Origin of the sequence: Sedimentitalea nanhaiensis DSM 24252 (genome assembly GCF_000473225.1) — a bacterium.
Classification (GTDB): domain Bacteria; phylum Pseudomonadota; class Alphaproteobacteria; order Rhodobacterales; family Rhodobacteraceae; genus Sedimentitalea; species Sedimentitalea nanhaiensis.
Map to the genome: position 1 here is coordinate 121820 of NZ_KI421510.1, position 111814 is coordinate 233633.

Annotated in this window: 109 protein-coding genes and 3 pseudogenes (2 of these 112 cut by a window edge); 56 read left to right on the forward strand and 56 right to left on the reverse strand. The window is 61.9% G+C overall.

Annotated features, from left to right (window positions below; genetic code table 11):
* The 3 genes in view from tnpC to tnpA are tightly spaced (at most 54 nt apart) and all read right to left on the reverse strand, a layout consistent with a single transcriptional unit that may run on beyond the window.
* Positions 1–560, reverse strand: partial view of an IS66 family transposase gene (tnpC, locus tag NANH_RS0124300; RefSeq protein WP_027264362.1) — the 5' end (the start) only. It extends 997 nt beyond the left edge of the window; only the first 560 of its 1557 coding nucleotides appear in the window; its start codon is at positions 558–560; the stop codon falls past the left edge of the window.
* A 54-nt stretch (positions 561–614) separates the two neighbouring features.
* Positions 615–968 (reverse strand): IS66 family insertion sequence element accessory protein TnpB, encoded by a 354-nt coding sequence (gene tnpB / locus NANH_RS0124305; protein ID WP_027264363.1) that lies wholly within the window; start codon positions 966–968, stop codon positions 615–617.
* On the reverse strand, positions 962–1369 hold the full coding sequence (gene tnpA, locus NANH_RS0124310; protein WP_027264364.1) for an IS66-like element accessory protein TnpA: 408 nt from the start codon (positions 1367–1369) through the stop codon (positions 962–964). The genes tnpB and tnpA overlap by 7 nt, the downstream gene beginning before the upstream one ends.
* Positions 1370–1681: 312 nt before the next feature.
* Here tnpA and NANH_RS0124315 point away from each other — a divergent pair, with 312 nt between their 5' ends.
* From NANH_RS0124315 to NANH_RS0124365, 11 genes are read left to right on the forward strand one after another with little or no spacing between them, the layout of a single operon-like run.
* Positions 1682–2725 (forward strand): TRAP transporter substrate-binding protein, encoded by a 1044-nt coding sequence (locus NANH_RS0124315; RefSeq protein ID WP_027264365.1) that lies wholly within the window; start codon positions 1682–1684, stop codon positions 2723–2725.
* 11 nt (positions 2726–2736) lie between these two features.
* Entirely contained in the window at positions 2737–3306 is a 570-nt protein-coding gene (locus tag NANH_RS0124320; protein WP_139236335.1) for a TRAP transporter small permease, read from the forward strand.
* A gap of 2 nt (positions 3307–3308) precedes the next feature.
* Complete coding sequence (locus NANH_RS0124325) at positions 3309–4598, forward strand: TRAP transporter large permease (RefSeq protein ID WP_027264367.1); 1290 nt, start codon at positions 3309–3311, stop codon at positions 4596–4598.
* A gap of 19 nt (positions 4599–4617) precedes the next feature.
* Entirely contained in the window at positions 4618–5367 is a 750-nt protein-coding gene (locus NANH_RS0124330; RefSeq protein WP_027264368.1) for an SDR family NAD(P)-dependent oxidoreductase, read from the forward strand.
* On the forward strand, positions 5360–6532 hold the full coding sequence (locus NANH_RS0124335; RefSeq protein ID WP_048534161.1) for an acyl-CoA dehydrogenase family protein: 1173 nt from the start codon (positions 5360–5362) through the stop codon (positions 6530–6532). Before NANH_RS0124330 ends, NANH_RS0124335 begins: the two co-directional genes overlap by 8 nt.
* A gap of 10 nt (positions 6533–6542) precedes the next feature.
* Positions 6543–8057, forward strand: coding sequence for a class I adenylate-forming enzyme family protein (locus NANH_RS0124340; RefSeq protein WP_027264370.1), 1515 nt, complete (start codon positions 6543–6545; stop codon positions 8055–8057).
* Positions 8054–8545 carry a MaoC family dehydratase gene (locus NANH_RS0124345; protein WP_027264371.1) on the forward strand — a complete coding sequence of 164 codons (492 nt, stop codon included), beginning with the start codon at positions 8054–8056 and terminating at the stop codon, positions 8543–8545. The genes NANH_RS0124340 and NANH_RS0124345 overlap by 4 nt, the downstream gene beginning before the upstream one ends.
* Positions 8538–10649, forward strand: a complete 2112-nt coding sequence (locus tag NANH_RS0124350) for an acetate--CoA ligase family protein (RefSeq protein ID WP_198952314.1) — start codon at positions 8538–8540, stop codon at positions 10647–10649. The genes NANH_RS0124345 and NANH_RS0124350 overlap by 8 nt, the downstream gene beginning before the upstream one ends.
* Positions 10646–11464, forward strand: a complete 819-nt coding sequence (locus NANH_RS27215; RefSeq protein WP_036051583.1) for a citryl-CoA lyase — start codon at positions 10646–10648, stop codon at positions 11462–11464. The genes NANH_RS0124350 and NANH_RS27215 overlap by 4 nt, the downstream gene beginning before the upstream one ends.
* Complete coding sequence (locus tag NANH_RS0124360) at positions 11461–12582, forward strand: CaiB/BaiF CoA transferase family protein (protein ID WP_027264373.1); 1122 nt, start codon at positions 11461–11463, stop codon at positions 12580–12582. Before NANH_RS27215 ends, NANH_RS0124360 begins: the two co-directional genes overlap by 4 nt.
* A gap of 6 nt (positions 12583–12588) precedes the next feature.
* Entirely contained in the window at positions 12589–13743 is a 1155-nt protein-coding gene (locus NANH_RS0124365; RefSeq protein ID WP_027264374.1) for an acyl-CoA dehydrogenase family protein, read from the forward strand.
* A 74-nt stretch (positions 13744–13817) separates the two neighbouring features.
* Here NANH_RS0124365 and NANH_RS29135 read toward each other — a convergent pair whose 3' ends face one another.
* The 4 genes from NANH_RS29135 to NANH_RS0124380 all read right to left on the reverse strand — a co-directional run bounded on the left by NANH_RS29135 (position 13818) and on the right by NANH_RS0124380 (position 15646).
* Positions 13818–14075, reverse strand: a complete 258-nt coding sequence (locus NANH_RS29135) for an ATP-binding cassette domain-containing protein (protein ID WP_051372688.1) — start codon at positions 14073–14075, stop codon at positions 13818–13820.
* The gene (locus NANH_RS29140; protein WP_198952313.1) at positions 14057–14413 is read right to left on the reverse strand and encodes an ATP-binding cassette domain-containing protein; all 357 of its coding nucleotides are present in this window, start codon (positions 14411–14413) and stop codon (positions 14057–14059) included. Before NANH_RS29140 ends, NANH_RS29135 begins: the two co-directional genes overlap by 19 nt.
* A 117-nt stretch (positions 14414–14530) precedes the next feature.
* Positions 14531–14827, reverse strand: a complete 297-nt coding sequence (locus tag NANH_RS0124375) for a hypothetical protein (protein WP_133119767.1) — start codon at positions 14825–14827, stop codon at positions 14531–14533.
* Positions 14828–14839: 12 nt separating this feature from the next.
* Entirely contained in the window at positions 14840–15646 is an 807-nt protein-coding gene (locus NANH_RS0124380) for an ABC transporter substrate-binding protein (protein ID WP_071974356.1), read from the reverse strand.
* Between the two features lie 249 nt (positions 15647–15895).
* Here NANH_RS0124380 and NANH_RS29630 point away from each other — a divergent pair, with 249 nt between their 5' ends.
* Complete coding sequence (locus NANH_RS29630) at positions 15896–16420, forward strand: CoA transferase (protein WP_250637868.1); 525 nt, start codon at positions 15896–15898, stop codon at positions 16418–16420.
* A gap of 43 nt (positions 16421–16463) precedes the next feature.
* Positions 16464–17081 (forward strand): annotated as a pseudogene (locus NANH_RS29635) (CoA transferase).
* 96 nt (positions 17082–17177) lie between these two features.
* Here NANH_RS29635 and NANH_RS0124390 read toward each other — a convergent pair.
* From NANH_RS0124390 to NANH_RS27230, 4 genes are all read right to left on the reverse strand, one after another.
* Positions 17178–17357: an SDR family oxidoreductase gene (locus NANH_RS0124390; RefSeq protein WP_027264377.1), complete on the reverse strand. Its 180-nt coding sequence runs from the start codon at positions 17355–17357 to the stop codon at positions 17178–17180.
* Positions 17358–17752: 395 nt separating this feature from the next.
* Positions 17753–18799, reverse strand: coding sequence for a TRAP transporter substrate-binding protein (locus NANH_RS0124400; RefSeq protein ID WP_036051585.1), 1047 nt, complete (start codon positions 18797–18799; stop codon positions 17753–17755).
* A gap of 62 nt (positions 18800–18861) precedes the next feature.
* Positions 18862–20148 carry a TRAP transporter large permease gene (locus NANH_RS0124405; protein WP_027264380.1) on the reverse strand — a complete coding sequence of 429 codons (1287 nt, stop codon included), beginning with the start codon at positions 20146–20148 and terminating at the stop codon, positions 18862–18864.
* Positions 20145–20738, reverse strand: a complete 594-nt coding sequence (locus NANH_RS27230; protein WP_083545805.1) for a TRAP transporter small permease — start codon at positions 20736–20738, stop codon at positions 20145–20147. Before NANH_RS27230 ends, NANH_RS0124405 begins: the two co-directional genes overlap by 4 nt.
* 218 nt (positions 20739–20956) lie before the next feature.
* Between NANH_RS27230 and NANH_RS27235 the strand changes: the two genes are divergently transcribed.
* The 3 genes from NANH_RS27235 to NANH_RS0124425 are packed head-to-tail and all read left to right on the forward strand — an operon-like array spanning position 20957 to position 24256.
* A complete protein-coding gene (locus NANH_RS27235) occupies positions 20957–22216 on the forward strand; it encodes a CaiB/BaiF CoA transferase family protein (protein WP_071974357.1) in 1260 nt (419 codons plus the stop codon).
* Positions 22213–23088: a GntR family transcriptional regulator gene (locus NANH_RS0124420; protein ID WP_027264381.1), complete on the forward strand. Its 876-nt coding sequence runs from the start codon at positions 22213–22215 to the stop codon at positions 23086–23088. Before NANH_RS27235 ends, NANH_RS0124420 begins: the two co-directional genes overlap by 4 nt.
* Positions 23089–23092: 4 nt before the next feature.
* Positions 23093–24256: an acyl-CoA dehydrogenase family protein gene (locus tag NANH_RS0124425; RefSeq protein WP_027264382.1), complete on the forward strand. Its 1164-nt coding sequence runs from the start codon at positions 23093–23095 to the stop codon at positions 24254–24256.
* An 84-nt stretch (positions 24257–24340) separates the two neighbouring features.
* On the opposite strand, the gene NANH_RS0124430 is transcribed toward NANH_RS0124425, so the two are convergent.
* The 3 genes from NANH_RS0124430 to NANH_RS0124440 are packed head-to-tail and all read right to left on the reverse strand — an operon-like array spanning position 24341 to position 27567.
* On the reverse strand, positions 24341–25507 hold the full coding sequence (locus tag NANH_RS0124430) for an acyl-CoA dehydrogenase family protein (protein WP_036051588.1): 1167 nt from the start codon (positions 25505–25507) through the stop codon (positions 24341–24343).
* 16 nt (positions 25508–25523) lie between these two features.
* Positions 25524–26762, reverse strand: a complete 1239-nt coding sequence (locus NANH_RS0124435) for a thiolase family protein (protein WP_027264384.1) — start codon at positions 26760–26762, stop codon at positions 25524–25526.
* Positions 26763–26778: 16 nt separating this feature from the next.
* Positions 26779–27567 (reverse strand): enoyl-CoA hydratase/isomerase family protein, encoded by a 789-nt coding sequence (locus NANH_RS0124440; protein ID WP_027264385.1) that lies wholly within the window; start codon positions 27565–27567, stop codon positions 26779–26781.
* 113 nt (positions 27568–27680) lie between these two features.
* On the opposite strand from NANH_RS0124440, the gene NANH_RS0124445 reads away from it, so the two are divergent.
* A complete protein-coding gene (locus NANH_RS0124445; protein WP_036051655.1) occupies positions 27681–28784 on the forward strand; it encodes a CaiB/BaiF CoA transferase family protein in 1104 nt (367 codons plus the stop codon).
* A 25-nt stretch (positions 28785–28809) separates the two neighbouring features.
* Here NANH_RS0124445 and NANH_RS0124450 read toward each other — a convergent pair whose 3' ends face one another.
* From NANH_RS0124450 to NANH_RS0124535, 18 genes are all read right to left on the reverse strand, one after another.
* The gene (locus NANH_RS0124450) at positions 28810–29598 is read right to left on the reverse strand and encodes an SDR family NAD(P)-dependent oxidoreductase (protein ID WP_027264387.1); all 789 of its coding nucleotides are present in this window, start codon (positions 29596–29598) and stop codon (positions 28810–28812) included.
* A gap of 12 nt (positions 29599–29610) precedes the next feature.
* Complete coding sequence (locus tag NANH_RS0124455; protein ID WP_027264388.1) at positions 29611–30402, reverse strand: ABC transporter ATP-binding protein; 792 nt, start codon at positions 30400–30402, stop codon at positions 29611–29613.
* Positions 30403–30463: 61 nt separating this feature from the next.
* On the reverse strand, positions 30464–31702 hold the full coding sequence (locus NANH_RS0124460) for an ABC transporter substrate-binding protein (protein ID WP_027264389.1): 1239 nt from the start codon (positions 31700–31702) through the stop codon (positions 30464–30466).
* A 34-nt stretch (positions 31703–31736) separates the two neighbouring features.
* Entirely contained in the window at positions 31737–32741 is a 1005-nt protein-coding gene (locus NANH_RS0124465; protein ID WP_245601549.1) for a branched-chain amino acid ABC transporter permease, read from the reverse strand.
* Between the two features lie 51 nt (positions 32742–32792).
* Positions 32793–33677 carry a branched-chain amino acid ABC transporter permease gene (locus tag NANH_RS0124470; RefSeq protein WP_027264391.1) on the reverse strand — a complete coding sequence of 295 codons (885 nt, stop codon included), beginning with the start codon at positions 33675–33677 and terminating at the stop codon, positions 32793–32795.
* 15 nt (positions 33678–33692) lie between these two features.
* Positions 33693–35648 (reverse strand): AMP-binding protein, encoded by a 1956-nt coding sequence (locus NANH_RS0124475; protein WP_245601550.1) that lies wholly within the window; start codon positions 35646–35648, stop codon positions 33693–33695.
* Between the two features lie 46 nt (positions 35649–35694).
* Positions 35695–36474 carry an ABC transporter ATP-binding protein gene (locus NANH_RS0124480; RefSeq protein ID WP_028288584.1) on the reverse strand — a complete coding sequence of 260 codons (780 nt, stop codon included), beginning with the start codon at positions 36472–36474 and terminating at the stop codon, positions 35695–35697.
* A gap of 212 nt (positions 36475–36686) precedes the next feature.
* Positions 36687–37526, reverse strand: a complete 840-nt coding sequence (locus tag NANH_RS0124485; RefSeq protein ID WP_027264394.1) for an FAS1-like dehydratase domain-containing protein — start codon at positions 37524–37526, stop codon at positions 36687–36689.
* 11 nt (positions 37527–37537) lie between these two features.
* Positions 37538–38701 (reverse strand): acyl-CoA dehydrogenase family protein, encoded by a 1164-nt coding sequence (locus NANH_RS0124490; protein ID WP_027264395.1) that lies wholly within the window; start codon positions 38699–38701, stop codon positions 37538–37540.
* Positions 38702–38704: 3 nt separating this feature from the next.
* Positions 38705–39499: a citryl-CoA lyase gene (locus NANH_RS0124495; RefSeq protein WP_027264396.1), complete on the reverse strand. Its 795-nt coding sequence runs from the start codon at positions 39497–39499 to the stop codon at positions 38705–38707.
* Positions 39499–40413 (reverse strand): SDR family NAD(P)-dependent oxidoreductase, encoded by a 915-nt coding sequence (locus NANH_RS0124500; protein WP_027264397.1) that lies wholly within the window; start codon positions 40411–40413, stop codon positions 39499–39501. The genes NANH_RS0124495 and NANH_RS0124500 overlap by 1 nt, the downstream gene beginning before the upstream one ends.
* Positions 40414–40425: 12 nt before the next feature.
* On the reverse strand, positions 40426–41385 hold the full coding sequence (locus tag NANH_RS0124505) for a hydroxymethylglutaryl-CoA lyase (protein ID WP_027264398.1): 960 nt from the start codon (positions 41383–41385) through the stop codon (positions 40426–40428).
* Between the two features lie 4 nt (positions 41386–41389).
* Positions 41390–43396 (reverse strand): acetyl/propionyl/methylcrotonyl-CoA carboxylase subunit alpha, encoded by a 2007-nt coding sequence (locus NANH_RS0124510; RefSeq protein WP_027264399.1) that lies wholly within the window; start codon positions 43394–43396, stop codon positions 41390–41392.
* Positions 43397–43406: 10 nt separating this feature from the next.
* Positions 43407–45014: an acyl-CoA carboxylase subunit beta gene (locus NANH_RS0124515; protein WP_027264400.1), complete on the reverse strand. Its 1608-nt coding sequence runs from the start codon at positions 45012–45014 to the stop codon at positions 43407–43409.
* Positions 45011–46402, reverse strand: a complete 1392-nt coding sequence (locus NANH_RS0124520; protein WP_027264401.1) for a phenylacetate--CoA ligase family protein — start codon at positions 46400–46402, stop codon at positions 45011–45013. The genes NANH_RS0124515 and NANH_RS0124520 overlap by 4 nt, the downstream gene beginning before the upstream one ends.
* 27 nt (positions 46403–46429) lie before the next feature.
* Positions 46430–47590: an acyl-CoA dehydrogenase family protein gene (locus NANH_RS0124525; RefSeq protein WP_027264402.1), complete on the reverse strand. Its 1161-nt coding sequence runs from the start codon at positions 47588–47590 to the stop codon at positions 46430–46432.
* 9 nt (positions 47591–47599) lie between these two features.
* Entirely contained in the window at positions 47600–48379 is a 780-nt protein-coding gene (locus NANH_RS0124530) for an enoyl-CoA hydratase/isomerase family protein (RefSeq protein ID WP_027264403.1), read from the reverse strand.
* A complete protein-coding gene (locus tag NANH_RS0124535) occupies positions 48376–49557 on the reverse strand; it encodes an acyl-CoA dehydrogenase family protein (protein WP_027264404.1) in 1182 nt (393 codons plus the stop codon). The genes NANH_RS0124530 and NANH_RS0124535 overlap by 4 nt, the downstream gene beginning before the upstream one ends.
* Positions 49558–49685: 128 nt before the next feature.
* Between NANH_RS0124535 and NANH_RS0124540 the strand changes: the two genes are divergently transcribed.
* Both NANH_RS0124540 and NANH_RS0124545 read left to right on the forward strand, forming a co-directional pair.
* Positions 49686–51686 (forward strand): NADPH-dependent 2,4-dienoyl-CoA reductase, encoded by a 2001-nt coding sequence (locus tag NANH_RS0124540; RefSeq protein ID WP_036051597.1) that lies wholly within the window; start codon positions 49686–49688, stop codon positions 51684–51686.
* 26 nt (positions 51687–51712) lie between these two features.
* Positions 51713–53233, forward strand: coding sequence for a class I adenylate-forming enzyme family protein (locus NANH_RS0124545; protein ID WP_027264406.1), 1521 nt, complete (start codon positions 51713–51715; stop codon positions 53231–53233).
* Between the two features lie 463 nt (positions 53234–53696).
* Here NANH_RS0124545 and NANH_RS0124555 read toward each other — a convergent pair whose 3' ends face one another.
* Entirely contained in the window at positions 53697–54401 is a 705-nt protein-coding gene (locus NANH_RS0124555; protein ID WP_027264407.1) for a glutathione S-transferase family protein, read from the reverse strand.
* Positions 54398–54832: a DoxX family protein gene (locus tag NANH_RS0124560; protein ID WP_036051600.1), complete on the reverse strand. Its 435-nt coding sequence runs from the start codon at positions 54830–54832 to the stop codon at positions 54398–54400. Before NANH_RS0124560 ends, NANH_RS0124555 begins: the two co-directional genes overlap by 4 nt.
* Before the next feature lie 98 nt (positions 54833–54930).
* On the opposite strand from NANH_RS0124560, the gene NANH_RS0124565 reads away from it, so the two are divergent.
* Complete coding sequence (locus tag NANH_RS0124565; RefSeq protein ID WP_036051603.1) at positions 54931–55359, forward strand: MarR family winged helix-turn-helix transcriptional regulator; 429 nt, start codon at positions 54931–54933, stop codon at positions 55357–55359.
* 89 nt (positions 55360–55448) lie between these two features.
* On the opposite strand, the gene NANH_RS28230 is transcribed toward NANH_RS0124565, so the two are convergent.
* Positions 55449–55679, reverse strand: a complete 231-nt coding sequence (locus tag NANH_RS28230) for a DNA-3-methyladenine glycosylase I (protein WP_317512639.1) — start codon at positions 55677–55679, stop codon at positions 55449–55451.
* Positions 55680–55843: 164 nt separating this feature from the next.
* On the opposite strand from NANH_RS28230, the pseudogene NANH_RS27240 reads away from it, so the two are divergent.
* Positions 55844–57045: pseudogene (locus NANH_RS27240) on the forward strand (IS256 family transposase).
* A gap of 67 nt (positions 57046–57112) precedes the next feature.
* On the opposite strand, the pseudogene NANH_RS0124575 reads toward NANH_RS27240, so the two are convergent.
* The 6 genes and pseudogenes from NANH_RS0124575 to NANH_RS0124600 all read right to left on the reverse strand — a co-directional run.
* Positions 57113–57382 (reverse strand): annotated as a pseudogene (locus tag NANH_RS0124575) (DNA-3-methyladenine glycosylase I); the annotation flags it as partial.
* A gap of 305 nt (positions 57383–57687) precedes the next feature.
* The gene (locus tag NANH_RS0124580; protein ID WP_027264411.1) at positions 57688–58143 is read right to left on the reverse strand and encodes a PaaI family thioesterase; all 456 of its coding nucleotides are present in this window, start codon (positions 58141–58143) and stop codon (positions 57688–57690) included.
* 21 nt (positions 58144–58164) lie between these two features.
* Positions 58165–58869: a helix-turn-helix domain-containing protein gene (locus NANH_RS0124585; RefSeq protein WP_223228098.1), complete on the reverse strand. Its 705-nt coding sequence runs from the start codon at positions 58867–58869 to the stop codon at positions 58165–58167.
* Positions 58870–58873: 4 nt separating this feature from the next.
* On the reverse strand, positions 58874–59728 hold the full coding sequence (locus tag NANH_RS0124590) for an SDR family oxidoreductase (protein ID WP_027264413.1): 855 nt from the start codon (positions 59726–59728) through the stop codon (positions 58874–58876).
* Positions 59725–61662: an AMP-binding protein gene (locus NANH_RS0124595; protein ID WP_027264414.1), complete on the reverse strand. Its 1938-nt coding sequence runs from the start codon at positions 61660–61662 to the stop codon at positions 59725–59727. The genes NANH_RS0124590 and NANH_RS0124595 overlap by 4 nt, the downstream gene beginning before the upstream one ends.
* Before the next feature lie 113 nt (positions 61663–61775).
* Positions 61776–62537, reverse strand: coding sequence for a glucose 1-dehydrogenase (locus NANH_RS0124600; RefSeq protein ID WP_027264415.1), 762 nt, complete (start codon positions 62535–62537; stop codon positions 61776–61778).
* Between the two features lie 127 nt (positions 62538–62664).
* On the opposite strand from NANH_RS0124600, the gene NANH_RS27245 reads away from it, so the two are divergent.
* A complete protein-coding gene (locus NANH_RS27245) occupies positions 62665–64029 on the forward strand; it encodes a TetR/AcrR family transcriptional regulator (protein ID WP_051372709.1) in 1365 nt (454 codons plus the stop codon).
* Here the strand turns inward: NANH_RS27245 and NANH_RS0124610 are convergent.
* Genes NANH_RS0124610 through NANH_RS0124635 form a run of 6 tightly spaced genes read right to left on the reverse strand, consistent with a single transcriptional unit; the run spans position 64011 to position 68996 of the window.
* Positions 64011–64412: a PaaI family thioesterase gene (locus NANH_RS0124610; RefSeq protein ID WP_027264416.1), complete on the reverse strand. Its 402-nt coding sequence runs from the start codon at positions 64410–64412 to the stop codon at positions 64011–64013. The genes NANH_RS27245 and NANH_RS0124610 overlap by 19 nt on opposite strands.
* Positions 64412–64894 (reverse strand): PaaI family thioesterase, encoded by a 483-nt coding sequence (locus NANH_RS0124615; protein WP_027264417.1) that lies wholly within the window; start codon positions 64892–64894, stop codon positions 64412–64414. Before NANH_RS0124615 ends, NANH_RS0124610 begins: the two co-directional genes overlap by 1 nt.
* 12 nt (positions 64895–64906) lie before the next feature.
* On the reverse strand, positions 64907–65710 hold the full coding sequence (locus tag NANH_RS0124620; protein WP_027264418.1) for an enoyl-CoA hydratase-related protein: 804 nt from the start codon (positions 65708–65710) through the stop codon (positions 64907–64909).
* A complete protein-coding gene (locus tag NANH_RS0124625; RefSeq protein WP_027264419.1) occupies positions 65703–66557 on the reverse strand; it encodes an SDR family NAD(P)-dependent oxidoreductase in 855 nt (284 codons plus the stop codon). Before NANH_RS0124625 ends, NANH_RS0124620 begins: the two co-directional genes overlap by 8 nt.
* Before the next feature lie 11 nt (positions 66558–66568).
* The gene (locus tag NANH_RS0124630) at positions 66569–67768 is read right to left on the reverse strand and encodes an acyl-CoA dehydrogenase family protein (RefSeq protein WP_027264420.1); all 1200 of its coding nucleotides are present in this window, start codon (positions 67766–67768) and stop codon (positions 66569–66571) included.
* 13 nt (positions 67769–67781) lie between these two features.
* The gene (locus tag NANH_RS0124635; RefSeq protein WP_051372710.1) at positions 67782–68996 is read right to left on the reverse strand and encodes an acyl-CoA dehydrogenase family protein; all 1215 of its coding nucleotides are present in this window, start codon (positions 68994–68996) and stop codon (positions 67782–67784) included.
* A gap of 133 nt (positions 68997–69129) precedes the next feature.
* Here NANH_RS0124635 and NANH_RS0124640 point away from each other — a divergent pair, with 133 nt between their 5' ends.
* The 5 genes from NANH_RS0124640 to NANH_RS0124660 are packed head-to-tail and all read left to right on the forward strand — an operon-like array spanning position 69130 to position 75331.
* A complete protein-coding gene (locus NANH_RS0124640) occupies positions 69130–69915 on the forward strand; it encodes an enoyl-CoA hydratase-related protein (RefSeq protein WP_027264422.1) in 786 nt (261 codons plus the stop codon).
* A gap of 21 nt (positions 69916–69936) precedes the next feature.
* Positions 69937–71736 (forward strand): acyclic terpene utilization AtuA family protein, encoded by a 1800-nt coding sequence (locus tag NANH_RS0124645; RefSeq protein WP_027264423.1) that lies wholly within the window; start codon positions 69937–69939, stop codon positions 71734–71736.
* A gap of 12 nt (positions 71737–71748) precedes the next feature.
* Positions 71749–73218 carry an acetyl-CoA carboxylase biotin carboxylase subunit gene (locus tag NANH_RS0124650; protein ID WP_027264424.1) on the forward strand — a complete coding sequence of 490 codons (1470 nt, stop codon included), beginning with the start codon at positions 71749–71751 and terminating at the stop codon, positions 73216–73218.
* Complete coding sequence (locus tag NANH_RS0124655; RefSeq protein WP_245601551.1) at positions 73218–73721, forward strand: acetyl-CoA carboxylase biotin carboxyl carrier protein subunit; 504 nt, start codon at positions 73218–73220, stop codon at positions 73719–73721. The genes NANH_RS0124650 and NANH_RS0124655 overlap by 1 nt, the downstream gene beginning before the upstream one ends.
* Positions 73722–73723: 2 nt before the next feature.
* Positions 73724–75331, forward strand: coding sequence for an acyl-CoA carboxylase subunit beta (locus NANH_RS0124660; protein ID WP_027264426.1), 1608 nt, complete (start codon positions 73724–73726; stop codon positions 75329–75331).
* Between the two features lie 111 nt (positions 75332–75442).
* Here the strand turns inward: NANH_RS0124660 and NANH_RS0124665 are convergent, their stop codons facing one another.
* Positions 75443–76054, reverse strand: a complete 612-nt coding sequence (locus NANH_RS0124665) for an acyltransferase (RefSeq protein WP_027264427.1) — start codon at positions 76052–76054, stop codon at positions 75443–75445.
* A 253-nt stretch (positions 76055–76307) separates the two neighbouring features.
* On the opposite strand from NANH_RS0124665, the gene NANH_RS0124670 reads away from it, so the two are divergent.
* From NANH_RS0124670 to NANH_RS27255, 11 genes are all read left to right on the forward strand, one after another.
* The gene (locus NANH_RS0124670; RefSeq protein WP_027264428.1) at positions 76308–77492 is read left to right on the forward strand and encodes a lipid-transfer protein; all 1185 of its coding nucleotides are present in this window, start codon (positions 76308–76310) and stop codon (positions 77490–77492) included.
* Positions 77493–77516: 24 nt separating this feature from the next.
* Positions 77517–78347, forward strand: a complete 831-nt coding sequence (locus NANH_RS0124675; protein ID WP_027264429.1) for an SDR family NAD(P)-dependent oxidoreductase — start codon at positions 77517–77519, stop codon at positions 78345–78347.
* A 243-nt stretch (positions 78348–78590) separates the two neighbouring features.
* A complete protein-coding gene (locus tag NANH_RS0124680) occupies positions 78591–79157 on the forward strand; it encodes a TetR/AcrR family transcriptional regulator (protein WP_245601552.1) in 567 nt (188 codons plus the stop codon).
* A 4-nt stretch (positions 79158–79161) separates the two neighbouring features.
* Entirely contained in the window at positions 79162–80760 is a 1599-nt protein-coding gene (locus tag NANH_RS0124685; RefSeq protein WP_027264431.1) for an acyl-CoA carboxylase subunit beta, read from the forward strand.
* 9 nt (positions 80761–80769) lie between these two features.
* Positions 80770–81564: a crotonase/enoyl-CoA hydratase family protein gene (locus tag NANH_RS0124690; RefSeq protein WP_009803479.1), complete on the forward strand. Its 795-nt coding sequence runs from the start codon at positions 80770–80772 to the stop codon at positions 81562–81564.
* A complete protein-coding gene (locus NANH_RS0124695) occupies positions 81561–83564 on the forward strand; it encodes an acetyl/propionyl/methylcrotonyl-CoA carboxylase subunit alpha (protein WP_223228096.1) in 2004 nt (667 codons plus the stop codon). The genes NANH_RS0124690 and NANH_RS0124695 overlap by 4 nt, the downstream gene beginning before the upstream one ends.
* Positions 83561–84727: an acyl-CoA dehydrogenase family protein gene (locus tag NANH_RS0124700; protein WP_027264433.1), complete on the forward strand. Its 1167-nt coding sequence runs from the start codon at positions 83561–83563 to the stop codon at positions 84725–84727. The genes NANH_RS0124695 and NANH_RS0124700 overlap by 4 nt, the downstream gene beginning before the upstream one ends.
* A 49-nt stretch (positions 84728–84776) precedes the next feature.
* Positions 84777–85343 carry a biotin transporter BioY gene (locus NANH_RS0124705; protein ID WP_027264434.1) on the forward strand — a complete coding sequence of 189 codons (567 nt, stop codon included), beginning with the start codon at positions 84777–84779 and terminating at the stop codon, positions 85341–85343.
* Between the two features lie 132 nt (positions 85344–85475).
* Complete coding sequence (locus NANH_RS27250) at positions 85476–86285, forward strand: MBL fold metallo-hydrolase (protein WP_245601553.1); 810 nt, start codon at positions 85476–85478, stop codon at positions 86283–86285.
* A 176-nt stretch (positions 86286–86461) separates the two neighbouring features.
* Positions 86462–87490 (forward strand): IS30 family transposase, encoded by a 1029-nt coding sequence (locus NANH_RS0124715; protein ID WP_027264435.1) that lies wholly within the window; start codon positions 86462–86464, stop codon positions 87488–87490.
* Positions 87491–88057: 567 nt separating this feature from the next.
* On the forward strand, positions 88058–88804 hold the full coding sequence (locus NANH_RS27255; RefSeq protein ID WP_027264436.1) for a hypothetical protein: 747 nt from the start codon (positions 88058–88060) through the stop codon (positions 88802–88804).
* A 140-nt stretch (positions 88805–88944) separates the two neighbouring features.
* Here the strand turns inward: NANH_RS27255 and NANH_RS0124725 are convergent, their stop codons facing one another.
* Both NANH_RS0124725 and NANH_RS0124730 read right to left on the reverse strand, forming a co-directional pair.
* Positions 88945–89202, reverse strand: coding sequence for a helix-turn-helix domain-containing protein (locus NANH_RS0124725; RefSeq protein ID WP_027264437.1), 258 nt, complete (start codon positions 89200–89202; stop codon positions 88945–88947).
* A 156-nt stretch (positions 89203–89358) separates the two neighbouring features.
* Positions 89359–89679, reverse strand: coding sequence for a hypothetical protein (locus NANH_RS0124730; RefSeq protein WP_223228095.1), 321 nt, complete (start codon positions 89677–89679; stop codon positions 89359–89361).
* A 144-nt stretch (positions 89680–89823) separates the two neighbouring features.
* On the opposite strand from NANH_RS0124730, the gene NANH_RS0124735 reads away from it, so the two are divergent.
* The 17 genes from NANH_RS0124735 to NANH_RS27665 all read left to right on the forward strand — a co-directional run bounded on the left by NANH_RS0124735 (position 89824) and on the right by NANH_RS27665 (position 102592).
* On the forward strand, positions 89824–90180 hold the full coding sequence (locus NANH_RS0124735) for a hypothetical protein (protein WP_027264439.1): 357 nt from the start codon (positions 89824–89826) through the stop codon (positions 90178–90180).
* 43 nt (positions 90181–90223) lie between these two features.
* Positions 90224–90844 carry a lytic transglycosylase domain-containing protein gene (locus tag NANH_RS0124740; RefSeq protein ID WP_027264440.1) on the forward strand — a complete coding sequence of 207 codons (621 nt, stop codon included), beginning with the start codon at positions 90224–90226 and terminating at the stop codon, positions 90842–90844.
* The gene (locus NANH_RS0124745; RefSeq protein WP_027264441.1) at positions 90841–91140 is read left to right on the forward strand and encodes a TrbC/VirB2 family protein; all 300 of its coding nucleotides are present in this window, start codon (positions 90841–90843) and stop codon (positions 91138–91140) included. The genes NANH_RS0124740 and NANH_RS0124745 overlap by 4 nt, the downstream gene beginning before the upstream one ends.
* Positions 91141–91152: 12 nt before the next feature.
* Positions 91153–91431: a type IV secretion system protein VirB3 gene (locus NANH_RS0124750; RefSeq protein WP_027264442.1), complete on the forward strand. Its 279-nt coding sequence runs from the start codon at positions 91153–91155 to the stop codon at positions 91429–91431.
* Entirely contained in the window at positions 91421–93796 is a 2376-nt protein-coding gene (locus NANH_RS0124755) for a VirB4 family type IV secretion/conjugal transfer ATPase (RefSeq protein ID WP_027264443.1), read from the forward strand. Before NANH_RS0124750 ends, NANH_RS0124755 begins: the two co-directional genes overlap by 11 nt.
* The gene (locus tag NANH_RS29010; protein ID WP_169730257.1) at positions 93793–93960 is read left to right on the forward strand and encodes a hypothetical protein; all 168 of its coding nucleotides are present in this window, start codon (positions 93793–93795) and stop codon (positions 93958–93960) included. Before NANH_RS0124755 ends, NANH_RS29010 begins: the two co-directional genes overlap by 4 nt.
* A gap of 10 nt (positions 93961–93970) precedes the next feature.
* Positions 93971–95104, forward strand: a complete 1134-nt coding sequence (locus NANH_RS0124765; RefSeq protein ID WP_394444260.1) for a lytic transglycosylase domain-containing protein — start codon at positions 93971–93973, stop codon at positions 95102–95104.
* Positions 95104–95931, forward strand: coding sequence for a type IV secretion system protein (locus NANH_RS0124770; protein ID WP_223228094.1), 828 nt, complete (start codon positions 95104–95106; stop codon positions 95929–95931). Before NANH_RS0124765 ends, NANH_RS0124770 begins: the two co-directional genes overlap by 1 nt.
* A gap of 10 nt (positions 95932–95941) precedes the next feature.
* Positions 95942–96598 (forward strand): virB8 family protein, encoded by a 657-nt coding sequence (locus NANH_RS0124775; RefSeq protein WP_088626511.1) that lies wholly within the window; start codon positions 95942–95944, stop codon positions 96596–96598.
* A gap of 123 nt (positions 96599–96721) precedes the next feature.
* The gene (locus tag NANH_RS0124780; RefSeq protein WP_036051669.1) at positions 96722–97390 is read left to right on the forward strand and encodes a TrbG/VirB9 family P-type conjugative transfer protein; all 669 of its coding nucleotides are present in this window, start codon (positions 96722–96724) and stop codon (positions 97388–97390) included.
* Positions 97387–98769, forward strand: a complete 1383-nt coding sequence (locus NANH_RS0124785; RefSeq protein WP_027264448.1) for a TrbI/VirB10 family protein — start codon at positions 97387–97389, stop codon at positions 98767–98769. Before NANH_RS0124780 ends, NANH_RS0124785 begins: the two co-directional genes overlap by 4 nt.
* Before the next feature lies 1 nt (position 98770).
* Positions 98771–99760: an ATPase, T2SS/T4P/T4SS family gene (locus tag NANH_RS0124790; RefSeq protein ID WP_027264449.1), complete on the forward strand. Its 990-nt coding sequence runs from the start codon at positions 98771–98773 to the stop codon at positions 99758–99760.
* On the forward strand, positions 99757–99948 hold the full coding sequence (locus tag NANH_RS0124795; protein ID WP_027264450.1) for a hypothetical protein: 192 nt from the start codon (positions 99757–99759) through the stop codon (positions 99946–99948). The genes NANH_RS0124790 and NANH_RS0124795 overlap by 4 nt, the downstream gene beginning before the upstream one ends.
* Entirely contained in the window at positions 99945–100349 is a 405-nt protein-coding gene (locus NANH_RS0124800) for a hypothetical protein (RefSeq protein ID WP_027264451.1), read from the forward strand. The genes NANH_RS0124795 and NANH_RS0124800 overlap by 4 nt, the downstream gene beginning before the upstream one ends.
* A 6-nt stretch (positions 100350–100355) precedes the next feature.
* Positions 100356–101435: a type IV secretion system protein gene (locus tag NANH_RS0124805; RefSeq protein ID WP_027264452.1), complete on the forward strand. Its 1080-nt coding sequence runs from the start codon at positions 100356–100358 to the stop codon at positions 101433–101435.
* A 331-nt stretch (positions 101436–101766) separates the two neighbouring features.
* Positions 101767–102036, forward strand: coding sequence for a hypothetical protein (locus NANH_RS27260; protein ID WP_036051617.1), 270 nt, complete (start codon positions 101767–101769; stop codon positions 102034–102036).
* On the forward strand, positions 102029–102592 hold the full coding sequence (locus tag NANH_RS27665) for a hypothetical protein (RefSeq protein ID WP_017467933.1): 564 nt from the start codon (positions 102029–102031) through the stop codon (positions 102590–102592). Before NANH_RS27260 ends, NANH_RS27665 begins: the two co-directional genes overlap by 8 nt.
* A gap of 70 nt (positions 102593–102662) precedes the next feature.
* Here the strand turns inward: NANH_RS27665 and NANH_RS0124820 are convergent, their stop codons facing one another.
* The 6 genes from NANH_RS0124820 to NANH_RS0124845 form a co-directional block, all read right to left on the reverse strand.
* Complete coding sequence (locus NANH_RS0124820) at positions 102663–104687, reverse strand: type IV secretory system conjugative DNA transfer family protein (protein ID WP_027264453.1); 2025 nt, start codon at positions 104685–104687, stop codon at positions 102663–102665.
* Entirely contained in the window at positions 104687–107014 is a 2328-nt protein-coding gene (locus NANH_RS0124825; RefSeq protein ID WP_027264454.1) for a relaxase/mobilization nuclease domain-containing protein, read from the reverse strand. The genes NANH_RS0124820 and NANH_RS0124825 overlap by 1 nt, the downstream gene beginning before the upstream one ends.
* The gene (locus NANH_RS0124830; RefSeq protein ID WP_027264455.1) at positions 107001–107594 is read right to left on the reverse strand and encodes a helix-turn-helix domain-containing protein; all 594 of its coding nucleotides are present in this window, start codon (positions 107592–107594) and stop codon (positions 107001–107003) included. Before NANH_RS0124830 ends, NANH_RS0124825 begins: the two co-directional genes overlap by 14 nt.
* A 565-nt stretch (positions 107595–108159) precedes the next feature.
* Positions 108160–108366, reverse strand: coding sequence for a hypothetical protein (locus tag NANH_RS0124835; RefSeq protein WP_027264456.1), 207 nt, complete (start codon positions 108364–108366; stop codon positions 108160–108162).
* Positions 108367–109217: 851 nt separating this feature from the next.
* Positions 109218–109463 (reverse strand): hypothetical protein, encoded by a 246-nt coding sequence (locus tag NANH_RS0124840; protein WP_027264457.1) that lies wholly within the window; start codon positions 109461–109463, stop codon positions 109218–109220.
* Positions 109464–110055: 592 nt separating this feature from the next.
* Positions 110056–110985 (reverse strand): DUF2493 domain-containing protein, encoded by a 930-nt coding sequence (locus NANH_RS0124845; RefSeq protein WP_027264458.1) that lies wholly within the window; start codon positions 110983–110985, stop codon positions 110056–110058.
* Positions 110986–111612: 627 nt separating this feature from the next.
* Between NANH_RS0124845 and NANH_RS0124850 the strand changes: the two genes are divergently transcribed.
* Positions 111613–111814, forward strand: partial view of a hypothetical protein gene (locus NANH_RS0124850; RefSeq protein ID WP_027264459.1) — the 5' portion only. Its footprint extends 74 nt past the window's final position; the window shows 202 of its 276 coding nt (coding positions 1–202); its start codon is at positions 111613–111615; its stop codon lies off the right edge, out of view.

Below are 111814 nucleotides of genomic sequence, written 5' to 3' on the forward strand. Positions count from 1 at the left end.
ACATACGCAATGGCGCCCTCGGTCGGCAGCCCGCCCTCGATCAGGAAGGCAGGGGCTGGCGCCTGGGTGACCCCTTCGGCGTAGGCACGGCAGGCATACTTGGGTCGAACCGTCACGATGACGCGGAGCTGGGCCGGCACGATGTCCAGCCGCTCGCTGCGGTCCTCGCCGATCCGGTGCATCGTGCCGCAGCCGCAGGGACACTCCAGGCTGGCCGGCTCGATCATCTGCTCGATCCGGGGGAGGCTCTCAGGCAGATTGCCCCGATTGCGGCGGGCGACCTTGGATCGCCGCGGACCGGACGAGGCCGTGGCGTCTTCATCCTGCTGGGCCTCTGCCTCGACGACGGCAGTTTCCAGATCTTCGAAGGCCAGCTGCCGCTCGTCCTCACTCAGTTTCTCGGACCTTTTGCCATGCACGACCTGGTTCAGTTCGGCGACGAGGTGCTCGAGGCGCTTGTTGGCTTCCCTGAGTGCATCACGCTCGCGCAGGACGGCCAGAACAGCGTCACGCTGGTCTTCCGGAATGGCCGACAGGTCGAGGGATAGGGCGCTGGACATGGCGGCATCATATCCCGCTCCTGCGTTTGTCAGGCCGGCTTTCCCCGCCCTGAGTCACTCTGCCACAGCGGGGGCGCGCGTCTCCAGAGACCGCACCCGCCGCCAGTCCAGCCCGGCGAACAGCGCCTCGAACTGGGCGCGATTCAGGGTCATCGCACCATCCCGGATCGCGGGCCAGGTGAAGGTGCTCTCCTCCAGCCGTTTGTAGGCCATGACGAGACCGCTGCCGTCCCAGAACAGGATCTTCATCCGGTCTGCGCGCTTCGCCCGAAAGATAAAGACCGTCCCGGTGAACGGATCTTCGGTCAAGGTCGACTGCACCAAGGCTGCCAGTCCATCATGCCCCTTGCGGAAGTCTACCGGCTTCGTCGCCACCAGGATGCGGACCCCTTGAGACGGCATCAGCATGCAGGCGCTTCCAGAGTGCGCACGATCGCGGCGATCTGACCTGCCGACGTGTCAGAAGACAGCTCGATCCGGGTTGTTCCCTTGACGATCCGGATCACCTGCTGGGGCTTCGCGTCGGAAAGCTCGGGCGTCTCAGTCGGATCGCAAATGACCAGAGGCGCGAAGACCGGCTCTCCGAGTTCCGCCGGAGGAAGAACCAGCTGGCCCTGCTTTGCCAGACGCCGCCAAGCCGAGAGCTGGTTTGGGCGGATGTCATATCGCTCGGCAATCGCATTCACGGTCGCTCCCGGCTCCAAAGTCTCTGCCACAGCGCGAGCCTTCACGTCGTCCGGCCAGCGCCGATGACCTGACCCGTAGATCTCGACGCCCAGAGATCTGAGAAACGAATTTGTCGCGCACATTGCGAAACACACTCCCCATCATGAGATGGATATCACCTCGCAGTGCCGGAGCTCATCTACAACGTGGGGCGCAGCCGCCGCTTACTGTTGATCGGCAGGCCACGGAATCCTTTCTTTCGGCCGTGAAAGCGCTGGAGATTCCCACCCACGATTGGCGTTCGATCTTCTCTGTTGCGTCGCCGCGGATTCAGTTCGCGTATTCGCATATATGTGTGATCTCGCGACAGTTGCGCTCCCGGCCACCCATAAACATTGACCGGTTCACCGCACCATGGTGCGCTGATCGACAACGCCACAGGGAGGAAGACTGCCATGACAAGAAACACAAAACTCGATCGGTTTGCCGCAGGGGCGGCGCTGGTGATCGCGGTCGGAACGATGCCGCAAATTGCGGCGGCCGAAGTGACACTCAAGGTTGCAGATACCTTTCCGCCCGGCCACTACATCGTCGAGACCGGCACCACCTACTGGATGGACCGCGTAACCGAGCTGACCGATGGCGAGGTCAAGTTTCAGTATTTCGGTGCCGGTCAGTTGGGTTCGCTGCGCGATATGTTCTCGATGGTGCAGACAGGCGTGGTGGACATCGGCTATGTTCCGCCGGCCTATAACGGGGGCACGATGCCGCTGGCGGGCGTGCACACGCTTCCTGGCCTTTTCTCGCAGAGCGTTGTCGGGACGCCCGCTTTTTTTGAAACGGTGACGTCGGATCCGATCCTGCAAAACGACTTCCTGGCCAACGGGATGCGCCCAGTCTGGGGTGTAATGACCTCGACCTACAACCTGTTCACCCGCGACCAGGATGTTAGCGGCATTGATGACATCAAAGGGCTGAAACTGAAAACCATTGCCGGGAACATGGCGGAGTCGGTCAAGGCCCTAGGGGGCGCGCCGGTTGATATTCCCAGCCCGGAAACCTATCAGGCCATCCGCACCGGCACCGTCGACGGCACGATCTTTCCCACCACCAGCATCTATTCCTACAAGCTGGACGAGGTAATCGATACCGCCGTTCTGGGTCTGGATGTTTTTGTGTATTGGGCGCCCTACGCGATCCGCGAGGAGGTCTGGCAGGATCTGTCGCCAGAGCATCAACAGGCCATTCAACAGGCGTCGCAGGAGGCGATGCAGCGAGTTGCCGAAGAAACCGACCGATCGGCCGCCGAGCTTGAGGACAAGATGCGGGACAGCGGTATCGAGGTCATCGTTCTGGATGAAGCGCAGCGCGAAAAGGTCAAATCGGCCACAGCGCCGGTGTTCGATGCCTGGGTCTCTGGTCTGCAAGAGCGCGGACTGCCTGCGGGCGAAGTGCTGGAGATGTTTCGTGCGAACATCGAAAAGCACCAGACGCAGTAAGGCGCGCAACCGTGTCCCGTCACGATCTTGATCCCCGAGAGGACGCCGTGCCGTCGCCGAGAGTTGGATTGCACGGTCCTCTGGGCCGAGCGATGGACCGGGTGGATACCGGGATGAACTGGCTGTCGCGCGCTGCGATGATGGTCATGCTGGTGCTGATCCTCATACAGGTCTTTACGCGCTATATCCTGAATGACCCGATCGAAGGGGTCATTGGCGCTACAGAGCTATATCTGATGCCCATCATCGTGTTCGGAAGCCTGAGCTATCTGGAAATGTATGATGGCCACGTGCGAGTGGGGATAGTGTTTGATGCTCTGCCCGAAGGGCTGCGGGCCGGTTTCAATGTCGTCTTGCGATTGGCAGCGGCCGCGTTTTTTGCGCTGATCTGTTACGGTGCCTCGCGCGAGGCGCTTAAGGCGTGGGACTTCGGATATCGCACATCCGGCGACATCGACGCGCCTCTCGTCACCACGCTTGTGATTGCGCCGATTGGCTGCGTGCTGATCGTTCTGCGCCTTCTCGTAAATGCGGCGGGTGACGTTCAGCACCTTCGCGGCGCTTCGGATCGGATTGGCTGAGTATGGAATTTCTTGCACCTGTGTCGCTATTGCTGGCGGGGCTTCTCGTCGTCGGGATGCCGATAGGCTTCGCGATGGGCATCGCCGGCACCGTCGGCCTGTATCTGATCGGCGGGCTCAATCTGGCGCTCGGCATCCTGTCGGTGGCCCCGTATCGCAACACCGCCTCTTGGCTGTTGACCGCCATTCCCTTGTTCATCTTGATGGCCGAGATCCTGTCGGCCAGTCGGATTTCGTCGGACATGTTCCGCGCCGCCAACAGGTGGGTGGGCCATTTGCCCGGCGGACTGGCCGTGGCCACGGTCTTTACCAGCGCAGGCTTCGGGGCGGTTTCGGGCTCGTCCACCGCGGCGACGGCCACGATGGCGCGCACCGTCGCGCCCGAGGCTGAGAAATATGGCTATGACCGCGGCATGATCGTAGGCACGGTTGCGGCCGCCGGGACGTTGTCGATCATGATCCCGCCTTCGGTTGTGCTGATGGTTTACGGTATCATCACCGAAACCTCGATCGGCGGGCTGTTCATTGCCGGCATTCTGCCGGGTCTCATTACCGCGCTCAGCTTTGCCGGGATCACGATGGTCTGGGCGACGCTGAACCGCGATCTGGCGCCACCAGTGCAAAGCCATGGGTGGCGTGAGCGCTTCGCGTCACTGCGCGACATCTGGCCGGTGGTTCTGCTGTTCGTCTTTGTCGTGGCCGGGATTTATTCTGGCGCTGTCACCGTGACCGAAGCCGCCGCGGTCGGCTGCTTTGGCGCGATCATGATTGCCGCCGTGTTGCTCAGACGTATGGGCTGGCGCGAATTCATGGGGGCGCTCGAACGTACAACGCGCCCGACTGCAATGATCTTCACCATTATTATCGGGGCGCACATTTTCGGCTATTTTGTCACCCTGACCATGGCACCGCAGGCGCTGGTTTCGTACGTGCAAGGGCTTGAGATCGGGCCGGGCGTGGTGATTTTAATCCTGATCCTGATCTACATCCTGCTGGGCTGCGTGATGGATCAGCTGGCGATCCTGATCCTGACCATGCCGATCGTCTTTCCAATGGTCATGGAGCTTGGCTATTCGCCGATCTGGTTCGGCATCCTGGTGACCAAAACGGTCGAAATCGGGCTGATTACCCCCCCAATCGGAATGAACGTTTTCGTCGCCAGCTCGATCACCGGCGTACCTCTTAAACGGGTCTTTGTCGGGGTGCTGCCTTTCGTGCTGGCCGAGTTCGCGGTCTTGGCCCTGATCGCATTCTTTCCCGAGATCGTAACCGTGTTCTCGGGCGAATACTGACAACCTGAAGGAGCGTAACTTGGAACTGGGACTAAAGGACAAGGTGGCTATCGTCACCGGATCGGGTCGCGGGATCGGCGCAGTGACCGCCCGCGCGCTGGCCGAAGAGGGGGCGAAGGTGGTGATCACCGATATCGACCCCGAAACCACAGAAGCCACCCGCGCCGCTCTTGAGGCCGACGGATACGACGCGATCGGCGTGGTCTGCGATGTCACGAACGAGGCACAGGTCGAAGCCCTCGTCTCGCGCACGATCGAAGCATTTGGCGCCGTCCACATCCTGGTCAACAATGCCGGATTTCCGCGCGACAACTACATCACCAAGATGCCCGAACAGGACTGGGACGCTGTTGTGGGCGTGATCCTGAAGGGTGCCTATACCTGCTCGCGCGCCGTGGTGCCGTACTTCATGGAACAGAAGTGGGGCCGGGTGATCAACATCTCCTCTCGCGCCTATCTCGGCAATCCGGGACAGACCAACTATGCCGCCGCCAAGGCCGGCATCATCGGCTTCACCCGGGCGCTGGGGATGGAACAGGGGCGCTTCAATGTCACCGTAAATGCCATCGCGCCGGGGTTCATCGCCACCGAGATGATCGAGGCGCTTCCAAACTACGACCGGATAAAGTCGCGCGCTCTGGCAATGAATACCGTGCAGCGCCTTGGCAACGAACGCGACATCGCCAACGGCGTGGTGTTCCTCGCCTCGGATGCGGCGGAATACATCTCGGGCGAGACGCTTCACATCACCGGGGGGCGATATGGCTAAACATGTCCCGGCCTCCGCCTGTGTCGAGGATCAAGAGACGCGGATGCTGCGAGACAGCATCCGGGGCTTCATGGCGCGCGAGCTGACCGAAGAGCGCATCTCGCAATGCGAGGCGACGGGCGATCTGCCCTGGGCGATAATGGGCGAGCTACGCCAGTTCGGCTATCTTGGCGGGCTTCTCTCGGAAGAGGCCGGTGGCTACGGCCTCAGCTATCGCACCTGGGCGATGATGATGGAGGAAGCAGGATACCGCTGGCTTTCACTCCGGGTTCTGCTCAACACCGTGAACATCGTGATCGCACTGTTCCACCACCTGGGCGATGCGCGCCAGAAGGAAAAGTGGCTGAAACCCGTCATGGCTGGCCAGATGCCGGTCTGGGTGGGGATCACCGAACCCGACCACGGCTCTGATGTTGCCTCGGTGCAGACCCGCGCCGAGGACAAGGGCGACCACTGGCTGATCAATGGCGGCAAGCTGTGGACGACGAACGGCGTCAACGGCCGGGTCGGAATCCTGGTGGCACGGACATTCACGGAAGGCTGTGATGGCGATCTGAGTCTGTTCATCGTGGACCTCGAGGAGACCGATTTCGAAGCTTCGCGGGTGGGCACGATGTTCATCAAGGCCACCGCGACATCGCAGCTGGCCTTTCAAGACGCAAAGGTGCCAAAGGAAAACCTGTTGGGTCCTGCGGGAAAGGGCCTCAAGGCGATCCTTACGGGGTTGAATTATGGCCGGCTCAACGTGGCGGCGGGCGCGGTGGGCGCGGCGCAGCGGTCGTTGGACCTGTCCACCGATTACGTCAAGACGCGCAAGCAGTTCGGCAACGTGATCGGAAGCTATCAGCTGGTGCAGAAGCTGATCGTCGACATGACCATCCGCACCGAAGCGGCGCGCGCGTTGACTGACCGTGCCGCCCAAGCGCTGGACGCGGGTCTGCCTGGGCGCAAGGAATGCTCGATTGCCAAGCTCTATGCCAGCGAGGCGGCGCATGAGGTGGCCTCGATGGCGCTGCAGGCGCACGGCGGGCTGGGCTATTCGACCGACTACCCCGTCGAACGGTTGTTCCGCGACACGCGCGGCGGGCTGATCCCCGAAGGCACATCGGAAATCCAGACATTGATCATAGGGCGCGAGGTTCTCGGGATCTCGGCCTTCACCTGAGGAGGCGGCCATGCCGATGACCTTTCTCCAGGCCCTGAGGTTGAACGCGCGGCGGTTCCCCACGAAACCCTCGGTGGTGTTCGAGGGGAGGAGCCAGACCTATACGGATTTCCTTGACCGGGTGGAACGGATGATGACGGTGCTGGCGCGGCGCGGCATCGGACCGGGCGACAAGGTGGCGGTGATCTCGGAAAATCATCCCGATTTCCTTGCCGCCTATGTGGCGGTGACGGGGCTAGGCGCAATTCCCGCACCGATCAACTATCGCATCGCGCCCGAAGTCATGGCCGATGTGGTTGCCCGCTCGGACAGCAAAACCCTGCTGCTGGGCGATGCGGCGCTGGATCATGCCGATCTGTTCCGGACCGTGGTGGACGACATCGTCACCATCGGCGACGGGGCCCCGCAAGGACTGCCGCGCCTGTCGGACCTTCTGGCAGACACACCGCCCGATCCGCCGCAAGGGCAGGACGGCACCACGATCATGCTGCACACGTCGGGGACCACCGGCAAGCCCAAGGGCGCGCTGCGCAGTCTCTTCGGCATGGAGGAACGCGCCATCGAGCAGCGTTTCCGCCCCGACGACCGGGCGCTGTCGGCGCTGCCGATCTGCCTGTCGGCCGGCTGCACCTATACGCTGCTGCCGCTTTATCTGGGTGCCAGCGTCTATCTGATGCGCCGCTTCGACGGGGCCGCCGCGCTACGGCTGATCGAAGACGAGCGGCTGACCGCCACCATGCTGCTGCCCGCCATGCTCCAGCGGATGGTCGAGGCCGAGGGGTTCGCGAGCGCCGATCTGTCGTCGCTGGGGACTTTGCAATCTGGCGGCGGCGAGATGTATCTCGACCTCAAGCGTGCCGCGCTCGACAAGTTCGGCGATGCGCTGATGATCTATGCCGCCTCCAGCGAAGCAGGACCCTATGCCAACCTGACCGCTCGGGATCTGCGCCGCAACCTTGCGGGCAACTGCGTCGGCCGCCCCTTCTTCGGGGTGGAACTCAAACTGCTGGACGACGATGGAAACGAGGTGCCGCAGGGCGAGGTCGGCGAGATCTGCACCCGCAGCGAAAGCCGCTACGACGGGTATTACAAGGATGAGGCGCTGACCGCTGAAACCCGGCGCGGCGACTATCTGACCGTGGGCGATCTGGGCCGGATCGACGACGAAGGGCTGCTCTGGTTCACGGGTCGCAAGCGCGACATCATCAAGAGCGGCGGCATCAATGTCTACGCCCCCGAGATCGAGGAGGCGCTGGCCGGCCACCCGGCGATTGCCGAGGCGCATTGCATCGGCCTGCCCGATCCGCACTGGACCGAGGCGATCTGCGCAGTGATCGTGCCCGCGCCGGGCGCGCAGCTGACAGCGGCCGATGTGATCGCCCATGCCGAAACCCGGCTTGACCGATACAAGCGCCCGCGGCGCGTGGTCTTTATGACGGCGGTGCCGCGCAACCTGACCGGCCGCGTTCTCAAGGCTGAACTGAAAGAGGCAGTGCTAGCGCTGCCAGAGGAGGAAACCCAATGACACGGCCCGATCTTTCGGCCCTCAAGGGCCAGCAACTCTACTGGGAGGACCTGAACGAAGGCGACCAGTTCGATAGCCCCACCCGTACCATCACCGAGGCCGACGTGGCTAATTTCGCCTGCCTGTCAGGCGACTTCAACCGGCTGCACGTCGATGCCGAATATGCCGCCGATTCGGCCTTTGGCCAGCGTATCGCGCACGGGCTTCTGGTGGTGTCGGTGATGTCCGGGCTGACCACGCGGATGCTGATGAACACGTTCCTGGAACCCTCGCTTCTGGGGTTGCTCGACATGCAGTGCAGCTTTCCCAACCCCACCTTCATCGGCGACACGATTGGCGTGCGCGTTACCGTAGCCGAGAAGCGCGAGACTTCGAAACCCGAACGCGGCATCCTGTCGTTCCGGCGCGAGGTCATCAACCAGCGTGGCGAAACCGTGGTGGAAGGGGTCTGGAAACTGCTCGTCCGGCGGGCGCCGCAAGGTGGCTGAGCCGGTGGTCGCCCGCGACTTTCCCGATCTTTCGCGGCTCTTGTCGCCACGCAGCGTGGCGATCCTGGGCGCCAGTGAAAGGCCCCGTAGCGTGGGCAGCGACACCTTGCTGAACCTTGCCGAGCATTCCGACTTCGATGGGCAGATCTTTCCGGTCAACCCCGGGCGTGAAAGGGTGCATGGTTTGCGCGCCTATTCTGCAATGTCGGCCTTGCCTGGCCCCGTCGATGTGGCGGTGGTGTGCCTTCCAGCCGATGCGGTGGTGGGCGCCTTGCGCGATTGCGCGGCAGCAGGAACGGGGTTTGCGGTGGTCTTCACCTCTGGCTTTGGCGAAACCGGGGATGAGGGCCGTGCCGTCGAAGCCGAGATGGCTGAAATCGCCCGGCAAAGCGGGATGCGCATCTACGGGCCGAACTCGCCAGGGCTGAGCAACATCAACCGCCGCCTTGGGCTGACCTTTTCACCGGTATTCAAGAACGACACGCTGGGCGGCGGCATTGGGCTTGTCACCCAGGGCGGCGGACTTGGCCGCGCCTTCATCCAGGCAAGCGAACGGGGTATCGGCGTTGGCCTGTGGTGCTCTACCGGCAACGAAGCCGACCTGACCATGGCCGATGTCGTGTACCACATGGTGGGCGATCCCGACATAAAGGTAATCGCCCTTCTCGCCGAAGGCTTCCGCGACGGGCCGCGCTTTCTGGCAGCTGCCCGCGCCGCTGCTCGCGCCGGCAAGCCGGTGGTGGCGATGAAGGTGGGCAAGTCGGACTATGGCGTTGCTGCCACCCGTTCGCACACCGCCGCGCTTGCCGGATCGGCGGCGGTCACCTCGGCACTGTTTCGCCAGCATGGCATCGTCGAGGTGGAGGATCTGGACGAATTGATCGATACGGTGGCGCTGTTCGAGCGCGTCGGCATCGCCCCGCGGCGGGGGATCTGCGTCTATTCCTTCTCGGGTGGCACAGCGGCGCTGGCCGCCGATATGGTGGGCAGCGCCGGGCTGATCCTGTCCGAACTGGCCCCCGGCACCCGCGCGGGGTTGCGTGCGCTGGCCCCGTCTTATGCGGCGGTCGATAACCCGGTGGACCTGACCACCCAGGTCTTCACCCAAGACAAGCTCAACCGCGATTGCCTGTCGCTGGTGGCGCGGGACCCGGCCACCGATGTTGTGCTTCTGCCGATTCCCGCCGACTACGGCCCGATCACCGACCGGTCCGCCGACGACATGGTCGCGCTGGCGCCGGACAGCCCGGCTCTGCTCCTGCCGGTCTGGATGAGCGGGCATCGCGCCGCTGGCTATGCCACGCTGAACGCGGCAGGGCTGGCGCCTTTTCGCAGCCTCGGCAAGGCAGTGACGGCGTTGAAGCGGCTGATCTGGCGCGGCGACTGGAGCCCCTCGGGGACCTCCACGCTTGCTCTACCCGCATTTCCGCCCGGCGAGCTTGACGAGGCTGCCGCCAAGGCGGTGCTGGCCGACCTGGGTCTGACCGTGCCCGAAGGACGGGTCGTGACCAGTGCCAGACAGGCAGGCGAGGCGGCGCGCGGGATCGGCTTTCCGGTGGTGCTCAAGGCGCTGGTGCCCGGTCTTCTGCACAAGACCGAAGCCGGGGCCGTGGCCGTCGGGCTGATGGATGAGCAGGCGCTGGCGGCGGCCTGGGGCGCGATGATGACATCGCTTTCAGCACAGGGGCACAGGCTGGAGCGCGCTCTGGTTGAGCGCATGGAACAGGGGCCGGGCGTCGAGGTGATGGCGGGACTGCACCGCGATCCGGTGTTCGGCCCGGTGGTGAGCTTCGGCCTCGGCGGCGTGATGGTCGAGGCGCTTTCTGACGTCACGCACCGCGCCGCGCCCTTTGGGCGGGACGAGGCGCTGGCGATGATCGACGAGATCCGCGGACGCGCACTGCTGGGTCCGCTGCGCGGCCGCCCCGGCGCCGATCTGGGCGCGCTGGCCGATCTTCTCGTGATCCTGGCCGCCCTGGGTGCGCGCGGCGACATCGCGGAGATGGATCTCAATCCGGTGCGCGCCGGTCCGGCGGGTGCGACGGTGCTTGACGCGGTGATCCTGCGCGCTCCGACCGAGATAGAAGGAAAGGCAAGGCAATGACGGTAAAGACGGACATCGGTTTCACCACCCGCGACCGCATCTATGTGCGCGGGCGCGATCTGGCCGATGAGATCCTGGGCAAGATGGATTTCGTCGACATGATCTATTTCACCGCCACGGGGAAAGAGCCGGATGCCCGCACCCGCGCGATGACCAACGCGATCATCGTCACCGCCACCGATCACGGCCTTACCCCCAGCGCCATCGCCGCGCGGATGACCATTCTCGGCGCGCCGGAATCGCTTCAGGGTGCGGTGGCCGCGGGCTTGCTGGGCGCGGGGAACCATTTTCTCGGCACCATGCAGAACGCCGCGGCCTTTACCCGCGACGAGATCGGCGAGCTGTCCGACAGCGACGACGACGCAGCCTATGCCGCCCGCGCGCAAGAGGCCGTGCGCGCCTTTCGCGCGGCGCGCCGGATCGTGCCAGGCCTCGGTCATCCGATCCATGTCGACGGCGACCCCCGCACGCCGGTCCTGCGCCGGATCGCCGGCGAGAATGGGTTCGACGGGCGGCACTGGCGCTTCATGGCGGCCGTCGAGGCCGCCGCCCGCGAGGAATATGGACGTCTGCTGCCCATCAACGCCGCCGGCGCGGTCGGGGCCACCGTTTCGGACATGGGGCTTGCCCCGATCTGGGCGCGGGCCTTCGCCCTGATTGGCCGATCCGCCGGGCTTCTGGCGCATCTGATGGAAGAGCTCGAAAATCCGCAGGGTCAGAAGATCTGGGACATGATCCTGGAACAGGACGACTCGGCGGAATGCGCCGGGATTGCCGACCCGGACCGCGCAGACAGCACAGGAGAGCAAAAATGACCGGCACTGCACCGCTTTCGGGGCTTCGCGTTCTCGATCTGACCGAGCTTCTGCCTGGGCCCTATGCAACGCAGCAACTGGCCGAGATGGGGGCCGAGGTCATCAAGGTCGAACGTCCTGCGGGCGACGCCGCGCGCGCCATGTTCCCCGGCCTCTTTGCCGCCGTGAACCGCGGCAAGAAAAGCATCGCCCTGAACCTAAAGGATGACACAGACCGCGCGGCTTTCCTGCGGCTGGCCAAACGGGCGGACGTCGTGATCGAGGGTTATCGCCCGGGCGTGACCGCGCGGCTGGGCATCGACTATGAGACGCTTTCGGCGCTCAATCCCGGCCTCGTCTACTGTTCGGTCAGCGGCTATGGTCAGACCGGGCCGGCGCGCGACTGGCCGGGGCATGATCTGAACTACGCGGCGATGGCGGGCGCGGTGGCGATCTCGGGCGCGCCCGACGGACCGCCTGAATACACGACGGGCGTGCCGATCGGGGATCTCTCGGCAGCCATGTATGCCATCATCACCATTCTTGCTGCGTTGCACGGACGCGACGCCACGGGGCGGGGCCAGTATCTGGACGTGGCGATCACCGACGCGCTGGCCAGCTGGGTCGCCCCGCGCTACGGTGTGTGGGACGCCGGACGCCAGGCCGGGCGCGAGATCACAAAGGCCGATATCCTGCGCCGCGCCGCCTATGGTATCTTCGCGACCGCCGACGGTAAATACATCACCATCGGCGCGATCGAGACGCATTTCTTCCGCCGCCTGATCCGTGCCACCGGGATGACGGGCTTCGACGATCCTGCGCTTGACGACTTCGCCGCACGCACCGACCGCACGGATGATATCCGCGCCGCCCTGACCCCGCTGATCGCCGCGCGTCCCTATGCGCATTGGGCGGAGATCTTCGAGGCCGAGGATGTTCCCTTCGCCCCGGTCAACGGGCTGGAGGATCTGGCCCGGGACCCGCAGCTCAAGGCGCGCGGGATGGTGCGCTCAGCCGGCGCGGCCCAGGTGATGGCCTTCCCGGTGCCGATGGCTGGGATGAGTGATCCGGCGGGCCACGTCCCGGCAGTGGGCGAGCATCAGGCCGAAATTCTGGACCAAGCCGAAAAGCTGGAGTGAGGACCGATGCAGTTTGAGCTGGACGACTGGCAGGAAACGGCGCGGCGCAGCTTCCGCAAATACCTTGACGCCGAGGTGGCGCCCCTGGTCGAGGCGCACGAGGATGCCCACCGTCCGCCGCCGCCCGAAGTGTTGCAGAAGATGGGCGAGTTCGGCCTGCTGGGCGGTCTTTTGCCAGAGGCGCAAGGCGGTGCCGGGCTTGATTATCTGACATATTGCGCGCTGCTGTGCGAGCTGTCTCAGGTATGGCCGTCGCTGCGCAGCATCGTCAGCACGTCGAACCTTGTCCTGATGATCGTCGCGCAGCATGGAACGCCGGAGCAACAGGCAAGGTGGCTGGGCGATCTGGTTTCGGGTCGCAAGACAGCCTTTTTTGCGCTGACCGAGCCGAACGTCGGCTCGGACGCCAGCAACGTGGAAACACGGGCCCGGCGCGACGGTGATGGCTGGCGGCTGAACGGACGCAAACTGTATATCTCCAACGGGACCGGGGCCGATCTCGGGGTGGTTTTCGCGCGGTCGGGCGACGGCGAACGCGCGGAGGTATCGGCCTTCGTGGTCGAGGCGGGAACAGCAGGGTTTTCAACCCGAGAGGTCCGCAGCATGGGCATGAATTCATGCCCGCTAGGCGAGCTGCTGTTTGAGGACGTATTGCTGCCCGCAGACCACCTGATCGGCGCCGAGGGCGAGGCGTTCGCCATCGCCAAGCATTATCTGAACGTGGGGCGCTGTTTCGTTTCTTTCACCTGCCTGGGCCTGTCAATTGCCGCCTATGAGGCGGCGCTGCGATATGCGGGCGCGCGAGAACAGTTCGGACGCAAGATCGGCGGGTTTCAACTGGTCCAGCAGATGATCGCAGATATGTTGACTGGCGTGGAAACCTCGCGGTTGCTGGCGTGCCGGGCCGCTGACGCGCTGGATCGCGGGGCACCGGATCGCGGCCGGGCCTGTTCCATGGCCAAGCGTCACAACTCCGATACGGCTCTGCGGGTTTGCGAGACTGCCCTGCAAGTGCACGGCGGGGCCGGATACACCCGTGATTTCCCCGTCGAGCGCTATTATCGCGATGTGCGACATCTCACGATCGCTGAAGGCACCAACCAGCTTCAGGCGCTGCTTCTGGCACAGGGGGCCCTGGGCATCTCGGCGCTACGGGGCTGATCGGTCCGCAGTTTGCGCACGGTCTGTCGCCGCTGCCGGTCTGAATGGCAGGCGGAATGCGGGCACAGGGCGGGTCAGATTCCCAAATACGAACGGCGCACGTGATCGTCGTGGCGCAAGACGTCAGAGGCTGCGGCGAGGGCGATTGTCCCGTTTTCCAGAACATAGGCGCGGCTGGCGAAATCCAGCGCCATGTAGACATCCTGTTCCACCAGAAGAATGCTCAGGCCGGTGCGGCGCCGACCGTCGAGGGCCTCGTACATCTGCTCGACCATCAGAGGCGCGGGGCCGAGCGACGGCTCGTCGAGCATGATCATGCTGGGCCGGGCCATAAGCGCGCCCGATCGCCAGCATCTGCTGCTGACCGCCTGAGAGCCCTCCGGCAAGTTCGCGGGCCTTCTGGCTCAGCATCGGAAAGGGCGTCCTTTCGGTCTTTCGCGTCGAGTGCGGCGCTCGCACCCACGATCAGATTTTGCTCGACCGTGAGTGACCCGAAGACGTGCCGCGCCTCAGGAACATGGACGAGGCCGAGGCGCGGAATCTCGCTGGCGGCAAAACCGCCGATTTCCTTGCCATCGTGGCGGATCGCTCTGGAACGGGCGGCCACAAGGCCCGAAATCGTGCGCAGAAGGGTGGATTTGCCCGCGCCGTTCGGTCCGATCACAGCCACGACCTCGCCCTCGGCCGATCTCGATGCTGACGCCGTGGAGCGCGTCGAGCAGACCGTAACCGGAGACGAGAGACTCGATCGACAGCTTCATCTTGGGCCCCGGTTATAGTTTTCGCATCAGTTCAGAGGATTGGGCTCTTCCACAGCCACCTCTGGCGGCCAGATCGTGACCTTTTTCGTGCCGCCGTTCTTCCATTGCGCGATCAGGTTCTGCGATCCGACGTTCCTGCCGTGTTCGTCGAATTTGATCCGCGAGAACGGCGAGATCAGCTGATCGCCGGGGATGTCGATCTTAAGGATGGCGGCGCGAAGGTTCTCGGTCGTCAGTTTCTGGCCGGACTCAAGCGTCTTCTCCAGCACGGCCTTCAGCGTGTAGACACCGCGGTTGCACATCGACGCATAGCTTGACGGCACGATGCCGTGCCGTTACTCGTAAGCCTTCACAAAACGCTGGGCGCGGTCCATGTCGGGATTTAAGTAGTCCACCGTGCTGAGATTGACGTCCTCGACGAAGCCCCTGTCCACCAGTTGCGGGGTGCGCACATCAACCGGACCGCCACTGATTCCGACAATGTAGGGCTTGAAGTCATGCTGCTGCATTGCCTGGAGCTTGGTCACCACATCTTCGGTGTAGCCGGCCCAGATCACCATGTTGGCACTCGATGTCTGCACCCGCTTGACCGGCGGCAGAAGGTTGCGATCGCTGCGCGAATACGGCGCGCTGGCGGCGATCTCGATGCCCCGCTCCTCCAGCAGAACTTCGATCCGCTCGATGGTTCCGGCGCCGCGCGGGCTGTCTTCATAAAGCAACGCCGGGACGACGTCGCCTTGCGTCATCAGGTGTTCGAAGAATTCCACGACCGTGGCCGCCTCGGTATCGGCTGTGATCTGATCGGAGAAATACCATTTGTAACCGCGCTCGAGGAGCTCGGCCGACACCGCCGGCGAGTTCAGGTGAGGAACCCGCGCCTGCTCGGCGAACTGCGCCGCAGCCGATGTGCCTGCGCTGATCTCGCAGCCAAGGATGACCGGAGCCCGCTCGAGGCGGGTCAACCGCTCCATCACCTGGCGCACCACCCCGGGATTGCCCTGTGTGTCGTAAAGTTGGATCTTCAGCGGCCGACCGGCGACGCCGCCATCGGCGTTGATGTGCTCAAGGGCAACTGCGATCCCCTTTTGCGCATCCTGTCCGGTCACGGCGATCGCTCCCGACATGGCGACGATCGCCGGCATCACGATTTCTTCGGCTTAGGTGTTTGATCCCACGGTTTAATGGTGTGATCCTTTCGCAGGAATGGAAGGAGGCCCTATGGGACAAGTTCGTCACGGAAGCGCCACGACCACGCACGCCGTCAGAACAGCAATACAGCGATCGCAAGCTTCGCTCGCGGCGCTGCGCCCTTGGGTCGCGGGTCGACTGACCGCCAGACTACGGCGCGCATTGCTGACTCGAAGGGTGCGATACCGCAAAGGGAAAAGAAAATGGACAGTCAGCCGCAGCAGCCAGCCGAGGGGGACGGACCGCTTGCGGGTTACAGGGTGCTTGATCTTTCGGTCAACGTGCTTGGACCGGTGGCGATCCAGATCCTCGGCGACATGGGGGCCGACGTCATCAAGATCGAGTCACCCGACGGCAACTACACACGCCAGGTGGGACCGTCGCGCAACCCGAAGATGGGGGCACTGTTCCTCAATACAAACCGCAACAAACGCTCGGTCGTGCTCGACCTGAAGAAACCCGACGCGCGGGCCGCGCTCCTTGATCTGGTGCGTTCCGCGGACGTGCTGGTGCATTCGATACGCCCCGGCGCCGCCGAACGGCTGGGCGTCGACTACGAGGCGATCCGCGCGGTCAATTCCCGCATCATTCATGCCTCGTCTTCTGGCTTCCGGCTGGATGGTGAGCGCCGCGACTGGCTTGCTTTCGACGATGTGATCCAGGGCGCCAGCGGCGTAGCCGGGATGATGGCCCGGGCCACCGATGAGCCGCGCTATTACCCACGGTAATCGCCGACAACTATGCGGTTACATCCAGGCATCGTCCATCGCGATGGCCTTCGTCTGGCGCGAGCGCACCGGCCACGGGCAGCAGGTAAACGTGCCGATGATGGATGCGATGGTCAACTTCAATCTGATCGAGCATCTCTGGGGCGCAACGCTCGACCGGCCCGATCTGGGCATGGGTTACAGCCGGGTATTCTCGCCCCATCATCGGCCTTATCCAACGCAGGACGGGCACATCTGTGTGATGGCGGCGATGGACAACCAGTGGCTGCGTCTCTTCGACGCCATAGGCCGGCCCGAGCTGCGCGACGATCCACGATTTGCCACAGCAGAGTTGCGCACCGATCACATTGACTAGTTATATTGGTTCCTCGCCGAGGCAATCGCGGGGAATACAACCGCCGAGTGGCGCCGCCGGTTCGACGCGGCCGACGTGCCGAATGGACCGGCCAACAGCCTGGAGGATCTGCTGGTTGATCCCTATCTGGTTCAAACCGGGTATTTCGAGCGCCACGAGCACCCGACAGAGGGCGCCGTCGTGACGCTCCGGATACCGGTCCAGTTCTCGGACAGCCCCGGCCGGGTGCGCCGGCTGCCACCGCGGCTGGGCGAGCACACGGAGGAGGTTCTGTCCGAAATCCGCCTTCCGCGCGCCGACGCCTGACGGAACCAGGCCAGGCGGGCAGCCGGTGCCCGGCTGGCCAGGATCGGTTCGCGGCCAACCGGACCCGCCTGTCCCAAGCTTCCGGCTCCGCCCATTTTACTGCGCGGTATAGCCGCCATCGACCACCATTTCGGATCCGGTCATATAGGATGCCTCGTCGGACGCCAGAAACGGCACCGCCCCGGCTACTTCTTCCGGTTGGGCCGGGCGCTGCATGATCGTTGTCCCAAGTATATCCTTCTGACCGTCCGGGTCAGCCAGTCTGAAAGGAACCATCGCCGGAATCAAATGTGCGGAAGATCCTGTACGTTATCCATCCAGGATTTCTTTCGAGATGGTCATTCATGCGTCCTTTCGATGAAGCATGGACCGGATCAGTCATACACAAAAGGTCGGACACTCTCGCTGCCGCCCATCTGCGCCATATCGCCGAAACCCAATTCGCCCGCGCCGTTCGCGCATCAACTCGTCGCCGAGATCGGGACCGGCGAGGCGCATCTACGCCAGATCAATGTGGCCGAACGTATGCACGGCTCGCCCGGACTTCAGCTGCATAACGGACGACCAGGCTGAGTGTCGAAGGGCAGGATTCAGATGCACCCACCGGCTGACTTCTGCGCGTTTTTGGTGGCCTGGCCCGACACAGGAGCCGGGCCGACCACGATCTGGTATCAGTTCCTTTTCAGCGCGGACCGGAAGGCTTCCAGGATCTCGGTTCCGGGCTTGCCTTGGGCATCGAGTTGCTCGGCCCATTCGGACCCAACCGTCGACAGGATCTGGTTCAGCTTTTCGACATCTCCGGCGGGCAGGTCAACGAAGGTCACGCCCGCCTCGGCGATCTGCTGCTTGACTTCAAGGTTCTGGCGGTCGGCAGTTTCGCATCCTTCCCTAGTCAAATCTTCGCCGATCTCGGTGATCGCCTGCTGGACGTCTTCGGGCAGACTGTCCCACTTTTCCTGCCTGATCACGTAGGTCGCGACAAAGGAACCAAAGTTCATCCCCTGCGTACCCCAGTCAAGGAATGTTTCCATTCCGTAAGGGGTGACACTGGGATAGGGGAAGAGCCCGGCGTCGATCGTCCCGCGCGACAGCGCCTCGCGCACTTCGGGCGCCGGCATCTGCACCGGCACGCCGCCGATTTTCTGGACGGTCAGGTCAAGCGCGCCGCCAGTGCTGCGGATCTTCAGGCCGTCCATGCTGTCCAAACCGGTGATCTCACGGCTCGACGTCAGCAGGTTGTAGGGCGGCAGCACCATCGCCATCAGCAGGCGCACGCCGTTCGGCGCGAATTCGGCCTGGTCTAGCGCGCCGCCGGGCTTGGCGATCTCCCAATAGGCCATCGTGCCCTCACACGACGTCGAAAACGCCTCGGGCAACTGCCCGACCGCCGAAAGGGGCATCTTGTCGCTGACATAGGAGGGGCCGACATAGCCGATATCGGTCACGCCGGTCTGGGTCAGCGAGAGCAGGTCCTTGGCCTTGCCGAGTTGCTGAGCCGGGAAGTACGCGAACTCGGTTTTCCCGGTCCGCTCGCTCACCCGTTCCATGAAAGGTTCGATCAGGCTCTGGGCAATGTAATGGCCGGTGGGCAGGCTGTCGGCCGCGCGCAGTTCGATCTCCTGCGCTGCAACCGGCTGCACGGCGAGCGGTAGCAAGGCAACGCTCAGGGCCCAGCCCGCTGTCCGTAAGGGCGATGGGAATTTGGATATTCTGGTCATGATTTCATTCTCCTCCTGTCTTTTAGGGTTATGGACTGGCGCTATTGCGCAGGCCGACGTCGTCAGTTCATTGTCGAGGGCAGCCACAGCACCAGCACGGGAAATGCAGTGAGCAACGCGATCACCAGCAAATGCGCCAGAACATGCGGAAACGTCCCGCGAAAGATTTCGCCCAAGGGTCGCCGGGTATATCGGGCCACCACAAAGACATTCATGCCCAGCGGCGGAGTGACCATGCCGACCTCGGCCGTCACCACGACGATCACCCCGAACCAGATCGGGTCGAAGCCCAGCGACAGGACCAGCGGCAAAAGCACCGGCACCGTCAGGATGAGGATGGCGATCTGGTCCATGAAGGCACCCAGAAAGACGTAGATGATCAGGATCACCACCATCACCCCCATCGGCGAAATACCAAGGCCGCCGATCCATTGGGTCAAATCGTTGGTCACCCGCGTGAGGGTGAAGAAATAGCCAAAGATATGCGCGCCGAGGATCACGAAAAGGATCATGCAGGTGGTCTGCGCCGCCCGTCTCAGGCAACCCCAGGCTTGGCTGAATCCCAGTTTGCGCTCGTGCAGCGCCAGCAGCATCGCGCCGAAGGCGCCGATCCCCGATGCCTCGGTCGGCGTGGCAATGCCCGAGTAGATCGTGCCGGTGACGGCCAGGAACAGCAGCAGCATTGGCCCGACACGCGACAGCGACGCAAATTTATCGCGAAAGCTGTAAGGCTGGCCGGCAGGCGCGACCGAGGGATCAATCCGCACCAGAACCGCGACCGTGGCCATGATGGTCAGAGCGACCAGAATCCCCGGTATCACCCCCGCCACCAGCAGCTGTCCGACCGAGACATCGGCAATGATCCCATAGAGAATCAGCGCCACAGATGGCGGAATCAACATCGCCAGTGTGCCCGAAATCGCCACGACGCCGCTGGCCAGCTTGGGGTCGTAGCCTTCGTCGATCATCGCCGGGATCGAAGTGGATGCCAGCGTTGCCGCCGCTGCCGTGCTCGACCCCGAGATCGCGCCAAAGCCCGCCCCGGCTACCGCGGTAGCCATGGCCAGGCCGCCGCGGAGACGGCCGACCCAAATGGTTGCAGCGCGAAAGAGATCTTGCGCCACGCCCGAGATGATCACGAATTCGGCCATCAGGATGAACATCGGGATGGTGATGATTTCGTAGGAATTCGCGGTACTTAGGGGTGCAGTCTTCAGGATGCCGCCCAGTACCGCCATGCCGCCGAACAGATAGAGCCCTACAGACCCCGAAATCGCCATTGCCAAGGCCACCGGCAGCCCGATCACAAGCAGCCCGGCCAGAAGCGCAATTACCAGAGCCACCGTCACAGGACGTCCTCCCCTTGGAGCGCGGTGGTCTCGGGCGGGGGCGGCATTTCAACCAGATCGTGGCGCGAGAAGATGGAAAACGCGTGCCCGACCACCCGGTAGATCAGGCGCAGCGTCAGCAGCGCGGTGCCAATCAGGACGACCAGATAGGCCGGCCAGGTCAGCCATGGGACCAGCGCGGCGATCCGGTCCTGCCCGGCATAGGCGCTCTGGAAGCGGCCCCAGGCCTCGAACGCGATCAGCGCCATGACAACTGCCCCTGCAGCATAGCCCACCGCCTGCCCCAGATGGCGAACCCGTCGCGGAAGTATGTTTTGGAACAGATCGATTGCCACGTGCCCGTGATGATGGAGTGTGTCGGGCAGCATCAGGAAGAATACCGTGACCACAAGGTAGAGACCGATCAGGTCGTAGGACCAGCCCAGTGGCATCGAAAGCGCGTAGCGCATCGCAACATCCACGACCACGATCAGCATGATCACCGCCAGTGCGACACAGGCCAGCGCCGCAAACCCGGTCTCTAGCACGGCCAGCCCCCGCGAAACGGCCAACAGGCCGCGCGCGCCCCCCCTTTTCTTCGGCGGTTCCATTGCGGCCACCCCCCCCCTTTTTCTTGGCGCTATTTCGGGCCATTTCCATCGGCGATTTCCACGCCGGAAACGAGCCGCCTTAGCCTCATTGTGGCGCCAAACTTAGCAAGGCCCCCTTGCATGTCAACGCTCCCCGTGCAAAAAAACTAGCAATACAGTCTTTTAGTCTTTTGTAGCGTGCGGTCGGTGCAGCCGATCCGGTGCCGGGGGGGGGAATCATGTTTCAAATGCTCGACGGGGTGCGCGTGGTAGAGCTGGGCCATATTCTCCTGGCCCCCTACGCCACCCAGTTCCTGGGCGATTTCGGCGCTGATGTGATCAAGGTCGAAGCGCCGGAAGGCGACTATTATCGGCGCCTCGGCGCCTCGCGCGTGCCGGGTATGACCGCTCAGTGGATGGCGGTGAACCGGAACAAACGCAGCATTGCGCTTGATCTCAAATCCCCCGAAGGGCGTGCGGCGCTGCTGGAGATGCTGAGTCAGGCGGACATCGTGGTTCACAATATGCGAGTGCCTGCGATCGAGCGGCTGGGTCTTGGATATGACGCCGTGCGGGAGGTCAATCCGCGCATCGTCTACTGCGCCGCGATCGGGTTCGGGCAGGACGGGCCCTATGCCGACTTGCCCGCCTTCGATGACCTGATTCAGGCCCGGTCGGGTCTGGCCGAGGCCAACGGGCGCAACGCAGGTGCCCCCGCCTTTGTGCCGATGGTGGCCGCCGACAAGATCACCGGGCTGGCGCTGGGTCAGGCGATGCTGGCCGGCCTGTTCCGGCAGCGCACCACCGGCGAAGGGTGCTACATCGAAACGCCGATGTTCGAAACGATGATATCGGTGATGTTGAGCCAGCATTTCAACGGGGCGGCCTTCCGGCCTCCGGAAGGCGGGTTCGGCTATGCGCGGGTCATGAGTCCATTCCGCAAACCAGCGCAAACCAGCGACGGTTTCATCGCGCACGGGATCTACAAATTCGATCAATGGCAGCGGTTTCTGCGTGCTGTGGGTCGCGACGACGTGGCCGACGGCCCCATGATGACCGACGCGGCGACCGCACAGCGGCATTTTCCCGAACTCTATGAACTTGTTGTAACGCATATCCTGCCGCAGCGGACCACCGCAGAGTGGCAGGCGCTGTTCGATGCCCTCGATATTCCCAATGCCCCAGTGATGGCGATGGAGGACCTGCCCGACGATCCGCATGTCCGCGCCGTTGGCCTGATAGAAGATTATGACCATCCCCAGCAGGGGCCGATGCGCCGGGTCCGAAGCCCTTATACGATGCGCGGCGTCGAGATGGGCCCCGATCTTCCGGCACCTGCCCTTGGCGCACAGGGCACGGCGATCCTGGAAGAGTTCGGCTTCTCACCGGAAAGGGTTGCTCAACTGATAAAGGCCGGTGTCGTTGTGCAACCCGAGCAGGACTCGTCGGTAAACGACGGTCTGACAGGAGCGGTGCCTCGGTCCGGCGACCAGCCTTGAGCGGCACCCGGACCACCGGCGTCGGCCACTGTCCCCGCCCGGAGGAAGGCTCGGCCAGGGAACTGCTTCGGCAGCGTGACGGCATCCCCTTGTATCTCAAGCTCGCAAGCCTATTTCGCGAAAAGATTCGCTGCGGCGATTGGCCCATACACAGCCAGTTGCCAACCCTTCCGGCCCTGCGCGACGAATACGGCCTGGCGCGCGAAACCGTCCGCCAGGCTCTTGGGGTTCTGCGCAATGAGGGCATGATCGACAGCACGCGCGGACTGGGCACCTTCGTGACTGCGGCGGCCGAGGAGAGCGAGCCACGTGCGCCCGCCTACGATCCGCTGACGCTCGGGGCACAGGTGCGTATAGATATATTGTCGCGTGCGCCCTGTAAGGAGCTTCCCGATCTTGGCCGCGACCTGACGGGGATGGAAACGCCGCTGGTTCATGTGCGCAAGCGCCATCACGCCGGGCAGCAGCCGTATTCGCTGGTCGATCTGTGGCTGCCGCAACGCTATTTCGAGATGCTGCCCGAGGGCGCTGACGAAACGCAGCTATATTCGCAACTGCTGCGCGACCACACCGGCATGACGGATCTGTCGGGCGACCAGATCATCACCATCGTTCGGGCCGACATCGCCACCGCGCACCTGTTGGGCATCACCCTCAGCGAGCCGGTGGCCCATGTGGTCTCGCGCTTGTTCGATCCCGAAGGCCGCCCGGTCATGGCTCACCTCGTGCAGATCCGCAGCGACGTCTTTTCCGCCGAGCGCCAGTTCGGCAATCTCGCCACAGGAGATCCCGGCTCCTGGCGCCCGCATATGGCGGAACCCGCCCCGCCCGAGCATTCGGGCGAACCACACCCACGTCAGAAGAAGGAGTGATCGCATGGATTTCGATCTCACCGAAGAGCAACGGGCCATCCGCGACGCGGTGGCCAGGATCTGCTCGCGTTTCGACGATGCCTACTGGCTGGAACGCGAACGAACCGGGACCTTCCCCGAAGATTTTGCGGCCGAGATCGCAAAGGGCGGTTTCTATGGCGTCACGATGGAAGAGCAGTATGGCGGATCGGGCCTGGGTATCACAGAGGCATCGCTGGTCATGCAGGAGATCGGGCGTTACGGCGCGGCGGCCAGTTCCGCGGTGCATATCAATATCTTTGGGCTGCAACCGGTGGTCGGCTTCGGCACCGACGAACAGAAGGCTCGAATGCTGCCGCCTCTGATCCGCGGAGAGCACCGCTCCTGCTTCGGCGTAACCGAACCGGACGCCGGCCTTGATACCACGCATATCTCGACCTTTGCGCGCCGACGCGAAGACGGTGGGTATGTGGTCAACGGGCGCAAGGTCTGGACCTCGACCGCACAGCGCGCAGATCACATCCTGCTGGTGACCCGGACCACGCCCATCGAGGACTGCGAGCGACCGACCGACGGCATGTCAGTGTTCTACACCGATTTCGACCGCAGCAAGATCGACGTGCATGAAATTGCCAAGATGGGCCGCAAGGCGGTCGACTCCAACGCTATCTTCATTGATGGGCTGGAGGTGCCCGAAGAGGACCGCATCGGCGCGGAAGGTGAGGGTTTCAAGGTCCTGCTCCACGGGCTGAATGCCGAGCGGATCATTGTCGCCGCGGCTGCGGTCGGGTTTGGGATGTACGTACTGGAAAAGGCGGCCGCCTATGCGCGCGAACGCGTCGTCTTCGACCGTCCAATCGGCCAGAACCAGGCGATCCAGCATCCGCTGGCCTCGGTGTGGATGCGCCTTCAGGCGGCGGAACTGATGACCTACAAAGCCGCCACGCTTTACGATCAGGGCAAGCCCTGCGGGCTGGAGGCCAATACCGCGCGCAACCTCGCCGGCTCGGCGGCCTACGAAGCGGCATTCCGCGCGGTGCGCACCCACGGCGGCTTTGGCTTCGCGCAGGAATACCACGTCGAGCGTTACTTTCGCGAAAGCGTACTGAACTTCATCGCGCCGGTCAGCGAGGAGTTGATCCTCTCCTACGTGGCCGAGAAGGCATTGGGGATGCCCAAGTCCTACTGACTCTTCGCCCGTATCGCGATCACTCCGGGTCGTGCCCACCCTCGACGCTGACGAGCGCCGACGGTGGGGCGGCCAAGGCCCTTTTCAGAACGCGTTAAGCCCGGTCAGGTTGCGCCCGATGACCAGTTTTTGGATTTCGGTGGTGCCATCGGGAATCGGCATGACCTTTGCATTGCGGAAGTGCCGTTCAACGGGGAACTCTTTGGTGATGCCGTTGCCGCCGTGGATCTGCACCGCTTTGCCGGCGATTTCGACGGCCATTTCGGTTGCATACCATTTCGCCATCGAGGTCTGGGTGTCACAGCGCACGCCCAGGTCCAGAAGTTGCAGCCCGCGCTGGCACAACAGGCGCGCGGCATCCAGGTGCGTGGCCATGTCGGCCAGGTAGCCTTGAATCAACTGGTGCCCGCCGATCGGCTTACCATGTTGTTGGCGATCCTGCGCATATTTGACGGCACATTCCAACGCCGCCTGCGCTATGCCAATGCTCGTCAGGCCGACAAACACGCGAGCGCTCTCAAACAGTTTCAATGTCTGGAACAGGCCGCCGCCTGCATTACCCAGAACATGGTCAGCGCTGGTTTCGGCACGGTCGAAAAACAATTCGCAGGTCGATGCACCGACAAGCCCCAGCTTGCGCAATTCGCGGCTCTCGTAGTTGCCGGTATCGCGGTCGACGATGACCATGGAAATACCGTCGTCCAGATTGCAGACAACGATGGCGAAATCCGACTGGGCCCCATTGGAAATCCAGAGCTTCTGGCCAGTGACGAAAATCTTATCGCCCTCGCGGTCCGCACGTGTCTTGACCTCGCGTACGTTCGAACCGACCTCTGGTTCGGAAATACAGGTGGCACAGATCCGTTCGCTGCGCAGGAGCGGCTTCAGATAGGCCTCTTTCTGCGCCACATTTCCCAAGAGGTTGACCGCGAACACGGCATGACCCTGAATCAGCACCGCGATTGCCAGATCGGCCCATATCCGGGCCAGTTCCTCGTATAGGATGCCATAGGTCATGCGGTCGATTCCGGCACCGCCGTCCTCTTCGGGGATCAGGCCGCTGATCAGCCCGAATTCCTCGACCTTGGCGAACAGGGACTTCAGGGTTTTCGCATCGGGGGGGTGGCCGAGGTTCTCGTATTTCTCGGCCAGCGGCGCGAACTCTGCCTCGGCCATCTTGCGGAAGTTTTCCAGCAACATGCGTTGCTCATCTGTATAGATTGCCTGAGCGGCGGCGATCACGTTTTCCATGGTTCGTCTCCTTGTTTCAACGGCCCAGAATGGTGACGCAGGCGGCCGCTTCTTCTACCCCGTGCAACCCCCCGCCGTTTTCGGCGATGGCGTTCTTTGCCCCTTCGACCTGACGCGCGCCAGCTTCGCCGCGTAGTTGCGTGACCAGTTCGAAAACCTGCCCTATCCCTGTGGCACCGACCGGGTGGCCCTTGGATTCCAACCCGCCCGAGGGGTTCACCGGAATGCGTCCACCGATCTTTGTCTCGCCGCGCAGACTGGCGGGACCGCCCTCGCCGAATTCGACAAATCCGAGGTTCTCGATCTGGATCACTTCGCCCACGGCCGTGGCGTCATGCACTTCGGCCACCGATATATCCTCGGGGCCGATCCCGGCCTGTTCATAGGCCTCAAGCGCGGCAAGCCGGGTCAGGTGGTTCTTGTAATCTTCCGGCGGACGATCGGTGCCCGAGCGCAGGATCGCGGCCTTGACCTTGATCGCGCGCGCGGGATCTAGGCCCAGACGTTTTATCCCCTCGCCGGTGCATAAAACGGCCGCAGCGGCCCCGTCCGAGATCGGGGCGCACATCGGCAGGGTCAGCGGATAGGTGATCGGCGGCGCGGCCAATACCCGATCGACGCTCATGGCTTCTCGGTATTGCGCCAGTGGATTATGCACGGAATGCGCATGGTTCTTGGCGGCGACGGCGGCGAACTGTTCCTGAGTTGTGCCAAAGGTCTTCATGTGCAGCCGGGCGAAGCCTGCGTAGACATCCATGAACACGCTGTAGGGCTTGGGCGATTTCGATCCTTCGGGTTCCTCGACCCCTGCACCCAGATCGGCCAGCCGTTGCGCGACCTCTTCGCTGTTGCTGACGTCCCAGCCGCTGTCGAAGGCCGAAAACATCAACGCACGGTCGTCAGAATACATCTTTTCGGCGCCCACGGCGAGACAGCAGTCGCCATTGCCGGCCTTGAGGAAATCGACTGCCAGTTTGAACCCGGTCGAGGCGCTGGCGCAGGCGTTTTCGACATTCACCACCGGAATGCCCTGAATGCCCATTTCACGCAGCGCGATTTCGCCGCGGATCATGTGCTGGCCCTCCATGTGGCCCTGCACCGCGTTCGAGAAGAATGCGCCGTCGATACGATCTGCCGTCACTCGGGCATCGGAAAGCGCGGCGGCGACGGCCTCGCCGGTCATGTCCTTGATGGTTTTGTCCCGGAACTTTCCGAACGGCGTCATCCCGATGCCAACGATGTAAATGTCCTGCATCGTTTGTCCTCCTGACCTAGTATCCGCGAAACTGCGGTTTTCGTTTTTCATTGAACGCCGACAGACCCTCGTGCATGTCCCAGGATCGCATGTGCGCGCGCAGGTTCAGCATCTCTTCGGAAAGCGCGGCGGTTTCGTCCACGTCCAGCGACCGATTGGAAACCGTCTTCATGCGGCGTAAGACCGCCGGGCTTTTTTCTGCCAGCCTGTCGGTAAAGGCCTGCACCGCTTGTCGCAGGTCTTCGTCCGCGACGACCTTGTTCACCAGTCCCCAGTCCATCATGTCCCGTGCCGAAACGTTCTCGCCCGAGAACAGCAGGTATTTCGCGCGGTTCAGGCCAATCCTACGCGGCAGGATCGCCGCACCGCCGGCCCCGGGAAAGACGCCAAAGTTGGAATGTGCGTCGCCCAGTTGCGCGCTTTCGGCGGCAAAGACCAGATCGCAGGCCATCACCATTTCCAAACCGCCCGCCATCGCCAGCCCGTTCACTGCGGCGATCACCGGTTTCGGGCCATGTCGCATAAGCCCAAACGTGTGATCGACAAGATCCAGAAGATCCGGCTCGCCTGGTGCATGTTTGGCGCCAGCAACTTCTTTCAGATCGGCACCGGCGCAGAATGCCCGGCCAGAGCCGGTCAGGACAATTGTACGCACCCCATCGTCGGCCAGCGCCGATTCCAGTGCTGCCGCCATCTCGCGCAGCATCTGCGTTGACATTGCGTTGAGCTGTTCGGTGCGCTGGAAGGTAATCCATTCAGTTTTTGCGACCCGCTCAACGAATAGCGTCTGCTTTGCCTCACTCATGCTAAGCTCCTGATAATTATACATATTATTGGTTTTTCGCCTTGTCTTTTGCGGCGATTTACGCTGCACTCGGGCGGACCCGCACGTGGAAAACAAAAGAACTGGAGATTGATATGAGCACTGCACCCCTGGCCGGCCTGAAAATCCTCAGCCTTGCCGAACAGTTTCCCGGTCCCTATGCCACAATGCTGTTGTCCGACATGGGAGCCGAGGTGATCATGATTGAACGCCCGGGCATCGGTGATCCGGCCCGGCAATTTCCGCCCTTGTTCCGGGCACTGAACCGAGGCAAGCGCAGCGTTGCGTTGGATCTGAAATCGGCCGAGGGGCTGGCACGGTTTCGCGAACTGGCCAAGGAATCGGATGTCATCGTCGAAGGGTTCCGCCCTGGCAAGCTTGCGGCCTTGGGTGCCGGTTTCGAGGACATGCGTAGTGTCAACTCGCGGCTGGTTTATGTATCGATTTCGGGTTACGGGCAGGACGGCCCCTATCGTGACAGGGCTGGCCATGACCTGAGCTATGAAGGGGTTGGCGGTTTGCTGGCCGATCAGGCCGATGCAAAGCAGCCCGGCCCTGTGCCGCCGATCCCCCTTGCGGATGTTGGCGCGGCGTTGTTCGCGGCGATCGCAATCCTGTCGGCGGTGGTGTCGAGCCAGCGCACAGGGCAGGGGCGTTACGTGGACGTGTCCATGTCGGATGCGGTGGTTTCGATGTTGACCGCATTCCTCGTTCCCGCCGCCAATGGAACACCGCTGGGCGAATTTATCGCCGAGCCGGGCTATGGCGTGTTCACCTGCAAAGACGGCAAGCTCTTGACCTTGTCCATCGCGCATGAGGACTGGTTCTGGAAACCGTTCTGCGATGTGATCGACAGGGCGGATCTTGCGCCGTTGACAGGCCGCGACCGTGTCGCCCGCAAGGCCGCGCTGCGCGAAGAAATCGCGGCGATTCTGGTTGGCAAGACGCGCGCCGAATGGGGCGACCTTCTGGATAAGGCGGGGGTGCCATGGGGTCCGGTCAATTCCCTGGTCGAAACGTTGGACGACCCCCATGTGCGTGCGCGCCAGCTGCTGCGCAAGATTACGCATGACGGCGGCAAGGCCGAGACTTTTATTGTCCAGCCGTTGAAATTTGATGGCTTCGAAACCGCAACACCGAATCTGCCCCCTGAACTCGGGGCAGATAATGACAGCGTTTTTTCGGACGACGCCACCTAGAGGCGGCGGTTGGTCGATGTCTACTCTAGCAGGCAAACGAATACCCACCATTCACTGGATAGGTCTGTCCGGTGATCCAGCTGGCAGCATCCGAGCAGAGGAACAGGATCATTCCGGCGGGGTCTTCCGGCTCGCCCAGACGGCGGATCACGTATTGCGACAATGCCCGCTTCTCGGTCTCTGCATCCGGGATCAGGTCGGCGACAGCCGGAGTTCTTGTGCCCCCCAAGGCGACGCAATTCGCGGTGATCCCGAACCGGCCGCCGGCCTTTGCAATTGCCCGCATGAAGCCGGCCGCACCGGCCTTGGCCCCGGAATAAACCGCCAGATGCGGTTCACCGACACGGCCGGCGTCGGAAATGACGGTCACAATGCGCCCATAGCCACTGTTAACCATCAACGGCATGGCGTGACGGGTGCAGTTCAGCACCCCATCGAAATTGGTGGCCATCCAGCGGCGCCATTCATCGGGATCGGATTCCCAAAAAGGGACCAGATCGTCGAGCCGCGATGTCGGCCCGGCGTTGCCCGCATTGTTGACCAGAATATCCACGCCGCCAAATGTGGTCTGCGTTTCGGCAAACGCCGCGCCAACCGCGTCGAAATCCGAGACGTCGAAGGCGAGCGGCAGAGCCTTTGCACCCGCTGCCTCCACTTCCGCGGCAACGCTTTCGGCCCGTTCGGCGTGAAAATCGTTGACAACGATGGCACCGGCTCCGTGTTCCGCCAGATAAAGCGCGACTTGCCGACCAACGCCTTGCCCCGCTCCGGTTACAAATGCGGTACGACCTTTGATGGAAAGCAGGTTACTCATCTTCGCTCCTTTCTATCCCAGCCATCTCTTCCGGCGGCGATAGTGTTTGATATCTCGATAGCTTTTGCGCTCGCCCGATGCGGTTACGCCGAGATAGAATTCCTTGATGTCCTCGTTGTCAGCGAGCTTGTCGGCAGGGCCGTCCATCACGATCCGGCCGTTCTCCATCACATAGGCATAGTCGGCGATCGATAGCGCCGCGGCGCTGTTTTGTTCGACCAGGAAGAAGGTCGTGCCTTCTGACTTGAGCTGCTTGAGCACTTCATAAACATCCCGGACCATCATCGGGGCCAATCCCAACGACGGTTCGTCGATCGCGATGATCTTGGGGCTGGCCATCATGGCCCGGCCGATCAGCAGCAGTTGTTGTTCGCCACCAGACATGAAGCCAGAGGTGCGGTTGCGCAGGTCCGCAAGCCGGGGCATCAAGGTGTAAACATGGTCCAGGCGCTTTTTCAGCTCGGCGGAGTTGGGCACCATGTGCCCGCCGACGATCAGGTTTTGCTCTGACGTCAGATGCCGCAAAACGCGCCGCCCTTCCATCACATGGATGAGACCGTTCTTCACGACTTCCGAGGCTTCCATGTTCTGAATGGGAGTTCCGTCCAGAACGATGGACCCCGCCGAAACGGTTCCATCCTCGGATTTGAGCGTTCCCGAGATGGCTTTAAGCGTCGTGCTTTTTCCTGCGCCATTGCCACCGAGCAGAGCAACACATTGTCCCGCACGGACTGTCATGGACACGCCTTTGAGCGCCAGGATGACGTCGGAATATGTCACCTCTACGTTGTTGAGTTCCAGCATGGTCATATTGCCCGGGGCTAAGGATCAGAACGGGCGCCGCGACTGCGGCGCCCGGATTAATTCACCATTTCTCAACTTGCGGAACGTCGACACCCGTTGCCGCGATGGTGATTTTCCCATCTTTGACGGTGCCCACATTCACTTTGAGGCCTTCCAATGGGAACGGTGCTTCTGGCGTAAAGGACAAGGTCGGCAGGAACCCATGGGTTTCTTCGGTGGTGATCGGTTTGGCAAAAAGCGCCTCACGTACCATCTCTCCGGTCAGGCCCTCGGCGCCGTTCGCCTCGATCGCGTGATCGATCACGGTCACGGTATAGAGACCCTGAGATACGCCCATTGCGGTCACGACGTTCCAAGGTGCTTCGAGTCCGTAATCGGCAACCAATGTCTCGTAGAATTGTCGCGCGGGAGTGTCCTCATCGGCCGCAATCACCATGCCGTAGGCTTCAAAGTCCCCCTCCATTTGCTCAAGCCCGCCAAGCGCGCTACCCGAGGCTGGAAGCCCGTTATGCGAACTCATCATGATCGGGATGTTCGCCCCGTTGGCCTGCAGCCCACGTTTCGCGGCAACCACGATAGAGGTGTTCGTTTGGATTACCAGCACCTCGGCCCCGGCTCGTACAACGCGGCGCATTTGCCCCGTCAGATCGGTGGGTTGAACTTCGGTATAGATGACCTCGACGAGGTCGATCTCCTCGGGGTGCTCTTCGGCATAGAGTTCAATGCCCTTTGCCATGTCGACATAGGCAGGCGATGCTTCTGAGGCGAGGATCGCAACCTTGAGCGGTTCGTCTCCGCCGCGCTGTTCACGCATCCAGTTCAGAAAGCCGACACTTTCGTGCGAATAGGTCGGGCGTGGGTTGAAAATCCAGGCATCCGGTTGCCAGGCAAAACCGTAGGCCGCTGTGGCCATGAACATCGGGATTTTGTCTTCCGGCAGGCGTTCGGAAAGGGCCGCGACGTCGGGCCCGCCGAGGCCGACAACCGCAATCGGGTCCAGTTCCGATTTGATCCCGGGCCAGAGACTTGCCACCTGTGCCGCGTCATAGCGGGTTTCGTAGTTTTTGTAGTTCAGCGTGACGCCAAGTTCCTTGCCGCGGGTTTCATTCCACCAGGTGAACACAGCCTCACGTCCGCCGGCCAGAATGGGCATGATGTCAGCATAAGGGCCGGAAAAGTCCGACAGCAGGGCCAGATTATAGGTCTCTTCGGCCTGCGCCTTCAAAGGCATGGTCGCCGCGGCCGCCAAGGCAGCCGCAGCCAGAAAGCCGCGAAGACCTCGATTCGATTGGTAAGTCATATTCTTCCTCCCAGGTTTAGAGCCGCTCTATTTCTCAGTAAGGAAACGGCCAGATACGGTATGACGACTTCAGGATGTTCCAGCGGTGCATCAGCCCCTTGGGTTCGAGGATCATAAACAATGCGATCACGCCGCCAAGAACGACATTCATGCCAGCGAACACGATGTCACCGCCAAGGAATGATACCGAGTCGGCGATATTGGGGCCGACCGTCGCGATAATTTCCTGGATGATGCGGATAATGAAGACGCCGATCAGGGCCCCCACGATTGAACCCATCCCGCCGACGATGATCATCGCGACGAAGAAGATCGAGTGAAACAGGGTGAACTGGTCTACCCCCACGAAGCGGATCAGATAGGCCCAAAGCGCCCCGCCGACGCCCGCATAGAAAGCGCCGATCAGGAAGGCATTTGCCTTTGTGGCCGCGACATTGATCCCCATTATACCCGCGGCCACGTCATCATCCCTGACCGCCACGAAGGCACGGCCGAAGCGTGACCGAACGATCCCGAACGCGCCCGCCACCATGATCGCGGTGACCGCGAAATTCAGATAGAACTGCGAAGATTCGCTGACAAATCGCAGCCCGAAAAGCTCGGCCGGGGGCACGGTGATACCGTTCGATCCACCCAGCCAGGTAGACGGCAGGTTCAATACGGCAAAGTGGAACAGGAACTGAGCTGCAATCGTGGTCAGTGCCAGATAGAACCCCTTGATCCGCGCCGCGGTCAAGCCAAAGAGAAAGCCGAACAGCGCAGCCGAGAGCCCGGCCAGAGGAATGGTCAGCAGAAACGTAAGGCCGGTCTTCGAGGCCAGTATCGAGGCCGTATAGGCCCCGACCCCCATGAAAGCCGCCTGACCCAGGTTGATCTGGCCCGCATAGCCGGTGCAGATCTGAAGCCCGACGGCGATGACGGCGCTGATCATCATCATATTCAGGATAGCGATGATACGGCTGCTCACCAGGTAAGGCGCCAACAGCAGTAGAGCCATGAATACGACGAGGGCCAGAAACTGCCAGCGCGTTCGGATCAAACGTCTGTCACTGCGATAGCTTGTCGGGAATACGCCGGAAGGGTCCATGGATTACACCCGTTCAATTGTGCGCCAGCCGAACAGGCCGGTCGGTCGGATCAGCAGAATGGCAAGCATGATGATATAGGGGACAACGCTGCCCAGTGACCCTCCGATCAGCGGGTCAAGATAGTTGGTTGTCAGGCTCTGGACGATGCCGATAATCACGCCCGCAAGGATCAGCCCGCCGATGGATTCCAGCCCGGCAAACAGCGCCACCGGCAGGGCCGCGAACCCGATATCCGAGGCCAGGAAGGTCAGCGATTTGCCGCTGAGAAAGATCATCGCACCAATTGTGGACAGGATTGCCCCGAGAACCCAGGCAAAGGCAATCGAGCCTTTCACCGAAATGCCCATCGAGGAGGCCACGACGTGGTCTTCCGCCACGGCGGTCATCCGCAGGCCGGACCGGGTCCGGTTGAAGAACCACGACAGGCCGACGGCGGCGACAATGGTGATGATCCCGCCTATCAGGAGGTTCATCGGGATCAACATGTCGCCGAGGAACAAGGGTTTCAGCGGGAAAATGATCGGGAAGGGCCGCACGGCGGGACCGAACACAAGCAGCACCAGACCGCGCAGCAGGATCAGAAGACCGACGGTGACCATGACCATCGAGAAAACCGATTCACCGATCAGCTTTGTCAGGAAAATCCGTTCGATTGCGTACCCGACCAGCCCGGCCAGAACCAGCGAAAGGGGTATCGACAACCAAAGGCTAAGCCCCGCTTGCATCGTTGTGAACCAGACGATGAACCCGCCGATGATCACAAGCTCGCCCTGCGCGAAGTTGAACACCTTGCTGGCGCGATAAATCACAACAAAGCCCATGGCCACCAGCGAATACAGAAGGCCGATCAAAGCCCCGGTAATGATGTCATTGATGAAATAGACCATTGTCGCCGACCTCCTTTAAGATTTGGACTGCCGCTTGGCAGCCTTCGATGCGTTTTCAACATCCGACACGCGAACCGTGGTCTTGAGAACGCCTTGACGACCGTCCTGATAGGTCACAGCGATTTCGAGATCTGTCTCGTCATCGCCAGCATAGATCGCCTCGACGAGCTTGGCATACCGTTCCTCCAGAAAGGCCCGGCGAAGCTTTCGGCTGCGGGTCAACTCGCCTTCATCCGGGTCGAGTTCCTTGGGAAAATTCGCAAAACGTGCCACGCGCGAGCCTTCGGGCAGGAGCGCATTGATGCGCGCCACTTCGCCTTTGATAAGGTCCAGAACTTCGGGTTTCTGCGACAGATCGGTGTAGGTCGAAAAGCTGATCTTGTTCTCTTCCGCCCAACGCCCGAGAACTTCCATATCGATATTGATAAGCGCGCTGACGAAATTCCGGCGTTCGTCGCCCAATGTCATGAGGTCCTTGATGAAGGGGCTATACCGCAACCGCGTTTCGATGAACTGCGGCGGATAGCTGTGACCGTTTGCCAGGCGGCGCATGTCCTTGACACGGTCAAAGAACAATAGCTCGCCGTCGTCGGTCATCGAGACCGCATCACCGGTCTTGTACCAACCGTCTTCGGTCAGCACCTCTGCGGTCTTTTCGGGCTTGCCGTGATAGCCGCCGAAGCCCGATCCGCCACGCACCTGAAGCTCCCCTTCGTCCGAGACCCTGTATTCCAGCGGTTCGCCGTAGTTCGTGTTGCTTTGCATCCAGCTGCCGCTGGTTTCCAGCTGATAGCTTTCGCCGACATGCGCGGTCAGAAGGCCGATTTCGGTCGCGCCATACACGTTGCGCAGCTTAACCCCCATCGCGTGGAACATACGAAAGACGTCAGGTGCCATCAGGGCGCCGCCGCTCATTGCGTTTTTGGCCTTACCAAGGCCAAGATTGTCGCGCAGGTGATGCAGCACCAGAGCTTCGGCAAAGGGAAGCTGCAGGCGTGCGGCAAGGCTGGGGCTACGCCCTTCCAGCCGCTCGACGTAAACGTTGCGGCCAACCTTCATGCCCCAATTGTACATCGCATTGCGGAACTTGCCCGCGCCCAGCATCCGGGCCTGAACGATGGAGGCGAGGTTTTCCCACTGGCGCGGACTGAACACCAGTGCATCAACCGCCAGTTCGCGAATGTTGGTCAGTACGTCTTCAGGGCCTTCGGGAAAATTGACGACCATGGGCGCGATCAAACCGATCGACAGGCCGAAAATCTGTTCCGTGACCCAGGCAGGCGAAATGTAGGTCAGGTATTCGGTGCCCGGCGCGATTTCGATTGCCCCCATCACCCGCGAGCAATTGTCGAACAGGTAGCGATGGCTGATGACAACGCCCTTGGGTTTTCCCGTGGTCCCCGAAGTATAGGACAGCAAGGCGGTATCGTCCGCCCGTCCACGTTTTACGTGTTCTTCAAATCTGGCGGGTTCCTTGGCGTGGATCTGACGCCCTGCCGCGCTCACACTTTCAAACGAATGCAACAGGGGATGATCATAGCCCCACAGACCGGAATCGTCCCAGTAAACGACCGCCAGGGCGCCCGAGTACTTGCCCGCAATCTCGATGCATTTATCGACCTGCTCCTGATCCTGCGCCAGAAAAACCCGCGTTTGCGAGTCTTCGGCCAGATACAGAATCTCTTCAGCGTTTTGATCCGGATAGACAGACAGGACTTTGCCGCCTAACGACTGGACGGCGTATTCAGCCCAGAAATGTTCGGGTTCGTTTTCGCCAATCATCATGACGGATTCGCCAGCCGACAAGCCCAGGTTCTCCAACCCGAGAGCCAGGGCGCGAACCCTGTCAAGAACATCGGCCCAGGTGAATTCACGCCAGATGCCCAGGCGCTTGTGCCGTTCGGCGAGGTTGGTCGGTGTGGATGTCGCTCGCGCGAGCAAAACCTGCGGCAGGGTTTCGCTATGTGTCACTGCTGGGTCCGAAAAGACCATTGCTGTCCGTTGTTTGACCATGCCGCTACCCCAGATATGCCTTTATGACAGCCGGGTCCTTCTGGATTTCTTCCGGGGTGCCTTCGGCGATGACCCGCCCGAAATCCAGCACCACGATCCGGTCGGCAAGGTCCATCACGACGCCCATGTCGTGCTCCACCAGAACTACCGGAATCTTGCGCGCCTCGCGCACATCGAGAATGAAGCGCGCCAGGTCTTCTTTTTCCTCCGAGTTCATGCCGGCCATCGGTTCATCCATCAGCAGGATCGACGGTTCCTGCGCCAATGCACGGCCCAGATCGACACGCTTGCGCAACCCATACCCCAACGTGCCCACGGGCCGGTTGCGGATTGCCTCGATCTCGAGAAAATCGATGATCTCCTCTGCGGCTTCACGATGTTCCGATTCCTCGCGCATCACGGGACCGAACTGGAAAAAGGCCTGGACTACATTCGATTTCATCAGCATGTGGCGGCCGATCATAATGTTTTCCACCACCGTCTGCCCGGCAAAAAGATGGGTGCCCTGAAACGTCCGCGCCAGACCGCGCCGGGCGATCTGGTCAACACGCAGGCCGGTCACGTCCTGCCCGGACAATTCGACACGGCCCTTCTGCGGACGGTAGAAGCCCGCAGTCACGTTCAGAAGTGATGTTTTTCCGGCACCATTCGGACCGATAATTGCAAGCAATTCATCGTCGGCCACGGAGATGCTCACATCGTCGAGCGCGGTCACACCGCCAAATTTCAAAGTTGCGCCACGCACCGCAAGCGGTGACGATACGTGCCCGTTATTCGTGGTCATGTTACAACCCGTGCTTTTCCCCAACACCTCATGGAGGCACGCATAGCCTGACCGCACGGTTTTCCGTTGGTTACGAGTTTTCCTCGCATCGTTCCTCCTCCCACCTCTTAATTCAGAGGTTTGCCTGGTCTATTTTACCAAGTCTCTCCGCGCAGCCTAACAGATGTTAGAAAAATTGGTCAACAACTGAATCCGCTACCAAAGGAAACCGATCAGACAGCCGCGTACTCTGCGGAAAAGCTTCGAAGACCGTTTTGATCCTGACACCAGACTGTCCCGGAGGTGCCGGTCTCTTCATTGTGCAGTTGCAATTCGCAGGGCAGGGTGAGTGGCGCGAGGCCGCGGAACGAAAACCGGTGGGGCGATGTTTTCAACGCATCCGCCGCCAGATTCAGAAGCAGCGTGGCCTGCAATGGGCCATGCACAACAAGCCCGGAATAGGCTTCGGTTTCGGTGGCGTAGACGTAATCATAGTGAATGCGATGGGCATTGAACGTCAGCGCCGAATAGCGAAACAGAAGAACAGGATCCGGTGTCAGCGTCGATCTAAGCGTGGTGGGGTCACCCGCGTCAGCTGCGCTCTCGCCCGTGCGGGGGGTGGAAATCTCACGATAAACGATCGTTTGCTGCTCCCGGATACAAAGCCGGTTGCCACTCAGATACTCATGTTCGACGGTCACAAACACCAATGGTCCACTACGGCCCTGCTTGGCCACAATATCCCTGATCGAAGAGCGCCGGGTGATGGTTTCGCCGATTTTCAGCGGCGCGATATGTTTAACATCGCCGCCGGCCCACATCCGGGCGGGCAGCGGGACAGGGGGTAGGAATCCACCCCTTGCGGCATGGCCGTCTTCTGACAGGGCGGTCGCTGGCACGGTATCAAGGGAAATGCACCAATGAATTCCCAGCGGGACATCGCCTGATCCGTCCCAAAGATGCGGACCGAGCGTGGCGCGGAATTTGTCGATCAGCCCCTCCGTCAGAACGTCTTCTTTAGTCTCGGTGCGTCCCAGCCAGGGCGCCAGCGCGTCAAGGTCGATCTCACCCATAATCCTGGCCTTCAGAACGATCTTGGCATGCCGAGGATATGTTCTCCGACATATGACAGGATCAGGTTGGTCGAGATCGGGGCGACCTGATAGAGGCGCGCCTCGCGGAACTTGCGCTCGACATCGTATTCCCGTGCGAAACCGAAGCCGCCATGGGTCTGGATGCAGGCATTGGCCGCTTCCCAGCTGGCCTCCGAAGCCAGCAGCTTGGCCATATTCGCCTGTGCTCCGCAATCCAGCCCAGCATCGAACCGCCTGCAGGCTTCAAAGCGCATCAGATTGGCGGCCTCGATGTTCACATAGGACCTGGCGATAGGGAATTGCACGCCCTGGTTCTGGCCGATGGGGCGGTCAAAGACCATGCGGTCGCCGGCATAGGTGCGGGCCTTGTCGACGAACCAGTATCCATCACCGATACATTCCGCCGCAATCAGGGTACGTTCGGCGTTCAGCCCGTCAAGAATATGGTAAAATCCGCGCCCCTCGGTCCCGATCAGGTTCTCGGCGGGGATTTCCAGGTTGTCGAAAAACACTTCATTGGTTTCGTGGCCGGGCATATTGGCGATGGGGCGGACCTCCATGCCGTTGCCGATCGCCTCTTTCAGATCGACCATGAAGATCGACAGGCCCTGCGATTTCTTCTTGACCTCGGCCAGCGGCGTGGTGCGTGCCAGCAGGATCATCAGGTCGGAATGCTGGATACGGCTGATCCAGACCTTCTGGCCATTGATCTCATACCGGTCGCCCTTTTTCACCGCCGTGGTCTTCAGTTTGGTGGTGTCGGTGCCGGTGGTCGGTTCGGTCACGGCCATGGATTGCAGGCGCAATTCGCCGCTGGCGATGCCGGGCAGATATTTCTGTTTCTGCTCCTCCGAACCATGCCGCAGCAGCGTGCCCATATTGTACATCTGCCCGTGGCAATGGCCCGCGTTGCCGCCGCAGCGGTTCACCTCCTCCATGATGATCGAGGCTTCCGTCAGGCCCAGACCCGAGCCGCCGTATTCTTCTGGGATCATCGCGGCGAGCCAGCCCTCGCGGGTCAGCGCATCGACGAATTCCTCGGGGTAGGTTTCATCCTCGCCGAACTTGCGATGATATTCTGGCGGAAACTGCGCGCAAAGTGCGCGCAAGGCGTCGCGCAGATCGGTGTGAGTGTCTGGGGCTGACGTCTGCATCGGTTACTTCGCTCCTGAACCCGACGTTTCAAGAATTTCCTGCTCGGCACGCTGCCAAAGCTCATAGGAAATCGGGTTTTCGCTCTCTTCGAGGATATGACCGACCAGACCGATGGCGCGTGCCATGACGCCAAAGCCCCGCACGATCTTCCAGGGGAAGCCAAATTCACAGCAGATTGCTCCGATCGCCCCGGTGGCGTTAATCGGCAGCATCTTACCCGATTTTTCTTCGGCAACGGCCTGAATTTTCTGGATCAACTCGATGTATTCACCGGACTTGCCGTTCTCGGCAGCGATCTGGAACAGGCGAGGTGTGCGCGGATCGACCGGCTTGTGCACCGGATGTCCGAGCCCCGGCACGATCATCTTGCGGGCGCGGAATTTTTCCACCGTCTCGACGGCCAGCGCATCCAGATCGACACCGGTGCCCAACTTGTCCTGTGGCAGTGCCTCGTAAAGCATTTTCGAGGCACCTTCCATAGAACCGACAAAGACGGTGCCCAGCCCACACAAGCCAGCCGCCACAGCCGCCTGAAGCGATTCCGGCGCCCCCATATAGGTCATCCGCGCCGCCAGGGCCGATGGCGTGATGCCATGTTCGACAAGGGTGATGATGATGGCGTTGAAGACGCGGCTTTCCTCGAGCGTGGCCTTGCGGCCCGTCAATTGCAGAAAGGCCAGATCGCCCAGGTTCATGTGGCCGAGGATTTCGTTCGGCAAGTCGAGCCCGCGCACGCAGATCTTGTCGGGGGTGCTCCAGGCAATGTCGGAGCTGATTTTTTCTTTGCGTTTTCCCATTAGACCGGATCCCACGAAAAGACATCCGCCGAAACTTCGAGCGGTGTGAATTGCGATTTGAGCGCGGGAATGGCGCGCTCGGCGATTTCATCGGCGGTCCAGCCGTCACCGGAGTGGACGGACCGGAGCGGGCGGGGCTGGTTGAACAGGAATATCTCGTTCATCCGCACTGCAAAGATTTGCCCCGACACATCCGCCGCGCGGTCGCTCATCAGGTAACAGGCCATCGGCGCGACCTTGGCGGGGGTCATCTTCTTGACCTTCTCGACCCGCGCCTTCTGTTCCTCCGTGTCGGTCTTGATCGACGATATCATCCGGCTCCAGGCGAAGGGCGCGATGCAGTTTGACCGCACGTTCCAGCGTTTCAGGTCGAGCGCTACCGATTTCGAGAAGGCCGCGATGCCCAGCTTTGCCGCCGAATAATTCGCCTGCGCCAGATTGCCGATCAGCCCCGAGGTCGAGGTCATGTGCACGAGCGCGCCGCTTTCCTGTTCGCGGAAATAGTCGGCGGCCGCGCGGCTGGTATTGAAGGCACCATAAAGATGGACCTTCACCACCGCGTCGAAATCCTCATAGGTCATCTTGTGGAAGTAACCGTCGCGCAGAATGCCGGCGTTGTTTACCACCGCGTCGATGCGACCGAATTCCTTGACCCCGGCTTCGATCATCGCGCGCGCGGCATCGGGATCGGTGACAGAGCCGCCATCGGCAATGGCATCGCCCCCAGCGGCCCTGATCTCTTCGACGACTTTCTGCGCCGCAGTTTCTGTCTGACCGGTGCCTTTCAGGGATGCGCCCAGATCATTGACCACCACGGCGGCGCCTTCGGTAGCTGCCATCAAGGCGATATCACGCCCGATCCCACCGCCGGCCCCGGTGACCAGAACGACCTTTCCGTCAAGTGCTTTTGTCATCTTCTTGCTCCCTCAGCGTGACTTGCGGTATTTGTCCAACCCGCCGGTGTGCATGACCCGGCCCATGAGCGGCACACCGATGATCTCTTCTGCTTTGACCGCCGCTGCGATCAGCTTGTCCAGATCAATGCCGGTTTCGATGCCGAGCTCGTGACACAGGAACACTGCATCCTCGGTGCAGACATTTCCTGCGGCGCGCGCGTGGCCGTGGCCCGCGAAAGGACAGCCGCCAAGACCGGCGACGGAGCTTTCGAACATGTCCACGCCCATCGACAGGGCCGCATAAACGTTGGCGATCCCCAGCCCACGTGTGTCATGGATGTGCATACCGATGCGCGCCTCGGGCGCCAATTCGCGCAGGGCGCCGATCATCCGTTTGACCGCCTCGGGGTTTCCCCAACCCATGGTGTCGGCGACCACGAGGATCGGCACGGGGATGTTCTCTTCTTCGCATAGCTGAAGGATAAAGCGGAAATCGTCCAAGATGCGTTCTTGGGGGATGGGGCCCTCGAGGTTGCAGCCGAAAGCGGTCATCACATAGGCCGCGTCGACGGTATATCCCTCTTCCTTGTAAAGACGGACCCAGTCACGTTGTTTTTCCCGCATCTCGGCCGAGGAACAATTGTTGTTCGATTGGGCGAATGCTTCGGAAGGATAGAACAGCAGACGCGGGTCGATATCGACCTCATGCGCGGTCAGGGCCTTGCGAAACCCTTTGTCGTTCAGCCACAGCGATGTGTAGTTCACGCCCGGTTTGCGCTTGATACGCTGGAACAACTCGCCGGTGTCCGCCATCTGAGGAACGTATTTCGGGCTGACAAAGCTGCCGACCTGAATGCGTTTCAAGCCGGTTTCGCTGAGCATGTCGATCAGTTCGATCCGCTCTTCGATCGGGTAAATCTTCTTTTCGATCTGAAAACCCTCACGCGGGCCTTCTTCACGAAATTCTACGAATTTGGGAAAGTCGCTCATTTCATCACTCCTCGGATGGCAGGATCTCGGCGATGACCTGGCCGCGATCGACCATGTCCCCATTCGAGACGGATATATTGCTGGCGATCCCGGCCGCGGCCGCCCGGATCGAGATTTCGAGTTTCATGGATTCCATGACCGCGACCACGTCGCCTTCGGCCACGCTCTGACCGTCGGAGACCTTGATTTCGACAATCATGCCGGTCAGCGGAGAGGTCACGGCGCGATCCGCCGCGGCATCGCCGCCGGCAAAGGCAAGGGGCGCGGCGGGCCGAAAGACCAGGCGGCCTTCGGGCGTATCCAGTTCGATCACGCCCGCGTGCAGGCGCGCGTCGATCAGATGGACGGTGTCGCCTTCGCCGACACGCCAACGGCCCGGGGTCAGTTCACGTGCCGACAGTATCAGCGCCTCGCCTTTCTCCGAACGGATGGTGTACTTGGCACCCGGTTTGACAGGACTGACGCGCAGTTCTTCGGATACCTCGTCAGAATCGGTAAGCGTCACGCGCTGCCCCGCTTCAATCGCATCGCCGCCCAGTCCAAGCCGCCAGCCGGTAAAGGCATCACGGTTGGTCCAGGGATTGGCGTCTGTGTCGCTGCGCGACTGGGTCACGAAGAGAATGGCAGCGGTCGCCTTCCACAGATCTGGGCGGGTCAGGCCGGGTGCCTGTGTCAGCTCATCCAGCCTGCCGTCGATCCAGCGGGTATGCACCTGCATCCGTTCGAATTCATGGTTTCGCGCCAGCGCCGTCAGAAAGGCGCGATTGGTTTCGACACCTTCGACCGCGACATGATCAAGCGCCGTGGCTAGACGTGCCAATGCGGTTTCCCGGTCGGGCGCGTGCACGATCAGCTTGGCGATCATCGGGTCGTAGTAGGGCGTGACGGCATCGCCTTCTTCGACGCCGCTGTCGATGCGCAGGCCCGATGGCAGGCTGAGCGTGGAGAGCGTGCCCGTCGACGGGGCGAATTGCATCGCCGGATCTTCGGCGTAAAGCCGCGCCTCGACCGCGTGGCCGTTGATCGTCAGATCGTCCTGCACCAGTCCAAGGCCCGCGCCTTCGGCAATCCGCAGGTGAAGCGCGACAAGGTCCAGCCCGGTGATCGCTTCGGTGACGGGATGTTCCACCTGAATGCGCGGGTTCACCTCAAGGAAGAAATACTCGCCACCCGCGACCAGAAATTCGACCGTGCCCAGCCCGCGATAGTCCAGCGTTTCGCCCAAGCGCACCGCGTCGCGTGCGATGTCGTCCAGAAGCGTTCGGGGCAGACCCCAGGCCGGGGCTTCCTCGATGACCTTCTGGTGGCGGCGCTGAAGCGTGCAATCGCGTTCGAACAGATGCACCACATGGCCCTTGCCGTCACCTGCGATCTGCACTTCAACATGGCGCGCCTCGGGCAGGAAACGCTCCAACAGCAGCCCTTCGGAGCCGAAGGTGGATTTTGCTTCGCGCAGCGCGCCTTCGATGTCCTCGACCAGCGTGGTCTCGTCAGTGACGAGCCGTTGTCCGCGCCCACCACCGCCGCCGACCGCCTTGAGCAGCACCGGCAGGCCCATTTGGCGCACCTCCTCGGCAATCTGCTCGGGATCGGACCGCGCACCTTCGGCGCCCGAAATCACCGGGACGCTGGCCGCCACGGCGGCCTCTTTGGCGCTGGCCTTGTCGCCGAAACGTTCAAGCGTTTCCGGCGTCGGCCCCATGAAGATCATGCCGGCGGCTTCGACCGAACGAGCAAAATCGGGGTTTTCGGCCAGAAAGCCATAACCGGGATGGATCGCATCCGCGCCCACTGATTGCGCAGCGGCAATCACCGCGTCGATTTTCAGATAGCTCTGGGATGCAGGTCCGGCGCCGATACAGACAGATTTGCCAATCTCGCGGACATGCAGGGCATTGACGTCGGCCTGCGAATGCACGCCGACGGGAATGATACCGCTTGCCCGCGCAGTGCGCGCGATCCGGCAGGCAATTTCGCCGCGGTTGGCGATCAGAAGCGTCTTGATTTTCACGGTTCGCTCCTCACATCCTGAACACGCCGAAGTTGGTTTCGACCTTGGGTCTGCGCGATGTTACATCCAGCATCAGCGCCATGACGTCACGGGTCTCACAGGGCTCGATCACGCTGTCGATCCAAAGGTTGGAAGCAAAATTATAGGCCCCCTGAAAATCTTCGTATTCCTTGCGGATCGGTGCCTTGAAGGCTTCCTCCTCCTCGGGGGTCCAGCTTTTGCCTTCGCGTTCGTTGATCTGCGCGCGGACCTGAGCCAGCACGCTGGCGGCCTGTTCCGGCCCCATGATTGCCGACCGTCCCGTCGGCCAGGCGAACATTGCGTCCGGCTGGAACGGGCGGCCCAGCATCGCCAGGTATCCCGCGCCGTAAGAGCCACCGGTGATGATTGTGAATTTCGGCACCCGGGCCGAAGACATGGCCGTGATCATTTTAGCACCGGCCTTGGCAATGCCCATCTGCTCGACCTCGCGGCCCACCATGAAGCCGTTCACATCGGCCAGGAACAGCAGCGGAATATCACGCTGGACGCAGAGATTGATGAAATGCGTCGCCTTCAGCGCGGCTTCGACGAAAAGCACGCCTGTATTGGCGATGATCCCGACCTCGTGGCCGTGGATGCGCCCCCAGCCGGTCATGATCGTGTCGCCATAAAGCGGCTTGAATTCGTGAAAATCGCTGCCGTCCACCAGCCGCGCGACGATCTCGCGGTTGTCTGTCGGCACCCTGGGATCGCGGCTGACAATGCCGTAGATTTCCTCGACCGGATAGGCCGGCGGGCGCGGCGCGGCGGGCGTCTTGCGGGGCCGGGGCTTTTCGCCCAGATGGCTGACGATCTCGCGGGTGATGGCCAGGGCGTGGGCGTCATCCTCGGCCAGATGGTCGGTCACGCCCGACACCGACGAATGCATCTTGCCGCCACCCAGTTCTTCGGCTTCGACCTTTTCGCCGGTTGCGGCAAAGGTCAATTCCGGTCCGCCCAGATACATAAAGCCCTGACCGCGCACGATCACCACTTCGTCACAGAGCGCGGGAATATATGCGCCACCCGCGGTGCAGGGCCCCATGACCACGGCGATTTGCGGCACACCATCGCCCGACATGCCGATCTGTTGGTGAAAGATGGACCCGAACTGGCCTTCGTCAGGAAAGATGTTTTCCTGATCCGGCAGGAAGGCACCGCCGGAATCCACGAGGGTGATGACGGGCAGACGGTTCTTCCATGCGATCTTCTGGGCGCGCACATGCTTGCGGGAAGTCATGCCGAAATAGGTGCCGCCCTTTACGGTGGCATCATTGGCGATGATCATGCACTGACGGCCTTCGATCACACCGATGCCCGTGATGATGCCCGCGCCCGGTGGCACGCCTTCATATTTGTTCAACCCGGCCAGCTCGCCGAGTTCCAGGAATGGTGTACCCGGGTCGATCAGCCTTTCAATTCTTTCGCGCGGCAGGATTTTGCCTTTGTCCACATGACGTTTGCGCGCCTTTTCGGGGCCGCCGACGCGCTGTTTGAGCCGGAGGGCATGTAGTTCATCGACCTTTTCGCGGTAAGACACGTCGTTGGCGCGGAAGTCGTCGGACCCGGTGTCGAGAAGGGATTTCATTCTTGTCATGGCAGGTCCGGATATTCTCTCAGAACGAAGGCGACCTTGGCGGCACCGGGTTTCTCAAAGGTGTCGGGCGCGACAAGGTGAACGTCGGCCTTGAAGACAAGGGCATCGCGCAGGCGCTGCTCGATTTTCTTCTTGAGCGCCTGGTCATCCGCGGCGTCGCGGTCGGGACCGCGTTCGACGATCACCGTCAGCGCGCCCTGCGTGGTGTGACCCTCGAAATCGGCCACGATGCGCATGACGCCGTTGGTCTCCGGCACCATCTCGGTGATCACGCTGTTGATGGCCGAGGGAAAGACATTGGCCCCGCGCACGATCAGCATGTCGTCGGTCCGGCCGGTGCAGCGGATCTTGGGCCCGGTGCGCCCGCAGGTGCAGTCGGTGTCGAGAACCTCGATGTAATCGCCCGACCGGAATCGCACGAGCGGGCTCGCCCGACGGCCGAGCGCGGTATAGATCATCTCGCCCTCGGCACCCTTTTCCCAAGGGATGATTTCTCCGCTTTCGGGGTCGAGCAATTCGGTAATGATGTAGTCCATGTTGACCATATGCATCCCCGACTGGGCATCGCATTCAGCCCAATAGGTCACACCCAGATCGGTGCCGCCCAGCATCTCACAGCATTTCGCGCCCCAGGCCGCTTCGATCTTGGCCCGGATGGCGGGAATGCCGCCGCCGGGTTCGCCACCGACGATGATCTGTTCGACGCCCAGTTCACTGGCTTTGCAGCCGAGCACTTCGGGCGCTTTGTCAGCCAGGTGCAGCACGAAATTCGGCGCGCCGACGATGCAACGCGGGCGCGTGTCGGCGCAGGCGCGCAGCAGCCGTTCCACGCCACCATCCGCCCCCACAGGCACGTCGATTGCGCCCATGTACTGCAACCCCTGCATCACCGGAATGCCGCCGACAAAACCCTTGGCCAGCGAAAACGCATGCAGCACCATATCGCCGGACCGCACGCCATTGGCAAAGAAACAGCGCGCCGTCATCTCGTGCCACATCTCGGTATCGGCTTCGGTCAGCGCCACGTAAGACGGGCTTCCGGTGGTGCCGGACGAGGCCTGCATCTGGATGATATCGGCCATCGGCGCGGCCCGGTGTTTGCCGAACGGCGGTTCGGCGGCCAGGCTTTCGCGGATCTCGGTCTTGTAGGTATAGGGCAGTTTCTGGAGGTCTTCGATGGTGCGGATATCGTCGAATTCCACACCGGCTTTCGCGAACTTCTCCTGATAGAAAGTCGAGTTTGCCTTGAGATAGGCCATCTGATCGCGCAGCCGCTCTTCCTGAATACGGCGCACCTCGTCGAGCGGCGTGCCCTCGATCGCGTGCCAGAAGCGATCATTTACCTTGTCGGCGGCATCTTCCCGCCGGAAGCGCATTCCAAATTGCATGTCGTTCTCCGTTCCAAGCCGTGGCGATCAATAGGATCGTGGCAGCCCCATGACCTTTTCGCCGATAAAGCTCAGGCACAGTTCGCGGTTCACCGGCGCTGTGCGCAGCAGGCGGACCAGCGGGTACATCTCATAAAGCCCCGTATCTTCGGTAAAGCCCGATCCACCATGCGCCTGAAGCGCCGCGTCGACCGCTTCGATCCCGGCTTCGGCGGCGGCATATTTCGCCATGTTCGACGACGCACCGGCAGGCAGCTTGTTGTCGAACTCCCATGCCGCGCGCCGGGTCATCAGGCTGGCCATCTCGACCGCTGTGTGCGCCTTGGCCATCGGGTGCTGCACGCCCTGGTGCGCACCGATGGGTTGGCCGAACACATTGCGCTCGGAGGCATAGGCCACGCCCTTGTTCAGGGCGAACCGGCCGATGCCGCAGCACAAGGCGGCCAGGATGATACGCTCGGGGTTGAGGCTGTCGAACAGGATCGAGAACCCTTCGTCCACCTCGCCGACCACATCCTCGGGGCCGAGATCCACATCGTCGAAGAACAGTGTCCACTGCTCCTCGGGCAGGGGGATCGAGATCTTCACCCGCTGCTTGTCGACGCCTTTTTTCTTCAGATCCACGGCGAACAGGGTAAAGCCGTCGGTCTTGCGGCTGACCTCGGTATGCGGTTTGGTCCGCGCCACCACGAGGCAGTAGTCGGCCACTTCGGCCCCGGTGATGAAGGTCTTTTCGCCCGACAGGCTGAACCGGTTGCCTCGACGCTTGGCCAGCGTAGTGGCCTTCATCGTGTTCGACCCGGCCCCCGGTTCAGTGATCGCGAAACAGAACTGGATATCACCGCGGCAGGCAGCCGGCAGCAGTTCTTTCTTGTGGAACTCGCTTCCGTGGCTGGCGATATGGGCCAGCGACATGGTCGGCCCGACCACCATCATCAAAAGCGGAATGCCGTGATTGGCGGTGCCCTCCATGAACAGGGCCATTTCGGTCATACCAAGGCCCGCGCCGCCATATTCCTCGGGCACCATGATGCCGAGGAAGCCGTCATCGGCGATCTGGCGGAACATTTCGTGCGGAAACTCGTGCTTGCGTGCGTGTCTCAGCCAGTAATCGTTGTCGAACTTCTGCGCCAGCTGGCCGCCATAGTCGTAAATCTGGCGTTGTTCGTCGTTCAAAATGAAATCCATGTTTCGTCCTCAAGCCTTGAATTCGGGGGCGCGCCGGTTCTCGAATGCATCGAGGCCCTCCGCCACGTCATCGCTGGGCAGTGCGCGCACGGCGGCATCGCGCTCAAGCCGCATCTGCTGGTCGATACCAAGGTCCGCGCCTTCGCGCGCCAACCGCTTCATCTCGGCGATGCCGGGACGTGAACGGGTGGCGATTTTCTCGCAGTATTCCAGCGCAGACTTGTGCAGGTCCGCATCCGGCACGATGTAGTTGACCAATCCGGCCTCTTTGGCCTCGTCCGACTTGAGCCAGCGGGCCGAGAACATCAGGTCGAGCGCCCTGCGCTGCCCCATCAACCGTGTCAACCGCTGCGAGCCACCCCAACCGGGAATCAGCCCGAATTGCGCGTGCTGATCGCCAAACTGGGCGCTTTCGGCCGCGAAACACACATCGCATGCCAGCATCAGTTCGATCCCGCCGGCCAGACACAACCCCTGCACTGCCACCACGACAGGGAGGGAGGAGGTTTCAAGCGCACGCAGGTTGTTCATGCCAAAGGCGATGAAATGGTCCAGCGCGGCGGGATCGTTCAATTTACCTTTCACTTCCACCAGATCGGCACCGGTGCAAAAGTGCTTGCCCTGCGCCCGGATGAGGATCGCCCGAATAGCGGGGTTCGCCTCGAATTCCGCACGCGCGACAGAAATACGCTCATGCACCTCAAGTGATAGGCAATTGAATTTCTCGGGGCGGGCCAGTTCGATGATGCCGGTGTTGCCCTCGGAAGTGACGAGGATGGGGTCGCTCATTTCGAGGCTCCCTTCGCCTTCTTGTCATACTGCAGCGCCATGCGACCGACCTTCTCGCGGGCGATCACCAGCTTCTGAATCTGCGCGGTGCCGTCGCCGATCTGAAGGCCGAGAACGTCGTTGTAACGCTGGTGGTGGGGCAGGTCGGTGGTGTAGCCGTAATGTCCGTGCAGGATCAGGCACTGGTGCAGGATCTCGCAGGCGGTTTTGGGCAGGTACCATTTGCACATGGCAGCCTGAGAGGTGTGGGGCAGGCCACAGTCGCGCAGGTCCAGCGTGTAATAGCAAAGCTGGCGCATCATGGTCAGTTGGGTCTCGGCCTCGGCCAAGGGAAAGCTGACACCCTGATACTGCACGATCGGGGCTCCGAATGCCTCGCGCTCCTGAACGTAGGCCCAGGTTTCATCCACCGACGCTTGCGCGGCCCCCAGGCACTCCAGCCCGATCAGTGCGCGGGAATAGTCGAAGCCCGCCATGATCGTGCCAAAAGCACGGTCCTGTTCCGCCATCATGTTTTCAGCCGGCACGAAAACATCGTCAAAGAAAACCGAGCCGCGCCCGACAGGCTTGGTGCCGATGTCGTCAAAATGGGTGCGCTTGATGCCTTCCTGGTTCAGATCGACGAAAAAGGCGCTGACCCCGCGTGAGCCGCCGTCAGGATCGCCGGTACGGGCAAAGACGACCGCCGCATCCGCCTGACTGGCAAAACTCATGGATGTCTTTTCACCGTTCAGCCGCCAGCCGTTGCCGGATTTCTCGGCCCTCAGAATCAGGTTCGCCGCATCCGAACCGCCACGCGGCTCTGTCAGGCCCAGACCAATGACGGCATCACCCGAAACAACCTTGGGCACCCATTCCGACGCGATGTTCTTGGAGGCATGTTTGGCAACCATTCCGCCCATGAGAGAGCCCAGAAGCTGCACGTAACTTGCGTTGAAATCGGCATAGGCGATCTCTTCGACGATCAGCCCTGACGTGACAGAGCTTTCGCCGAGTCCCCCGAATTCCTCGGGCAGATCGGCCCCGATCAGCCCCAGTGCGCCCATCTCCTTGATCAGCGCACGGTCGAATGTATGGCCGCTGGCGCGTTCTTGATATGTGGGCGCAAGCCTTTCAGTTGCGAAGCGCTTTGCGGTCTCGCGAAACGCCTTCTGATCGTCTGTAGGCTGGAATTGCATCGGTGCTCCTCCCCATGAGCGAAAATCTTCTTTCCAAAAAAATCTAACAAATGTTAGAATGTAGATCAAGTGCAGTTTTGAGGAGGAGAACCAAAGTGAAAAATAGACCAGATGGAAGCTTTGAAACCATGCTCTCGCCCATCCGCGCAGGCCAGCATACGTTGCGAAATCGTGTCATCATGGGGTCGATGCACACGCGGTTGGAAACCGAGCCCGACGGCATAGCCAAACAGATCGCATTTTACGCCGAGCGTGCGCGGGGGGAGGCGGCGATTCTGGTCACCGGCGGGTTTTCGCCCAATGCCGAGGGCATATTCGATCCAGAAGGTCCGAGAATCGATGACCCGGAAGAAGCGCTTGACCTGCGCCCGATCTGCGAGGCGGTGCAGGCCGAAGGCAGCCTGATCTGCGCACAACTCCTCCACGCCGGGCGCTATGCCAAGATCGAAGGGTGTGTGGCCCCGTCGCCGATCCGCGCTCCGATCAACCGTTTCATCCCGCGTGAAATGACCGAAGCCGACATTCTCCGTACCATCGAGGATTTTGCCGTGGCGGCCGCCAATGCGCAGGCCGCAGGCTTTGATGGCGTCGAGATCATGGGGTCCGAAGGATACCTGATCAACGAATTCACCGTCACCCACACCAACAAGCGCCAAGACGACTGGGGCGGCAGCGCCGCGAACCGCCACCGATTCCCGGTCGAGATCGTGCGCGCGGTGCGCGAACGTTGCGGCCCCGACTTTCTGGTCATCTACCGGATTTCGGCGGCCGATCTGGTCGAGGGCGGCGCGCCCGCCGATGAAATTGCCGCACTGGCCCGCAAGATCGAGGCTGCGGGTGCGGATATCCTGAACACCGGCATCGGCTGGCATGAGGCCCGCGTGCCGACGATCGCCTACCCGGTGCCGCGCGGTGCCTGGCGCAAGGCGGCAGCCAACGTCAAAGCGGCGGTGTCGATCCCGGTAGTCGCCTCGAACCGGATCAACACACCCCAGCTTGCAGAAGACATACTTGCCTCTGGCGATGCGGACATGATCTCGATGGCGCGCCCGTTTCTGGCCGATCCGCATTTCGTGAAAAAGACGCGCGAGGGCCGCGCAGACGAGATCAACACCTGCATTGCCTGCAACCAGGCCTGCCTGGATTTCATTTTTTCGGACCGGCCGGTCGGATGTCTGGTCAATCCAAGGGCCGGGCGTGAAACGGAATTCCGGGATACGCCAACCGACACGCCAAAGAAAGTGGCCGTCGTTGGCGGTGGTGCCGCGGGCATGGCCACAGCCGCCGAGGCGGCGCGGCTGGGCCACGATGTCACCCTGTTCGAAGCGCAGGACAAATTGGGCGGTCAGCTGAATCTGGCCCGCGCCGCACCAGGCAAGGACGAATTCGACGAAACCCTGCGGTATTATGCCGGTCAGATGCAGAAACACGGGGTCACGCAGCGTCTGGGACAGCGGGCAGAGGCGAGCGATCTTGAGGGATTTGACCATGTGGTCATCGCCACCGGGGTCACGCCGCGCATTCCCGACCTGCCGGGTATCGACCATCCCAGCGTCGCGACCTACGCCGAAATTCTGTCCGGTGACCGCGAGGCGGGCGACCGTGTCGTGGTGATGGGGGCGGGGGGCATCGGTCATGATGTGGCCGAGTTCCTAGTGACCAAACCCGCCGAGACCGCGAATTCCGACGTCTTTTGCGAAACCTGGGGTGTGGACCCCGAATTTGTCTCCTCGGGTGCCCTGGCGGGCGACCCTCTGGCACCGAAGCCGTCGCGCCGCAAGGTCGTCATGCTGCAGCGCAAGACCGCTAAACCGGGCGCGGGGCTTGGTGTTTCGACAGGGTGGATCCTGCGCAACGCGCTGCGCAAACATGGGGTCGAGGCAATGGGCGGGGTGACCTATGAACATATCGACGATGCGGGGCTGCACATCGTCGCGGACGGAAACCCGACGGTCATCGCAGCCGATACAATTGTGCTGTGCACCGGTCAGGAACCGGAACGAGCCCTGGCCAAAGAGGTTGTAGCGCGCGGCGTCCCGGTTACGATGATCGGCGGGGCAAAGGAGGCCGCCGAACTGGATGCGCTGCGCGCCATTGATGAGGGCGTGCGCCTGGCGCAGGATCTCTGAACCGAGGCTCGGGCAAGGGGGAAACTATGCTGACCGACGTCATCCGCGCGGGGCGCGCTGATCTGTATTCGATCTTTCGAACCCGCGCACATGACTGCGCCCGCGCCCTCGCCATCGAGGACGGCAGCAGGAAACTGACCTATGCAGAACTGCTGGAGCGGGTCGATCGTCTGGCGGCTGTCTTTCTGGCACGAGGCGTGGCGCCCGGAGACAGGATCGCGATCCTGTCGCATAACCGCTCAGAATACCTGGAGGTCGAACTTGCAGCAGCGGGAATCGGCGCGATCGTCGCCTGTCTGAACTGGCGGCTTGCCCCCGATGAACTGCGGCACTGCATCGATCTGGTCGAGCCGGTTCTCGCGGTTGTCGAACCGGAACTTTCAGAAGCTTACCGCGCCGTCGCGTCGACACCCTGTCTAACCGTCGGGCCAGACCTGGAAACGGCCATTGCCGGGGTCGAGCCGGACCCGCGCACCGGAACCATGGTTGACGACCCCGAGGCCGGTCTGACGATCCTCTATACCTCGGGGACCACGGGCCTGCCCAAGGGGGCGCATATCAGCCACCGCGCGCATATCGCCCGATCCATGGTTTTTGCGGCCCAGCTGGCGCTGGATCCCGGCGACGGGTTCATCGCCTGGGCGCCGATGTTCCACATGGCCTCCACCGATCATGCGCTGGCAACGATCCTGCGGGGCGGGACCGTGGTGATGGTGGACGGGCTGCAGCCCGCCGTCATCAACGAGGCGCTGTCACGCCACAGGATCGGCTGGTTCGTGATGATGCCCGGGGCACTGGAGGCTTTTATTAACGAACGGCACGCCAACCCTTTGCCGCTGAAGGGGATCAAGGTTTGCGGCGCAATGGCTGATCTGGTGCCGCCGCATCAGATCGCGGAACTGACCGGTCTTCTGGACACGCCCTATCTGAATTCCTTCGGGGCGACCGAAACCGGCCTGCCGCCGGGAACCGCCGATCTGATCGCGCCGGGTGTGACCCCGGACCGGCTGTCCAAGCGCATCAGCGCCTTTTGCGAGGTGCGGCTGGTCGATCCCGACGACCGCGAAGTCCCCGATGGAACGCCGGGCGAAATGGCGCTTCGGGGTTCGACGCTGTTTTCCGGGTACTGGAACGCCGACGACACCAATGCCCGTGACTTTCGCAACGGCTTTTTCCACATGGGCGATCTGTTCCGGCGCAATGCGGACGGCACCGTCGACTTTGTGGATCGGGCGAAATACCTGATCAAGACCGGAGGTGAAAACGTCTATCCGGCGGAAATCGAACGTGTGCTTCTTTCCCATCCCGATGTGATCGATGCTGCCGTGGTCAGGGCCTTCGACGCGAAATGGGGGGAAAGCCCGGTGGCCTTTGTCGCCTGTGACGATGACGGGCCGGATGCCGAGGCGCTGCTGAACTTGTGCCGCGAAAGCCTGGCTGGCTATAAGCGACCGCGCGAAATTCGCTTCATCGCGTTCGAGGACTTTCCCAGATCGACCAGCGGAAAGGTCCAGCGGCATATCCTCGAAGCCCGGCTCGCAGATTAATTTTCGCTCTGACCCGATCGTCACCCCGCCACGCCCGTTCGCCCCACTAGCGATATAAGCGTTCCTTTCATCGTTGCGATGAGCTTCTCATCCCCGCCCTTTGGAGTAGCCCCCTGAAAGAGGTCCACCAACTGGGATAGATTGACCCGCGATTGATGTGCTGCCCTCTGTCGGACCACAGGGCTGCGGGTATTCCGGGGGATTGAGCTCAGGAGGATTCTTCGATCCCTAAGCCATTAATCAGCGCGATCGGTGGTTTGTTCCAGGTTGCGCTGTGGGAGCAGCAGGTAACCCGGCGCTTCGCACGGACGGGCATGGAATGCCGGCAAGTGCCGGTTGACGCTGCTGCGGGCCTTCAAGGGAAAGTCGGCGACTATCCGATGTGCGGGACAAAGCGGACATTCGCCAAGCGACCTCAAACGTCCGGTTCTGTACTGCGGCCCGACAAAACGATATCAAGTGATCAGCGGTCAGCCGATCGCACCTGTGTAACTGTCTTCTTCGGCCCTCCTGTCTGCATGATCTGGGACAGGTAAGAATTGCGCCGTCTGATGAAGTCACGCAGAAGGGTCGGGTAATCTTCACTGACGGCATTCTTCACAGAAACCCGACGCTCCAGTTCATGTCGCCAGGCCCTTACACGGGCAAGCCCTGTGAAGACGCCAAACTCTCCGATGGTGTCAAAAACGTCGAAATAGCGGAAGACCGGGCCGAATACGACATCGACGAGGCTGAACCGGTGGCCATCGAACCATGGTCCCTCCCCAAGCTCCGCGTCCAGCCGAAGGAACTTTGAGCGGAGCGCCGCCACTTTTTCTTCCAACGCTTTCTCGTTCGGCGCCGAGTAGAACCCCGCAATGTCGTTCAAGACAGCAGATCCAAATTCAATCCAGGCACGGTGGCGGGCGCGATCGAGAGCGTCGTGCGGATGGAGCGCGTGGGGTTGTGTATCCTCAAGATATTCGAGGATAACCGCAGATTCGAAAATCGGCGTCCCGTCCACAACCAGGACAGGCGTCTTGCCCAGCGGAGATATGGCAAGAAACCAGTCGGGCTTGTTCGAAAGATCGATGTCAGTTCTCTCGAACGTGACACCTTTCTCAGTGAGCGAGATCGCCGCGCGCTGCACATATGGGCAGAGCGCATGGCTAATGAGGTGGAGGCTCATGTTGTCTCTCCCGCCATCTGCACGTTACCGGGCGCGAAGGAAGGGCTGAGGGCGAAACGGCCGTCGCCCAGAAGCCCTTGCACGATGGCAAGCAGCGTCAGATAGGCCGGGTATTCCCACCCGCCGTTCTCGTATCCGAACATCCAGCCGTTTCCGGAGTGAGCCCAGGTCGCACCGGCCAGGATGGGCACGGTCGCCGATGCGACCCACCGAGCCTGTACGCCGAGGACCAAAAGGGCACCGGCAATCGCCTCGACTGCAAAGACCATATAAGCAAACCAGCCGGGCAGCCCGATCGAAATGAAGAACTGCGCCGTTCCGGGAAGTGTGAAAATGAAGAGCTTGAGAAACAGGCTGTGCGCCAGGAACATGATCCCGAGTGCTATACGGAGCAGGAATATCCCAAATTCTGTGAGGTGCGATTGTGACATGATATGATCCCATATGTCGATGCATTGGCATCTATATATGCCGCGTCATATGCCGCGTCAAGGTTGATGCACTTACATGTACATGATAGGTGCTGGGTATGAACGAGATTGACCATGCTACTGAGGCCGCCTGGACAGCCCTCATGACTAAAAGCCGCGTTTTGCTTGAGGCTGTCGAAACGTCTCTGAAATCGGCAGGATACCCGCCACTTGCATGGTATGACGCGCTTCTGGAACTCGAGAAGGCAGGCCCAGACGGACTCCGGCCATTCGAACTCAAAGACCGGATTTTGTTACCCCAATACGGTACATCGCGGTTGCTGAACCGTATGGTGAAAGCAGGGCTGGTGGACCGACAGGACTGCTTGGAAGATGGGCGAGGTCAAAACATTTCTATCTCTGAAAAGGGTAAATCTGTCAGGAGGGCGATGTGGCCGATCTATGAACGGGTTCTGTCGGAAAGGATCGGCGCAAAGCTGAAACCCAAAGACGCCGCTCAATTGGCCACGCTACTCTCAAGGCTCTGAAGTCTCGGTCGACTGACGCGAAACCTGTCTGTGACTTTCCACGCTAAGTGGCCCTGAATTTTTTTTCACGTTAATTGGCCGACAGTTGCCTATGTCGGTGTGCGAAGGGTGTTTCGGGCTGTTTCGACGTCCTTTCGCATCCAACAGACTTCTGCGTGATCGTTGATAAATCCCATGGCCTGCATGAATGCATATACGGTGGTCGGTCCCACGAATTTGAAGCCAAGCTTTCGTAGGTCTTTGGAAAGGGTCTCGGACGCTGGTGATTTGGACCGCATTTGTGGCAGTGCGTCGTCCTTGGCAGGTTCATATAGCCAGATGAATGGGTCACGTCCCTTGGAGAGGTGTAACTCTGGGTCGCGCCCTTGATGGCGTCCGCGTTCCGCATGAGGCGCTGTAGGACGGCATCAAGGGCGCGGTGGTCATCGGAAAATTTTCGGTAGGGTCGGGTTGCTGAACCAACCTGAACCGAAGGAAGACCCCGATGACCAAACCCATGATGGACCTGCGAGAGCTTGTGGAGAAGAGCGCAGACGCCGATCTTCTTCGAGATATGATCGGTTTTGCCGCCGAGCGGCTGATGGAACTCGAGGTTGGCGCGAAGACAGGCGCCGACTATGGCGAGAAGAATCCGGCACGGCTTGTGCAGCGGAACGGTTACCGAGATCGGGACTGGCAGACGCGGGCCGGGAACGTGGAGTTGCGCATCCCAAAGCTGCGCAGCGGCAGCTATTTCCCGTCCTTTCTCGAGCCGCGCCGGGCCACCGAGAAGGCCCTGACGGCGGTCATTCAGGAGGCCTATGTCCACGGCGTCTCGACCCGATCCATGGACGATCTGGTCCAGGCGATGGGCGGGACCGGCATCTCGAAGAGCCAGGTCAGCCGCCTGTGCGAGGAAATCGACGAACGCGTCGATACTTTTCTCACCCGCCCGATCGAGGGCGAATGGCCCTACCTCTGGATCGACGCCACCTATCTCAAGGTCCGACAGGGCGGTCGTATCGTCTCCGTCGCCGTGACCATTGCCGTCGGCGTCAACACGGACGGGCGCCGCGAGGTGCTGGGCATGTCCATCGGGCCGTCCGAGGCCGAGACGTTCTGGACCGATTTCCTGCGCGACCTGGTGCGCCGCGGACTGAACGGGGTGAAGCTGGTGATCAGCGACGCACACGAGGGGATCAAGGCTGCCACGGCGCGTGTCCTGTCCACCACCTGGCAGCGCTGCCGCGTGCATTTCCAGCGAAATGCGCTCGCCCATGCCGGCAAGAGCAGCCGTCGCGTCATATCAGCCTTCATCGCCACCGCCTTCGCCCAGCCGGACCATGCGGCGGCCAAGACCCAATGGCGAAACGTCGCCGACCAGATGCGGGGCAAGCTGCCCAAGCTCGCGACCCTCATGGATGGCGCCGAGGAGGACGTGCTGGCCTACATGACCTTCCCCCAGCAACACCGGGCGAAGTTACACTCGACCAATCCGATCGAACGTCTGAACGGCGAGATCAAGCGGCGCACCGATGTCGTCGGGATCTTTCCCAATGAAGCCTCGATCCGGCGTCTCGTCGGCGCGATCCTGATGGAGCAGACTGAGGAATGGGCCGTCCAGCGCTCTCGCTACATGACACTGGAAACCTTGGGCCCGTCTGCGATGATCCCATCGTCAGCCTGCCTGCCGCGCAGACGGACTGACCAGCTCGGCGCGCCGAAAACCAGCTGGCCAGCCTTGAGCTACACCACCAATTGGGACGTGATCGATGAATGCGGCGAAGGAGCCTTCCTCTTGGACGACCTCGAAAGTACGGCGAGCGTTGTTGATCACGGCTTCGATCTTGCCTCGATAGCGAACAATTCCTTCATCGGCAAGTAGGCGCTCAATGTCGTTGTCGTCAAAGTTCGCAACTCCCCGAAAGTCGAACCCGGCGAAGGCAGCACGAAAGTTCTCGCGCTTGGCCAGAATGGTGCGCCAGCTCAGCCCTGACTGGAAACTCCGGCGTGACGGCAGCCCATCGGCACCGTGGGCGTCCATCCGTTCCAATTACGGTTGCAGCATCAGGCCGCTGCCGCATAAACTTGAACAGAAACCGAACCAGATCCTCCGTTACGATACAGTCTCAGCTCTCCGAAAAACCCTGACGACGGACAATCGGCGACCGCACTGCTAAAAGCTAACATTACCGCTTGACAGGTCTGAACCTGCTGGCGGCGATCTGGATACCGCGCGCGCCTACGGGAAACGGTTGGCCGAGGTCGCGAGCCGCTGGAACAGCTGATCCAGCTGTCTGAATAATCGGCCCGACCGCCCGGATCGGATGTGCTGCGGCCGGGTTGCGCTCAGTCCGCGACCCCCGCCCGCCCGATCAGCGCCATGAGCGTTCCGGTCATCGTTGCGACGAGCTTTTCATCCTGGCCCTTCACGGCATAGGCACGCGCCTCGCATATGGTCAGCGTCCTGCCTGGTTTCACCACGTCAGCGACGAAGCGAAACCGTTCGCCGTCCGCCGGGTTGAGTAGGTTGATCTTGAATTCGGCCGTCAACACTGCCGCGTCCGCTGGCATCAGCGAAAAGGCCGCGTATCCGCAGGCGCTGTCCAGCGCTGTCGACACGATTCCGGCATGCAAAAACCCATGCTGCTGGGTCAGTGCAACCTGATGTGCCATTTCCAGAACGATGCGGCCGGGTAACAACTCGGCAATGCTGATCCCCAACGTGTTCATCACCTTCTGGCGATCGAAACTGTTGCGCACGCGTGCGTCATAGTCGGGGTTTTTCGGTTTGAATTGTGTCATGGCGGGTCTTCCTCTTCGATTTCATTCGTCAATGACCAATCTTAGGCGGTCTTTGAGGCGCGTATCTTGTAGCGAAAGGTCAAAACGACGCGGAATAGACAGAGCGCGCAACGCGCCGGGCGGTTTGCCGGCGAAGATCCGGCAAGCGGCGGACAAGTGAGATTGATCGTAATATCCGGCGTCCAGCGCCAGATCGCTCAGCGGCAGGGTCTTTGACGCAAGCTGCCCGAGAGCCCGGCGAAAGCGTCGCAAGGTCGCAAGCCGCCGCCGCGACACGCCGGTTTCCGCCCGCACCTTTCGACGTTTGGTCCGGTCGCTGTAAGCTCCGGTTGGTGCGGCAAAGCTCAGGTCTCTCGCAAGGCCGTCAAGCACCGCGATGAGCGCAGGCAGGTCATCGTCCCCGGTCTGAATCCGGGCCAGTTCTGAGGCCAGCATGTCCAGCCCTTTGGAGTCGGGAAATCGCTGCGGTCGTGACGACAGTCGCAGCCCGGCCACGACACCCTGGAATGGCCTTGGGCGGGGCGAAAAATAGGGGCGCGGTTCTGCCAGCGATACGCGCCCGCCGCCGCTGTCGTCGCGCGTTACCGAAAGGGTAAAGAGGTCGGTTGCGAACCGCCCGCGTCCACCACCGCTCAGCACACCGGTATCGCGGAACACGAACAAATGGTCGATCTGTTTGGCCGCTTCCTCAGGCGGCGCCAGTTCGAGATAAAGCGGCGCCGCCATCAGGTTACTTGACGAAAGCATCCCGGTTCTCGGCGACGAAATCGGCAAATCGGCGCGCCGGGCGTCCCATCACATCGCTGACCGTGGTCTCGATGCCGGCAAGGTAGCCCTTGGGCGCGATGGAAGCCAATTCGACCATGGCTCTGGCGACCTCGTCCTGCATTCCGCCAGCCACCATGCCCGCCTTGGCATTTTCGGCCGACAGGGGTGCGCAGGTGACAGTGCGCCCGGTCACCCTGGACAGGAGGGCGGCGATATCTTCTCCGGTAAGAGCTTCGGGCCCGGTCAGACCAAGAGCCTTGCCTTCGTAACCCGGAGCGGTCAGCGCCTCGGCGGCGACATCCGCGATGTCGCGGGCGTCGATCCAGGCCACGGGGCCGCCCAGATCGTCATAGTACACGGCGTCCTTTGCAATGTTACCGGCCTGCCACAGCAGGTTCTGCATGAAATAGGTCGGCTGGACAAAGGTCCAGTCAAGGCCGCTTTGCTTCAGCAGCTCCTGGGTTTCGGAATGCCACTTTCCAAAGGTCAGCCCCGCCTTGGGCGACGCGCCAAGCCCCGTGGCCACAACGATATGGCGCACGCCCGCGGCCTTGGCCGCCTCGATCACGTTCGCCTTCCACTGGCGCATGTTCAGATGGGCAGGCGTGACCAGGTATATCTTTTCTGCCCCGTCACAGGCCCGCGCCAGCGCGGCAGGGTCCGTGAAATCCGCGACGACCGCCTCGCATCCTTTGGCCTTTAGCGCGTCTAACTTTGAGAGGTCGCTGGTGACAGCGCGCACGGTCGCGCCTTTTGCCAGAAGCGTGTCGACGAGGGGCGCACCAGTCGTGCCCGTGGCTCCGAAAACAGTGATCATGACTTTTCCTTTTGCAGGTCTGCGATGGGCTGAATGGTTTCCGGGTTGCTGATCGACGACAGATCGCCTGGATCTTCACCGAGAAAGGCGGCGCGCACGACACGGCGCATGGTTTTCATGCTGCGGGTCTTGGGCAGCGCTTCGACAAAGTGGATCTCGCGCGGGCGGAAGGGTTTCGAGACGATCTCCCCGACACGATCCTTGAGCCGGTTCACGAGCTCCGCGTCCGGCGACACATTTGGTGCCGCCACGCAGACGCAGACGACAGCCACGCCCTTGATGTCATCAGGTGCCGCGATGGCCGCGGCGTCCACCACCTCTCCGGTTTCGGTCAGGGCCGCCTCGATCTCGGGCGGGCCGATGCGTTTGCCGGCGATGTTCAGCGTGTCGTCCGACCGGCCCAGGATATACCATGTCCCGTCCGGATCGCAGCGCACCCAGTCGCCGTGCCGCCAGAGGCCGGGGAAGGTGGACCAGTAGGTGTCAAGGTAGCGATCGCGGTCCCCCCTGATGGCCGGGGTCAGACCCAGAGGCGGCTGGGTCACGACCAGTTCGCCGACCTCGCCCGGTGCGGCTTCGCTGCCGTCCTGGCGCAGAACCTTGGCCCCGACACCCAGGGCCTGGGCCGAAAATCCGCCGGGCTTGAGCTCGTGCAGCACGGTCGAGGTCAGGATCGCGCCAAAAAGCTCGGTCCCGCCCGAGATGTTCAGCGGCACGGCGCGGCGGCGACAGATATGATCGAGCTGCCAGAGCCAGGCATCCTCGGTCCAGGGCTCGCCGGTCGAGGCGACGATGCGCAGGGACGACAAGTCGTAGCCCGACAAAGATTCAGTATCCTGCGTCATGAACTGCCGTACCAGGGTCGGGGCCACGCCGAGATGCGTGACCTCCATCTCGGACGCAAGACGCAGCAGCCTGAAGGGATCGCCGGGCATTGATGGTGCGCCCTCGGCCAGCACCAGAGTCGAACCGGACAAGAGCACCGATAAAAGGGTGAGCGGTCCCATGACCCACCCCATGTCGGTCATCCAGAGGTGCCGGTCATCCCGTTTCATGTCGAGGCAAAGCAGGAAATCGGCCGTGGCCTTGGCCTGCACGCCCAAATGGGTATGCACGACACCCTTGGGCCGCCCGGTGGTGCCCGATGTATAGGCGATGAGAAAGGTGTCATCGGCACTGACGGGAACGGCGGCAAACTCCGGACTGGCGCGGCCCACTGTTTCGGTCCAGTCCAGATCGCGGGCCGGATCGGCCACCGCATCGCCGAACCGTCGCAGGCTGATCACGGTATGAACCGATGGTACGTCGGTCAAAGCCTGGGCAAGGGTCGCTTCCATCCAGACCGGCTTGCCTCGCCGGGGTGTGGCATCCGCCGTCAACACCGCCACGGCATCCGCGTCGTTCAGGCGCGATACGATGGCATGGGGCGCAAAACCGGAAAACAGCGGCACCGCAACCGCGCCCAGCCGGGCAATACCCAGAAGCGCGGCCTCGATTTCGGGGATCATCGGCATATAGATGCCCACCGCCTGACCGGGCCTTACACCGCGCGTGGCAAGGGCCGAGGCGACGCGGGAGGCTTCGGCGGTAAGGTCGGAATAGGTCCAGCGGCGGCGGCTTCCGTCTTCGCCGACCCAGTCGATTGCGACCTTGTCGCCCAAGCCATCGGCAATTCGGGCGTCAAGACAGGTTTCCGTCAGATTCAAAGTACTCCCGACGGCCCACCGGATCGATTCGGGCCCTTCGGAGATATCTCGCAACCGGCTGTAGGGCCGCGCGAACCGTATCCCGGCATGGTCAATGATCTGGCCCCAGAACCAGTCTGGGTCTTCATTCGAACGGCGGACGAGTTCCTCGTAACTGTCAATGCCGCAGCCCTTCAGAAATGAGGTCAGCGTGCTTGTCCGCTGGATGTCAGAGCCTGGCTGAAACATTCGCAACCTTTCTAGAATGAAAAAGGGCCGCACATAAGGCGCGGCCAGTCGGGGAGGTAACTCTTGGCACGGTATGGCAGCAGCGCCTTGAGTCCGGCGCTGCTGCCAGCGTTTTAACCGTGCATGGACAGGCCGCCCGAAACCGAAATCACCTGGCCGGTAATGAACCCTGCGTCGTCCGACGACAGGAAGCAGATGATGCCAGGGTAATCCGTCGGCTGCGCAAGACGCTTCATCGGAATCGCCCGCTTGAGACCTTCGGCGATCTTTTGACCGGCCTCGCCCTCGGCAACCTGAGCGAACAGCGGCGTATCGGTCGGGCCGGGGGCGACCGCATTCAATTGAATACCTTTACGCGCCAGTTCGCGCGCTACGGTTTTGGTGAACGAGATGATGCCACCCTTGCAGGCCGAATACACGGCTTCGCCGGATGATCCGACGCGTCCGGCGTCGGACGCGATGTTGACCACACGGCCGCCGCCGTTCTTGACCATGCCCGGAAGCACCGCGTGATGCATATTCAGCGGACCGTAAAGATTTATGTCGATGACCTTTTTCCAAAGGTCGGGATCGGTGTCGAGGAACGGTTTGATCACGTCCCAGCCGGCATTGTTCACCAGCACATCGACCGGACCCCCGGCCTCGAACTCGGCTACAGCCTTGTCGACCTGGGCACGGTCGGTGATGTCCACCTTGAAGGCCTGCGCCTTGCCGCCGGCCTCGGTGATCAGGCGAACCGTTTCCTTCGCCCCGTCTTCGCTCATGTCAAAGATCGCAATCTCGGCACCTTCTTCGCCGAACCGTTCGCACACCGCGCGCCCGATGCCGCTGCCGCCGCCGGTCACGATCACGCGTTTTCCACTCAACCCTCGCATATGGAGGTCCTCCTCTTCCGCTATCATCTTGGCAAAGAACTTGATTCGGAACGTTCCTTGCGTTATTCTAACATTTGTTAGATTTAATGCAATGGACAGTCTCGTGTCCCGCAAGTATCGAAATGGAATGGTACACAAGACTGACCCACCCAGGACACTGAGCGAAGACTTGAGCAAGTCTGAGAGGACACGTGAGGGTATCCTTTCGGCGGCTGCGCGACTTTTTCGGTATGAAGGCTATCACGCAACGACTATGCGCGACATCGCGCAGGAAGCTGGCATTGAGGCCGGCAGCATTTATTATCATTTTCAATCCAAAGACCAGATTCTGAGCGAAGTTCTCGATCTTGGCGTCCGTCAACTATATCAGGCGGTCAGTGAAATCGTTCGGTCGGCACCGACAAGTTCGGAGGGTTTTCGCAAGACCTTCGAATTGCTGATTGAAACACATCTGAACTATCTCTTGACCGACAGCGACTTCACGTCAGCCAATATTCGGAACTATCCGATGTTGTCGGACGAAACACGCGCCCCGCATCGCGAATTGCGTGCATCATATGCAGGGGCCTGGGGCAAATTCCTGAATGACGCCAAACGCGCCGGCCACCTTCGAAGCGACATATCCACTGCTGTGATCCGCCAGTTCATCCTGAGTGCCATGAACTGGACCGTAGAATGGTACGATGTCGACAAGTATCCGGTGCGCATCCTCGCGGTACGAATGAGTAAGCTGATACTTGACGGAATGTGTCCACATCGCAAGGCGGGTACCGAAGGCTTGAAGCTGTGCCCCGCCACTCCCGCCAAGATCCCGGATCCCGACGGCAAGGCGGCTAAGACCCGTGCAGAAATTCTAAAGGCCGCAGCGCGCGTTCTGAGGGACAATGGCTACAAGGCGACCACGCTGAGAAAGATCGCGGAAGAAGCGGACATGAAAGCGGGAAGCGTCTATTACCATTTCAACTCCAAGGAAGCGATCGTTGACGAAGTTCTAAACGCCGGACTGAGGGACTTGCTAGCAGGTGTCGAAGCCGCCGTTCGGAAATTCGATGCCCCGTACGATCATTACGCCAGGATAGCGACTGCAATCTGGGCGCACCTGGATTTCCTCTTCAAGGCAAGCGAATTCACCTCGGCGAATATCAGAAGCTATGGAATGCTCCCCAATCATTTCAGGGAGAGGCACAGGGGTATTCGCCGTGAGTATGGAAAACTCTGGGATCGGATACTCCGTGAAGCTCAGGACGACGGTGCCATACGGTCGGATATCAAGATCGTCCCCTTGCGCCAGGTGATGTTGGGTGCCTTAAACTGGACGGTGGAATGGTTCGACCCGAACAAGGCAGGAGTGGAAGGATATCTATCACTGCCTGAATTCTCCAGCATGCTCATCAATCTGTTATTGGAAGGCATTTGTAACCGGGAAGCGACCCCGTCCACAGGACAAGGTAGCCCTGAAAGCGGTTGCCCCGGTCAGACCAGAAGGAAGTGATACAGCCCTTCGGCAACCGCCTTTTCCCGATCCGTCTGCCAGCTGAGCACGCTGACGCTTGCCATCCGTTTGCCTTTGCGCGTGACGTTAGCGCGCGCAAAAAGCGGTCCCTTCACACCGGGTCTGAGGTAATCGACGGTCAGGTTGATCGGCTTGGCCGGAACGTCGGCGAAATCGGGCTGTACCGCGATGGCGGCAGTGGCCTCCATAAAACTCGCGATTATGCCGCCATGGTAGTACTCCATGATCGGGTTACCGACATGGCGGTCATCAAAGGTCATTTCCGCCTCAGCATGGAGACTGTCTAGACTTCTGACCTCAAAGTTGAGAAATCGGAAGAACGGCACCCGGGATACATTGGCATTGACAGTTTGCACGTCCATCACGAAGTTTTTCCTTTTGTCATTGCGTCAAACAGGCTGGTTTCGCCGCGCGTCAATGCAAACGAGGCGGTTCCCCTGGCTATTTCAGCATCCTCATGGCCCGCGAACCAGACGCTGCCGGAATTGAAGGCGATGTGGCGGGTCTTGCGAAAACAATGCGCTTGAACGATGACATCCGCGCGTGAACGGGCCGGGCGCAGGTAATCAACTCTGAGGTCAAGAGTGGCCATGGTACTGACGCCTTCGATGGCAACAAAGTTCGCCAGTCCAAAGACACTGTCCAGAAGTGCCGTCAGGATACCACCGTGGAGCAGCGATTGTTCCGCATCGACGCAAAAGTCCGGATTGAACGGCATCCGAACCCGAACACCTTCCGTCGAGACCTCTTCGATCTCAAGCGCCATATGCGTTATCAGACCCTTGCCGCGCGCATTCCACATCTGCGCGATTTGCTCCATCTTCTTTTGGGTGATGTCTGACATGCGATCTTTCCTTTAACGCCCCGTGAAATTGGGTTTTCGTTTTTCGACGAACGCAGCAACCGCCTCGTGGTGGTCTTCGGTCTGATGCATGAGCGCCTGATAGGCCGCCGCGGAATTCAGGAAATCCGGCAGGTCCATCCGTTCGGCATTGCGCATCAGACGCTTGGCGACCCGCACCGCACGCGGCGGTTTCGCGGCGATGACAGCGGCCCGTTCGCGGGCACGTTCCATCAATTTTTCATGAGGCACAAGTTCAAGCACCATACCAAGCTCCAGCGCTTCCTTGGCCTCGACCATGCGCCCTGAGAAGGTCAGATCGGCGGCCTTCTGGTGGCCCAGACGACGCAACAGGAACCAGCTGCCCGCATCGCCCGGAATGATTCCGAGATTCAGAAACACCTCGCCGAACCTTGCTTTTTCCGACGCGATGCGCATGTCGCACATCATGGTCAGGTCGCACCCCGCGCCCACCGCCGGGCCGTTGACTGCGGCGATGGTCGGAATATCCATGTTGTAGAGCGCAAGCGGCAGCCGCTGCACCCCATCAACATAGCTCTGCGCCGCCGCCAGCGGCTCCTTGCGGAACACGCTGTCGGGATCGTTCATTTCCTTGATGTCGCCGCCGGCACAAAAGGCCGGGTCGGCGCCGGTCAGGATCATCACGCTGACCTGAGGATCGGCCTGCACCTTGGCGAAGGTCTTCAGAAGGGCAGCGATCATGTCGTTTCCGGTGACCGGGTTGCGCCGCTCGGGATCGTTCAGCGTAACCGTGGCGATCCTGTCGGAAATCTCCAGAAGGACGGGCTGTTTATTCATTCTTGCCATCTCCCCGTTCGCGTTTTTCGAACATCGCGGGGTTGATCATGTCCCGCGCGTCATGACCCATATGCAAGGTCTCACCGCCGTCTACATAAATGTCTTCTCCGGTGATGAAACCGCCAAGTTTCGAGGCCAGGAAAATGATCGTGCCTGCGATGTCCTCGGCCGCCCCCATCCGGTTTAGCACCGAGCGGTTCAGCTTTTTCCACTGTTCCGGCGGAATCGGATAGCGGCCAAGCGCATCGGTCTTGATCGTGCCCGGCGCGACACAGTTCAGCCGGATGCCGTACTCGCCCCATTCGGCGGCCAGCGTTTTCATCATGCCCGTCACACCGGCGCGGGCGGCGACGGTGTGTGTAAAGCCGGTAAGCGCGGTGCGCGCAGAGATGGCGGTGACAAACACAACCGATCCACCATTGTCGTACATGAAGTGATCCGCCGCTGCCCGGGTCATCTGCCAAGATCCGATCAGGTTGTTGCGGATCACGGCTTCGAAGCCCTTGTTGGTGATATCGCGGGCGGCCGCGATATACTGGCCGCCGGCATTGTTCACCAAGACATCCAACTGCCCATAGTGGTCCTTGATCCGCCCCATCGCAGTTTCAATACTGTCTTCGTCGCGGGTGTCTCCGGGCACGACGAAGGCCTCGCCCCCCGCCGCGCGGATCATTTCGGCGGTCTCTTCCAGCGGCTCTTCCCGGCGCGCGAACAGCGCAAGCCTGGCTCCGCAAGCGGCCATTTCGATCGCCGTCGCCCGGCCCATTCCAGATCCAGACCCCGTGACCAGGGCAACCTGGCCCGCCATGAGATCCGACGCGTAACGCCTTGATTTCGCTTCGCTCATGTTCCGCCCCCTTAGTTCTTCAGCAATTCGCCGGAGATGATGAGTTTGCGAACCTCCTGGGTGCCCGCGCCGACCTCAAGCACGCGACCGGTCCGGTACAGCCGGTTCACTTCGGTATCACGCATGTAGCCTGAGCCGCCGTGAATCTGGACAGCTTTGTCCAGCACGAAGGATGTCGCCTCAGCGGCCTTGTAGATCGCCGCAGCGGTGAGCTTGTGGATTTCGCCGCGCCCGCCTTCGCCCTCTTCGAGGCCTTCACACATGGCAGCGGTGCGCAAGGACAGGCTGCGCGCGGCCTCGATCTGCGTATACATGTCGGCCAGCATCGCCTGAACCATCTGGAAACTGGCGATCGGTTTGCCGAATTGCTGGCGTGTCTTGGCGTAATCGATGGAAATATCCAGCGCCCGCTGCGCAATGCCCAGAGCGTTGAAACAGACGATGGCACGTTCCAGATCAAGTCCGGACATGGTAACGGCAACCCCGCCATCCAGCTTGCCGACCATGTTTCTGGCCGGAACACGGCAATCTTCGAATACCAGTTCGCCCGTCGGCGAGCCGCGGAATCCCATCTTGTTGAGCTTCTGCGCCACCTTGAAACCGGGCGTGTCGGTTTCCACGATAAAGGCGGAAATGCCCTTGGCCCCTTTTTCGGGCGATGTCTTGGCATAGACCAGCACCAGATCGGCAATCGGCCCATTGGTGATGTAGATCTTGGCGCCGTTCAGGATGTAGTCGTCGCCATCCTTTTTGGCCGTGGTCCGCATCGAGCCAAGCGCATCGGACCCCGCGCCGGGTTCGGTCAGGCCCAGAGCACCCACCAGCGTGCCGTTGCACAGGCCCGGCAGGTATTTTCGGCGCAACTCGTCATTGGCGTTGCGATAGATGTTGTTGACGCACAAATTGTCATGGGCCACATGGGTCAGTCCGATGGCCGCCGAGGCCCTAGACATTTCCTCGGTGATGATACAGGCCGAGGTAAAGTCGAGCCCGGCCCCGCCGAATTCCGGCGGCACGTTCAGGCCGAGATATCCCATCTCGCCCAGCTTGGGGAAAACCGAAGGCGGCAGGTCATCAGTATCGTCCATTTCCGCGTTCAGATGGTGGAATTCGGACATGAAGAACTTGCCGGCCTGATCGGCCAGGGCCTGCTGTTCGTCCGTCATGAAATGTGTTGGCAGAGCGGTGTCGTTGCGCAGTTGCTTGTTCATTGTCTCGTCCCCCTCAGGCGCGCAAAAGTTCTTCGGCAATGATGATCTTGCGGACTTCGCTTGTACCCGCGCCGATTTCCAGCAGCTTGTTGGCGCGGAACAGCCGGTTGATCTCGGTGTCCTGCATGTAGCCAGAGCCACCATGAATATGGCAGGCTTCGGTCACCGCCTTGTTGAATGCCTCGCCGGCGTAAAGACAGGCCGCCGCCGTCAGTTTGTGGATTTCGCCGCGGCCCCCGGCCCCTTTCGGCAACCCGGTACAGGCGGCCAGCGCGCGATAACCGAAGGCGCGCGCGGTTTCGACCTCGGTGTAGATCTCGGCCAGTTTCGACTGCATCATCTGGAAACTTGCAATCGGCTTGCCGAACTGTTCGCGAATCTTGGCGTATTCCAGCCCCAGTTCCAGGGCGCGTTCGGCCATGCCAACGCAGACTGAGGCAACCATAGCACGCTCCAGATCCAACCCGCTCATTACCACCGAAACGCCGGTGTTTTCCGGTCCAACCATGGCGGATGCGGGTACGCGGCAATCCTCAAACACCAGTTCTCCGGTTGGCGAGCCGCGAAAGCCCATTTTGTCAAGCTTTTGCGCCACCTTGAAACCGGGATTGTCCGTCTCGATGATGAAAGCAGAAATGCCCTTGGCGCCCTTCGACTTGTCGGTTTTGGCATAAAGCAGGATCACATCGGCAATGGGGCCGTTGGTGATGTAAATCTTCGAGCCGTTGATGACATAATCATCACCGTCGCGGCGGGCAGTGGTGGCCATGGATCCGAGCGCATCGGATCCCGCACCCGGTTCGGTCAGGCCCAAAGCACCGACGAGCTCGCCCGAGCAAAGGCCCGGCACGTATTTCTTCACCTGCTCTTCGGAGCCATTGCGCAGCAGGTTATTCAGGCACAGGTTGTCATGCGCCCCGTGCGAGAGGCCCACAGCCGGATTCCACTTCGAAATCACCTCGGACACCAGCGCCTGGGTGAACTCGTTCTGCCCCGATCCGCCCAGCTCCTCCGGCGCGGTAATCCCCAGCAGGCCCAGCTCGCCCATCTGCTTGAACAGATCATCGGGCCACCATTCCTCGTCATCCATGCGCGCCTGCAGCGGGTGCAGCACCTCGCGCGATACCCGATCCACGTGATCGACGATCTGGCGTTGCTCATCAGTCAAAGAATAGTTCGCCCTGATGGCTTCCAGATCAGCCGAGATGGCCTCACTTTGAGCGGTCATATCGTCCTCCCGAAAAATGTTGTTTGCGTTGTTGACCAAAATCAAACACATGTTAGAAAATAGATCAAGCCAAGCTTTTGACGACCTGACGTAAGAAAGCGCGGCGTCCTGAATGCAGGGGGGAACTTCGGAAATGACTGAGAGCGTTGTTCAATCGCAGGTGCTCGGCAAAGAAGTGCGTATCACGATTCGACGTCCTGATAATCGAAATGCCCTCAACCGTGAGGTCGCAGACGGGATCATGGCCGCCATATGTGCTGCCGAGAGGGACAGCGATTGCCGCGTGATCGTTCTGACCGGCGAGGGCGAGCGCGCCTTCTGTGCCGGGGGCGACATCAAGGCGGGGGCGGATGGCGGCCCGTTTGTTCAGGATCCGGCGGACCCGGATCATTTTGCCGGAAGGTTGTTCGAGACGATACAGGCGTGCCGAAAGCCAACGATCGCGCGCATCAATGGCGTCGCGATGGGGGCGGGAGCGGGCATCATCTGTGCCTGCGATCTGGCTGTGATGGCGGATCATGCCCGCGTCGGAACGCCGGAAGTGAAGGTGGGTCTGTTTCCCATGACGATCGTGCCACCCATGATGCGCGTGCTGCCCCGGCGGAGGCTGATGGAGATGTTCATCACCGGCGTTCCTCTGACGGCCGAGGAAGCCCTGCAGTTCAATCTGGTCAACTATGTGACCGATGCCGCGGGGCTGGACGACAAGGTTGCAGAACTGGTTGCCCAGATCGCCGCGCAGTCGCCGAGCGCGATCCGGCTGGGAAAATACGCCTGTCACGCGATGGAGGATATGACCTATCCGCAGCAGATGCGGTTTGCAGAAACACTTTTACCGCGTGTGGCGCAGACCGAAGACGCGCGCGAAGGCTTTGATGCCTTCATCTCGAAGCGCAAACCTGAATGGACGGGCCGCTGATCAAACGGGGAGGAGAGGAATATGTCGGAACGCAAGCTGCGCATCGGATGCGCGTCGGGCTTCTGGGGCGATACGCCGGAAGCGATCGGTCAACTGGTCTCAAAGGGCGAGATCGACTATCTGGTGTTTGACTATCTGGCAGAGGTGACAATGTCGCTGATGGCGCGGGCCCGCGCCAAAGCGCCCGAGACGGGCTATGCGCCGGACTTCGTCAAGGCGCTGGCACCCTGGTTGCCGGATATCAAGGCAAAAGGGATCAAGGTCGTTGCCAATGCAGGGGGCGTGAACCCGCGTGGCTGCAGCGATGCGCTTGCCAAAGCCGCCGCCCAGGCCGGGATCGATCTGTCCATCGGAGTCGTGCTAGGCGATGACCTGTTGCCCAGGGCCGATGAAATTCGCAAAAACGGTCAGACGGAAATGTTCTCGGGTGTCGCATTTCCAGATGATATCTGGAGCATGAATGCCTATCTGGGTGCCCGCCCCATCGCTGCCGCGCTGGATGCCGGGGCCGACATCGTGATCACCGGACGCTGCGCCGACAGCGCGGTCGCGCTTGGTCCCCTGATGCATGAATACGGCTGGGGCGACGATGACTGGGACAAGCTCAGCCAGGGATCGCTGGCCGGCCACCTGATCGAATGCGGCCCCCAGGGAACCGGCGGCAACTTCACCGACTGGCAGGACGTGCCGGGTTGGGACAATATGGGCATGCCCATCGTCGAGGCGTCCGAAGACGGCAGTTTCATCATGACCAAGACGCCTGACACCGGCGGGCTGGTCGTGCCCGGGTCAGTCGGAGAGCAGATGCTCTATGAAATCGGGGATCCGCGCGCCTACCTGTTGCCCGACGTGATCTGCGACTGGTCCGGGGTCACCCTGGAGCAGGTCGGACCCGATCAGGTGCTGGTCAAGGGCGGCAGGGGGCTTGGGCGCACCGACAGCTACAAGGTGTCGGCGACCCATGCCGATGGCTGGCGCGCGGTCTCTACCCTGACACTGGCCGCGATTGATGCACCCGCCAAGGCCGAACGTGTGGCCGAGGCGATCCTGACCCGCTGTCGCCGGATTTTCCGCGACCGCAACATGGGCGATTTTCGGCAGGTCAGCGTCGAGGTGCTGGGGGCCGAGGCGGCCTATGGCGCAAATGCGCGCGCCCGAACCCGCGAGGTGGTGCTCAAGATCGGCGCGGTCCATGACGATCGCGCCGCGCTGAACATCTTTGCCGGCGAAATAGCACCGATGGCGATTTCGACCGCGCAGGGTCTGACCGGGTTCTTCGCCGGACGGCCCAAGGTGCAACCGGTGGTCCGCCTGTTCTCCTTCCTTCAGAGCAAGGCCGAGACCCCCGTCGCGGTCGAGGTCGACGGCAAGGATGTGCCCGTGAGCGTGGCCACTACGCCAGTCCACCTTGATCCACCTGCCGCACCGCCCGCAGATAGCCGCGAGCCCGGCCCGGACGCTGTCAAGGTCCGCCTCGTCGATCTGGCCTGGGGCCGCTCGGGCGACAAGGGGGACATCGCCAATATCGGCATCCTCGCGCGCAAGCCGGACTACCTGCCATATATCCGCTCGGCTCTCAGCGAAGAGGTGGTGAAGGACTATTTCGCCCATGTCTGCGACGGCAGGGTAGAACGGTTCGACTTGCCTGGAAGCCATTCGCTGAATTTCCTGTTGCATGAATCGCTTGGCGGTGGCGGCATCGCCTCGGTTCGCATAGACCCGCAGGGCAAAGGGTTCGCGCAGATGCTGCTTGATATCGAAATTCCCGTGCCAGCCGATCTGGCTGCACGTGACGGACTGAATGCCGCGGCCCGGAACTAAGAGGACGACACCATGACCATTTCGAAACTCCTGGTCGCCAATCGGGGCGAGATCGCGGCGCGCGTGTTGCGCACCGCCAAGGCCCGCGGGCTTGCGACGGCCGTGTTGCGTCATGTCGCCGAGCAAGAGGGGCCGGCGCATCTGATCGCAGATGAGGTCGTGATGATCGACGGCCCGACGCCCGTGGCCGCCTATCTCGATATTCCGCAGATCGTCGCGGCGGCAACAAAGATCGGCGCGGATGCGGTGCATCCCGGCTATGGCTTTCTGTCAGAGAATGCCGGTTTTGTCGCGGCGCTGGAAAAAGCCGGAGTGACCTTTGTCGGCCCGACGTCCGAGGTCATCGACCTGATGGGGGACAAGGTCCGCGCCCGCGCCTTTGTCGAGGAACACGGGTTTCCCGTCGCCCCCTCGGCGATCGAGGATGATGATCCGGCGAGCTTTGTCGAACGCGCCCGCGCCGTGGGCTATCCGCTGCTGATCAAACCCTCGGCCGGCGGTGGCGGCAAGGGCATGCGCGTTGTGCGCGAGGACAGCACGCTGGAAACCGAAATCGAAACCGCGCGCCGCGAAGGCGAACGATATTTCGGCGACGGGCGGCTTTTCGTCGAACGCTATATCGAACGCCCGCGCCATATCGAGGTGCAGGTGATGGGCGACGGACAGGGCAACGTGGTCCATTTCTGGGAACGTGAATGTTCGATCCAGCGCCGGTTCCAGAAGATTATCGAGGAAACGCCGTCACCGGCGCTGACCCCCGAGCAACGGGATGAGATCTGCGAGACCGCTGCCGGAATTGCCCGTGCCGTCAAATACCGCGGGGCAGGGACCGTTGAATTCATCTATGCGCAGGACGGGGCCTTTTATTTCCTGGAAATGAACACCCGCCTTCAGGTCGAACATCCGGTGACCGAACTGGTGACCGGCTTCGATCTGGTTGCCGAGCAGCTGCGTGTCGCGGCGGGCGACGGGCTGAGCGCCGTGCAGGCGGATATTCCCCAAACCGGACACTCGATCGAACTGCGCATCTGCGCCGAGGACGCGACGGCCGATTTCCGGCCCGCGATCGGCGATATCCTGCTGCTGGACGAACCCCAGGGCGAGGGGATCCGCGTGGACAGCGGCATTCTGGATGGCGGCAAGGTGACAACCGACTTCGACCCGATGTTGTCCAAGCTGATCGTACATGGCCCGGATCGCGCGCAGGCCATCGCCCGTGCCCGGAGCGCGGTGCAAAGCTATGTGATTCTCGGGGTAACGACCAACACTGGTTACCTGGATGCAATCCTTGCACATCCGGATTTCGCCTCTGGTGACGTTTCAACTGGCTTCCTGGCTGAACAATCCGAAACGCTGACCGCGCCGGGCGAAGATGTCTCTGACTTGCTGATAGCGGCGGCGGCCCTATCGGACGAGCGCCTGGTGAGTGACGTAATGCAGATACCGGAAATGTACCGCAAGATGGGCGGGTGGAGAAACTGATGCAACGGATTTTTCAGATCGACGGAGAAGAGACTGATTGCTGGTTGGGTCATGATGGCAGCCGGTTCGTGCTCAATACCCCCACTGGCGCTGTTACCTGCCAATTGGACCCGACGGGTCTGCCGGGCGGTTACAAGCTGCGGGCCAAGGGTGTTGTGCGCGAATTGCGACTGGCCGTGGGGCCGGAAGCAACTTTTGTGCACATGGACGGGCGAACCTACGAAGTCGGGCGGGTTGATCCCGCCGAACGCCTGGCCGGAAGCGACGGTGGCGCGAGCGACGACCGATTGGTGGCGCCCATGCCGGGTGTCGTGGTGTCGGTTGCGGTTAAACCCGGCGATGCGGTTGAAGAAGGCCAGCCGCTTCTGGTGATCGAAAGCATGAAGTTGGAAACCACACTGACGGCGCCGCGCGGCGGGGTCGTTGCCGAAATGCCATTCGCCGAAGGCGACAGTTTTGGTCTGAAAGACATCCTGGCCCAATTGGCCCCGGAGGAGGAGTGACAATGCGCAGGATTGAAAGTCAGATCGACACCAATGCCGCCGACTACAAGGCAAATTTCGCCGCCATGTCTGAACGGCTGAAGGAATTCCACGCCCGCCAGCACGCGGCGCGTTTCGAACGTCCGCAACGCGATATCGACCGCCTTGCCCGCCAGAACAAACTGGGCGTGCGCGAGCGGTTGAAACTGCTGCTGGACCCCGGCACTCCGTTTTTGGAGTTTTCCACACTTGCCGCCTGTCGCGAATACGATGGCACCGTGCCTGGCGCCGCTGTGGTGACGGGCATCGGTATTGTGCAGGGTCGCGAGGTCGCCATCCACGCCAACGACGCTAGCGTCAAGGGCGGGGCTTGGTATCCACATACGGTCAAAAAGGTCGTGCGTCTTCTGGATGTCGCGCTGGAAAACCGCCTGCCGGTCATCCATATCTGCGACAGCGCGGGCGGTTTCCTGCCGCTGCAGCACGGGGTGTTTCCCGACCGGTATCTGGGCGGGCGGGTGTTCCGCAACCAGGTCAAGCTGAGCCAGGCCAATATCCCGCAGATTGCCGTGGTCGGCGGACACTGCACGGCTGGCGGTGCCTATGTGCCGACGCTGAGCGACTACAACATCATCATCGAAGGCACAGGCGCGATTTTCCTTGGCGGTCCCCCGCTGGTCAAGGCGGCCACCGGCGAAGAGGTCGGTGTTCAGGAACTTGGTGGGGCGGTTATGCATACCTCGGTTTCGGGAACCGGCGACTACCGAGCCGCCACTGAACAGCACGCCTTTTCACTGGCGCGCGAGATTGTCAGCCAATGGAAGCGCACCCCGAAAACGATCATCGAAACCGCCGCTTTTGAAGAGCCATACTACGACCCCAAGGAGCTTTATGGGATCATCCCCAAGGACCGGAAAACCCAGTTTGATATGCGCGAGGTTCTGGCGCGGATCGTCGATGGCTCGCGCTTTCACGAATACCAGCCCGACTATGGCACCACGATGGTTTGCGGCTTTGCCCATATCTGGGGTTACAAGGTTGGCATCCTTGCCAACAACGGGGTGTTGTTCAACGACAGCTCGCTGAAGGCGGCGCATTTCATGCAGCTTTGCAATCAGAACCGCACACCTCTGGTCTTCTTTCAGAACATCACTGGCTATATGGTGGGCCGCGAATACGAAGAACGCGGCATCGCCAAGGACGGTGCCAAGATGCTGATGGCGCAGGGCGGTTCGGTCGTGCCGAAGTTCACAGTGATCGCCAATGCCTCGTACGGGGCAGGCAATTACGGCATGTGCGGGCGGGCCTGGGATGCGCGCACGCTGTTTATGTGGCCGCAAGCCGAGATCGGCGTGATGGGGGCGGATCAGGCCGCTAATACCATGGCGGACGTCAAGATTCGGCAGCTTCAGCGCGAAGGCAAAGAGCTGACCGAAGAAGAAATCGCCGCGATCCGCGAACCGGTGCTGGAAAAATACAAGCGCGATGTCGAAGCCTATACCTCCACCTCGGAACTGTGGGATGACGGCATCCTCGATCCGGCGGACACACGCAACGCGCTTGGCATGTCGATTTCTGCCTCGCTCAATGCACCGATCGACGATCCGCACTACGGGATCTTCCGTCTGTAAAGGCTTGAGGGACGGCACACCGGGTCGGGGAGTGCCGTTCCGCGTCAAGGCGCTTCCATCTGGCGCTTTCGGAATCTGAAGTAGTCCTGACCGGTCCGGTTCCCGGACAGGTCAGGACGATGTCCGCCGCGCCTCCTGAATGGAGACGACGTCAGAGGCCGCCATGCCGGGCCGGTCTGCCTCGACCGCCTTCAGCGGTTCGACCGGCGTCAATCCGGCCAGACAGTCGCGCGCAAGTTGCTGGTATTCCGCGGTGCCGCGCGTTTTCCACGCGACTTCTTTCTCGCTGACCTCGCGGATCACCTTTGCCGGCGATCCCACCACCATCGAACGCGGCGGAATCACGGTTTCGCCACGCACAAACGCCTGCGCGCCGACAATCGATTCCGCCCCAAGCTCTACACCATCCATAATGACGGAATTCATTCCGACCAGAGCGTTCCGGCCCACTGTGCAACCGTGCAGGATCGCGCCATGGCCGATGTGGCCGTCGCTTTCCACCACGGCGTCGCGGCCGGGAAAGGAATGGATGATGCAATTGTCCTGAACATTGGCTCCATCCCCGATCACGATCCTGCCGAAATCGCCCCGCAAGCTTGCTCCGGGGCCGATGTAGCATCCATGACCCAAGATGACATTTCCGATCAGAACGGCCTGGGGGTGGACATATGTATCCTCGGGCACGACGGGTATAAAACCCTTGAACTCATAACAGTATGCCATTCCGACCACCTTTCGTAAGCTGAGTGCTAAACGCTTGTCAGCGGTTGCGCCGGGACCAGAATCCCTCAATTGTGCCGCCGATCAGGGCGTGTGGCCCGAAAACAAACACAAGTTAGAAAATAGCGCAAGCTCCCTACGTCACAGCTTGGCAATATTGACACTTCCCAAGGTTGGGATTTAAAATCTAACAAATGGTAGAAAATAGGCTGGCGGACCGATTAGGGTGGCCTGACCGAACTTGGGAGAGAGAGAAATGACAGACAAAGCCTATGTTGCAGGCGTTGGGATGGTCCCGTTCCAGAAGCCGGGAAAATCCGAAAGCTACGATGTGATGGCGACCGCTGCGACCCGGTCCGCTCTGGCAGACGCAGGGTTGGATTATGATAAAGTCCAACAGGCCTATGTTGGCTATGTCTATGGCGACAGCACCTGCGGTCAGCGCGCCCTGTACCATGTCGGAATGACAGGCATCCCGGTTCTGAATGTGAACAACAACTGCTCGACCGGATCGTCCGCCCTGTTCCTGGCCAGGCAGGCAGTTGAAAGCGGCGCGGTCGAATGTGCTCTGGCACTTGGGTTCGAACAGATGCAGCCCGGCGCAATCGGTGCGATGTTCCATGACCGGGTCAGCCCGTTTGCGGCATTCGACAGAGAAACCGACGAACTGGTTGGCAGTGCCGAGATCCCGCTGGCGCTGCGGTACTTCGGCGGTGCGGGCAAGGCGCATATGGACGAGTTCGGCACCCCCCTGGAAACCTTCGCAAAAATCCGCGCCAAGGCCAGCCGACATGCTGCGAAGAATCCGGTTGCCCTGTTCCGGCAGGAGGTGACGGCGGAAGACGTCATGGCCGCCCAGGTCGTCTGGCCCGGCGTCATGACCAAGCTCATGGCCTGTCCGCCAACCTGTGGCGCGGCCGCCGCGATCATTTGTTCCAAGGAATTCGCCGACAAGCACGGACTGGACAGTTCGGTTCGGATCGCGGCGCAGGCCATGACGACGGACGGCCCGGAAACTTTCGAAGCCCATGACATGCGCGAAGTGGTCGGCTTTTCGATGGCCAAGCGCGCCGCCGATCAGGTTTACGAGGACGCGGGCATCGGGCCCGAGGACGTGGATGTGGTCGAACTGCACGACTGTTTCGCCCACAACGAGCTTATCACCTATGAGGCGCTTGGCCTTTGCAGTCGCGGCGAAGCGGCGAAATTCGTTGATGATGGCGACAACACCTACGGCGGAAAATACGTGACCAACCCGTCGGGCGGTCTTTTGTCCAAAGGCCATCCGCTTGGGGCGACCGGCCTAGCGCAATGTACCGAGCTCGTTCAGCAGCTTCGCGGCCAGGCAGATGCGCGCCAGGTTGATGGCGCACGTCTGGCGCTTCAGCACAATCTGGGCCTCGGCGGGGCCTGCGTCACCACGCTTTATGAAAAAGCCTGATAGCGCCTTTCGGGAGGAATCAATATGACTGGAAAACTCGACGGGCGCGTGGCGCTGGTCTCGGGCTCGGGCCGGGGCATTGGCCGCGAAATCGCTCTCAAACTGGCCTCGGAAGGGGCCCGGCTGGTGATCAACGATCTGGACGCCGATCCGGCCAATGAAACCGCCGAGGCGGTGCGCGCAATGGGTGCTGAGGCCGTGGTCTGTGCCGGCAGCGTTACCGAAGACGGTTTTGCCGAACGGTTCATCAAGACCGGCGTGGACAGCTTTGGCGGGTTAGACATCATCGTGAACAACGCAGGCTACACTTGGGATAGCGTCGTTCAGAAGATGTCCGACGAACAGTGGCAGGCGATCATCGACGTCCACCTGACGGCACCTTTCAAGATCCTGCGCGCTGCCCAGCCGGTGATCAGCGCCAAGGCCAAGGAAGAGGCCGCCGCCGGGCAAGAGGTGTTCCGCAAGGTAGTCAACATCTCGTCCATCGCAGGGACCGGCGGCAATGCTGGCCAGATCAACTATTCCGCCGCCAAGGCCGGTATCCTAGGGGTCACCCGGACGATGGCCAAGGAATGGGGCCGCTACAAGGTCAACGTCAACGCCGTCGCCTTCGGCCCGATCCGCACCCGCCTGACCGAAGGCAGCGCGGATGGCGACAGCACGATCAAGGTCGAAGAAAAAGAGATCAAGGTCGGCGTGAACCCCGATCTCCTGTCCCAGATGGAGCGCATGATCCCGCTGGGCCGGGTCGGCACTCCGGAAGAAGCTGCCGGTGCCGTCTATCTGTTCTGTGCGCCGGAATCGAACTTCATTTCAGGCCAGCACGTCATCTGCGGTGGCGGTTTCGTGATCTAAGGCATTTGCCCGGACCCGATGACGGGGTCCGGGCAAGCACATTAATGTCTGGACGGCCTCTTGGCGGTCGCCAATGCGGAATTTTCCGCAAACTCTAGTCTGGCACGATCACGACGATTGACTCACTTGCGTTGTTAACCTAACAGGCGTTAGTTAGGCGTTGGAGCGATACGAAGGTCTATGGCACAGAACACGGCAATCAAAGCCAACGAGACATCGCGCAGCGCGGTTGGACGGGACGGGGTGCTGGACATTGCCGCGCGGCTTTTCCGCGAACAAGGCTACGGGTCCGTTTCGCTCCGAAAAATTGCCGAGGCCGCCGGGATCAAGGCGGGTAGCATATACTATCATTTCGGTTCCAAGGACGAGATCGTCGCGGCCGTTCTTGATGCAGGGATTCGAGTCGTTCACGCGAGCATGAGAGACGCCATCACCGACCTGCGGGCCGATACCGACGGCGAAACGGTACTGCGCGCCGCGATCCGGGCGCATCTGCGCGCGCTTCTTGATGTGAGCGATTATACATCGGCGAATGTGCGTATTTTCGGGCAGGTGCCGCAATCCGTCCGGGATGCCAACTTGCCCACGCGAAGGGCCTATGAGGCAGAGTGGGACAGTCTTCTGTCCCAGCTTAAGAAAGATGGCACGCTGAAGCAAGACGTCGATATCCGTCGCCTGCGCCTGATGCTGATCGGTACATTGAACGCCACGCTCGATTGGTTCGACCCGGACCGCGGTAGCGCCGATGCGTTGTCACGCACCTATGCCGATGTGTTCCTCAACGGGATACTCCAAAGACAGGATACCTGACTACATGGCACGTCTTGAAACAGCGGTGCTGACCGCATCAGAGACCTACACCCGCAACCACGCCGCACAAAGCGAGCGCGTCGAAACGCTGCGTGCGCGGATCGCCGAAGCAACGGCTGGCGGCCGCCCCGACATGGTCGCGCGGCATCGCAAGCGCGGCAAGCTGCTGGTCCGCGAACGGATCGACCTGCTGGTGGATCCGGGCACTGCATTTCTTGAGTTGTCGTCGCTTGCCGCCTACGGTCAATATGGAGGCGAGGTGCCCGGTGCGGGGATCGTGACCGGTATCGGGATCGTCCACGGGCTGCCCTGCGTTGTGATCGCCAACGATGCGACAGTGAAGGGTGGTTCCTTCTATCACGAAACCGTGCAGAAACACATCCGCGCCCAGGAAATCGCAGCCGAGAACCGGCTGCCCTGCCTCTATCTGGTGGATTGCGGCGGTGCCTATCTGCCAGAGCAGGACAGGGTCTTCCCCGATGCCCGGCATTTCGGCAATTCCTTTTATCGCCAGACCAACATGTCGGCGAGCGGTCTGCCGCAGATCTCGGCGGTCTTTGGAGGCTGCACGGCCGGTGGGGCCTATATCCCGGCCCTGTCGGACGAGGTCATCATGGTGCGCGGCAACGCGCGCATCCATCTGGGCGGGCCGTCGATCGTCAAGGTGGCGATCAACGAAGAGGTCGATGGCGAAACGCTGGGCGGGGCCGAGATGCATTCGCGTGTTTCGGGGGTGTCCGACCATCTGGCCGAGGACGAGTACCACGCATTGGCACTCATGCGCGACATCGTGGCCGAGCTGGGCCAGTCGCGCGCGATGCAGCCCGACAAGGTACCACAGCCGCCCGCGCATGATCCCCAGGAACTGCTTGGCGTCATCAGCGCCGATCGCAAACAGCCCTATGACATGCGCGAGGTTCTGCTGCGCATGATCGACGCCGGCGAATTCCGCGAATTCAAGCCCGGATGGGGTGAGACGCTGGTCTGTGGCACAGCGTGCATCCATGGATACCGGGTTGGCATTCTGGCCAACAACGGTGCGCTTTTGTCCGCAAGTTCGCTGAAGGGCGCGCAATTCGTGTCGATGTGCGATCAACGCAACATCCCGCTTTTGTTCCTGCACAACATCTCGGGCTTCATGGTTGGCACCGACGCTGAACGCGGCGGCATAGCCAAGGACAGCGCCAAGCTGGTCTATGCCATGTCGGTGGCCAAGGTGCCGCGCCTGTCGGTGCTGCTGGGTGGCTCTTACGGGGCGGGCAACTACGGCATGTGCGGACGTGGCTTCGCCCCGAATTTTCTCTTTGCCTGGCCCACTGCGGAACTGGCCACCATGTCTGCCGACATCGCCACAAATGTGATGCTGGAACTGCGCCGCCAGAAAGGGGGCGACCCGGGCAAGATGGAGGCCGACATGAAGCTGATCGAGGAGCAGGTTCGGGCCCAGTACGGTGAACAGTCCGATCCCTATTATGCCACCTCGCGGCTTTGGGATGACGGGCTGATCGAACCCGCGCAAACCCGCGATATCCTTGGCCTGTGCCTGGCCATCGTGACATCGGTGCCCGAAGCCGGTCGCCATACGCCTGTATTCAGAATGTGAGGCTTCAAGTTGACCAATACCTACAACACGATCCTTGTCGAAACCGATGCGCGCGGCGTCGCCACGCTGACGCTCAACCGCCCCGACAAACACAATGCGCTGAATGGCGAATTGATCGCAGAGCTATACGATGCCGCCGAAAAGCTGGCTGCAGATGACGATGTGCGTATTGTGGTCCTGACCGGCGCGGGCAAGAGCTTCTGCGCGGGCGGCGATTTCAACTGGTTCGCCTCTAATGTCGAGAAAACCCGTAGTGAAAGGGTCGCACAAAGCGCCACGCTGGCGCGGCTGTTGCGCCGTCTTGACACGCTGCCCAAACCCTTGATCGGGAGGATCAACGGCCCGGCTTACGGTGGCGGTGTCGGCATGATCTCCGTCTGCGACTACACCATCGGCGCCGAAGGCGCGCGCTTCGGTCTGACCGAGGTCAAACTGGGCCTTCTGCCCGCGAATATATCGCCTTACGTGGTGGCCCGCATCGGCAAGGTGCATTCGCGTGAGACCATGCTGTCGGGGGCGTTGTTCGACACCGCCCGCGCCGAGCGGATCGGTCTGTTGACCGAGGTTGTCGCGCCGGGCGACCTGGACGCCACGGTGAACCGGGTGGTGCATGATCACCTTCAGGCCGCGCCGGGTGCGGTGGCCGATACCAAGGCGCTGATCGCCTATGTCGCGTCCCACGATCTGGAGACCAACATGATCTACACCGCCGACCGGCTGGCCGATGCGTGGGAGACGGAGGAAGGTATCGAAGGCATCAACAGTTTCATCAACAAGGGCGTTCCGTCATGGCGGGTGAAATGAGCTTCACCCGCGTTCTGATCGCCAACCGGGGCGAGATTGCCCGGCGCATCCAGCGCGGGTGCCGCAAACTGGGGCTGGAAAGCGTAGCGGTGTTTTCGGACGCGGACCGCGACGCGCCCTTCGTGGCCGAGGCCGATCATGCCGTCTGCATCGGCGGGGCCGCCCCGTCGGACAGCTATTTGAACGTCGCGGCCATCCTTGAGGCCGCGCGGGCGACGGGCGCGGATGCGGTACACCCGGGCTATGGTTTTCTGTCTGAGAATGCCGGTTTCGCGGCGGCGGTCGAGGCGGCGGGCCTTGTGTTCATCGGGCCGGAACCCGACGCTATCGCGCGGATGGGCTCCAAGATCGAGGCCAAGGCTGCCGCCGAAGCCGCAGGCGTGCCCGTCCTGCCCGGCTATCGCGGCGAGGATCAGTCCGACGCGCGCCTGCTGCAAGAGGCCGAGGCGCTTGGCACCCCCTTTCTGGTCAAGGCCAGCGCCGGCGGCGGCGGACGCGGGATGCGGCTGGTCTCCGATCTGGGCGACGCACCCGACGCGATTGCATCTGCCCGGGCCGAAGCGCAGAGCGCCTTCGACGATCCGGCGGTGTTCCTCGAACGCTATGCACCCCGTGCCCGCCACGTCGAAGTGCAGGTTCTGGGCGACACTCACGGCACCGTGCTGCATCTGGGCGACCGCGATTGTTCGCTGCAACGCAACCACCAAAAGCTGATCGAAGAAGCCCCCGCCGCCGATCTTCCCGAGGCTGTGCGCGACCGCATGCGTGCGGCAGCGGTGCGGTTGGCGCAGGCGATCGGCTATCGCTCCGCCGGGACGGTGGAATACCTCTATGACCCCGGGCGCGGTGAATACTACTTTCTGGAAATGAATACCCGGTTGCAGGTGGAACACCCCGTGACCGAGGCGATCACCGGCATCGATCTGGTCGAATGGCAGTTGCGCATCGCGCGGGGCGAGCCGCTGGCGCTGACGCAAGGCGATGTGCAGTTTGACGGGCACGCCATTGAAATCCGCATCGCCGCCGAAAACCCGGCCGAGAATTTCCGCCCCGAAACGGGCGAGATCAGCCTTTGGGCTCCGCCCGCCGGCGTGCGGCTCGATACCGGGGTCGAGGCAGGCTCGGTCGTCAGCCACCATTACGATTCGATGATTGCCAAGCTGATCGTCCACGCGCCGGACCGGGCCGGTGCGATCCGTCAGGCGGTTGTCGCAATGGATGCCTTTGCAGTCGGTGGCGTCGGTCTGAACCTGGCCTATCAGCGCGCGTTGCTGACACACCCGGATTTTGCGGCGTTCCGGCACCATACCTCGGGCCTGCCCGAGATGTTCCCAGGCGGCTGGAGTGAACCGTCCGCTGATCCCCGGGACATGGCCCTTGCCGCGATGGCGCTGTATCTGCATCTCGCCCCGGCGGGCGCGTCGCCCTGGGAAAGCCTGGGGTCATGGCGGCTCACGGCACCTGCGGGGTGGCCCGGTGCAGCATCCTATTGGGAGACGACCAAAGACGACCCGATCCGCGTAAACGGCTCCGGGTCTGTGTTGACAGCCGTACAGCCGGACGGCCAGACCATCACGGTCGAGAGTGCCGCTTTAACCGAATGCCGTCTGAGCGGACGCATCGACGGGGTTCCGTTTTCGCGCATCACTTACGTCGTGCGCGCGCCGGGTCACTGGCGAGTGCACCTGCAAACCCCTGCCGGAATGACCGCGACAGACCTGCGCACGCTGGAAGACCAGCATCTGCAACGTGCCACCGGTGGATCTGGCGGCGCTGACCTGTTGTCCGCACCCATGCCCGGCGCCGTTGCCGAGGTGCGCGTCGCACTCGGCGACCGCGTCAAAGCCGGTGACACGCTGGTGGTGCTTGAGGCCATGAAGCTGTTGCAAAGCCTGCCCGCGCCGGTCGCGGGCGTGGTGACGGAAATCTATTGTGCACCGGCCGACACGGTTGCCGGGCACGCCCCACTTATCAAACTCGATCCAGAGGAAAACACATGACCAGACAAGACAACATCACCGCGGCCTCCGGCCCGTTCAACGAAGACCTCGAGATGATCCGCGACCAGCTGCGCCGGTTCATCGAAACCGAGGTGACCGCCAAGGCCGAGGCCTGGGAAGAGGAGGGCATGGTGCCCCGCGACGTGCTGCGCCGGATGGGTGATCTCGGCGTTCTGGGGATGCGCTATGACGAACAGTATGGCGGCGCGGGGCTGGACGTGATGTCCAGCGTGGTTTTGGCCGAAGAGGTCGGGCGATCCACCTTCGGCGGATTCTCGGCCACGGTTCTGGTCCACACCGACATGGCGTCGCCGCATCTGGAAAACGCCGGCACGCCCGAACAGAAGGCGCGGTGGATGCCGTCGATCACCTCTGGCGAAATGATCACCGCCGTCGCCGTGACCGAGCCGGGCGCGGGCTCGGACGTGGCCGGCATGCGCACCCGCGCGGTGCGGGACGGGTCGGATTGGGTGCTGAACGGCACCAAGATGTTCATCACCAACGGCGTGCATGGCGATCTCTACTTTGTCGGTGCCAAGACCGATCCCGATGCCAAGGGGTCGCGCGGGATCACCATATTTGCGGTCGAAAAAGGCACGCCGGGCTTTTCGGTCGGACGGGCGTTGAACAAGACCGGCTGGCTGTGCTCGGACACTGCCGAACTGATCTTCGAAGATGTCCGCATCCCGGCCGAAAACGTTCTGGGCGAGGTCAACCGCGGCTTCTATTCGGTAATGAAGAACTTCCAGAACGAACGCATTGTGCTGGGTGCGATGGCATGTGCCGAAGCGCAAACCGCGCTCGACATGACCGTGGATTATGTCAAGCAGCGCAAAGCCTTTGGCGGCGTTCTGTGGGACAAGCAGGCCGTGCGCCAACGGCTGGCCGACTGCCAGACGCGGATCGCGGCAGGACGTCAGCTGGTCTATCACGCCGCCAGTCTGGATGCCGCGGGCGGTGACTGCGTGAAAGAGGTCTCGATGGTCAAAGCCTATTGCGGCGAACTGGTGAACAGCGTACTTTATGACTGCGTCCAGTTTCACGGCGGCATGGGTTATATGCGCGAAACACCGGTGGAACGCATGTCACGCGATGCCCGTGTGCAGGCCATCGGCGGCGGGGCGAGCGAAGTCATGTTGGAAGAAGTCGCCAAGCGCATGTGAGCTTACTATCCAAAAAAAATAACAATCTTCAGAAACAAGGACGAAAAAGATGAATCTGGAAACCACTCAAAGCCAATCAGTCGCAAGACTGACCCGAGAAATCTCGATAATACTCGTCGGCACAATTCTTTTGGCACTATCCGCCAAAATCGTGGTGCCGTTCTACCCGGTTCCCATGTCTACACAAACCCTGGTTGTCTTGGGTCTGGGCCTTTTCCTGGGGCCGGTGCGCAGTAGTCTTGTTGTTGTGGCATACCTTTTTGAAGGTCTGCTTGGCCTGCCGGTCTTCGCAGGCACGCCTCCGGCGCCGGCCGGACTGGCGTATATTGCGGGTCCCACAGGCGGATACCTGGTAGGCTTCGCACTTGCAGCGGCCGCTGCCGGATGGATTGTTCAAGCACTGCAAGGACTTTGGCCTTCATTCAGAGCATCTGTCGCGGTCTTTTTGGGTTCGATAGTCATGTATTGCGCAGGGCTGCTCTGGTTGGGTGGCTTTGTCGGCTATGGCGAAAAGTTGCTGAACGCCGGTCTTTATCCGTTCCTTCTCGGGGATCTGACGAAGGCGACAATTGCTGTAGTTCTGTATACAGCTTACCATAATCGCCGCGCTGTGTGACTGCCAGCCCAAGACCGTATCAGACTGTTTCAGTCTGATACGGTCTTAGTCCAATATAAGTTGAAATGGTCCGATGCCAGATTTGGCAGGCACCGGACGCCAGCCTGAGGTTTCCGGCGCCATGCGAGAGCAATGCGCAAAACTGTGCGAACCAAATTGTTCGCAATCAATACCTGGTCGCACACAATGAAAAGAAGCAGCATGTTTTTCTCAGAGCCGGAGCCTTGCCGCGCGAAGGGAGTCGAATTGGCCCCTGGAATTCTGAGGATCGTCGCGAACAATCCCGGAAAGATGACCTACCACGGGACAAATAGCTACATCATTGATACGCCTGATGGTCGGTTCATAATCGACCCCGGCCCAGCAGAAGACAGTACACATTTCGGGGCAATCATCGAAAATTTGGGGGCCAAACCATCTGGGATTCTGCTCACACACCACCATTCTGATCATTTTGGAGTCGTCCCAGCCCTGCGAGCACGGACAGACGCACCTGTTTATGCCTCACGGGCATTCCCTGACGATGCATTTCGACCTGACCGGTTTCTGGAGGACGGACAGGTCATTGCCGGTCTTACCGTCCTGCACACACCTGGTCACGCGAGCGACCACCTTTGTTTCGCGAGACCTGACGGAGTGCTCTTCACGGGCGACCACGTTATGAGTTGGAACAGTTCGATCGTCAGCCCCCCTGACGGAAACATGCACGACTACTGCGCGCAGCTACAGCGGCTGATTGAGCGCGACGATAGGATCTACTTTCCGGGGCACGGACCTATACTCCGGGATCCGCAACCTTACGTCAAACGGTTGCTTTCCAACCGCATGCGTCGCGAGGCGGAGATCCTCGCCCACCTCTCAAACACCCCGGATTCGGTCCAGAATATCGCCGCTTCCGTCTACCAGAAAACCGACCCACATATCGCAATGGCCGCAGGATGAAACGTTGCGGCGCATCTGGAGAAGCTGTTGTCTGAGTCGCGGGCGGTACAAGATGGCGGAGTCTGTAAATTAACATAAGACGCGTTATGCGAATGCTTTCGGCGCATTGGTGCGCGCTACCCTGAAGTGCGACTCCTATTAGAAACCAATGAGTTATCTAATCTGGAGATTGTGCCATGGGAGCCGTCTACACACAACTGAGCCTGAAGGAACGCCGGAATATCGAGGATTGGTGGCACGCAAAGGTCCCTGTCCGGGAGATGGCGCGCGTCCTGAAGCGCCACAAGTCGACCATTCACCGAGAAATCAAACGCAACTTCTGGGCCGACGATGCCTTTCCAAAGAAGTACGCCGGGTACTTTGGCCATGCGGCCCAGTTGCGGACGCAGAAGCGCCGGTCCGTGCAGAGAAAGCTGATCCGGCATCCGGATCTCTGCAAGGCTGTCGTGGATCGGATCAAGCTGGGATGGACGCCCGAGCAGATCGGCAACCGGATGATTTTCGAACGTGCCAGCACGCGTGTCTGCCAAGAAACGATCTATCGCTACATTTACTCGAAGGAAGGCATGGCTCAGGAGCTGTGGTGGTACCTGCCAGAACATCGTAAGGCCCGCAGGCCTCGCCGTGCGAGAAAGCGCCAGGCGCCCAAGTTCGACCGCGATGTCAGTATCCTGTTCCGCCCGGACGACGTGGCGCATCGGCGCCAGTTCGGGCATTGGGAGGCTGACCTTATGCTGTTCAAACAGAACCTTGGTCGGACCAACATCACGTCCCTCGTCGAACGGGTCAGCCGGTTCACCGTCCTTCTTAAGAACCCCAACAAGCGCACCAAGCCGGTAATGGGCAAGATCATGAAGGCGGTGCATGACCTGCCCCTTCTGGCCCGGAAGTCCATCACCTTCGATCGCGGCACCGAGTTCGTCAGCTGGCCGCATCTACAGGCCGAGATCGGGACGCAGACGTGGTTCTGTGACCCCTCCTCACCCTGGCAAAAGGGCACGGTCGAAAACACCAACCGGCGGGTCCGGAGATGGCTGCCCCGCAAGCGCGACATCACCAACATGACGGACCACGAGCTGAAGAGGCTCTGCGACCAGCTCAACAATACGCCCCGGAAATGTCTCGGCTGGAAGACCCCGGCTGAGGTCTTCCGCGAGAAAATGATGGAGGAGATCGGTCGCCGCCCCTACCCTCGCAGGCAATAGGAGTCGCGGTTCAAGTATCGCTCACATTGATATCATTGAATTTCGCCCTCTACCACCTCCCTGTGGGCGAAACCTTGGCGGCATCGGCTCCGCCGGTGCCGCCTCTTTTCACCGGAATGGGATTGAGTTTGCCCTGAACGACCAAACAAACGCGGCGGCCCACCTGACAGACAGATTGTACATAGTAAAGGCGATCAAGAACCAGTGAGTGTTGACAAGGAAGAAGCGGCTCCGGTCGCTCGACTCATCCGTAGTCCCGAGGGCCGAACTGTTGGCTGGGTCTATCAATGGAACACATCCGAGCTGTCCATACTCTGGCTCGGCACCGAGCGCGCTGCCGACCAAATAGATCCACTTCTGAGCAAGGACATGCTCGCTGCTGCGAAGGCAGTAGCCAACGATGCAGTCACAGATCTCCTTGAAAAGTTGTCACGTGGGCGATCGATCTCACCGGACCCGCCCTAAACCTGAAACCGCGATAAACAAACTGCGTTAGATTGACATTCTTACAATAATATACTATTGAAGCTCATAACATACGCATATCAGCCGACTGAGAACCTCGTCATGCGCAGTTTCCTTCGACATTTTACTTTTGCAACGATTGTGAGCACGGCTTCCCTCTTCGGCGCCTCGACCAAGGCTTCGGCACAGACCTACCCGATCGATTGCGCCATTCTGCTCTGCCTCTCCGGCGGCTGGCCGGCGTCAGAACCTTGCTCGCGGGCGCGTGCAGAGTTCATCCGTCGGATCACGCCCTGGCCTGTCGAGCCCCCGCTGCAGATCTGGCGTTGCCCCATGGGGGCCTCCTTCGAACCTGTAGACGATCCCGGTCGCACTCCGCGTGTCTTTGACATCCTCTTCTCCAACGCTTCTCACCTGCCCCAGAGCCTCGCAGAATCTGATCCCGAGAACGCTGGCGCCCTCTTGCCAGCCGTCCTGCGGTCGAAAGGTGTCGACCCCCTACCCCAACCTGACGGGTTCGCATTACATTTGATCCAGAACCGCGCCGATATCGACATCAGTGGGCCGGAATTCAATTTCGTCCGCTCTATCCGTGTCTATGATGTGCGCTACGCGCAGCAAGTCGAGTCCCGTGACAGTGATTGCAGCCGGTACGAACACATCCGTCTCGGAACCTATGGAACCCAGGGCGATTTTTCGTGGTCTCGTTCTTCCGTCGCGGCGTTGCCCGAGGCCCATGTCGGCTTGGAACGTTGGGGCGATCATTGTCCCTCAATCTATCACCGCTCGGTCTTCGTCGACTGGCGAGACTACGAGGGCAATTACGGGTTCGAGCAGGTGAACTACTAAGACGTTTTCCCTGCACCAAACCTGTACCAGAGGCCGTGCGTCGCAGCGCCCCGTAACAATTCGTTGTTATCATTGCCCCTCGGTCCCACCGGGGCTTGAGCTCATCACTCCATAAGAGGCGACGATCCCATCGCCTCGTCCTAAATCCGGTGATTGAGATCCGTCGCCGCCTCGGCTGCCGCCAATAGCGTAACCGGATCGATCTGCAGAGCACGCGCGAGTACGATCAACTCAACCACGTCGACCCTACGCTCGCCGCTCTCCAGACGGGCGACAAAAGACTGGTGACATCTCAGACGCAAAGCGAGCTCCGCCTGCGTTAAACCAGCCACCTTCCGCGCCGCAATCAAAGCGTCGCGAAGTGCTTCATGTCCCGAACTCCTGATCGTTTTCGCCACGTGTCACAAACCTCTTGTGACAGGGCTAATCTACTTTATAGATTATCTAAAAAGTGGATAATGAGCGTTTACATGATGATAGAGACTCCGAATTGCACGCCGCCGATACGGCGGAATGTCACAAGACGGCGGCCCTTCGAAAAGGTCGCGGCCAATTCACTCGTCCATCAATTCCAGGAAGCGTCCGTAGTCCTGGCTCACCTCGCGCGCCTCTTCGAACGCCCGGGCACGCTCCTCCTCCAAGCACCGAAAGTAGCTTTGGATGTCCCGGATGTAGAGCTCAAAGTCGCTGCGGATGAGATCGGCATAGGCTTGCGCGGCTTCGGAATCGCTTGGCACGAACGGCCTGGGCGGCGGCAAACAGGACGCGGCGGAGGCTTCACCCACCAGGCACGTGACCAGAAGTATAGCTTGTGCCACGGTCGATGTGCACAACCTGAGGGCGTCCAAGCCCCCTATTTCCTTGATCAAATGCATGGGAACCGTCTATTCGTTAATTGAGCAAGAATCCGCTTGTCGCATCAAAAGTTTATCTTGTGCGTCAATAATATATCATCGTATGACTTGGTTTCAACACCTGAAGCCCGGTCATTCGCCCTGTTGGAGAACGTGATCCGGGTGATGGACCTAGAAAAAGAAGCCCCGAATGTGGTCACCGAACCCAGATTCCGCGATCTGGTCGCCAGCGGCTATCGCGTCGAAGTTGTCTGCAAGGAAGACGCCTTCAAGAAAGGCCCCAACTGGCATGGGGTCTGGATCATGCGCGCTGTCAGCGACGACGGGATCGAGAAACTTCTGGTCACGGCCCGGACCCGAACCTCGCGCAACGACATCAAGATCCGCGAGATCAAGACCGTCACCGGGGTCATCTCCTTCCTGCAAGGGATCGGTTTCTCGCACGCCGACGTGCCCCTGGAAGAGGGCAAGCGGACGGTTCAGAAGCTTTCCAGCGAAGAGATGGCTGCCAGCCGGGCTTAGCGCCCTTTTCTTTTCCTCCCTGGGCCTCCCGGCATCGGCAGACATGGTCCTGGTGATGGCGGGGGATGGCTCTCTTTCGCCGTCGCGCGCTCAGGAACGGTTCGCGCGCAACTACAATGACGGGGTCGGCGTTGGCTCGACCTCAGACGGGTTGCGCATCCTGGGCGAGGAGAGCCGCACCGAGGGACGTGAAGGGGTGCGCGTCGCGGCGGTGACCCCTCGCGCGCTCACGCCACGCCCGGATATTCTCGCCGCGATCGAGGAGACCGGACTGCGCTATGCGAGCCACCCTGGGCTCCGTGCAGCCGATATCACCGTCACGGACTGGCTCCACCTCTATCGCGCCAATATCGAGATCGAGAGCGCGTACAATCCACACGCCGTCTCCCATGTCGGGGCGGTCGGGCTCGGGCAGTTGATGCCCAATACGGCCCGGGCACTTGGCGTCGACGCTCATGACTGGCGGCAGAACCTCGACGGCTCCGCGCGTTACCTCGCCTTAATGCTGGCCGAGTTTGGCGATGCGCGCCTCGCGCTCGCCGCCTACAATGCCGGGCCCGACGCTGTGCGCGAGCATTCCGGCATTCCACCGTTTCGAGAAACCCAAAACCACGTCCAGCGGGTGCTGGCCGTCTTCAACCGGCTGGAAGGAGCGTCCCCATGAAGCCAATGACGAAATCCCTGATCACCCTCGCCGCTCTCCTCATCGTTTCGGCAGAACCGGCCCTGGCCCAGAGCATCGACCTCTCCCCGATTCAGAGCTTGCTTCAGGGCATCGTGGACGCGCTGACCGGGCCGCTTGGCGTCGTCATCGCCACCCTCGCGGTCCTCGGCGTGTTCCTCAGCTGGTTTTTCAACATCATCGACCTGCGCCAGGCCCTCTGGGTGATGGTCGGCATCGCCGGCGTTGCAGCAGCGCCGACGATCGTTGCCGCCGTCTTTGGTGGTGGTACGCCGTAAGGGGTCGACAACGTGGCAGAGCGATCCCCCCTCTTCCTGGGCCTTGTCCGCCCGCCAAAACTCCTTGGCCTGCCGATCATGTATGCCATGGTCTGGCTCTTCGGCTCGGTGCTACTCTTCGTCTGGGTTCAGCACATGGTGGTGCTGGCGGTGGCGGCAGTGCTCTATCCGGTCCTCTGGAAGGCGGCGGATTGGGATCCACGCTTCATCGACGTGATGATGACCGCGCTTCAGGAAACCCCGCCGACACGGAACCGCTCCATCCACGGGGGCGACAGCTATGCGCCATAGTGAAGCCCTGCACGAGACCGTGGACGAGCGCACCCTCATGCCGGACTGGTATGCCCGCGAGAAACGCCTCGCGCACATGCTGCCCTATGTCAGCCTCGTCGATGATCAGACAGTCCGCACCCGGGTCAACGAACTCTTCCAATGCATCCGCCTGAGCGGGGTGAACAGCTACACCACGGACGACGCCTATCTCGACAAGGTGACGGCGCTCTTTGCCCGGATCATCGCGCAGCTGGGCCCCGAGTTCAGCTACTACGTGCACAAGGTCTCGAAGTCGATCACGCCGGACCTGCTCCCGGTCAAGGGGGACGGCTTCGCTCACGCCGTGGATGATGCCTGGCGCGCAAAGCTGGCCTCGGCAGGTCTCCGGGACAAGACCCTCACACTCACCATCATCCACCGCCCGCCGCCCAGGAGTTTTCTTGGCTTCGTGAACCGTTCCGCACCGGAGCGGTTCAAGGAGGAGACCGCGAAACGGGTCCGGCGGCTCAAAGAGGCAGTCGGGGTTTTCACCTCCGGCCTGGCGGAACTCAAGCCCCGCATCCTTTCAGCAGACTCTGGCGAGTTGGTCGGGTTCCTCGGCGCGCTCAACACCGGCCGCGAACTGCCGCTCTATCCGGCAAACCGCTACGGGTTTCTCGCCTACAATGTTGCCAATACCCGGGTCACGTTTCTGGAGGATCACTTCGAGCTATCCGATGGCGTCGTCGGTCATCGCTACGGCAAGAGCTTCACCATCGGCGAATATGCCGAAGGCACCACTTGCACCATGTTCGACATGTTGAACCTGCCGGTCGACATGATCGTCACCCATTCCTTCACACCGATCAATTCGAACCTGATGGCGGGCCGGATCAAGCGGCAGAAACGCCAGATGCAAGCCTCGCAGGATGCCGCGCTCTCGCTCCTCGAAGCGCTCGACATCGCGCACGATGATCTCGAAGCCAAACGCCAGAGCTTCGGCGAACACCACATGGTCGTGACCGTCTTTTGTGACAGTCTCGACGAGTTGCAAACCCTCGGGGCCGAGATCGTCAACGCCGCGGCCGCCGAAGGCGTGAAGATGATCGGCGAGCGGATGGCCGCGAAATCTCACTACTTCAGCCAGCATCCGGGCAACCAGCCAAAACGGGTCCGCGCCAGTGCCGTCACCAACCGCAACTTTGCGGACTTCGCAGCACTTCACCGGACGCAACTCGGCAAGGAAAAACACCAGCTTCCCTGGGGCCAGGAGATTACACTCTTCCCGACTCCGGAGCAGAGCGCCTACCGGTTCTCCTACCACGAGCAGGGCAGCCCCGAGACGGAGCCCACCAGCGGCCACACCCTCATTCTAGGCCGCCCCGGTTCCGGCAAGTCCGTCCTCTCGGCCTTCCTCATGACGCAAGCCCGGCGGGTCGGCGCGCGCATCTTCGTTTTCGACTACCGGCTCGGGATGGAAATGGCCGTCCGCGCCAATGGCGGGCGCTACGCCTCGATCAAGGCGGGACAGGCGACCGGCCTCAACCCGCTCTGGACCGAGATCGATGAGCGCGGCACGGCCTGGCTTTCGGATTGGCTCGCCTCCTTGCTCTACCGCTCCGACAAGCCCCTGACCCCGGCGCAAACGAACCGCATCCAGGAGGTGGTCCGCCAGAACGCCACAGCCACCAACCCGGCCTTGCGGAACTGGAAGGACTTCGCCTCGCTCTTTGTCTCGACCGACGACAATGGCGATCTTCACCAGCGGCTTCTCGAATGGACCGAGGATGGGCGATACGGCTGGATTTTCGGCCAAAGCCTGGAGGACACTTTCTCGCTTGATGGCGACGTCGTGGGGTTCGACCTGACCGGCATTCTCGACAGCGAAAGCGAGAAGGAGCGCATGGCGGTGCTCTCCTATCTTTTCCGCCGGATTGAGCGAGAGATCGAGGACCGGCGTCCCACCATCATCGTGATCGACGAGGCATGGAAGGCGCTCGACAACCCATACTTTGCCGAACGGCTCTCGAACTGGCTGGTGACCGCCCGGAAACAGAACACGGTCGCGGTGATGATGACGCAATATGCGAGCCAGCTCGAACGCACGCGGACCGGCAAGACCATCGTCGAGGCGGTGCCAACCCAGATCCTGCTCCCCAACATCCGGGCGCACGCCTCGGATTACGCGATGCTGAACCTCTTCGAGAAAGAACTCGACGTGCTCCTGAACACCGGCAGCGACAGCCGCCTCGCGCTCATCCGTGACGACGGTGGCTCGGTGGTGGTCGATGCCGACCTCTCCGCCCTCGGCCCCCTCCTCACCATCCTCGGCGGCATGGAAAAGGGCGAGGCCCTCGTCGGCCCCGACTACCGCGACCGTCCTGATTTCTGGAGGCTCTCATGATCCGACCCCTTATCCTCCTCGCCGCGCTCGGCGTTCTCTCTTCCTGCGCCGAATATCGCGAACCCAAGGCCAACTGTTTCGCCTTCCGCGCCTCGCTCTACCGCGCCGAGCCGGATTGCATCTTCACACCCATCGGAAACGCGGAAGACGGCGTTGAGGTCTAGGGTCGCACATATTCTCCTGGCGGCTCTCCTGTCGGCAGCCGCGCTCGCCCAGGGCGTTCCCACCAACGATTCCGGGCTGACGGCCCGCGATATCGTCGAGACGGGCGACCGGGACGCCGACCTCGCCGTCCAGCGTGAGAAACTCATCGTCGAAGAGTTGCTGACCGAGATCGAACGGGAACAGCTCGCCACGCTGCGCGCCATCCTCGACGCGCAGACGAGCTTCGGTGGCCAGGGGCTGCCGGGCATGGTCGCAGACCTCGAGGGTGGCGGCAGCGATCCGGACCGGTCCGCGGAGGCGGTCTATGGCTCCGGCGATGTCGATCCCAATCCGGGCGGCGCGGGTATGTTCGGGGATGCGGCCGAAAACATCGAGCAGCTGATCATCCGGGTCGCCCAGGAGACCCACGGGCAACCCGGGGTCGGGCGGGCCGGTCTTTCCGTCGTGCAATGGCGCGCCCTCCTGCAGGCGCTCATCTGGCAGGAAAGCCGGTTCTCCATCGGCGCACGCTCGCCTGTGGGCGCCTTCGGCCTCACCCAGATCATGCCGGGCACCGCGAGCGATCTCGGTATCAACCCGGAATACTATGAAAGCCCCTACCTGCAGGTGACAGGCGGCGCGCGCTACCTCGCGGCGCAGCTCGCCACCTTTGACGGCAACATCGTCAACGCGCTCGCGGCCTATAACGCCGGTCCGGGCCGGGTGTTCGAATATGGCGGCGTACCGCCCTTCAAGGAGACCCGGCACTACGTCAGGGTCATCCCCGAACGCTACAATCTCTACCTCGCGCGGATCGGTGGCATCGAGGCGCTCGGCACGATCGACCCTGCGCTTCTCGCCAATGCCCATCTCTCGCTCAGCGGATTCGGGGCCGCCTTTTACGGCAGCAATTCCCCCACCGCCATCCGGCAAGCCGCCTTGCGCGTCCAGGACATCGTCACCCGGATCGGCGGCACCGAGGACCTCCAGGAGAGCATGGCGCTCAATACCTATGCCCGCGCCGAACTAGTCCGGCTGATGGCCGCACGCATTCGCCTGAAAGCCGCACGGACCCGGCCGCTCAGTGCCGCGCAACTGGCCCAGGCCGCGGCCCGCATGGTCGAGAACGAATTCATGGAGTTCACATTGGAGGATCTGGATTGATGCCCCGCAGAATGTTCATTTCAGCACCACTTCGCACGTTGACCCTGGCCAGCGTCTTGGCGCTTTGCTCGCCTTTCGTGACCAATCCCCCCGTCCTGGCCCAGGGCGTGCCGGTCGTGGACACCCAGAACATCGCCCAAAACATCCAGCAGCTCCGGCAGATGATCGAGGACGAGATCCTGCAAAACGAGCAACTCGTGCAGCTCCGCGAACAGCTTGCCACGCTTACGGAGCAGCTCGCCGAGCTACAACGAACGTATGAGGCGCTGACCCGTCTGGCAGAGCTGCCCGAGATCATCCGGACACAGATGGAGGACGAATTGAACGGTCTCCTGGACCAGGAGTTCGGCGATATCATCGCCACCATTGAGGCGATCAAGACGGGGGATTTCTCCGGGCTCACCGGATCCGGTGCCAGCGAGATCGAAACCCAGATGGACCGGGTGCTGGCCGATCTCGGCTTCGACGAGGACACGCTCTCGGAAATGGCGCGCAGCGGCAATCCCGGGGCCGAGCGCGTGGCGACACAGGCCACGACCGGCGCGCTGGTCTCGGCCGCCGCCCAGAACAGCTACGAGGATGCCGGGCAATCGCTCGAACGTGTCGACCGGCTCGTCGGGCTTATCGATGACATGGATGAGCTCAAGGAGAGCGTCGATCTCAACACGCGGGTGACGGCAGAGCTCGCCATCGCGCTCGTCGCCATGTGGCAGCTCGAAGCGATCCAGACCGTAGGAGATGGCACCGGCGGCGTGATCGATGCCGCCACCATCGCCGAAGAACAACGCTTCATGGAGTTCACACTCCCGGAACTGAATGCGGATTGAGGACTGATTGTTGGACGAAGAAACCGCCATCATCGAGGAGGAACTGGTCTACGGCGCGCTGAGACGGGAACGGCTCTGGCAGCGCCTGGGACTTTTCGGCCTCGGCTTTGGCATCCTGGGCTGCCTCAGCGCGGCCGCCGTGTCCATCCTCGATGTCGATCCGCCCCCTGTAGTGGTACCTTACGATCCCGCCACCGGCTTCGCCCTCCCCGAAGCCACCGTCGGGGCCACCACCGTCACCGAGAACCGCGCCATTATCGAGGCGGAGGTCTTCCGCTACGTGACCGACCGCGAGGTTTACAACCAGCTCGACAATGACGTGCGTATCCGCAGCGTGTTGCGCCGTTCGGACCGTGCCGCAGGGGCCTCACTGCGCCAGATCTGGAATTCGGCCAATGCCGACTATCCCCCGACCGTCTATGGACCCAACGCCCGCCTCGACGTGGAGATTCTCAGCATCAACCTGATCGGCAACAACCGGGCCACGGTGCGGCTTCGCAAGCGCCTGACGTCGATTCAGGGGGTTCAGGCGGGCCTCTTCACCGCGACGCTCCTCTTCGAGTTCCGCCCGGAAGAGAGCCGCTCCATCGACCAGGTCTGGACTAACCCGTTTGGCTTCACGGTCGTCGAATACGCGATCCGTTCGGACAGATTGGAGAACCAGTAAGTGCGTTTCACCAAAAAGAATTCAGAGAACGCCTTGCCAGCGTCCCACATACGTCAGAAGCGGCAGGGCAATAACAATGCGAAACACACCGCACACGCCCGGGCGTTCGTCGCGGCCTTTTTGATGGTCTCGCTGTTTACGCCCCACGCGTCAGCCGAGGCGATCCCGCGCGGGGGACCCAACGACCACCGCGTGCGGGTCGCGTCCTACCAGGAAGGCCAGGTCTACAGGCTGAACGTTTCCCTGACCCATGTCACGACCATCGAGTTCGGGACAGGCGAGAGCATCCGCTCAATCATCGCCGGCGACACGGAAGGATTTGAGATCGACGGCGTCCCAGGTGGTCGCGCCTTTGCGATCAAACCTGTCGCCCGCGGCGTCCATACCAACGTGACCGTCTACACCAACAGACGGAGTTACTATTTCAACGTGAACGAGGTCTCGAGCCCAACCTTCTATGTCGTGCAATTCCGCTACCCGCAAGACAATCGCCGCTCGGCCGACGCCATCGCACGCGCCGCGCCAAACACCAATTACGGGGCCAGCGCACGGACGGAGTTCACGCCGACCCGGGTCTGGGACGACGGCACCTTCACCTATTTCGCCTTCCCACGGAACGCACCCGTCCCGGCGATCTTCCGTTACACGAACGGGCGCGAGCGCACGGTGAACACAGGCGCGGTCGAAGACGGTGTGATCCGTGTCTCGGGCGTGGGGCGCCAATGGGTGCTGCGTCTGGGCGAGGACGTGGTGTGTATCGAGGCGACGCCGCCCGCGGAGGCCGCCTCATGAGTGACAACAACCCGGATCTCGAACAGCGTCTTGCTGCGCTCGAACGGGGCAACCCGCGCCACGGACCCGCCCCGAAACACCGCTTACCGCTCCTCGCCCTCCTCCTCGCAGGGCTCATCCTGGCGGGCGGCTTGGTCCTCTTGCTGTTTTCGGGCCCGGGGGAAGAGGTCGCCCTGCCGACGGCCACCCCGGACGAGTTCCAAACCGAGGGTGACGGGTTCGGAGAGATCGAACCCTTCGTGCCGCCGCCCGCCCCGGAACCCGAGATCGTTCTCGTCGAACCAGAACCCAACGCCGAACTTCTGGCGCAGATCGCCGCACTCCAGGCCCAGATCGAGGAACTGCGCGACGCGCCGGACACCGACGCCGGGGCGGACAGCGCGGCAGCGGAGGCGATCGATGCCCTGACCGCACGGATCGCAGCCCTACAGGACGCCTCCGAGAATGCTCAGGAACAATTCCAGACCGAACTCGCCGCACGAGATCGGGAGCTGCAACAGCTGCGTATGGACCTGGACCTCGCGCGGCTGGAGGCCAACAAGCCGGCACCCGCCCCGCTCGGACCCACCGACGAAGAGTTGCGCGCCCGCGAAGATGAGCGGATGCGACGTGAGGAAGAGGCGCGGCGGCTGGCCGAGCTGCAACGCCGGGCCGAGGAGGAGCGTGCCTTCCAGGAACGGCGGATTTCCTCCCCCGTTATCGCCTTCGGCGGAACGGGCGGCGCCAATGCGGGCGAGACAGAACTCACCGAACGCACCTTCGGCGAGGTGACAGACTTCGTGCTGAACGGCGCGTTGCCGAGCGCCATCACACAAGCCGAAGTCATCGCAAATCCCTCGAACACGGTCATTCAGGGCACGATGATCCAGGCCGTGATGGAGACCGCACTCGACAGCTCGCTCCCCGGACAGACCCGTGCCATCATCTCCGAAGACGTCTTCAGCTATGACGGCTCACGGCTCCTGATCCCGCGCGGCTCGCGCCTTATTGGACGCTACCGCTCCGGCATCGAGATAGCCCAGAAGCGCGTCACCATCGCCTGGGACCGGATCATTCTACCAAACAACCAGACCGTCCAGATCAGCTCCTTCGGGGGAGACGCGTTGGGCCGTTCGGGTGTCACCGGTTTTGTTGATACCCGCTTTGACGAGCGGTTCGGCTCCGCCGCGCTGATTTCCATCATTTCGGCCGCCCCGAGTGTGGCCGCCGCCCAGGTCGAGGATGAGACCACCGCAGACGTACTTGAAGATGTGGGCGATGACCTGGCGGACGCCACCGATTCCGTGATCGGCGAATATCTCGCCATCGGGCCCGTCATCTACGTCGACCAAGGCGCACGCGTCACCGTCATGGTCGACCGGGATCTGGAGATTTTCTGAGATGACGCTCTCCTATCTGCAGACCTCACTCGACAAGCTCGCGGACGCCGGTCGCGACGACGTCATCGAGATATGCATCAACCCCGACGGCTCTTGCTGGGGTGAGTTCCAAGGGGATCACTTCATGCGCGCGCTGGACCAGCGCCTGAGCGTCACCGAGCTGCGCGATCTCGGCAACCAGATCGCGTCGTCGGCCAATACGACGATGAGCAAGGACAAGCCCATCGTCTCGGTCTCTATCACCTATCGGGGCCGACCGATCCGTGCCCAGGTCGTGACCCCGCCCGCCGTCCTCGCGGGCATGTCGATCTCGCTGCGATTCTTCTCCAACCTGCCGCTCGACCGGATCGAACTCAGCTTCCTCTACGGCGAAGAACGCAAGCTCGAGGAACTGCGCCAGGAGAAGAACCGCGCGCTGCGCGAGGTCGTCGCCTCCGGTGACATCTACGCGGCCATCCGCTTCTGCGTCGAAAACAAGCTCAACATGATCGTCTCCGGCGGCACCTCGACCGGCAAGACCGTCGCGGCGCGCAAGATCCTCTCCTACGTTCCCGACGAGGAACGTATCGTCACCATCGAAGAGGCGGCGGAACTGCTGCCCGCCCAGCCCAATGCCGTAACGCTCATCGCCAACCGCGACGCGGAGTTCCAGTCCGCCGACGTGCTCCTGACCGCGACGCTGCGCATGCGGCCCGACCGCATCATCCTCGGCGAGGTGCGCGGCAAAGAGGCCATGACCTTCCTCGAGGCGATCAACACCGGCCATGGCGGCTCGATGACAACACTCCACGCCGAGACCCCACAACTCGCCGTCCAGCGGCTGGCCATCGCAGCGCTCAAGACCGAGATCCCAATGACCTACCAGGACATGATCCAATACATCGAGAGCTCGATCGACGTGATTATCCAGGCCGGCCGCGAGGACGGCGAACGCGGCATCACCGAATTCTATCTCCCTGGAACCGAATTGCAGGAAAGGCACAATGCATGAAGCAGTTTGAGTACGACATCCTGTTCTGCAAGGTGAAGAAGCAGAAGGACTATGAAGAGATGCGGCGCGCCCTGAACGAACGGGGCGCCGAAGGCTGGGAGGTGATCTCGGCCGAGGCGGGCGATTACGGCTATACCGCGTTCCTCAAGCGTGAGGTCGCGGACCGGCTGACGGAGACTGCGACATGACACGCGTCACCATTCTCGTCTGCTCATTCCTTCTTTTTTCGGGCAGTATCGCATCGGCCGAGCGCGACCTAGTCCCGACGCTCGACAATCAACCCGATGTCTGCCCCGATCAGCCGCCCGAGCCGGAGTGGATGCGAAACACAGAGGCGCGCGACGCCTACAAGCGGCTCCTGGTCCAGCAAATCTACCGGTTTCAGAGCATGGAACGCATCGTCGACGCGCAGAGCTGCACCTGCGCCACCCGGTATCCGCCTTGGGAGGCAACTGAGGCGGTCTATTTTGATCTCTATTCCTCAACTGACTATTGGAGCGTGGTCGAGGCGACGTCAGACTATCGCCGACGGGCGAACGATCTCCGAAAGCAGGCCATGCCGATCTGCGACGCGGCCGGCAACTGGTAGCGGGTCATGAGCGTCGTCGCGTATTTCGTGGAAACGGCCGAAGGCTATCTGGACTCAGCGGCGGAAACCCAGTTCGGGGCCGTGGCCGCCACGGTCGGAACGATGCTGGTCCTCGGGACGACGCTCGTGGTCATCCTCGTCTGTCTCAACATGATCTACCAATACCGTTCCATGGACGGCCGGACCGCCTTCTGGCTCGCCGTGAAGATCGGCCTGATTGGCATATTCGCGACCAACTGGGTCCAGTTCAACGCACTCGCATCCGCGATCCTGAACGGGATAGACAGCATCGCCGGATCGCTGGTCGCGTCGGTCGGCGGCGGGATGCCAGGTCCGTCTGGAACCTTCGCCGAGGAGTTCGATCAGCTCATCGCGGCGCTTGGGGATTACCTGAACGCAGCAGGCTCCGAGTTGAACTGGATGGCCGGCGCGCTTCTCGACACGCTCGGCGTTCTCCTGCTCTCGATCCTCGGAGGGCTGGCGGCCTTCATTGTCGTCGCCTCCAGGCTCATGATCACGCTGTTGATCGGGATCGCGCCGGTGATGATCTTCCTGACCCTCTTCGAGGTGACCAAGGACTATTTCGCGCGATGGCTCTCGGCGCTGATTTCCTTCGCGATCTACCCCATCGTCATCGCCGGCGTTTTCGCGACCATCACCGGGGTCTCGCGCGCATTGCTCGCCGAACTTGGTGATCCGGAGGGGGCTTCGAACATCGGCGCCCTCCTGCCCTTCTTCATGATGGTCCTCATGGCCAAGGGGTTCATCATCGCCACGCCCTTCATCGTCCGGTCGGTCTCCGGAAACATCATGATGCCGGCGCTTTCGGCGGGCTTTGGCGGAAGCTACGCCTTCGCCCGAGGCTTGGCAGGAAGTCAGCAAGTCTATAACCGATACGCCATCGGAGGCGCGACAGGCGCCGAATATGCCGCGCTTCGGGCCAGGCAGTTTCTCGGCGTACAGGCGCTCCCGACCCGCCCTAATGCCGCGGGTGGTGCGCCGGCTGCACCTTCAGGCGACTCATCTAGCACCGGTGCCCGCATGCTTGCGCAACTGGCACGGCTGAACAGGCTGGGCCGACGGTAGAGTTGACCGGAGGTGGCACGACTAGCCGGAACAGGCTGTTCGCAGGTCAAACCTTTGCTGCCTGCTGGGATCATGACAGACAGCATGAATGGTTTTGCGTTGGTGGCATCGTGCCGCGTCTGGGGACGGCACACTGCTACAGGATCAGACGCAACGGCATCCGCGCCGGTGTTTCTGTCTGGGACGTCCGTCCTGTATCCCGTTCTCACATCAAAGCATTTGACGGCAAGCTTCCTATGGGAAATTGCCGGTAGCGGACAGTAAATTGCAGCGACGTTTTGCTGAGCTATTAACTTGTCACTTGACAATTTAAGAAAGTGGGGTATCTAGGGTGCCAAGGAAGAAGCACACGTCAAAGGAAATCGAGGCCGTCATCCAGGAGCTCGAAGAGCTGGGATGGGACCTTATTGAGGGCAAGGGGCACGCGTGGGGGATCCTCCGATGCCCGGCCAACGATAAGGATTGCCGCTGTGGCGAGTTTTGTCAGATGTCTGTCTGGTCGACCCCGAAGAATCCACAGCAGTTCGCGAAAAAGATCCGACAGAAGGCCCTGGCCTGCGTGAAGCTTCAGAAGAACGACGAAGGTAATGCCAATGGCTGAAGAATTCGAATTCGAACTGGTCTTTGCACTCCCCGACGGAGAGCACGATGCGTTTTCGCTCTCTGACGCGATCTTCGAGGCGGGTTTTGAAGATGCGCTCGTGGGCACCGGTCACGCCGGTCTTCTGGGTGTAGAACTGGAACTTGAAGGGGATGAGGCCGAGAGCGCGATCCTTGAAGCGGCGCGGGCTCTGATCAAGGCGCTGCCGCAAGGCACAGTCCTGCGCGAGGTCCGTCCCGACCTGGTGTCTCTCGCGGATGTCGCCGAGAAGCTCGAGATAAAGCGACAGGCGCTCCAGCAGCGCAAGATGCCCCTCCCCGTTGCGGGTGGCCTCTACCGCATCGATGAAATGATCGAGGTTCTGATGGAGGCCGCAAACCCGGCAAAGGGGCAGCGTCGTCCGCGCTTTAACCTGGCTTCCGCCGCGAAGTGGTTTCGTGCGGGCCCCGCGGCCCGCAGGGTGAACGCCCAGTTGACGATGCGTGAGATCGACCCTGCGACGATTGAGCGAGCCCCTCGACCAGAGCGCGACGACCCTGGCTTTCTTCACCCGTGACAATGGTCGGCTCAAGGCCGTGGCCACAAGACACCATCGCGACATTCTTTCGTGTCGCCCGCATGGCGGCTCAGCCAAGCCCGAATTTCTCGCCCGTCTCGCTGACGTTTGCTTCCGAACCGGACATCTCCGCCTCCAACCGCTCGAGATCACTCACGGCGTCCTGAACTCGGGCGACGTCGTTTTCGGACGCAGCCTCCACCTCCAGATCTGCCTGCCGCCCGAACTCCATCTCCATCTGCCGCTGATCATCCGCAAGAACAGCGGCGCGGCCGCGCCGAGGCGCTTGAGCCGGACCGGACTCAAGGGGTGCAATCCCTCCGCCTTCTGTTAGCCCCATCCTGGCCTCGAAATCACGTTCCGTGAGACCTGACCCCCGCGGCGCCGTGGGCATCGCCCTGACGCTCAGGGGCAATTCCCCCATCGGAGGGACCGGCCCCGTCGGGAAGGGTAGCTCCCCCTCCTGGGCGGCATGGATGCCCTTGAAGAATGGGTCCTCGAAATACACCACGCGCTTGGCCCGGACCGGCATCTGGGCGTCCACGACGACGACGATCTCGTCGAGCGGCAGGCGCCGCGCCTCATCCTCGGGCAGGAGCGACACCTCCTCCGTCCGCTCCGATTGGCTGCGGCCCTCGAACGGGTTCTTCCCGACCGCGCGGGACCGCGTGACGACGGTTTTCGTGGTCTTGCCGACCGCCTTGCTCAGCTCCTCGACGGTCTTCTCGTCGGAGGGCGTCAGGTAGAGCTTGATCCCGGCGTTGCCCTGCAAGGCGCGCCGCGTGTTCTCGCCGTAGATCTCGTCGATGGCCGGGATGGTCTGGGTCACCACCGCGAGATGCCCGCGATAGGCGCGCAGCACCTCGATGCTCTCGGCCACGATCGGCATCTTTCCGAGCCGGTTGAACTCGTCGAGCATGATCATAACCGGCCAGGGCTCGTCCGGACCCGGTTCCTTGTCCTGAAGCGCCGACAGCAGGTCCGAGAAGAAGAGCCGGATCAGAGGTGCGAGGGGTTTCACCATGAGGGGCTGGACGACGAGGTAGACGCTGAAGGGTTTCTTGCGGATCGTCCGGAAGTCGAAGTCCGAGGTCGCCGTCGCATCGTCGATCGCCGGGTTCTGCCATTGATCGAGGCCCGAGGTCATCAGGAGCGAGACATAGGATGTCAGCGTATCGTTGTTGGTGGACGCCAGCCGTGTGAAGATCAGCCGCGCCGCGGCGTTTTGGACCTCATGGGCGCGCGCGAGATATTCCTTCTGCTTCTGCCCGCCCGAGGCGGCGATGCGGTATATCTCGCCGAGCGTCGGCCTGCGGCGTTGGAACGCGAGTAGCCCGGCCGCGACGAAGAGATCGATCCCCCCTTTGAGAAGCCCCTGAACACGGTCGTTGTCGTTCTGCAGGAAGAGTGTGGCCAGGAGCTGCAACTCCATCTGCTGGCGGGCCGGGTCTTTGAGCTCATAGATGCGCAGAAGTGGGTTGTAGCGATGCGTCCGCCTGTCCTCCCAATCCGTGGGCGCGAAGCGGAACACTTCGTCACCCTGCGCCGCCCGGTGGCGGGCCGAGGCCTCGAAGCATTCTCCCTTTACGTCGAGCACCACCGCTGAGCCCTGCCAGGTCAGGAGGTTCGGAATGACGAAGCCGGTGGTCTTGCCGCGCCCGGTCGGCGCTACGATCAACGCATGGGGAAAGGTCTTGGAACACAGGAACGGCGCACGCGAGCTTGGCTTTCCAAGCTTGCCGATCACAAAGCCCGTGCCCGGCGCGCCGAAGAAGCCGTTCCGCTTCATCTCGCGGCGGGTCTGCCAATGGGTATAGCCGAACCGGGTGAGCGCCGAGCCCGACATCGCAAGGCTCATCATGAGGCCCGCCACCCCGGCCCCGCCCATGATCAGGTTGATCAGGCGGAAGTCGTCGGGACGGGCGGCCCCGATGGCGCGGTAGTTCTGCACGATATAGAAGAAGTCGATCTCGGCCCGGAAACCCAGGTCCCGGAAACTGATCACGGCCGAGGCGATGACATAGCCGATCGCGATAGCGACCAGTGTGACCAGCGCGACGCCGAGGGCGAGGCGGCCCTTCCCTACCCCTCCCATCAGTGCGTCTCCCCGCGCTCGGTCTCGCCATCGACAAGATCGGCGCGGTGGAGCTCGAACTCGCGGTCGGCGATCTCCTCGACCACGGCGCGGGTCGCCTCGCTGTTGGCGGTGGCCGCGTCCGACTGCAGGTAGGTCTTCGCGGCGTAGAGCCGATCGAGACGGTCTTCGATCTGGGTCTTCAGCACGTCGACATCCCCGTCCCGCAGCCGGTCGATCTGCGCCGCGTCGAGCTCGCGCTCGACGGCGTCGCGGTAGGTCAGTCGCTGACCGTCGTCCTGGAACGGCGACTGCAGATTGCCGGCCCGTTCATGGTCGACGACCCGCCGGATGTCCGGATCGGCGATCGGTGCCCCCTCGACAGCGTCCCCCTCGCGCGCGTCCGAAAGCCGCCCGTCGCGCAGGTCGAGCGCCACCTCCCGCAACTCGTTGTCGCGGCGGACCTGGTTGAGGGCCTCGGTGTCGCGCAGATCGGTGACGGAAGCATAGGTCGCGCCAAGCCCGCGGGCGAGATGCGACGGCATATCGGGATAGCGCGCGCGGAACTCGTCCGTGACGGCATCCGCAACGGGGGTCCGCGCGTCGCGACCTTCCATGATCCGGTCGACTTCGCGGGTGATCTCGCGGGCCCGGGCCTCGTCGGTGATGCGCTCCCGGTAGGGCTCGGACCGGTCGATCACGTCGCCCGGGCGCGCGAGCAGTTCGGGATGCGCATCGAGGTAGCTGCGTTGCTCTTCTTCGATACGCCGCTCCGCGCGGGAGACGATCTCCCACTCCCGCGCCTCGATCTGGTCTTCGGTCAGACCTTCCGAACGCATGTCCTGGCGGATGGCGCGCTCCATGTCCTCAGTGGCGTCCCGATGATAATGGACCCTCTCCGTCACGGTGCGATCTTCCACGACACCGTCCTCACGCAAGACCCCTGCCCGCTCCAGCGCGACGCCGAGCTGGACATGGGCCCGGTTGAGGGTCTCGCGCGCCGTCTCCAGATCCGCGCGGCGCTCGAGGTTGAGACCGTCCCTCTCGGCCACCCGCGCCAGATCGTCAGCGATCCATTGCCGCTCGAGCGCGGCGTTCTGCGCGCCGGTTTCCATCCGGGCGACCACCACGGACGAACTGATCCCGGTCCCGCGCAGCGCGGTGTCGACCTGCGCCCGCACCTCGGGGTCTCGCAACCGGTCGAGCCGGGCCGCATCGATATTGGTCTCGGAATAGACCCCGCCCTCCGAGGGCTTTTCGGTCAATGTCACGGATCTGAGCCCTAGCGGCTGCATATGCGCGAGCCGCGACTGGATCTCGTTGAGGCTGCGCTCGAGCCGCGGCCGTTCGGCCTCCGGCTTCGCATCGATCATGCCCTGGACGCGCGCGACCTGATCGGCATAACGGGTCCTCAGATCCTCGAACGATTGCTCCTCTGCCATGTAGACGCCTCCTTCCAAAGTCAGCTTGCCGCCCTTGGCCAGAAGCTCTCCCGAGCGGAACAGGGCATCGGCGATGTCCTCGCGGTTGTCCGCAGAGGCCTCAGCGGCAAGCGAGTGATAGATGATCCGGGTGTTTGCGATCTCTTCGAGGGCGCGATCAAGATCGGCCCCGACCCGTGGCCGTGGCTCCGCGGCCCGCCCCTCAACCTTGGCCGCATAGACCTCGCGGGTGCGCGGCGGGTAGTGCACGACACCCCGATCGAGCCGCCGCGTGGCCTCCAGACGCACGCCGAACCGCTCGGCCTCTTCCACCATGGCGAGGCGGAAATCGTCGTAGTTGAACCGGTGATCGCGACCCAGGAAGAAGAACTCACCCTCCTGCGACCGGCGATTCAAAACTATATGTGCGTGGGGGTGATCGCGATCCTCATGCACCGCGATGATGTAGTCGAAATGTCCCTCTTCGGACTGAAAGAACCGCTCGGCGACATTGGCGGTGATGTCGCGCACGTCCTCGCCCCGGGTGCCGATCGGATAGGACATCAGCATATGCGTCGTCTGTCCGAGCTTGGGCTTGAACCCCGCACTCCAGCGCTTGGCGAACCGCTCCGTCAGGTCCTTGATCTCCGATCCCTCAAGCCTCGTCTTCCCATCCAGGAACCCGCTGCTGTCCACGATATGCGAGGACTTGGTGGTGAGGTAATCAAGCTGGTTCATGAGCTGGGATTTGGAATGCGTGCCCCCGCCCCGGATCGCCTTGAAGACCGCCGCACGATGCCCCGCAGCGGCGCGCACGAGCTGCCTCTGCCGGGACGCCTGCAGCCCTTGCATCGAGCCCCGTATCCGGCTCCAGCCATCCCGGAAGATCTCTCCGGTGACGTCATGGACGGCATCATTCAGCCGCATGGGCGAACTCCCTCAGAGCGGCAGTGGCGGAGAGCCGCATCCCATCCCGACGACGGCGCAAAAGCAGGTCGATCTCGTCAGCGGAATCGAGGATGAACCGCGCCAGCGCACGCATCTGCACGAGGCGCAGTTCGGACAACTCTGCGTTCGGCGCGGAGCCTTCCCCCTGCCCCTCCCGGCTGGCTTTCATCATCTGCTTGGCGACCTGCACGACGCCGTTGCCGACCTCGTGCAAGGAGGCCCGGTAGCGCGCCATCTCAGCCGCCAGATTCGCGTCCGGAACGAACGTTCCCCCCGCCGCCTGGATCAGCCGCCGGACCCCCTCCGTGCGGGTCTCGATCCCCGCCGCGGACAGCACCTCATCCAGCGCAGCAAGCTCTTCTGGTGTCAGCTTCACCGTCACCGCGGCCGTCGCCACGGCCGCATCCTTCTGGCGTTCTTCGTCCGCCTTCAACGTGTACTGGATGGCCCGCGGCGTGACCCCGAACCGCTCCGCGAGCGCGGAAGTCCCCACACCTGCTGCGGCCTCACGGATAATCTCCGCCCGCTCCGTCTGTGTCAGTCTCTTGGTCCGGCTCATACGAAGAAAGCCCCCCTATTTCCTGCCACCTTCATTCAAGGTCGCCTTCATCATACGAAACTATATTTACCGGTCAATACAATATTATTGCAGATTGCCCCCAGGCGACCTTGAATTCCGCTTCGAGCCGAGCACCGCAGGTGCGAGGCCCGGCCCGAAGGGCCCAGAAAACCCGACCATCTCCAACCGCACCTCGGCCGCCCGTTGTCATGCCCGCGCCCGAGGGTCTGGCCGAACACGGACCCGTGTTCGGACGGAAGCGAGGGGCGGCGCATCCCTCCACCGACGGGGCTGACGGACAGGGTCAAGGGCGGCCAGATTTGGCTCGGCCCAAATCTCTGCCGGAAAAACCGGCGGGCGTAGCCCGACTGTTATTCCGGATGGCCCCCTTGAGGCTGGCCGGCAGACCTGTTCCAGGCGATCTCTGATATCCCCCGTCAGGACCGCTTGCGGTCCTGACGCCTTCCCGGGGACGCCGGCCGAAGGCAGGGGTTCCCGGGTACAGCGCAGCCTTCCCTGAAACAGGGAAAGGGCCGCCCCTAGGGCGGCCCATCTTTGAGGCGGACTATTCCTGCGGTTCCTTCGCGCTCGGCGGGAACATCACCAGCTCCTGGACCGCGACGGGGAAGTCGAGTTTGAGGCTGAAGAACTCCGAGCCGTCCCCGTTGCGAGTGTTGCGGAACATCGCGCCGACGCGTTGGAAGCGGGTGCGCTCCTGACCTTCGTTGTCGGTGAACTTGACGGGAACGGTGGCGACGTAGTGGTTGGTCATTTGGGTCTCTCCTTTTTGCGATGGGGATCACCCGGCACGGGGGGCAAGGGAGGTCCGCAAACACAAATGCGGAGGGTCCGCGCGCCCCGCGCGTGGAAACCGTATTTGTGTTTGCCGGAGCGTGAGCGGAGGGCACGGACCGCCCGACCCCGTGCGATCCACATCTATGAGCAAAGAGGGGAGACCCAAATGTGCACCCCGCTCCTCAGCCGCCATCGGTCCTGTCGAGTTATGTCAGACGTGACCAGGTCCGCCCCCGCTTCCAACGCGTCGGCGCGATGGTTCGCGTGCGCCCGATCGGCACGACCGCGATCGTCTGCCTCAAGCTCGGCTTCCCCGTCGCCTGTGTGGCGATCCGGGGCGGTGATACAGCCGCAGGTCTGGCAGCAGAGTTGTCGGCCCGGACGGGTCGCCGTCATCGGGCGGCGCGGTCGATGCGCTGCGCCCGCCCCAGCGATCTGCACCCGGACGGGCGGATCGCGGGGTTTCTGGCGCGCATGAGGGCAACCCCGCCGGCTGGCTCCGTCAGGAGACCGCCGCCGGGGTATGCCACTCAGCACGTCCAGGGGCCTCGTGTTCCGGGTGGAGGCCGGCACGGCCGGAACCTGCGAGCGCGGTGACGGCGGTGCAACCGCCGGCAGGGGCCCGGCATGACCGACGATCGATCACCACCGACCTTCATGTTATTTGCGTCTGACTGAGGGGCCACAGACAGTTGAGGAGCGCAGCAGCCCCGCCCGGCCTTAGCCGGGCGGGGCTGCACTTATGGATGGTGTCGCAGTCGTCGAGAGCGTGGAAGGGTTAGAGAGAGGGATCACCGGGCGACGGGGCCGCCCGATGAAAGGTACTGTTCAGGCGAAGAGAGACTCGCTGAGGTGCGAACAATGCGCACAGGCCTCCCGCCAGTGGAAATTGACGCTCCCGCCATCGATAGTCTCCCAATCGGTCCGCAACGCGTCTTTCCCGCAGGCGACGCAGGGGACGACATGGCCGCCAATATCGTGATGGTCTTTCCCGGTGGAAGTTCCGCGCTGCGACGTGCCTGTGCGGTCGCAGTGTCGGCAAAGGTCGTCCTCGGTCTTGTTCTCGTCGGTCATGATCTCATCTCCAGATGTTCGTGGACCACCACGTGAGTGTGGTGGCATGGCCGAATGCCTGGTTGCCGAAACTGTCCGGGTCAGGGACGGCGCAGCCGCCGGCGTGCCGGGCGCAAAAGTTTTCCGGGCGCATCGCCCACCACGGGGGCGTCATCGAACACTGGACCGCCCTCTCCTCCCCGGCCCCCCTAGCCGAAAAGTTTTGCGATCCTTGACGCGGACGGGTTCGGGGGCCATCCGGAGGATATGCTTCCGCACTCATGTGTGTGTGATTAACGACAGGTTTGCCCGACGCGAGCAGGCAAAGGGTGCTGCCCGGACGCGGGACACGAATGGAGCGGCGGGATCGTTTTGCCCCGCAAAACAGACCGGAGCGTAATCCGGTGGAGCGGCCGGGGCGCGACGTGCTCGCGAGACGGGCAAACCGGGACGCCGGGTGCTGCGCCGTGGTGAGGCCGCATGGCCGAATGCGCGATCGGCCTCAGGCCGATACCTCCACCGCGACTTGGCTTACTGTGCGGAGGAGACCGCCAGTTTACGGGCAGGCAGATGAAAACGACGAAAGGGCCGCCCAAAGGCGACCCTCTCTCATTCACGCGTCTGCCGTCTTCTTCGCCGGATCGGCGACCCGCATCACCGTCAGGCCTTTGGCTTCCGCCTTCTGCCCGAGGTTCAGTGCGACCCCGTTGCCGCCGAAGAGCACGACCCCGGTCGCGGCGAACTTGTCGTCCAGCATCTCGTCGTTGCATTTGAAGGGTGCTGCCCGCCCATGCGCGGACCAGCGCGGATCGAAGCGCGCCTGCGCGACGCCACGCGCCCGAGCCCACCGGGCGGCGATCATCTCGGCCCCGTGCTTGCCACCCTTGTGGCAGAGGAAGATCTCCTGGTTGCGGTTCTGCCGGATGCGCTCGCGAACCTTGTCGAGTGTCGTGAAGATGACGTCGATATCGGTCCAGTCGGTCGCCCCCGAGACGATCAGGGGAACCCCCTCGACCTTCGACTTCGCGGCTGTCTCGCGATCGTGCTGTTCCAGCAGCTGCCGGGCCTCGAAGACCGCTCCGGTCTCCTGAGCGCGAGCACTGGCGCGCGATCCCGCGGCCGGGATGAAGGCGTGGCCGGTCTCGACCTCGTAGCATTCCGCCGCCGCCTCGCTCATCACCTCGATGGCCCCGACGATCTCGCGGACCTGCAGGAAGCGGGCCTGCGCCTCTTCGAGCGCGGTCTCGGCGATCTCCGACCCGTCATGGGATTTTGCCAGGGCGCCGATCTTGTCAGCGGTGCGGTCAAGCTCCTTGCCCAGAGCGATCTTGCGGCGCTGCAGAATCGTGGCGAGCCCGTGCGCGAGCGGTTCGATCTCGGTCTCGAGACCGGTGCCGCGCAGCTGGCCAAGCAGGGCCTCGAAAGTCTCGCGGACGATGCTATCGGTCAGGACGTGATCCTCGGGGATGGGCAGCTCCGCGTCTTTCTCCGTCAGGCCGAAAAGTTCGATGGTCTCGTAGGCATTCGCGTTCTCGTATGTCATGTTGGTGTCTCCAGATGTTCGGGGAACCACCACGTGAGTGTGGTGGCATGGCCGTACGTCTGGTTCACCGAATCTGTCCGGGTCAGGGACGGCGAAGCCGCCGGCGCGCCGGGCGCAAAAGTTTTCCGGGCGCATCGCTCACCACAGGCGCGTCATCGAGCACTGGACTGCCTTCTCCACACCCGCCGGCCTCGCCGAAAAGTTTTGCGATCCTTGAGGCGGGCTGATTCGGGGGCCATCCGGAGGATATGCTTCCACGCTCATGTGTGTGTGTTTTGACGGCAGGTTTGCCCGACGCGAGCAGGCAAACGGCGCGACCGGACGCGGGAGACGGATGGAGCGGCGGGATCGTTTTGGCCTCTGGCCGAAACAGACCAGAGTGCAATCCGGCGGAGTGGCCGGGGAGCGACGTGCTCGCGAGACGGGCAAACCGGGGGCCTGGGTGCAACGCCGCGGTGAGGCCGCATGGCCGAATGCGCGATCGGCCGACGGCCGATATCTCCCCTGCGACACGCGCAGCCGAGCAGGGGAGGCCGTCAGGCATGGGTCGGTTCCCTCGGTCGGGGCTGACCGGCTTGCCAGATGCCGCGGATTTCAGTACTCTATTGGAGCACCAAGGAGTCCGCCATGAGCGTTCAAAAGCAATCCGTCAGCTTTACCGATACCGCCTACGCGTTCGCCAGGGAGCTGGTCGAAGCCGGAGAATATCCCAATGTGAGCGCGGCGGTTTCGGGGGAACTGGCGAAGGCCAAGGCAGAACGTGAGCGCGAACGGGCGGTGCTAGAAGCAGAACTTGAACGGCGTCTGGCTCTGCCGCTCGACCAATGGG

What these genes read in the sequence shown, in the direction of transcription:
- NANH_RS0124520 (WP_027264401.1), bottom strand. Translation starts at nt 46,402, where the DNA reads ATGCAATTTGGAATGCGCTTCCGGCGGGAAGATGCCGCCGACAAGGTA.
- NANH_RS0124430 (WP_036051588.1), bottom strand. Translation starts at nt 25,507, where the DNA reads ATGGAAAACGTGATCGCCGCCGCTCAGGCAATCTATACAGATGAGCAA.
- NANH_RS29135 (WP_051372688.1), bottom strand. Translation starts at nt 14,075, where the DNA reads ATGGCCCGGCCCAGCATGATCATGCTCGACGAGCCGTCGCTCGGCCCC.
- NANH_RS29630 (WP_250637868.1), top strand. Translation starts at nt 15,896, where the DNA reads ATGGACAGTCAGCCGCAGCAGCCAGCCGAGGGGGACGGACCGCTTGCG.
- NANH_RS0124525 (WP_027264402.1), bottom strand. Translation starts at nt 47,590, where the DNA reads ATGGATTTCATTTTGAACGACGAACAACGCCAGATTTACGACTATGGC.
- NANH_RS0124715 (WP_027264435.1), top strand. Translation starts at nt 86,462, where the DNA reads ATGGGAGCCGTCTACACACAACTGAGCCTGAAGGAACGCCGGAATATC.
- NANH_RS0124695 (WP_223228096.1), top strand. Translation starts at nt 81,561, where the DNA reads ATGAGCTTCACCCGCGTTCTGATCGCCAACCGGGGCGAGATTGCCCGG.
- NANH_RS0124400 (WP_036051585.1), bottom strand. Translation starts at nt 18,799, where the DNA reads ATGACCAGAATATCCAAATTCCCATCGCCCTTACGGACAGCGGGCTGG.
- NANH_RS27250 (WP_245601553.1), top strand. Translation starts at nt 85,476, where the DNA reads ATGCGCAAAACTGTGCGAACCAAATTGTTCGCAATCAATACCTGGTCG.
- NANH_RS0124660 (WP_027264426.1), top strand. Translation starts at nt 73,724, where the DNA reads ATGCGCAGGATTGAAAGTCAGATCGACACCAATGCCGCCGACTACAAG.
- NANH_RS0124560 (WP_036051600.1), bottom strand. Translation starts at nt 54,832, where the DNA reads ATGTCACAATCGCACCTCACAGAATTTGGGATATTCCTGCTCCGTATA.
- NANH_RS0124440 (WP_027264385.1), bottom strand. Translation starts at nt 27,567, where the DNA reads ATGAGTGAGGCAAAGCAGACGCTATTCGTTGAGCGGGTCGCAAAAACT.
- NANH_RS0124545 (WP_027264406.1), top strand. Translation starts at nt 51,713, where the DNA reads ATGCTGACCGACGTCATCCGCGCGGGGCGCGCTGATCTGTATTCGATC.
- NANH_RS0124790 (WP_027264449.1), top strand. Translation starts at nt 98,771, where the DNA reads ATGACGCTCTCCTATCTGCAGACCTCACTCGACAAGCTCGCGGACGCC.
- NANH_RS0124585 (WP_223228098.1), bottom strand. Translation starts at nt 58,869, where the DNA reads ATGGCGGCGCCGCTTTATCTCGAACTGGCGCCGCCTGAGGAAGCGGCC.
- NANH_RS27230 (WP_083545805.1), bottom strand. Translation starts at nt 20,738, where the DNA reads ATGGAACCGCCGAAGAAAAGGGGGGGCGCGCGCGGCCTGTTGGCCGTT.
- NANH_RS0124840 (WP_027264457.1), bottom strand. Translation starts at nt 109,463, where the DNA reads ATGACCGACGAGAACAAGACCGAGGACGACCTTTGCCGACACTGCGAC.
- NANH_RS29010 (WP_169730257.1), top strand. Translation starts at nt 93,793, where the DNA reads ATGATCCGACCCCTTATCCTCCTCGCCGCGCTCGGCGTTCTCTCTTCC.
- NANH_RS0124380 (WP_071974356.1), bottom strand. Translation starts at nt 15,646, where the DNA reads ATGCCGGCGATCGTCGCCATGTCGGGAGCGATCGCCGTGACCGGACAG.
- NANH_RS0124500 (WP_027264397.1), bottom strand. Translation starts at nt 40,413, where the DNA reads ATGACAAAAGCACTTGACGGAAAGGTCGTTCTGGTCACCGGGGCCGGC.
- NANH_RS0124635 (WP_051372710.1), bottom strand. Translation starts at nt 68,996, where the DNA reads ATGACCGCTCAAAGTGAGGCCATCTCGGCTGATCTGGAAGCCATCAGG.
- NANH_RS0124315 (WP_027264365.1), top strand. Translation starts at nt 1,682, where the DNA reads ATGACAAGAAACACAAAACTCGATCGGTTTGCCGCAGGGGCGGCGCTG.
- NANH_RS0124645 (WP_027264423.1), top strand. Translation starts at nt 69,937, where the DNA reads ATGTCGGAACGCAAGCTGCGCATCGGATGCGCGTCGGGCTTCTGGGGC.
- NANH_RS0124460 (WP_027264389.1), bottom strand. Translation starts at nt 31,702, where the DNA reads ATGACTTACCAATCGAATCGAGGTCTTCGCGGCTTTCTGGCTGCGGCT.
- NANH_RS0124780 (WP_036051669.1), top strand. Translation starts at nt 96,722, where the DNA reads ATGGTCTCGCTGTTTACGCCCCACGCGTCAGCCGAGGCGATCCCGCGC.
- NANH_RS0124480 (WP_028288584.1), bottom strand. Translation starts at nt 36,474, where the DNA reads ATGACCACGAATAACGGGCACGTATCGTCACCGCTTGCGGTGCGTGGC.
- NANH_RS0124825 (WP_027264454.1), bottom strand. Translation starts at nt 107,014, where the DNA reads ATGCGGCTGAATGATGCCGTCCATGACGTCACCGGAGAGATCTTCCGG.
- NANH_RS0124625 (WP_027264419.1), bottom strand. Translation starts at nt 66,557, where the DNA reads ATGAGCGAAGCGAAATCAAGGCGTTACGCGTCGGATCTCATGGCGGGC.
- NANH_RS0124485 (WP_027264394.1), bottom strand. Translation starts at nt 37,526, where the DNA reads ATGGGTGAGATCGACCTTGACGCGCTGGCGCCCTGGCTGGGACGCACC.
- NANH_RS0124665 (WP_027264427.1), bottom strand. Translation starts at nt 76,054, where the DNA reads ATGGCATACTGTTATGAGTTCAAGGGTTTTATACCCGTCGTGCCCGAG.
- NANH_RS0124360 (WP_027264373.1), top strand. Translation starts at nt 11,461, where the DNA reads ATGACCGGCACTGCACCGCTTTCGGGGCTTCGCGTTCTCGATCTGACC.
- NANH_RS0124655 (WP_245601551.1), top strand. Translation starts at nt 73,218, where the DNA reads ATGCAACGGATTTTTCAGATCGACGGAGAAGAGACTGATTGCTGGTTG.
- NANH_RS0124800 (WP_027264451.1), top strand. Translation starts at nt 99,945, where the DNA reads ATGACACGCGTCACCATTCTCGTCTGCTCATTCCTTCTTTTTTCGGGC.
- NANH_RS0124755 (WP_027264443.1), top strand. Translation starts at nt 91,421, where the DNA reads ATGCGCCATAGTGAAGCCCTGCACGAGACCGTGGACGAGCGCACCCTC.
- NANH_RS0124535 (WP_027264404.1), bottom strand. Translation starts at nt 49,557, where the DNA reads ATGCAATTCCAGCCTACAGACGATCAGAAGGCGTTTCGCGAGACCGCA.
- NANH_RS0124630 (WP_027264420.1), bottom strand. Translation starts at nt 67,768, where the DNA reads ATGAACAAGCAACTGCGCAACGACACCGCTCTGCCAACACATTTCATG.
- NANH_RS27235 (WP_071974357.1), top strand. Translation starts at nt 20,957, where the DNA reads ATGTTTCAAATGCTCGACGGGGTGCGCGTGGTAGAGCTGGGCCATATT.
- NANH_RS0124390 (WP_027264377.1), bottom strand. Translation starts at nt 17,357, where the DNA reads ATGGTTCCTTTCAGACTGGCTGACCCGGACGGTCAGAAGGATATACTT.
- NANH_RS0124745 (WP_027264441.1), top strand. Translation starts at nt 90,841, where the DNA reads ATGAAGCCAATGACGAAATCCCTGATCACCCTCGCCGCTCTCCTCATC.
- NANH_RS27215 (WP_036051583.1), top strand. Translation starts at nt 10,646, where the DNA reads ATGACGGTAAAGACGGACATCGGTTTCACCACCCGCGACCGCATCTAT.
- NANH_RS0124345 (WP_027264371.1), top strand. Translation starts at nt 8,054, where the DNA reads ATGACACGGCCCGATCTTTCGGCCCTCAAGGGCCAGCAACTCTACTGG.
- NANH_RS0124490 (WP_027264395.1), bottom strand. Translation starts at nt 38,701, where the DNA reads ATGCAGACGTCAGCCCCAGACACTCACACCGATCTGCGCGACGCCTTG.
- tnpA (WP_027264364.1), bottom strand. Translation starts at nt 1,369, where the DNA reads ATGTGCGCGACAAATTCGTTTCTCAGATCTCTGGGCGTCGAGATCTAC.
- NANH_RS0124740 (WP_027264440.1), top strand. Translation starts at nt 90,224, where the DNA reads ATGGTCCTGGTGATGGCGGGGGATGGCTCTCTTTCGCCGTCGCGCGCT.
- NANH_RS0124540 (WP_036051597.1), top strand. Translation starts at nt 49,686, where the DNA reads ATGCTCTCGCCCATCCGCGCAGGCCAGCATACGTTGCGAAATCGTGTC.
- NANH_RS0124530 (WP_027264403.1), bottom strand. Translation starts at nt 48,379, where the DNA reads ATGAGCGACCCCATCCTCGTCACTTCCGAGGGCAACACCGGCATCATC.
- NANH_RS0124590 (WP_027264413.1), bottom strand. Translation starts at nt 59,728, where the DNA reads ATGATCACTGTTTTCGGAGCCACGGGCACGACTGGTGCGCCCCTCGTC.
- NANH_RS0124365 (WP_027264374.1), top strand. Translation starts at nt 12,589, where the DNA reads ATGCAGTTTGAGCTGGACGACTGGCAGGAAACGGCGCGGCGCAGCTTC.
- NANH_RS0124610 (WP_027264416.1), bottom strand. Translation starts at nt 64,412, where the DNA reads ATGGACGTGCAAACTGTCAATGCCAATGTATCCCGGGTGCCGTTCTTC.
- NANH_RS0124470 (WP_027264391.1), bottom strand. Translation starts at nt 33,677, where the DNA reads ATGGTCTATTTCATCAATGACATCATTACCGGGGCTTTGATCGGCCTT.
- NANH_RS0124685 (WP_027264431.1), top strand. Translation starts at nt 79,162, where the DNA reads ATGGCACGTCTTGAAACAGCGGTGCTGACCGCATCAGAGACCTACACC.
- NANH_RS0124595 (WP_027264414.1), bottom strand. Translation starts at nt 61,662, where the DNA reads ATGTTTCAGCCAGGCTCTGACATCCAGCGGACAAGCACGCTGACCTCA.
- NANH_RS0124705 (WP_027264434.1), top strand. Translation starts at nt 84,777, where the DNA reads ATGAATCTGGAAACCACTCAAAGCCAATCAGTCGCAAGACTGACCCGA.
- NANH_RS0124335 (WP_048534161.1), top strand. Translation starts at nt 5,360, where the DNA reads ATGGCTAAACATGTCCCGGCCTCCGCCTGTGTCGAGGATCAAGAGACG.
- NANH_RS0124435 (WP_027264384.1), bottom strand. Translation starts at nt 26,762, where the DNA reads ATGCAGGACATTTACATCGTTGGCATCGGGATGACGCCGTTCGGAAAG.
- NANH_RS0124650 (WP_027264424.1), top strand. Translation starts at nt 71,749, where the DNA reads ATGACCATTTCGAAACTCCTGGTCGCCAATCGGGGCGAGATCGCGGCG.
- NANH_RS0124700 (WP_027264433.1), top strand. Translation starts at nt 83,561, where the DNA reads ATGACCAGACAAGACAACATCACCGCGGCCTCCGGCCCGTTCAACGAA.
- NANH_RS0124730 (WP_223228095.1), bottom strand. Translation starts at nt 89,679, where the DNA reads ATGCATTTGATCAAGGAAATAGGGGGCTTGGACGCCCTCAGGTTGTGC.
- NANH_RS0124495 (WP_027264396.1), bottom strand. Translation starts at nt 39,499, where the DNA reads ATGGGAAAACGCAAAGAAAAAATCAGCTCCGACATTGCCTGGAGCACC.
- NANH_RS0124675 (WP_027264429.1), top strand. Translation starts at nt 77,517, where the DNA reads ATGACTGGAAAACTCGACGGGCGCGTGGCGCTGGTCTCGGGCTCGGGC.
- NANH_RS0124325 (WP_027264367.1), top strand. Translation starts at nt 3,309, where the DNA reads ATGGAATTTCTTGCACCTGTGTCGCTATTGCTGGCGGGGCTTCTCGTC.
- NANH_RS0124620 (WP_027264418.1), bottom strand. Translation starts at nt 65,710, where the DNA reads ATGAATAAACAGCCCGTCCTTCTGGAGATTTCCGACAGGATCGCCACG.
- NANH_RS27255 (WP_027264436.1), top strand. Translation starts at nt 88,058, where the DNA reads ATGCGCAGTTTCCTTCGACATTTTACTTTTGCAACGATTGTGAGCACG.
- NANH_RS0124445 (WP_036051655.1), top strand. Translation starts at nt 27,681, where the DNA reads ATGAGCACTGCACCCCTGGCCGGCCTGAAAATCCTCAGCCTTGCCGAA.
- NANH_RS0124580 (WP_027264411.1), bottom strand. Translation starts at nt 58,143, where the DNA reads ATGACACAATTCAAACCGAAAAACCCCGACTATGACGCACGCGTGCGC.
- NANH_RS0124455 (WP_027264388.1), bottom strand. Translation starts at nt 30,402, where the DNA reads ATGCTGGAACTCAACAACGTAGAGGTGACATATTCCGACGTCATCCTG.
- NANH_RS0124515 (WP_027264400.1), bottom strand. Translation starts at nt 45,014, where the DNA reads ATGACAAGAATGAAATCCCTTCTCGACACCGGGTCCGACGACTTCCGC.
- NANH_RS0124505 (WP_027264398.1), bottom strand. Translation starts at nt 41,385, where the DNA reads ATGAGCGACTTTCCCAAATTCGTAGAATTTCGTGAAGAAGGCCCGCGT.
- NANH_RS27245 (WP_051372709.1), top strand. Translation starts at nt 62,665, where the DNA reads ATGGTACACAAGACTGACCCACCCAGGACACTGAGCGAAGACTTGAGC.
- NANH_RS0124340 (WP_027264370.1), top strand. Translation starts at nt 6,543, where the DNA reads ATGCCGATGACCTTTCTCCAGGCCCTGAGGTTGAACGCGCGGCGGTTC.
- NANH_RS0124600 (WP_027264415.1), bottom strand. Translation starts at nt 62,537, where the DNA reads ATGCGAGGGTTGAGTGGAAAACGCGTGATCGTGACCGGCGGCGGCAGC.
- NANH_RS27665 (WP_017467933.1), top strand. Translation starts at nt 102,029, where the DNA reads ATGGCTGAAGAATTCGAATTCGAACTGGTCTTTGCACTCCCCGACGGA.
- NANH_RS0124830 (WP_027264455.1), bottom strand. Translation starts at nt 107,594, where the DNA reads ATGAGCCGGACCAAGAGACTGACACAGACGGAGCGGGCGGAGATTATC.
- NANH_RS0124615 (WP_027264417.1), bottom strand. Translation starts at nt 64,894, where the DNA reads ATGTCAGACATCACCCAAAAGAAGATGGAGCAAATCGCGCAGATGTGG.
- NANH_RS0124670 (WP_027264428.1), top strand. Translation starts at nt 76,308, where the DNA reads ATGACAGACAAAGCCTATGTTGCAGGCGTTGGGATGGTCCCGTTCCAG.
- NANH_RS0124835 (WP_027264456.1), bottom strand. Translation starts at nt 108,366, where the DNA reads ATGACCAACCACTACGTCGCCACCGTTCCCGTCAAGTTCACCGACAAC.
- NANH_RS0124640 (WP_027264422.1), top strand. Translation starts at nt 69,130, where the DNA reads ATGACTGAGAGCGTTGTTCAATCGCAGGTGCTCGGCAAAGAAGTGCGT.
- tnpB (WP_027264363.1), bottom strand. Translation starts at nt 968, where the DNA reads ATGCTGATGCCGTCTCAAGGGGTCCGCATCCTGGTGGCGACGAAGCCG.
- NANH_RS0124735 (WP_027264439.1), top strand. Translation starts at nt 89,824, where the DNA reads ATGGACCTAGAAAAAGAAGCCCCGAATGTGGTCACCGAACCCAGATTC.
- NANH_RS0124770 (WP_223228094.1), top strand. Translation starts at nt 95,104, where the DNA reads ATGCCCCGCAGAATGTTCATTTCAGCACCACTTCGCACGTTGACCCTG.
- NANH_RS0124820 (WP_027264453.1), bottom strand. Translation starts at nt 104,687, where the DNA reads ATGGGAGGGGTAGGGAAGGGCCGCCTCGCCCTCGGCGTCGCGCTGGTC.
- NANH_RS0124785 (WP_027264448.1), top strand. Translation starts at nt 97,387, where the DNA reads ATGAGTGACAACAACCCGGATCTCGAACAGCGTCTTGCTGCGCTCGAA.
- NANH_RS0124805 (WP_027264452.1), top strand. Translation starts at nt 100,356, where the DNA reads ATGAGCGTCGTCGCGTATTTCGTGGAAACGGCCGAAGGCTATCTGGAC.
- NANH_RS0124565 (WP_036051603.1), top strand. Translation starts at nt 54,931, where the DNA reads ATGAACGAGATTGACCATGCTACTGAGGCCGCCTGGACAGCCCTCATG.
- NANH_RS0124450 (WP_027264387.1), bottom strand. Translation starts at nt 29,598, where the DNA reads ATGAGTAACCTGCTTTCCATCAAAGGTCGTACCGCATTTGTAACCGGA.
- NANH_RS0124845 (WP_027264458.1), bottom strand. Translation starts at nt 110,985, where the DNA reads ATGACATACGAGAACGCGAATGCCTACGAGACCATCGAACTTTTCGGC.
- NANH_RS0124425 (WP_027264382.1), top strand. Translation starts at nt 23,093, where the DNA reads ATGGATTTCGATCTCACCGAAGAGCAACGGGCCATCCGCGACGCGGTG.
- NANH_RS0124795 (WP_027264450.1), top strand. Translation starts at nt 99,757, where the DNA reads ATGAAGCAGTTTGAGTACGACATCCTGTTCTGCAAGGTGAAGAAGCAG.
- NANH_RS0124555 (WP_027264407.1), bottom strand. Translation starts at nt 54,401, where the DNA reads ATGAGCCTCCACCTCATTAGCCATGCGCTCTGCCCATATGTGCAGCGC.